This window comes from Nocardiopsis sp. M1B1, assembly GCF_052466615.1.
On sequence record NZ_CP196194.1, the window covers coordinates 453,408 to 567,335 of the forward strand.

At 70.2% G+C, this 113,928-nt stretch carries 105 protein-coding genes, 2 pseudogenes and 1 other annotated feature (2 of these 108 running past the window's edge); of the genes and pseudogenes, 68 read left to right on the plus strand and 39 right to left on the minus strand.

What is annotated here, in order from left to right; translation table 11 throughout:
- Window positions 1-1,123, minus strand: partial view of a Na+/H+ antiporter subunit A gene (locus ACSTA4_RS02025; protein WP_444964077.1) — the 5' end (the start) only. It extends 1,823 nt beyond the left edge of the window; only the first 1,123 of its 2,946 coding nucleotides appear in the window; it begins with the start codon at window positions 1,121-1,123; its stop codon lies beyond the left edge, outside the window.
- 239 nt (window positions 1,124-1,362) lie between these two features.
- Here ACSTA4_RS02025 and ACSTA4_RS02030 point away from each other — a divergent pair, with 239 nt between their 5' ends.
- The 3 genes from ACSTA4_RS02030 to ACSTA4_RS02040 all read left to right on the plus strand — a co-directional run bounded on the left by ACSTA4_RS02030 (window position 1,363) and on the right by ACSTA4_RS02040 (window position 3,281).
- Complete coding sequence (locus tag ACSTA4_RS02030; RefSeq protein WP_248773224.1) at window positions 1,363-1,839, plus strand: MarR family winged helix-turn-helix transcriptional regulator; 477 nt, start codon at window positions 1,363-1,365, stop codon at window positions 1,837-1,839.
- A gap of 162 nt (window positions 1,840-2,001) precedes the next feature.
- Window positions 2,002-2,661, plus strand: coding sequence for a ClpP family protease (locus ACSTA4_RS02035; protein WP_248773225.1), 660 nt, complete (start codon window positions 2,002-2,004; stop codon window positions 2,659-2,661).
- A complete protein-coding gene (locus tag ACSTA4_RS02040) occupies window positions 2,658-3,281 on the plus strand; it encodes an ATP-dependent Clp protease proteolytic subunit (RefSeq protein WP_017563239.1) in 624 nt (207 codons plus the stop codon). Before ACSTA4_RS02035 ends, ACSTA4_RS02040 begins: the two co-directional genes overlap by 4 nt.
- A 762-nt stretch (window positions 3,282-4,043) precedes the next feature.
- Here the strand turns inward: ACSTA4_RS02040 and ACSTA4_RS02045 are convergent.
- Window positions 4,044-4,427, minus strand: coding sequence for a helix-turn-helix domain-containing protein (locus ACSTA4_RS02045; protein ID WP_444962247.1), 384 nt, complete (start codon window positions 4,425-4,427; stop codon window positions 4,044-4,046).
- A gap of 188 nt (window positions 4,428-4,615) precedes the next feature.
- On the opposite strand from ACSTA4_RS02045, the gene ACSTA4_RS02050 reads away from it, so the two are divergent.
- A complete protein-coding gene (locus ACSTA4_RS02050; protein WP_444962248.1) occupies window positions 4,616-5,215 on the plus strand; it encodes a hypothetical protein in 600 nt (199 codons plus the stop codon).
- A 120-nt stretch (window positions 5,216-5,335) separates the two neighbouring features.
- Entirely contained in the window at window positions 5,336-5,605 is a 270-nt protein-coding gene (locus ACSTA4_RS02055; protein ID WP_274975967.1) for a GlsB/YeaQ/YmgE family stress response membrane protein, read from the plus strand.
- 90 nt (window positions 5,606-5,695) lie between these two features.
- Here the strand turns inward: ACSTA4_RS02055 and ACSTA4_RS02060 are convergent, their stop codons facing one another.
- The 5 genes from ACSTA4_RS02060 to ACSTA4_RS02080 all read right to left on the minus strand — a co-directional run bounded on the left by ACSTA4_RS02060 (window position 5,696) and on the right by ACSTA4_RS02080 (window position 10,720).
- Window positions 5,696-6,610, minus strand: coding sequence for a Gfo/Idh/MocA family protein (locus ACSTA4_RS02060; protein ID WP_444962249.1), 915 nt, complete (start codon window positions 6,608-6,610; stop codon window positions 5,696-5,698).
- 103 nt (window positions 6,611-6,713) lie between these two features.
- Entirely contained in the window at window positions 6,714-7,853 is a 1,140-nt protein-coding gene (gene galK, locus ACSTA4_RS02065; RefSeq protein WP_444962250.1) for a galactokinase, read from the minus strand.
- 31 nt (window positions 7,854-7,884) lie between these two features.
- Window positions 7,885-8,847, minus strand: coding sequence for a UDP-glucose 4-epimerase GalE (galE, locus tag ACSTA4_RS02070; protein ID WP_444962251.1), 963 nt, complete (start codon window positions 8,845-8,847; stop codon window positions 7,885-7,887).
- Entirely contained in the window at window positions 8,844-9,926 is a 1,083-nt protein-coding gene (galT, locus tag ACSTA4_RS02075) for a galactose-1-phosphate uridylyltransferase (RefSeq protein ID WP_444962252.1), read from the minus strand. The genes galE and galT overlap by 4 nt, the downstream gene beginning before the upstream one ends.
- Complete coding sequence (locus ACSTA4_RS02080; RefSeq protein WP_212641754.1) at window positions 9,923-10,720, minus strand: DeoR/GlpR family DNA-binding transcription regulator; 798 nt, start codon at window positions 10,718-10,720, stop codon at window positions 9,923-9,925. Before ACSTA4_RS02080 ends, galT begins: the two co-directional genes overlap by 4 nt.
- 208 nt (window positions 10,721-10,928) lie before the next feature.
- Here ACSTA4_RS02080 and ACSTA4_RS02085 point away from each other — a divergent pair, with 208 nt between their 5' ends.
- The 6 genes from ACSTA4_RS02085 to ACSTA4_RS02110 all read left to right on the plus strand — a co-directional run bounded on the left by ACSTA4_RS02085 (window position 10,929) and on the right by ACSTA4_RS02110 (window position 20,561).
- Window positions 10,929-12,272, plus strand: a complete 1,344-nt coding sequence (locus tag ACSTA4_RS02085; RefSeq protein ID WP_444962253.1) for an ABC transporter substrate-binding protein — start codon at window positions 10,929-10,931, stop codon at window positions 12,270-12,272.
- A gap of 109 nt (window positions 12,273-12,381) precedes the next feature.
- Window positions 12,382-13,266: a carbohydrate ABC transporter permease gene (locus ACSTA4_RS02090; protein ID WP_444962254.1), complete on the plus strand. Its 885-nt coding sequence runs from the start codon at window positions 12,382-12,384 to the stop codon at window positions 13,264-13,266.
- The gene (locus ACSTA4_RS02095; protein ID WP_444962255.1) at window positions 13,263-14,162 is read left to right on the plus strand and encodes a carbohydrate ABC transporter permease; all 900 of its coding nucleotides are present in this window, start codon (window positions 13,263-13,265) and stop codon (window positions 14,160-14,162) included. Before ACSTA4_RS02090 ends, ACSTA4_RS02095 begins: the two co-directional genes overlap by 4 nt.
- Entirely contained in the window at window positions 14,159-16,333 is a 2,175-nt protein-coding gene (locus tag ACSTA4_RS02100; RefSeq protein WP_444962256.1) for an alpha-galactosidase, read from the plus strand. The genes ACSTA4_RS02095 and ACSTA4_RS02100 overlap by 4 nt, the downstream gene beginning before the upstream one ends.
- 1 nt (window position 16,334) lies before the next feature.
- Window positions 16,335-19,277 (plus strand): glycoside hydrolase family 2 TIM barrel-domain containing protein, encoded by a 2,943-nt coding sequence (locus ACSTA4_RS02105; RefSeq protein ID WP_444962257.1) that lies wholly within the window; start codon window positions 16,335-16,337, stop codon window positions 19,275-19,277.
- 240 nt (window positions 19,278-19,517) lie between these two features.
- On the plus strand, window positions 19,518-20,561 hold the full coding sequence (locus tag ACSTA4_RS02110) for a ferric reductase-like transmembrane domain-containing protein (protein WP_444962258.1): 1,044 nt from the start codon (window positions 19,518-19,520) through the stop codon (window positions 20,559-20,561).
- Between the two features lie 66 nt (window positions 20,562-20,627).
- Here the strand turns inward: ACSTA4_RS02110 and ACSTA4_RS02115 are convergent, their stop codons facing one another.
- Both ACSTA4_RS02115 and thiD read right to left on the minus strand, forming a co-directional pair.
- Window positions 20,628-20,819: a CsbD family protein gene (locus ACSTA4_RS02115; RefSeq protein WP_444962259.1), complete on the minus strand. Its 192-nt coding sequence runs from the start codon at window positions 20,817-20,819 to the stop codon at window positions 20,628-20,630.
- 113 nt (window positions 20,820-20,932) lie between these two features.
- On the minus strand, window positions 20,933-21,733 hold the full coding sequence (thiD, locus tag ACSTA4_RS02120; RefSeq protein WP_444962260.1) for a bifunctional hydroxymethylpyrimidine kinase/phosphomethylpyrimidine kinase: 801 nt from the start codon (window positions 21,731-21,733) through the stop codon (window positions 20,933-20,935).
- A gap of 257 nt (window positions 21,734-21,990) precedes the next feature.
- On the opposite strand from thiD, the gene ACSTA4_RS02125 reads away from it, so the two are divergent.
- Both ACSTA4_RS02125 and ACSTA4_RS02130 read left to right on the plus strand, forming a co-directional pair.
- Complete coding sequence (locus ACSTA4_RS02125) at window positions 21,991-22,611, plus strand: TetR/AcrR family transcriptional regulator (RefSeq protein ID WP_444962261.1); 621 nt, start codon at window positions 21,991-21,993, stop codon at window positions 22,609-22,611.
- Between the two features lie 32 nt (window positions 22,612-22,643).
- Window positions 22,644-23,849, plus strand: coding sequence for a DUF418 domain-containing protein (locus tag ACSTA4_RS02130; protein WP_444962262.1), 1,206 nt, complete (start codon window positions 22,644-22,646; stop codon window positions 23,847-23,849).
- Window positions 23,850-23,961: 112 nt separating this feature from the next.
- Here the strand turns inward: ACSTA4_RS02130 and ACSTA4_RS02135 are convergent, their stop codons facing one another.
- A complete protein-coding gene (locus ACSTA4_RS02135) occupies window positions 23,962-24,612 on the minus strand; it encodes a pyridoxamine 5'-phosphate oxidase family protein (protein ID WP_444962263.1) in 651 nt (216 codons plus the stop codon).
- Between the two features lie 168 nt (window positions 24,613-24,780).
- Entirely contained in the window at window positions 24,781-25,398 is a 618-nt protein-coding gene (locus ACSTA4_RS02140; protein WP_444962264.1) for a globin domain-containing protein, read from the minus strand.
- 706 nt (window positions 25,399-26,104) lie between these two features.
- Between ACSTA4_RS02140 and ACSTA4_RS02145 the strand changes: the two genes are divergently transcribed.
- The 8 genes and pseudogenes from ACSTA4_RS02145 (at window position 26,105) to ACSTA4_RS02180 (ending at window position 34,580) form a co-directional block, all read left to right on the plus strand.
- The gene (locus tag ACSTA4_RS02145) at window positions 26,105-27,013 is read left to right on the plus strand and encodes an ABC transporter ATP-binding protein (protein WP_444962265.1); all 909 of its coding nucleotides are present in this window, start codon (window positions 26,105-26,107) and stop codon (window positions 27,011-27,013) included.
- On the plus strand, window positions 27,010-27,789 hold the full coding sequence (locus ACSTA4_RS02150; protein WP_444962266.1) for an ABC transporter permease: 780 nt from the start codon (window positions 27,010-27,012) through the stop codon (window positions 27,787-27,789). Before ACSTA4_RS02145 ends, ACSTA4_RS02150 begins: the two co-directional genes overlap by 4 nt.
- Before the next feature lie 7 nt (window positions 27,790-27,796).
- On the plus strand, window positions 27,797-29,038 hold the full coding sequence (locus ACSTA4_RS02155; RefSeq protein ID WP_444962267.1) for a sensor histidine kinase: 1,242 nt from the start codon (window positions 27,797-27,799) through the stop codon (window positions 29,036-29,038).
- Window positions 29,035-29,656, plus strand: a pseudogene (locus tag ACSTA4_RS02160) (response regulator). Before ACSTA4_RS02155 ends, ACSTA4_RS02160 begins: the two are co-directional and overlap by 4 nt.
- 114 nt (window positions 29,657-29,770) lie before the next feature.
- Window positions 29,771-32,128, plus strand: a complete 2,358-nt coding sequence (locus tag ACSTA4_RS02165) for a polyprenyl synthetase family protein (protein WP_248773245.1) — start codon at window positions 29,771-29,773, stop codon at window positions 32,126-32,128.
- Between the two features lie 37 nt (window positions 32,129-32,165).
- On the plus strand, window positions 32,166-32,834 hold the full coding sequence (locus ACSTA4_RS02170; protein ID WP_248773246.1) for an ATP-binding cassette domain-containing protein: 669 nt from the start codon (window positions 32,166-32,168) through the stop codon (window positions 32,832-32,834).
- Window positions 32,834-33,643 (plus strand): ABC transporter permease, encoded by an 810-nt coding sequence (locus ACSTA4_RS02175; RefSeq protein ID WP_444962268.1) that lies wholly within the window; start codon window positions 32,834-32,836, stop codon window positions 33,641-33,643. Before ACSTA4_RS02170 ends, ACSTA4_RS02175 begins: the two co-directional genes overlap by 1 nt.
- A 439-nt stretch (window positions 33,644-34,082) precedes the next feature.
- Window positions 34,083-34,580 (plus strand): phage antirepressor KilAC domain-containing protein, encoded by a 498-nt coding sequence (locus ACSTA4_RS02180; protein WP_444962269.1) that lies wholly within the window; start codon window positions 34,083-34,085, stop codon window positions 34,578-34,580.
- 175 nt (window positions 34,581-34,755) lie between these two features.
- Here ACSTA4_RS02180 and ACSTA4_RS02185 read toward each other — a convergent pair whose 3' ends face one another.
- Window positions 34,756-35,364, minus strand: a complete 609-nt coding sequence (locus tag ACSTA4_RS02185) for a TetR/AcrR family transcriptional regulator (protein WP_444962270.1) — start codon at window positions 35,362-35,364, stop codon at window positions 34,756-34,758.
- Between the two features lie 121 nt (window positions 35,365-35,485).
- Between ACSTA4_RS02185 and ACSTA4_RS02190 the strand changes: the two genes are divergently transcribed.
- On the plus strand, window positions 35,486-36,940 hold the full coding sequence (locus tag ACSTA4_RS02190) for an MDR family MFS transporter (protein ID WP_444962271.1): 1,455 nt from the start codon (window positions 35,486-35,488) through the stop codon (window positions 36,938-36,940).
- Between the two features lie 191 nt (window positions 36,941-37,131).
- Here the strand turns inward: ACSTA4_RS02190 and yicI are convergent, their stop codons facing one another.
- The 5 genes from yicI to ACSTA4_RS02215 form a co-directional block, all read right to left on the minus strand.
- On the minus strand, window positions 37,132-39,465 hold the full coding sequence (gene yicI, locus ACSTA4_RS02195; RefSeq protein WP_444962272.1) for an alpha-xylosidase: 2,334 nt from the start codon (window positions 39,463-39,465) through the stop codon (window positions 37,132-37,134).
- A 55-nt stretch (window positions 39,466-39,520) separates the two neighbouring features.
- The gene (locus ACSTA4_RS02200; RefSeq protein WP_444962273.1) at window positions 39,521-40,432 is read right to left on the minus strand and encodes a carbohydrate ABC transporter permease; all 912 of its coding nucleotides are present in this window, start codon (window positions 40,430-40,432) and stop codon (window positions 39,521-39,523) included.
- Entirely contained in the window at window positions 40,429-41,373 is a 945-nt protein-coding gene (locus ACSTA4_RS02205; RefSeq protein WP_444962274.1) for a carbohydrate ABC transporter permease, read from the minus strand. Before ACSTA4_RS02205 ends, ACSTA4_RS02200 begins: the two co-directional genes overlap by 4 nt.
- On the minus strand, window positions 41,370-42,629 hold the full coding sequence (locus tag ACSTA4_RS02210; protein ID WP_444962275.1) for a sugar ABC transporter substrate-binding protein: 1,260 nt from the start codon (window positions 42,627-42,629) through the stop codon (window positions 41,370-41,372). The genes ACSTA4_RS02205 and ACSTA4_RS02210 overlap by 4 nt, the downstream gene beginning before the upstream one ends.
- A gap of 124 nt (window positions 42,630-42,753) precedes the next feature.
- Window positions 42,754-43,776, minus strand: a complete 1,023-nt coding sequence (locus ACSTA4_RS02215; RefSeq protein WP_444962276.1) for a LacI family DNA-binding transcriptional regulator — start codon at window positions 43,774-43,776, stop codon at window positions 42,754-42,756.
- Window positions 43,777-44,032: 256 nt separating this feature from the next.
- Here ACSTA4_RS02215 and ACSTA4_RS02220 point away from each other — a divergent pair, with 256 nt between their 5' ends.
- Window positions 44,033-45,991, plus strand: a complete 1,959-nt coding sequence (locus ACSTA4_RS02220; RefSeq protein ID WP_444962277.1) for an aconitate hydratase — start codon at window positions 44,033-44,035, stop codon at window positions 45,989-45,991.
- 52 nt (window positions 45,992-46,043) lie between these two features.
- On the opposite strand, the gene ACSTA4_RS02225 is transcribed toward ACSTA4_RS02220, so the two are convergent.
- Window positions 46,044-47,003, minus strand: a complete 960-nt coding sequence (locus ACSTA4_RS02225; protein ID WP_444962278.1) for a sulfite exporter TauE/SafE family protein — start codon at window positions 47,001-47,003, stop codon at window positions 46,044-46,046.
- Window positions 47,004-47,825: 822 nt separating this feature from the next.
- Between ACSTA4_RS02225 and ACSTA4_RS02230 the strand changes: the two genes are divergently transcribed.
- The 7 genes from ACSTA4_RS02230 to ACSTA4_RS02260 all read left to right on the plus strand — a co-directional run bounded on the left by ACSTA4_RS02230 (window position 47,826) and on the right by ACSTA4_RS02260 (window position 54,494).
- Window positions 47,826-48,371 (plus strand): histidine kinase, encoded by a 546-nt coding sequence (locus tag ACSTA4_RS02230; protein WP_444962279.1) that lies wholly within the window; start codon window positions 47,826-47,828, stop codon window positions 48,369-48,371.
- A gap of 83 nt (window positions 48,372-48,454) precedes the next feature.
- Entirely contained in the window at window positions 48,455-49,252 is a 798-nt protein-coding gene (locus tag ACSTA4_RS02235; RefSeq protein ID WP_444962280.1) for a DUF4097 family beta strand repeat-containing protein, read from the plus strand.
- Between the two features lie 22 nt (window positions 49,253-49,274).
- A complete protein-coding gene (locus ACSTA4_RS02240; RefSeq protein WP_444962281.1) occupies window positions 49,275-50,240 on the plus strand; it encodes an ATP-binding cassette domain-containing protein in 966 nt (321 codons plus the stop codon).
- Complete coding sequence (locus ACSTA4_RS02245; protein ID WP_444962282.1) at window positions 50,237-51,028, plus strand: ABC transporter permease; 792 nt, start codon at window positions 50,237-50,239, stop codon at window positions 51,026-51,028. The genes ACSTA4_RS02240 and ACSTA4_RS02245 overlap by 4 nt, the downstream gene beginning before the upstream one ends.
- Window positions 51,029-51,164: 136 nt before the next feature.
- A complete protein-coding gene (locus tag ACSTA4_RS02250; RefSeq protein WP_444962283.1) occupies window positions 51,165-52,379 on the plus strand; it encodes a cytochrome P450 in 1,215 nt (404 codons plus the stop codon).
- Window positions 52,380-52,755: 376 nt separating this feature from the next.
- On the plus strand, window positions 52,756-53,289 hold the full coding sequence (locus ACSTA4_RS02255) for a DUF4365 domain-containing protein (RefSeq protein ID WP_444962284.1): 534 nt from the start codon (window positions 52,756-52,758) through the stop codon (window positions 53,287-53,289).
- On the plus strand, window positions 53,289-54,494 hold the full coding sequence (locus ACSTA4_RS02260) for a hypothetical protein (RefSeq protein WP_444962285.1): 1,206 nt from the start codon (window positions 53,289-53,291) through the stop codon (window positions 54,492-54,494). The genes ACSTA4_RS02255 and ACSTA4_RS02260 overlap by 1 nt, the downstream gene beginning before the upstream one ends.
- 98 nt (window positions 54,495-54,592) lie before the next feature.
- Here ACSTA4_RS02260 and ACSTA4_RS02265 read toward each other — a convergent pair whose 3' ends face one another.
- On the minus strand, window positions 54,593-55,729 hold the full coding sequence (locus ACSTA4_RS02265; protein WP_444962286.1) for a sensor histidine kinase: 1,137 nt from the start codon (window positions 55,727-55,729) through the stop codon (window positions 54,593-54,595).
- Window positions 55,726-56,400, minus strand: a complete 675-nt coding sequence (locus ACSTA4_RS02270) for a response regulator transcription factor (protein ID WP_212641734.1) — start codon at window positions 56,398-56,400, stop codon at window positions 55,726-55,728. Before ACSTA4_RS02270 ends, ACSTA4_RS02265 begins: the two co-directional genes overlap by 4 nt.
- A gap of 265 nt (window positions 56,401-56,665) precedes the next feature.
- Here ACSTA4_RS02270 and ACSTA4_RS02275 point away from each other — a divergent pair, with 265 nt between their 5' ends.
- The 7 genes from ACSTA4_RS02275 to ACSTA4_RS02305 all read left to right on the plus strand — a co-directional run bounded on the left by ACSTA4_RS02275 (window position 56,666) and on the right by ACSTA4_RS02305 (window position 62,775).
- On the plus strand, window positions 56,666-58,210 hold the full coding sequence (locus tag ACSTA4_RS02275) for a trypsin-like serine protease (protein ID WP_444962287.1): 1,545 nt from the start codon (window positions 56,666-56,668) through the stop codon (window positions 58,208-58,210).
- Between the two features lie 404 nt (window positions 58,211-58,614).
- A complete protein-coding gene (locus ACSTA4_RS02280) occupies window positions 58,615-59,706 on the plus strand; it encodes a hypothetical protein (protein WP_444962288.1) in 1,092 nt (363 codons plus the stop codon).
- Between the two features lie 258 nt (window positions 59,707-59,964).
- Window positions 59,965-60,669 (plus strand): DUF2637 domain-containing protein, encoded by a 705-nt coding sequence (locus ACSTA4_RS02285; RefSeq protein ID WP_444964078.1) that lies wholly within the window; start codon window positions 59,965-59,967, stop codon window positions 60,667-60,669.
- A gap of 308 nt (window positions 60,670-60,977) precedes the next feature.
- Window positions 60,978-61,175, plus strand: coding sequence for a hypothetical protein (locus ACSTA4_RS02290; RefSeq protein ID WP_168444026.1), 198 nt, complete (start codon window positions 60,978-60,980; stop codon window positions 61,173-61,175).
- An 8-nt stretch (window positions 61,176-61,183) separates the two neighbouring features.
- Window positions 61,184-61,408, plus strand: coding sequence for an SHOCT domain-containing protein (locus tag ACSTA4_RS02295; RefSeq protein WP_026114483.1), 225 nt, complete (start codon window positions 61,184-61,186; stop codon window positions 61,406-61,408).
- A 3-nt stretch (window positions 61,409-61,411) separates the two neighbouring features.
- Window positions 61,412-61,813 (plus strand): BlaI/MecI/CopY family transcriptional regulator, encoded by a 402-nt coding sequence (locus ACSTA4_RS02300; protein ID WP_082768242.1) that lies wholly within the window; start codon window positions 61,412-61,414, stop codon window positions 61,811-61,813.
- Window positions 61,813-62,775, plus strand: coding sequence for a M56 family metallopeptidase (locus tag ACSTA4_RS02305; RefSeq protein WP_231972343.1), 963 nt, complete (start codon window positions 61,813-61,815; stop codon window positions 62,773-62,775). Before ACSTA4_RS02300 ends, ACSTA4_RS02305 begins: the two co-directional genes overlap by 1 nt.
- Window positions 62,776-63,125: 350 nt before the next feature.
- On the opposite strand, the gene ACSTA4_RS02310 is transcribed toward ACSTA4_RS02305, so the two are convergent.
- Window positions 63,126-63,749: a TlpA family protein disulfide reductase gene (locus ACSTA4_RS02310; RefSeq protein WP_061079368.1), complete on the minus strand. Its 624-nt coding sequence runs from the start codon at window positions 63,747-63,749 to the stop codon at window positions 63,126-63,128.
- A gap of 599 nt (window positions 63,750-64,348) precedes the next feature.
- Between ACSTA4_RS02310 and ACSTA4_RS02315 the strand changes: the two genes are divergently transcribed.
- Both ACSTA4_RS02315 and ACSTA4_RS02320 read left to right on the plus strand, forming a co-directional pair.
- On the plus strand, window positions 64,349-65,113 hold the full coding sequence (locus ACSTA4_RS02315) for a cytochrome c biogenesis CcdA family protein (RefSeq protein ID WP_061079369.1): 765 nt from the start codon (window positions 64,349-64,351) through the stop codon (window positions 65,111-65,113).
- A gap of 214 nt (window positions 65,114-65,327) precedes the next feature.
- Entirely contained in the window at window positions 65,328-65,600 is a 273-nt protein-coding gene (locus ACSTA4_RS02320) for a hypothetical protein (protein WP_061079370.1), read from the plus strand.
- A gap of 188 nt (window positions 65,601-65,788) precedes the next feature.
- Here ACSTA4_RS02320 and ACSTA4_RS02325 read toward each other — a convergent pair whose 3' ends face one another.
- Complete coding sequence (locus ACSTA4_RS02325) at window positions 65,789-66,394, minus strand: DUF305 domain-containing protein (RefSeq protein ID WP_061079371.1); 606 nt, start codon at window positions 66,392-66,394, stop codon at window positions 65,789-65,791.
- A gap of 562 nt (window positions 66,395-66,956) precedes the next feature.
- Here ACSTA4_RS02325 and ACSTA4_RS02330 point away from each other — a divergent pair.
- A complete protein-coding gene (locus ACSTA4_RS02330) occupies window positions 66,957-67,307 on the plus strand; it encodes a hypothetical protein (RefSeq protein WP_061079372.1) in 351 nt (116 codons plus the stop codon).
- A gap of 109 nt (window positions 67,308-67,416) precedes the next feature.
- Here ACSTA4_RS02330 and ACSTA4_RS02335 read toward each other — a convergent pair whose 3' ends face one another.
- The 3 genes from ACSTA4_RS02335 to ACSTA4_RS02345 form a co-directional block, all read right to left on the minus strand.
- Window positions 67,417-68,511: a serine hydrolase domain-containing protein gene (locus tag ACSTA4_RS02335; protein WP_061079373.1), complete on the minus strand. Its 1,095-nt coding sequence runs from the start codon at window positions 68,509-68,511 to the stop codon at window positions 67,417-67,419.
- Window positions 68,512-68,669: 158 nt separating this feature from the next.
- The gene (locus tag ACSTA4_RS02340) at window positions 68,670-69,941 is read right to left on the minus strand and encodes an MFS transporter (RefSeq protein ID WP_444962289.1); all 1,272 of its coding nucleotides are present in this window, start codon (window positions 69,939-69,941) and stop codon (window positions 68,670-68,672) included.
- A 50-nt stretch (window positions 69,942-69,991) separates the two neighbouring features.
- The gene (locus ACSTA4_RS02345; protein WP_061079375.1) at window positions 69,992-71,146 is read right to left on the minus strand and encodes a PLP-dependent cysteine synthase family protein; all 1,155 of its coding nucleotides are present in this window, start codon (window positions 71,144-71,146) and stop codon (window positions 69,992-69,994) included.
- 1,446 nt (window positions 71,147-72,592) lie between these two features.
- On the opposite strand from ACSTA4_RS02345, the gene ACSTA4_RS02350 reads away from it, so the two are divergent.
- A complete protein-coding gene (locus ACSTA4_RS02350; RefSeq protein ID WP_061082984.1) occupies window positions 72,593-72,997 on the plus strand; it encodes a four-helix bundle copper-binding protein in 405 nt (134 codons plus the stop codon).
- Window positions 72,998-73,075: 78 nt separating this feature from the next.
- Here ACSTA4_RS02350 and ACSTA4_RS02355 read toward each other — a convergent pair whose 3' ends face one another.
- The gene (locus ACSTA4_RS02355; protein ID WP_061082982.1) at window positions 73,076-73,309 is read right to left on the minus strand and encodes a hypothetical protein; all 234 of its coding nucleotides are present in this window, start codon (window positions 73,307-73,309) and stop codon (window positions 73,076-73,078) included.
- 861 nt (window positions 73,310-74,170) lie between these two features.
- Here ACSTA4_RS02355 and ACSTA4_RS02360 point away from each other — a divergent pair.
- From ACSTA4_RS02360 to ACSTA4_RS02425, 14 genes are all read left to right on the plus strand, one after another.
- Window positions 74,171-75,178, plus strand: coding sequence for a C40 family peptidase (locus ACSTA4_RS02360; RefSeq protein WP_061082980.1), 1,008 nt, complete (start codon window positions 74,171-74,173; stop codon window positions 75,176-75,178).
- Between the two features lie 185 nt (window positions 75,179-75,363).
- Complete coding sequence (locus ACSTA4_RS02365) at window positions 75,364-75,636, plus strand: DUF305 domain-containing protein (protein ID WP_061082979.1); 273 nt, start codon at window positions 75,364-75,366, stop codon at window positions 75,634-75,636.
- Between the two features lie 50 nt (window positions 75,637-75,686).
- Window positions 75,687-77,684: an ATP-dependent nuclease gene (locus tag ACSTA4_RS02370; RefSeq protein WP_210751688.1), complete on the plus strand. Its 1,998-nt coding sequence runs from the start codon at window positions 75,687-75,689 to the stop codon at window positions 77,682-77,684.
- Between the two features lie 412 nt (window positions 77,685-78,096).
- Entirely contained in the window at window positions 78,097-78,447 is a 351-nt protein-coding gene (locus ACSTA4_RS02375; RefSeq protein WP_061082977.1) for an NADH-quinone oxidoreductase subunit A, read from the plus strand.
- On the plus strand, window positions 78,438-79,541 hold the full coding sequence (locus ACSTA4_RS02380) for a hypothetical protein (RefSeq protein WP_061082976.1): 1,104 nt from the start codon (window positions 78,438-78,440) through the stop codon (window positions 79,539-79,541). Before ACSTA4_RS02375 ends, ACSTA4_RS02380 begins: the two co-directional genes overlap by 10 nt.
- Entirely contained in the window at window positions 79,538-80,464 is a 927-nt protein-coding gene (locus ACSTA4_RS02385) for an NADH-quinone oxidoreductase subunit H (protein WP_061082975.1), read from the plus strand. The genes ACSTA4_RS02380 and ACSTA4_RS02385 overlap by 4 nt, the downstream gene beginning before the upstream one ends.
- Window positions 80,465-80,483: 19 nt before the next feature.
- Entirely contained in the window at window positions 80,484-81,047 is a 564-nt protein-coding gene (locus ACSTA4_RS02390; protein WP_061082974.1) for an NADH-quinone oxidoreductase subunit J, read from the plus strand.
- On the plus strand, window positions 81,044-81,526 hold the full coding sequence (gene nuoK, locus ACSTA4_RS02395) for an NADH-quinone oxidoreductase subunit NuoK (RefSeq protein ID WP_231972619.1): 483 nt from the start codon (window positions 81,044-81,046) through the stop codon (window positions 81,524-81,526). Before ACSTA4_RS02390 ends, nuoK begins: the two co-directional genes overlap by 4 nt.
- Window positions 81,523-83,424 carry an NADH-quinone oxidoreductase subunit 5 family protein gene (locus ACSTA4_RS02400; RefSeq protein WP_061082973.1) on the plus strand — a complete coding sequence of 634 codons (1,902 nt, stop codon included), beginning with the start codon at window positions 81,523-81,525 and terminating at the stop codon, window positions 83,422-83,424. Before nuoK ends, ACSTA4_RS02400 begins: the two co-directional genes overlap by 4 nt.
- A 3-nt stretch (window positions 83,425-83,427) precedes the next feature.
- Window positions 83,428-84,933, plus strand: coding sequence for a complex I subunit 4 family protein (locus tag ACSTA4_RS02405; RefSeq protein ID WP_061082972.1), 1,506 nt, complete (start codon window positions 83,428-83,430; stop codon window positions 84,931-84,933).
- 5 nt (window positions 84,934-84,938) lie between these two features.
- Window positions 84,939-86,339: an NADH-quinone oxidoreductase subunit N gene (locus ACSTA4_RS02410; protein ID WP_061082971.1), complete on the plus strand. Its 1,401-nt coding sequence runs from the start codon at window positions 84,939-84,941 to the stop codon at window positions 86,337-86,339.
- Window positions 86,340-86,512: 173 nt separating this feature from the next.
- Window positions 86,513-87,508, plus strand: a complete 996-nt coding sequence (locus ACSTA4_RS02415; protein ID WP_061082970.1) for an ATP-grasp domain-containing protein — start codon at window positions 86,513-86,515, stop codon at window positions 87,506-87,508.
- Between the two features lie 118 nt (window positions 87,509-87,626).
- A complete protein-coding gene (locus ACSTA4_RS02420; protein ID WP_017563157.1) occupies window positions 87,627-87,983 on the plus strand; it encodes a BlaI/MecI/CopY family transcriptional regulator in 357 nt (118 codons plus the stop codon).
- Between the two features lie 29 nt (window positions 87,984-88,012).
- On the plus strand, window positions 88,013-88,864 hold the full coding sequence (locus ACSTA4_RS02425; RefSeq protein WP_444962290.1) for a M56 family metallopeptidase: 852 nt from the start codon (window positions 88,013-88,015) through the stop codon (window positions 88,862-88,864).
- A gap of 94 nt (window positions 88,865-88,958) precedes the next feature.
- Here the strand turns inward: ACSTA4_RS02425 and ACSTA4_RS02430 are convergent, their stop codons facing one another.
- Complete coding sequence (locus ACSTA4_RS02430; protein WP_061082968.1) at window positions 88,959-89,786, minus strand: hypothetical protein; 828 nt, start codon at window positions 89,784-89,786, stop codon at window positions 88,959-88,961.
- A 365-nt stretch (window positions 89,787-90,151) separates the two neighbouring features.
- On the opposite strand from ACSTA4_RS02430, the gene ACSTA4_RS02435 reads away from it, so the two are divergent.
- The 6 genes from ACSTA4_RS02435 to ACSTA4_RS02460 all read left to right on the plus strand — a co-directional run bounded on the left by ACSTA4_RS02435 (window position 90,152) and on the right by ACSTA4_RS02460 (window position 96,387).
- Complete coding sequence (locus ACSTA4_RS02435; RefSeq protein ID WP_061082967.1) at window positions 90,152-90,817, plus strand: GNAT family N-acetyltransferase; 666 nt, start codon at window positions 90,152-90,154, stop codon at window positions 90,815-90,817.
- 75 nt (window positions 90,818-90,892) lie between these two features.
- Complete coding sequence (murJ, locus tag ACSTA4_RS02440; RefSeq protein ID WP_061082966.1) at window positions 90,893-92,545, plus strand: murein biosynthesis integral membrane protein MurJ; 1,653 nt, start codon at window positions 90,893-90,895, stop codon at window positions 92,543-92,545.
- A 51-nt stretch (window positions 92,546-92,596) separates the two neighbouring features.
- Window positions 92,597-93,073, plus strand: coding sequence for a hypothetical protein (locus ACSTA4_RS02445; RefSeq protein WP_168444028.1), 477 nt, complete (start codon window positions 92,597-92,599; stop codon window positions 93,071-93,073).
- 56 nt (window positions 93,074-93,129) lie between these two features.
- A complete protein-coding gene (locus tag ACSTA4_RS02450; protein WP_061082964.1) occupies window positions 93,130-94,638 on the plus strand; it encodes a multicopper oxidase family protein in 1,509 nt (502 codons plus the stop codon).
- A gap of 74 nt (window positions 94,639-94,712) precedes the next feature.
- The gene (locus ACSTA4_RS02455) at window positions 94,713-95,585 is read left to right on the plus strand and encodes a F510_1955 family glycosylhydrolase (RefSeq protein ID WP_231972618.1); all 873 of its coding nucleotides are present in this window, start codon (window positions 94,713-94,715) and stop codon (window positions 95,583-95,585) included.
- Between the two features lie 259 nt (window positions 95,586-95,844).
- A complete protein-coding gene (locus ACSTA4_RS02460; protein ID WP_061082962.1) occupies window positions 95,845-96,387 on the plus strand; it encodes a DUF2752 domain-containing protein in 543 nt (180 codons plus the stop codon).
- 438 nt (window positions 96,388-96,825) lie between these two features.
- Here ACSTA4_RS02460 and ACSTA4_RS02465 read toward each other — a convergent pair whose 3' ends face one another.
- The 7 genes and pseudogenes from ACSTA4_RS02465 to ACSTA4_RS02495 all read right to left on the minus strand — a co-directional run.
- Window positions 96,826-99,741, minus strand: coding sequence for a type I polyketide synthase (locus tag ACSTA4_RS02465; protein WP_168444029.1), 2,916 nt, complete (start codon window positions 99,739-99,741; stop codon window positions 96,826-96,828).
- Window positions 99,738-100,463: a methyltransferase domain-containing protein gene (locus ACSTA4_RS02470; RefSeq protein WP_061082960.1), complete on the minus strand. Its 726-nt coding sequence runs from the start codon at window positions 100,461-100,463 to the stop codon at window positions 99,738-99,740. Before ACSTA4_RS02470 ends, ACSTA4_RS02465 begins: the two co-directional genes overlap by 4 nt.
- Before the next feature lie 30 nt (window positions 100,464-100,493).
- On the minus strand, window positions 100,494-101,678 hold the full coding sequence (locus ACSTA4_RS02475) for a styrene monooxygenase/indole monooxygenase family protein (RefSeq protein WP_061082959.1): 1,185 nt from the start codon (window positions 101,676-101,678) through the stop codon (window positions 100,494-100,496).
- On the minus strand, window positions 101,675-102,499 hold the full coding sequence (locus tag ACSTA4_RS02480; RefSeq protein WP_082768585.1) for a DUF742 domain-containing protein: 825 nt from the start codon (window positions 102,497-102,499) through the stop codon (window positions 101,675-101,677). The genes ACSTA4_RS02475 and ACSTA4_RS02480 overlap by 4 nt, the downstream gene beginning before the upstream one ends.
- Window positions 102,496-102,909 (minus strand): roadblock/LC7 domain-containing protein, encoded by a 414-nt coding sequence (locus ACSTA4_RS02485; protein WP_061082957.1) that lies wholly within the window; start codon window positions 102,907-102,909, stop codon window positions 102,496-102,498. The genes ACSTA4_RS02480 and ACSTA4_RS02485 overlap by 4 nt, the downstream gene beginning before the upstream one ends.
- Window positions 102,910-103,046: 137 nt before the next feature.
- On the minus strand, window positions 103,047-103,664 hold the full coding sequence (locus tag ACSTA4_RS02490) for a hypothetical protein (RefSeq protein WP_444964314.1): 618 nt from the start codon (window positions 103,662-103,664) through the stop codon (window positions 103,047-103,049).
- Window positions 103,665-104,063: 399 nt separating this feature from the next.
- A pseudogene (locus ACSTA4_RS02495) lies at window positions 104,064-104,303 on the minus strand (helix-turn-helix domain-containing protein); the annotation flags it as partial.
- Window positions 104,304-104,336: 33 nt separating this feature from the next.
- Here ACSTA4_RS02495 and ACSTA4_RS02500 point away from each other — a divergent pair.
- From ACSTA4_RS02500 to ACSTA4_RS02520, 5 genes are all read left to right on the plus strand, one after another.
- A complete protein-coding gene (locus ACSTA4_RS02500) occupies window positions 104,337-105,050 on the plus strand; it encodes an HAD family hydrolase (RefSeq protein ID WP_444962291.1) in 714 nt (237 codons plus the stop codon).
- Window positions 105,051-105,300: 250 nt separating this feature from the next.
- The gene (locus ACSTA4_RS02505) at window positions 105,301-105,711 is read left to right on the plus strand and encodes a dihydroneopterin aldolase (protein WP_444962292.1); all 411 of its coding nucleotides are present in this window, start codon (window positions 105,301-105,303) and stop codon (window positions 105,709-105,711) included.
- 56 nt (window positions 105,712-105,767) lie between these two features.
- Window positions 105,768-106,319, plus strand: coding sequence for a GTP cyclohydrolase I FolE (gene folE, locus ACSTA4_RS02510; protein WP_444962293.1), 552 nt, complete (start codon window positions 105,768-105,770; stop codon window positions 106,317-106,319).
- Entirely contained in the window at window positions 106,316-106,834 is a 519-nt protein-coding gene (folK, locus tag ACSTA4_RS02515) for a 2-amino-4-hydroxy-6-hydroxymethyldihydropteridine diphosphokinase (protein ID WP_444962294.1), read from the plus strand. The genes folE and folK overlap by 4 nt, the downstream gene beginning before the upstream one ends.
- A 62-nt stretch (window positions 106,835-106,896) precedes the next feature.
- Window positions 106,897-107,898 (plus strand): hypothetical protein, encoded by a 1,002-nt coding sequence (locus ACSTA4_RS02520; protein WP_444962295.1) that lies wholly within the window; start codon window positions 106,897-106,899, stop codon window positions 107,896-107,898.
- Here the strand turns inward: ACSTA4_RS02520 and ACSTA4_RS02525 are convergent.
- The 5 genes from ACSTA4_RS02525 to ACSTA4_RS02545 form a co-directional block, all read right to left on the minus strand.
- Window positions 107,841-109,075 (minus strand): IS3 family transposase gene (locus ACSTA4_RS02525; RefSeq protein ID WP_444962296.1). Its coding sequence is split into 2 segments (ribosomal slippage): window positions 107,841-108,796 and window positions 108,796-109,075, totalling 1,236 coding nucleotides; the frame shifts between segments, so codons are not numbered across the junction. The genes ACSTA4_RS02520 and ACSTA4_RS02525 overlap by 58 nt on opposite strands.
- Window positions 108,684-108,797 (minus strand) — a sequence feature (AL1L pseudoknot). Its footprint overlaps the gene before it by 114 nt.
- Window positions 109,047-109,781, minus strand: coding sequence for a PrgI family protein (locus ACSTA4_RS02530; protein ID WP_444962297.1), 735 nt, complete (start codon window positions 109,779-109,781; stop codon window positions 109,047-109,049). The genes ACSTA4_RS02525 and ACSTA4_RS02530 overlap by 29 nt, the downstream gene beginning before the upstream one ends.
- A gap of 15 nt (window positions 109,782-109,796) precedes the next feature.
- Window positions 109,797-111,140, minus strand: coding sequence for a hypothetical protein (locus ACSTA4_RS02535; RefSeq protein ID WP_168444143.1), 1,344 nt, complete (start codon window positions 111,138-111,140; stop codon window positions 109,797-109,799).
- A gap of 101 nt (window positions 111,141-111,241) precedes the next feature.
- Window positions 111,242-111,544 (minus strand): pilin, encoded by a 303-nt coding sequence (locus tag ACSTA4_RS02540; RefSeq protein WP_231972505.1) that lies wholly within the window; start codon window positions 111,542-111,544, stop codon window positions 111,242-111,244.
- Window positions 111,545-111,788: 244 nt separating this feature from the next.
- Entirely contained in the window at window positions 111,789-112,538 is a 750-nt protein-coding gene (locus tag ACSTA4_RS02545; protein WP_061081561.1) for a hypothetical protein, read from the minus strand.
- A gap of 291 nt (window positions 112,539-112,829) precedes the next feature.
- On the opposite strand from ACSTA4_RS02545, the gene ACSTA4_RS02550 reads away from it, so the two are divergent.
- The gene (locus ACSTA4_RS02550; protein WP_082768460.1) at window positions 112,830-113,675 is read left to right on the plus strand and encodes a hypothetical protein; all 846 of its coding nucleotides are present in this window, start codon (window positions 112,830-112,832) and stop codon (window positions 113,673-113,675) included.
- Window positions 113,666-113,928 carry the 5' portion of an XF1762 family protein gene (locus tag ACSTA4_RS02555; RefSeq protein ID WP_082768457.1) on the plus strand. The gene runs 175 nt beyond the window's last position, so 263 of the gene's 438 nt are visible here — the first part of the coding sequence; its start codon is at window positions 113,666-113,668; the stop codon falls past the right edge of the window. Before ACSTA4_RS02550 ends, ACSTA4_RS02555 begins: the two co-directional genes overlap by 10 nt.

Genomic DNA, 113,928 nt, shown 5'->3' on the forward strand with positions numbered 1-113,928 from the left:
GGCCCGCCATGGAGGCCAGCGCCACGACCGTGGTCCAGAAGGTCACGGGCATGGACGAGCGCAGGCCGGACAGCTCGCGCAGGTCGCGGGTGCCGGTGCCGTGGTCGATGACGCCGACCACCAGGAACAGCGGCGCCTTGAACAGCGAGTGCGCGATGAGCATCGAGATCCCGGCCAGGGCGCCGGCCTGCGTTCCGGCGCCGAGCAGGGTGATGAGGAAGCCCAGCTGGCTGATGGTGCCGTAGGCCAGGACCAGCTTGAGGTCGTACTGGCGCAGCGCCTTCCAGCCCGCGAGGACCATGGTGAGCGTGCCGAAGAACAGGGCCGTGTACTTCCACACGGCGACGTCGTGGAAGGCGGGGGTGAGGCGGGCCACCAGGTAGACGCCCGCCTTGACCATCGCCGCGGCGTGCAGGTAGCCGGAGACCGGCGTGGGGGCGCGCATGGCGGCGGGGAGCCACAGGCTGAACGGCAGCAGGGCCGACTTGGACATCGCGCCGACCAGGACGAGCACGAGCGCGACGTTGACCAGGGCGCCGCTCGGGGGCGAGGCGACGATCTCGGAGATCACGTAGGTCCCGGCGGTCTCGCCGAGCATGATCATGCCCACCAGCATCGTCAGCCCGCCGAAGGTGGTGACGGTCAGGGCCGTCATCGCCGCCCGGCGGCTCTCCTTGAGCTCCGTGCTGTGCCCGATGAGCAGGTAGGAGAAGACCGTGGTCAGCTCCCAGTAGACGAAGAGCTGGATGAGGTCGTCGGCCAGCACCAGGCCCAGCATGGCCCCGGCGAAGGCAACGAACACCCCGGCGAAGCGCGCCAGACCGGGCTCGGAGTCGTCGAAGTAGCGGGCGCAGTAGACCAGGATCAGCGCGCCCACGCCCGCGGCGATGAGCGTCATGACCAGGCCCAGGGCGTCCATGTACAGGCCGAGCCGGAGGGAGAACTCCGGCGCCCAGGGGACGGAGACGGCGAGGGTCTCGCCGCGCATGATCGCGGGGATCTGGAAGAGGGCCCAGAGGGTGGACACACCCGGGACGACGGCGAGCGCGAGGAAGGCGTTACGGCCCCACTGGCGCGCCAGTAACGGCGCGATCGCAGCTGCGATGAAATGCGCGATCAGCACTGTTGTCAATGCGCCCCTCCCGGACCTGTCCGGGCCCGCCCTGGTGTCGGACGGACGTCCACTGCCCCGCACCGTGTCCACAACCGGTCAGTGGACGAGAGGTGTCGCTACGGTTCGTGGGGGCATGGATGTATGTGAACTTGCGTGCTTTAGCTATTTAATAGCTAGACTACACAAACGTCAAACCACCGCGCGGATTGTGGACCCGCGGTGCCCGCCCAGCATGCGAGGACCGTTTCGTGCCCGACGAGACCCACGAACCCCGTGCCGAGCAGCACGGTTCCGAGCTCGAGGAGTTCCAGCGCGCCTGGACCGAACTCATCAACGCGGCGCTCCACGCCCGCTCACGCAGCGGCCACGGCCACCGGGGTGCCGAAGATCTCACTCTGACGCAGGCGCTCCTGATGGAGGCGGTGCGCGGCATGGACACCCCCAGCGTCGGCGCCGTCGCGCACATCGTCGGTGTCTCGTCCCCCTCCGCCACCCGCATGATCCAACAGCTTGAGCGCAAGGGCATGATGGCGCGCCGCCGCTCCGAGCGCGACGAGCGCAGCACCGTGGTGACCCTCACCGAGGAGGGCGAGCGGGTGCTCGCGATCCGCCGCAGGGACATGGAGCGCAAGCAGCGCCAGGTGTTCGACGCCATAAGGCCGTCGCTGCGCCCGATGGTGCTCACCCTGCTGCGCGACCTGCGCGAGGCCCTCGACGAGACCTGAGGCGCCCGGGGCCCGCGGGGTCCCCGGTACGGGCCCGGAGTCCCTGTCCGCGGGGCCTCTGCCGTCGGCAGATCTGCCCCGGGCCGAAACGGTGGAAGTCTCCCTACCCGCCGCCGCAGGCTGGGATCACCGGCCCACGGGGGCCGGGGAAGGGAGAGTGCCATGCCGACCCATGTCGCCGCCTCGGACGAGACCTCCGGCGGTGCCTTCGACGACCAGCTCGCCGCGCGCCTGCTGCGCAGCCGCATCGTGCTGCTGGGCACGCAGGTGGACGAGGCCAGCGCCAACCGCGTGTGCGCGCAGATCCTGCTGCTCGCCGACGAGGACCCCCGCAAGGACATCACGCTGGCCGTCAACAGCCCCGGGGGCTCGGTGTCCGCCGGGCTGGCCATCTACGACGTGATGAACTTCGTGCCCAACGACGTGTCCACCCTGGTCATGGGGTTCGCGGCCAGCATGGGCCAGTTCCTGGCCTGCGTCGGCACGCCGGGCAAGCGCTACAGCCTGCCGCACGCGCGGATCATGATGCACCAGCCCTCCGGGGGCCTGGGCGGGACGGCCGCCGACATCGCCATCCAGGCCGAGAACCTCGCGCACACCAAGCAGACCATGGTGCGGCTCATCGCCAAGCACACCGGCCAGACCGAGGAGACCATCTCCCGGGACCAGCACCGCGACGCCTGGTTCACCGCCCAGGAGGCCAGGGAGTACGGGTTCGTCGACCACGTGGTCGCGTCGGTCGCGGAGATGGACGGCGGCGGTATCCGGCTGGGCGCCGGAGCGCCCGGGTTCGCCACGTACGTGAAGGGGGAGGACCGGTGAGCGGTCGTTACACGGTGCCGATGGTGGTGGAGCGCACGCCCCACGGCGAGAGGTCCTTCGACGTGTTCAGCCGACTGCTGTCGGAGCGGATCATCTTCCTGGGCACGCCGATCGACGACGACGTCGCCAACGTGGTGATGGCGCAGATGCTCCACCTCGACTACGAGTCGAGCGAGACCGACATCCAGCTCTACATCAACTCGCCGGGCGGTTCGAACACCGCGCTGACCGCCATCTACGACACCATGCGGTTCGTGCGCGCGGACGTGGCCACGGTGTGCATGGGCCAGGCGGCCTCCGCCGCGGCGGTGCTGCTGGCGGCGGGCACGGCGGGCAAGCGCACGGCCCTGGAGCACGCGCGGGTGCTGCTGCACCAGCCCTCCGGGGAGGGGCAGGGCGTGGCCGCCGACCTGGAGATCCAGGCCGAGGAGATCCTGCGGGTCCGCTCGCAGGTGGAGGAGATCCTGGCCCGGCACACCGGGCAGACGCAGGAGCGGCTGCGCGCCGACACCGACCGGGACAAGATCTTCACCGCTCAGCAGGCGAAGGAGTACGGCCTGGTGGACGGGATCATCACCACCCGCCAGGCGCACCCGGCGGCGGGGAGGACCGCCGCCTAGGGGACCGCTCGGAGCCGGGGGCGGTACCCCTTTGGGCCTCCGCTTCGCTTCGGCCCGTGTTCGGGCGCCCGGAGAGCGGGAACCTTCGGTACCTCCCGTGCGATGGCTCGTTCCTCGCGATCGCACGTCCGGTACCTCCAGAACCCCGCGGGCGCCCGAACGGTACCCCTTTGGGCCTCCGCTTCGCTTCGGCCCGTGTTCGGGCGCCCGGAGAGCGGGAACCTTCGGTACCTCCCGTGCGATGGCTCGTTCCTCGCGATCGCACGTCCGGTACCTCCAGAACCCCGCGGGCGCCCGAACGGTACCCCTTTGGGCCTCCGCTTCGCTTCGGCCCGTGTTCGGGCGCCCGGAGAGCGGGAACCTTCGGTACCTCCCGTGCGATGGCTCGTTCCTCGCGATCGCACGTCCGGTACCTCCAGAACCCCGCGGGCGCCCGAACGGTACCCCTTTGGGCCTCCGCTTCGCTTCGGCCCGTGTTCGGGCGCCCGGAGAGCGGGAACCTTCGGTACCTCCCGTGCGATGGCTCGTTCCTCGCGATCGCACGTCCGGTACCTCCAGAACCCCGCGGGCGCCCGAACGGTACCCCTTTGGGCCTCCGCTTCGCTTCGGCCCGTGTTCGGGCGCCCGGAGAGCGGGAACCTTCGGTACCTCCCGTGCGATGGCTCGTTCCTCGCGATCGCACGTCCGGTACCTCCAGAACCCCGCGGGCGCCCGAACGGTACCCCTTTGGGCCTCCGCTTCCTACGCTCCGCCTTGCCGCCCTCAGGCGGCCAGGGACAGGACCCGGGCCTGGTGGGCGGGTGCGGCGGCGGGCCGGTAGTCGCCCAGACCGGTGCCCGTCCGGGTCAGCCGGGCTGGCACGGTGCGCTCGTACAGCTCGCCCAGCACGTCGGACAGGCTCAGTCCTAGGGAACGGTAGACGGCGGCGAGCACCTCGGAGGAGGCCTCCTTGCGCCCGCGCTCGATCTCGGACAGGTAGGGCAGCGAGACCTGGGCGTCCTCGGCCACGTCGCGCAGCGTGCGGCCCTGTTCGGTCCGGATGCGCCGCAGCAGGTCGCCGATGAGGTCGCGCATGAGGGGTTCCGGCGGCTCCTCGGCGCGCCTGCCCGCACGGGCCTCGTCCAGGGAACTCAGGACGTCGGTCATCGGGCCTCCACGGTTGTCGTGCGCGACGGTCTCACCCGACGAGCCTACGCCGCGGCGGACCCGCGGGGGAGTGCGTCCGCGGGCGTTCTGCGAAGGGCAGAACCGTCCGGTCCGCGCGCGCGTCGCATCCGCTGTCGGGCACCCCCGCCCCCGCGCCGCGGGGCCGGAGCCGCGGCCGAGGAGAGCCGGTGCCCCCGAGGAGAGAGGCCAGGGTTGTGGACGCGACCGCCAGGACAGCCGGAACAGGGAGCCCGCCCCGGGAGGAGTTCTCGACCGCGCGCAGGCGCGTGCTGCGCACGCGCAGCCTCATCGCGCTCGGCGTCTACGCGCTGACCTGGGCCGTGGTGTTCGTGGTGCTGGCGACCGCGCACTCCATGGGCGCGCTCGCGGTCCCCCGGGACGGCATGGCCTCCGTGCTGCTCGCGAGCCTCCTGCTCGCACCGGTGCTGCTGTGGCTCGTGGTCAAACCGCTGCACGTGCTCGGCCGCGCGCTGACCCGCCGGCTCGGCGGTCACCGGGTGCTCTGGACGACGGCGCTGGTCGTGGCGGCCCTGGCCCTCGGGGTCGCCGCCCTGACCGCGCTCACGGCCGACCCCGCGCTCGGCGTGATCGCCGCGGGGGACCTCGTCGCGCCGCTGGCCGAGGGCGTGGCGCTCCTGTCCGCCGCCGCCCTGGCGGCCCTGCCGATGACCGTCCTCTACGCCGCCCTGCGCGTGGACCGGCCGATGCCCGAGTCCATCACGCGCGGCCTCCTCGCCCTGGCCCTCCAGGCGGTCACGAGCTGGTAGCCGACCAGGCCATGGCCGGGCACGGAACGCGCAAAGCCTTGGTTCCGGGCGCGTGTCCCGCGTGTTTTCGCCGTCACCGAGCGGGCAGGGGGTGAGGGCGTCAACATCCGGGAGGAACAGATGGAGATCACCGGAATCATCAGTGCGATCATCGTCGGCCTGATCGTCGGCGCACTGGGACGCCTCATCGTCCCCGGCAAACAGCACCTGCCGATCTGGCTGACTCTGGTCCTGGGCATCGTGGCCGCCTTCATCGGCGGTTGGATCGCCGCGGGGCTCTTCGGCGCCGGATGGATCATCACGCTGATCATCCAGGTGCTGGTGGCCGCGGCGATCGTCTACCTCGCCGACGGCTTCTACTCCAGGGGAGCCAGGGGCCGCACCGCCTGATCCGGCAGCCGACGAGGTCCGGAGAGGCACCGCCGCCGCACCGGAGGCCGACCCGTGGGGTCCGCCTCCGGGCGGCGCCGTCCCGTGCCGCTAACCGAGGGTCTCGTCCACACCCACGGCCCGACCCAGGCGCACGGAGGCCTCGGCGGCCTCCAGTACGGCCACCACCTCCCGGCCGAAGCGCACGTCGCAGGGGTCGCCGACCTCCCCTTCCACCTGCGCCAGCAGCCGGTCGACCGCCGTGCCGAAAGCCTGCACCGGGCTCCGGTCGCCGCCGGGCACCGGCACCCAGCCCCGCTCGCCGTGCAGCACGACCTCGAAGGCCTTGGCCTCGGGTGCGGCGTCCACGGTCACCGCGAACGAGCCGACCGCGCCGCTCTCGTGCCGCGTGAGCATGTGCACGGTGTCGCGCGGCCCCGCCATCGCCATCACCTGCGTGACCGGGCCGAGCACGGGCAGCACCAGCGACAGCACGTGCGGGCCCACGTCCCACAGGCCGCCCTTCTGGCGGCGCCAGCGCGAGCCGCCGTAGGGGTTGCCGGGCTCGAAGATCGAGGCGAACAGCGTCGCCCGCACGCCGTGCCAGCCGCCCTCCGCCGCGGCCGACTCCACGAACTCCACCACGTTGTCCGAGAAGCGGCTGGTGAAGAAGACCACGGACGCCAGCCCGCGCGCCTCGGTCTCGGCGACCACCGCGTCCGCCGCCAGGGTCGACAGCGCCAGCGGCTTGTCCAGCAGCAGGTGCTTGCCCGCTTGGGCGGCACGCAGGGCCAGGTCGCCCTGGATGTGGGGCGGCAGCGCGATCGCCACGGCGTCCACGTCGTCCAGCAGCGCCTCGAAGTCCTCGTACGCCCGGGTCCCGTAGCGCTCGGCGAGCGCCGCCGCCTTGGCCGCGTCGCGCCCCCACACCCCCGCCAGGGTGGCGCCGGGGTGGGCGTCCAGCGCCGCGGCGTGCGTCTCCGCGGCCCAGTAGCCGGTGCCCAGCAGACCGAACCTGAGTCCCATGCGTGCTCCCTCGTCCCTTGTGTCCACCGTCTCACCATTGTCCATGGAAGCGCTCCCACAATCCCGGGCGGGGCCGACCGCCCGCGGCTCCCCGCCCGGCGCCTCAGGGGTGCAGGCGGCGCGCCCCCGCGGACGGCAGGGCACCGAACGCGGCCGGCTCCTCGAAGCCCCGTGCCCGGTAGGCCTCCAGCACCGCCTTCCCGCAGGCCTCCACGCGCTCGGTCTCCACCAGGGCGACCACGCACCCGCCGAAGCCGCCGCCGGTGATCCTGGCACCCAGCGCGCCCGCGGCCAGCAGCGCGTCCACCGCGGTGTCCACCTCGGGCACGCTCACCTCGTAGTCGTCGCGCAGCGAGGCGTGGGAGGCGGTGAGCAGCGGTCCCACCTCCCGGACGCGACCGGACCGGAGCAGGTCCACGGCCCGCAGCACCCGCTCGTTCTCGGTCACCACGTGGCGCACCCGGCGGCGGGACACGTCGTCGGGCAGCGCGGCCAGGGCGCCCGGAAGGTCGGTGACGTCGCGCAGGGCCGCCACCCCCAGGACGCGCGCGGCCTCCTCGCACGAGCGGCGGCGCTCGGCGTAGGCGCCGTCCACGTGCCGGTGCGGGGCGCGGGTGTCCACCACCAGCACGGTCAGCCCGTCCGAGGAGGGGTCGAAGGGCACCTGCTCGGTCTCCAGGGTGCGCGTGTCCATGAACAGGGCGTGCCCTTCGGTGGAGAGCATGGACGCGGACTGGTCCAGGATTCCGCAGGGCATGCCCACGAAGTCGTTCTCCACCCGCTGGGCCAGCCGGGCCACCTCGCCCGGCGCGAGGTCGGCCCCGTACAGGGAGGCCGCGGCCATGACGGCCGCGCACGACAGCGCGGCCGACGAGGACAGGCCCGCCCCGCTCGGGACCGTGCTGTCCACCAGCAGGTCCAGCCCGCCCACCGCGCGGCCCTCGTCCCGCAGGACCCACAGCGCCCCGGCGGGGTAGGCGGCCCACCCCTCCACCGCACCGGGGACCAGGTCGTCCACCGGGGCCGCGTACTCCCGCGGCGACTGCCGGGAGACCAGCCGCACCCGCCCGTCCGTCCGCCGCGCGGCCGAGGCCGTCAGCGCGTGGGGCAGGGCGAAGGGGAGCACGAACCCGTCGTTGTAGTCGGTGTGCTCGCCGATGAGGTTGATCCGCCCCGGCGCGGTCCACACGCCCTCGGGCCCGTACCCGAACGCCGAGTGGAACGCGGTCGTCACGTCGTCCACGAGGTCCTGCCTTCCTGCTGTGCGATGGGGGTCAGGCCGTGCCGCGCCGCGCCAGGACGAACTCCCAGGCGTCGGCGACGGTCTCGTCCAGCGTGCGCCCCGGCGTCCAGCCCAGCTCCCGGCGTGCCCGGTCGTTGGCTGCGACCAGGACGGCCGGGTCGCCCGCCCGGCGCGGGCCGTCCACCACGGGCACCGGGCGGCCGGTCACCCGCCGGACCGCCTCGATCACCTCGCGCACACTGTGCCCGCCGCCGGTGCCCAGGTTGTGGACGCGGAAGACGCCCGGGCGCACGCTCTCCAGGGCGCGCAGATGCGCGTCGGCCAGGTCGGCGACGTGCAGGTAGTCGCGCACCGCCGTCCCGTCCCGGGTCGGGTAGTCGGTGCCGAACACGCTGGCGTGCCCGTCCCCCTCGGCGGCCACCCGCAGCAGGTTCGGCACCAGGTGCGTCTCGGTCTCGTGCCGCTCCCCGAAGCCCAGGTGCGCCCCGGCCACGTTGAAGTAGCGCAGGCTCACCGCGCCGACACCGTGCGCCGCGGCCCACGACTCCAGCATGTGGTCGACGGCGAGCTTGCTCGCGCCGTAGGGGCTGGTGGGCGCCGCCGGGTCGGTCTCGCGGATCGGCGCGTCGCCCGCGGGGTCGCCGTAGACGGCGGCGCTGGAGGAGAACACCACGCGCCCCACGCCGTGGCGCCGCACGGCCTCCAGCAGCGCCAGCGTCCCCGACACGTTGGTGTGCCAGTACTTGCCCGGGTCCGCCACCGACTCGCCCACCAGGGACTTGGCGGCGAAGTGCAGCACGGCGTCCACGGACGGGTCCAGCACGTCGGCGGCCTCGCGCACGTCGGCCACCACCAGACGGGCCCCCTCGGGGACGGCGTCCGCGTGCCCGGTGGACAGGTCGTCCAGGACGGTCACCGCGTGGCCCGCCCGCAGCAGCAGGGCGGTCACCACGCTCCCGACGTACCCGGCGCCCCCGGTGACGAGCAGTTTCACGGCGCGACCTCCCGCAGCCGCTCGGCGACGGTCTCGGGCGCGACGTCGCTGATGAACGCGCCCATGCCGGACTCGGTTCCGGCCAGGTACTTGAGCTTGCCCGGCGCGCGCCGCACCGAGAACAGCTCCAGGTGCAGGTGGGCCAGGTCACGCCGGTCGCGCACGGGCGCCTGGTGCCAGGCGGAGATGTAGGGCAGGGGCGCGTCGTAGAGCGCGTCGAAGCGGCGCAGCACGTCCAGGTAGAGGAGGCCGAAGTCCTCGCGCTCCTCCTCCGACAGCGCGGGCAGGTCGGGCACCTGCCGGTGCGGGTACAGGTGCACCTCCACGGGCCAGCGGGCCGCGGCCGGGACGAAGGCCGTCCAGTGCTCGGTCCTGGCCACCACCCGGATACCGGCCTCCTGCTCGGCGCGCAGCACGTCGGCGAACAGTGAGCCGCCGGTGCGCCCGCGGTACTCCTCGGCGGAGTCGAGCATCCGCCGGGTGCGCGGGGTGACGAAGGGGAACGCGTAGATCTGCCCGTGCGGGTGGTGCAGGGTCACCCCGATCTCGGGCCCCCGGTTCTCGAAGCAGTACACCTGCTCCACGCCCGGCAGCGCCGACAGCGCCTCGGTCCGGTCGATCCAGGCGGCCATGACCGTGCGGGCCCGCTCGGGGCCCAGGTCGGCGAAGGACGCGTCGTGGTCGGAGCCGAAGACGAGGACCTCGCAGCGGCCCGCGGCCACGCGCCGGGACGGCTCCAGCTCCCCGACCCCCTCCAGGACGCGGCCGTCGTCGCGCACCAGCGAGGGGAAGCGGTTCTCGAAGGCGACCACGTCGTAGGAGGCGGCCGGGACCTCGGTCAGGCGCCCCTCCGCCGAGGGGCACAGCGGGCAGTCGTGGCTGGACGGCAGGTGGGTGCGGCCCTGCCGGTGGGAGGCCACCACCACCCACTCGCGCAGCAGCGGGTCGAAGCGCATCTCCGCGCCCGTCGCGGACGGGGGCAGCTCGCGCAGGTCGGGCGCGGGTTCGCGGGCGGTGTCGCCCTCGTCGAAGTAGACGATCTCGCGGCCGTCGGCCAGCCGGGCCGAGGTCCTCCTCATCCGTCCTCCCTCTTCCTCGGTCGCACGTCGGCGACCACCAGGCGGCCCACGTGCTCGGTCAGCGCGGCCCGGACGGCCGGGTCGGTTCCGGAGTCGGTGACCAGCACGTCGCAGCGGTCCAGCGGCGCGATGGTGCTGATCCCGACCGTGCCCCACTTGCTGTGGTCGGCGGCGACCACGAGGGAGGCGGCGGCCTCCACCAGGGCGCGGTTGGTCTCGGACTCCATGAGGTTGGGCGTGGTGAACCCGGCGCGCTCCTGCATGCCGTGCACGCCCAGGACGAGGACGTCCAGGTTGAGGCCGCGCACGGAGGCGAGCGCGAGCGGGCCCACGAGCGCGTCGGAGGGCGTGCGGAAGCCGCCGGTGAGCGCCACGGTCTGGTCGGGCCGCGCGGCCCGGTGGAACACCTCGGCCACGCGCAGCGAGTTGGTGACGACCGTCAGCCCCGGTGTGTCGGCGAGGTACTCGGCGACGGTGGCGGTCGTGGTGCCCGCGGACAGGCCCACGGCGCTGTGCGGCTCGACCAACTCGGCCACGGCCCGCGCGATGGCGTGCTTCTCGTCCTCCTGGCGGGTGGACTTGGCCTCGAAACCGGGCTCCTCGGTGCGCGCGCCCTCCGGTGCGACGGCACCGCCGTGCACCTTGCGCACCTCGCCCCGGCTCTCCAGGGCGTCGAGGTCGCGGCGCACGGTCATGTCCGACACCGAGAGGCTCTCGACCAGGTCGGCCACCCGCACCGCCCCGCTGCGCCGCACCTGTTCGAGGATCAGCTCCTGCCGTTGCGCAGCCAGCATCCGCCCCCCAGGGATGATTGAAAATGTGGGAATCTGTTGAATCCAGTGTTCCAGGTTCCCCTCCGGTGTCAATGGTACCCGTCCTTCCGCCGGAAAACTGTTGGAAAACGTTGGGACCTGTTGACAGGGCGGGGGTGCGTGTCGAACATATTAAAACGTTCGTGTGACCGCCTTCACATCAGTTCGCCCCCGTTCGAAGGAGGCCCCCATGTACCACGGACCACCGGGAACGCCCGGCCCGCCAGGGCCTCAGGCCCCGCCGGGAACACCGGACCCGCCGGGCCTGGGGCGCCGCACCCTGCTGCGCGGCCTGGCCGGAGCCGGAACGCTGCTGGCCCTGCCCGCCCTGGCGGGCTGCGGCGCGGGCCGGCGCGGTGACCCCGACCTGGTCACCCTCGCCTCCAACCGTGCCAACCCCGCCCAGCGCGAGGCCGTCGCGGAGAGCGTCGGGCTCTTCGAGGCGGACTCCGGGCTGACCGTGGAGGTCAACACCTTCCAGTCCACCGCCTTCCAGGAGAGCATCAACAACTACCTCCAGGGCACTCCGGACGACGTCATCGGCTGGTTCGCGGGCTACCGGACGCGCTTCTTCGCCGAACGCGGCCTCATCAGCGACGTCTCCGAGGTCTGGGACCGCCACTTCGGGGACGTCTTCACCGACCAGGTGCGCAGGCTGTGCACGGCCGACGACGGCAGGCAGTACATCGTCCCCGACTCCACCGCGCCCTGGGCGGTCTTCCACCGCAGGAGCGTGTTCGAGGAGCACGGCTACGAGGTCCCCGCCACCCGTGCGGAGTTCGAGGAGCTGTGCGTGCGCATGCGCGCGGACGGGCTCGAACCCCTCGCCTCGGGCATCCGCGAGGGCTGGCCCGCGATGGGCATGTTCGACCACCTCAACCTGCGGCTGAACGGCCCCGAGTTCCACCTGGAGCTGCTCAACGGCGACCACTCCTGGGACTCCGCCGAGGTCAGGAGCGTCTTCGGCACCTGGGCCGAGCTGCTGCCCCACCACCAGCCCGACCCCCTGGGCCGGGGGATCAACGAGGCGCAGACCGCCCTGGTCCGGCGCGAGGCCGGGATGATGCTCTGCGGCATGTTCATCACCCACGTCTTCCCCGAGGGGGAGGACCTGGACGACCTGGACTGCTTCGCCTTCCCCGAGTTCGACCCCGCGATCGGCGCCGACGCCGTGGAGGCGCCCATCGACGGGTTCATGCTCTCCGGCGACCCGCGCAACCCCGACGGGGCCCGCGAACTCGTGGGGCACCTGGGCACACTCCGGGCCCAGGAGATCTACACCGCCATCGACCCGCAGGCGCTCCCCACCCACCTGGACGCCGACACCAGCGGGTTCAGCGCCCTCGACGCCAAGGTCAACGACATGGTCGCCAACGCGGGAGCGCTCACCCAGTACATGGACCGGGACACCCGTCCCGACTTCGCGTCCGTCGTCATGATCCCCGCGCTCCAGCGCTTCCTCGAACAGCCGGACGACATCGCCGACCTGACCGCCAGCATCCAGCGCCAGAAGGTCTCCATCTTCGGCGGCTGAACCAGAAGGGAGAGCAGGTGTGGTGTCGAACGCCCCCTCACCGCCTCGAAACCCGACCCCGGGGTCCGCACAGGCCCCGCCCGGCCGGTCCCCGCGCGCACGCGGGAGCATGCGCCACAGCCGAGGGGACCGGATCGCCCTCGGCCTGATGCTGGGCGTGCCCGCCCTGCTCGTGGTGGGCCTGGTCTGGCTGCCCGCGATGGCCACGGTCGCCCTGTCCTTCACCCGATGGGACGGCATCGGCGGCCTGGACACCATCGAGTGGATCGGGACGCGCAACTACACGGACGCGTTCACGATCTACCCGCCCTTCGCACCGGCGCTGCGCAACAACCTGGTCTGGCTGGTGGCGCTGTTCGCGGTCCCCACCCTCCTGGGGATGTTCCTGGCGGTGCTGCTCGACCGCGAGCTGCGCGGCGGTTCGGTCTACCGGAGCGTCTTCTACATGCCGGTCGTGCTGTCGCTGGCCCTGGTCGGGTTCATCTGGCAGCTCGTCTACTCCCGCGACCAGGGGCTGCTCAACGCCTTCCTCGCCGTGGTCGCCGACGTTCCGCCCGTGGACTGGTTCGGCGACCCCGAGATCAACCTGTACGCGGTCCTGGTCGCGGCCGGATGGCGGCACACCGGCTACATCATGCTGCTCTACCTGGCCGGGCTGAAGGCGGTCGACCCGTCCCTGCGCGAGGCCGCCGCCATCGACGGCGCCGGGCCGGTGCGCACGTTCACCAGGGTCGTCTTCCCGGCCCTGCTGCCCATCAACCTGGTCGTGCTCGTCGTGACCGTCATCGACGCGCTGCGCGCCTTCGACATCGTGTGGATCATCAACCGCGGCCGCAACGGCCTGGAGCTGATCTCGGCGCTGGTGACCTCCAACGTCATCGGCGAGGCCAGCCGGGTGGGCTTCGGCTCGGCGCTGGCCGTGGTCATGCTGGTGATCTCGCTGGTGTTCATCGTCGTCTACGTGTCCACCATGCTGAGAGGGGCCTACCGGTGACCGCCACGACCCTCCCCGACGCTCCCCGACGGCACCGCCGCCGCAGGATCCGCCCGGCCCGGCTGGTGCTGCACGCCTTCCTCGGCGCCACCGCGCTGGCCTGGTTCTTCCCCATCCTGTGGGCGCTGGTCAACTCGCTGCGCGACTACGAGTACACCGCCCTGCACGGCTACCTGTCCCTGGGCGGGTTCACCCTGGACAACTACGCGCGGGCGTGGAACGAGGGCGAGCTGCCCGGCTACTTCTGGAACTCGCTGGTCATCACGGCCCCGGCCGTGCTGCTGACCCTGTTCCTGTCCTCCTGCGCGGCCTTCGTGCTCTCCAGCTACTCGCGCGGGTTCAACCTGACGATGCTCGCGGTGTTCCTGGCCGCGAACCTGCTCCCGGCCCAGGCGCTGCTCGTCCCGCTGTTCCGGCTCTACACCTCCATCCCCCTGCCGTACTGGATCAGCGAGTCCGGCTCCCTCTACGACAGCCACATCGGCGTGGTCCTCATCCACACCGCCTTCCAGATCGGGTTCTGCACGTTCGTGCTGAGCAACTTCATGAAGGCCATGCCCGCCTCCCTGCTGGAGGCGGCCAGGGTGGACGGGGCGTCGGTCTTCCAGCAGTACTGGAGGGTGGTGCTCCCGCTGTGCCGCCCGAGCCTGGCGGCCCTGGCCACCCTCCTGGTCACCTGGATCTACAACGACTTCTTCTGGGCGCTGGCGCTGCTGTCCAGCGGGGACAAGCTGCCCATCACGACCGCCCTCCAGAACCTCCAGAGCGCCTTCTTCGTCGACTACAACCTGCTCTCGGCCGGGTCGATCATCGTCGCCCTGCCCACGCTCGTCGTGTTCTTCGCGCTGCAACGCCACTTCGTCGCCGGACTCACCCTGGGAGCGAGCAAGGGATGACCCACCGCACCATCAGCCTGCGCGCGGCGGGGACCGCCCTGGCCCTCCGCGCGGCGGGGACCGCCCTGGTCCTCGCCGTGCCCGAGACCGGACTCCCGCACGTCCTGCACTGGGGCGCCGACCTGTCCGACGCCGAGGGGCTGGCCGCCGCCGCGGCGCCCTCCGCCGCGCACAACGACGTCGACGAGCCCCAGCGGCTGTCCCTGGTGCCCGTCCAGGGGGAGGGCTGGCGCGGCCACCCCGGGATCTCCGGGCACCACGAGGGCCGGGCGACCTTCCCCGACTGGACCGTGCGCGAGGTCCTGGTGGACCCGCTGGAGGACGCCGCCCCCGGCGTGGGCGGCGCCCTCACCGTCCTGGCCGAGGCCGCGGGAATCGCACTGCGCTGCGAGCTGCGCATGGAGGCCTCCGGACTGGTCCGCGCCCGCAACACGGTCACCAACACCGACGCCGCGCCGTGGACCCTGGACGCCCTGCGGGTCACCCTGCCCCTGCCCCGCGAGGCGGGCGAGGTCCTGGACCTGACCGGCCGCTGGTGCCGCGAGCGCTCCCCCCAGCGCCAGGAACTCACGACGGGCACCCGCCTGCGCGCCTCGCGCCGGGGCCGGACCGGGCACGACGCCGCGCTGGTCCTGGCCGCCGGCACCCCCGGGTTCGGGTTCCGCCACGGCGAGGTGTGGGGCGTGCACACCGCCTGGAGCGGCGACCACGTCCACCTGGCCGAACGCCTGCCCGAGGGCGCCGGGCAGGCCGACGCCGTGCTCGCGGGCGGCGAACTGCTCCACCCCGGCGAGGTCCGCCTCGACCAAGGCGACTCCTACTCCACCCCGTGGGTGTTCCTCTCCTGGTCCGACCGGGGGCTGGACGGGATGTCCGCGCGGATCCACCGCTGGCTGCGCGCCCGGCCGGGCCACCCCCGCGCCCCGCGCCCGGTGGTGCTCAACACCTGGGAGGCCGTCTACTTCGACCACGACCTGGCCGCCCTTACGCGGCTCGCCGACACCGCCGCGCGGATCGGCGTGGAGCGGTTCGTGCTGGACGACGGCTGGTTCCGGGGCCGCCGCGACGACACCGCCGGACTCGGCGACTGGACCGTGGACACCGGGGTGTGGCCCGAGGGCCTGCACCCGCTCTTCGACCACGTGCGCTCCCTGGGCATGCAGGTCGGGCTGTGGGTGGAGCCGGAGATGGTCAACCCCGACTCCGACCTGGCCCGCGCCCACCCCGACTGGTTCCTGACCGCCGAGGGGCGCCCGGCCCCGCCCAGCCGCAACCAGCAGCTCCTGGACCTGTCCCGCCCCGAGGCCTTCCGGTACGTGTTCGAGCACCTGGACGCGCTGGTCACCGAGTACCGTCCCGACTACCTCAAGTGGGACCACAACCGCGACCTGCTCGAACCCGTGCACGCCCCCACCGGAGCCGCCGGGACGCACCGCCAGACCCTGGCCGTCTACGCGCTGCTGGACCGGCTGCGCGCCGGGCACCCCGGCCTGGAGATCGAGTCGTGCTCCTCCGGCGGGGGCCGCGTGGACCTGGGGATCCTGGAGCGCACCGACCGCGTGTGGGCCTCCGACACCAACGACCCCCTGGAGCGGCTGGCCGTCCAGCGCTGGACCTCCCTGCTGCTGCCGCCCGAACTGGTCGGCAGCCACGTCGGCGGGCGCACCGCGCACACCACCGGCCGCGACGCCGACCTGTCCTTCCGCTGCCTGACCAGCCTGCTGTCCCACGCCGGGATCGAGTGGGACGTCACCCGCTGCACCGACGACGAGCTGACCGCGCTGACCTCCTGGATCGCGCTGTACAAGGAGCTGCGCCCGCTGCTGCACTCGGGCGAGGCCGTGCACGCCGACGCGCCCGACCCCGCCGAACAGCTCGACGGCGTGGTCGCCCCGGACGGGAGCGAGGCGGTGTTCCGCTACGCCCGGTTGGCCACCTCCGTCCGCGCCCTGCCGGGGCGGGTCCGGCTGCCCGGCCTGCGCGAGGACCGCGTCTACCGCCTGACGTGGCGACCGGAGGCGGGCGCCCCCTCGACGATGCAGCGCGTGCTCCCGGAGTGGTTCGCCGACGGCGGGGCCGCCGTGTCGGGGGCGGTGCTCACCCGCTCGGGCGTGCAACTGCCCAACCTCAACCCGTCCCAAGCCCTGCTCCTGCACCTGAGGGAGGCCTGACGTGCCCGCCATCCGCAAGCCCGCCTACCTGGAGGACTTCGCGCCCTCCGAGGGGGCCCTCGCGCCCCGCGCCCGCTTCTCCTCCGACGCCCCGTCCCTGGACCTCAACGGCACGTGGCGGTTCCGGCTGCTCGACCGCGCGCCGGCCGACACCGACGGGTTCGAGGAGCCCGGCCACGACGACTCCGGCTGGTCCGAACTGCCGGTGCCCGCCCACTGGCAGATGCACGGCCACGGCGCCCCCGCCTACACCAACATCTCCTACCCCTTCCCGATCGACCCCCCGTACGTGCCCGACGACAACCCGACCGGCGACCACCGGCGCGTCTTCGACCTGCCCGGGGAGTGGCCCGAGGGGTCGGCGGTCCTGCGCTTCGACGGGGTCGACTCCTGCTTCCGGGCGTGGCTGAACGGCACCGAGCTGGGCTTCTCCACCGGGAGCCGCCTGGCCGCCGAGTTCGAGGTCGGCCACCTGCTGCGCCCGGGGAGCAACACCCTGGCGGTGCGCGTCCACCAGTGGTCGGCGGCCAGCTACCTGGAGGACCAGGACATGTGGTGGCTGTCGGGGATCTTCCGCGACGTCACCCTCCTCGCCCGGCCCGCCGACGGGGTCGGCGACCTCGCGGTGAGCGCCGCCTACGACCACACCACGGGCACGGGAACCCTGCGCGTGGACGTGGCCGGAGCCGCCGACGCCCTGGTCAGCGTTCCCGAACTGGGGCTGGTGGACGCCGCCGCCGGTGTGGACCACGGGGTCGGCGCGGTGGAGCCGTGGACGGCCGAGGAACCCCGCCTGTACGACCTGGAGGTGCGCACACCGGGGGAGCGGGTCCGGACGCGGACGGGCTTCCGGACCGTGGAGGTCTCCGGCGGACTCCTGCGGGTCAACGGCCGCCCCCTGCTGCTGCGGGGTGTGAACCGCCACGAGTGGCACCCCGACCACGGCCGCGCCGTGCCCCGGGAGACCATGCGCGAGGACGTGCTGCTGATGAAGCGGCACAACGTCAACGCCGTGCGCACCAGCCACTACCCGCCCCACCCGGACTTCCTCGACCTGTGCGACGAGCTGGGCCTGTGGGTCGTGGACGAGTGCGACCTGGAGACCCACGGGTTCGAGGAGGTCGGCTGGCGCGGCAACCCCTCCGACGACCCGCGCTGGCGCGGGGCCTACCTGGACCGGATGCGCCGCACCGTCGCGCGCGACCGCAACCACCCCAGCGTCGTCCTGTGGTCCCTGGGCAACGAGGCCGGGACCGGGGAGAACCTGCGGGCCATGGCGGAGTGGACCCGCGCGCACGACCCCTCCCGGCCGGTCCACTACGAGGGGGACCGCGACAGCTCCTACGCGGACGTGTACTCGCGCATGTACGCGCCGCACGGGGAGGTGGACGCCGTCGGCCGCCGGGAGGAGGCACCGACCGCCGACCCGGCCGCCGACGGGCACCGGCGCGGACTGCCGTTCATCCTGTGCGAGTACGGGCACGCCATGGGCACCGGCCCCGGCGGGCTGGAGGAGTACCAGCGGCTCTTCGAGGAGCACGAGCGCTGCCAGGGCGGGTTCGTCTGGGAGTGGATCGACCACGGGGTCCGCCGCCGCGAGCCGGACGGCACCGAGTGGTTCGCCTACGGCGGCGACTTCGGCGAGGCGCTGCACGACGGCAACTTCGTCGCGGACGGCCTGCTGCTGCCCGACCGCACGCCCAGCCCCGGGCTGGAGGCCTACGCCAAGACCGTCGAACCGGTCCGCGTGGTCCCCGATCCGGCCGCCGGGACCGTCCGCGTCACCAACACCTGGGACTTCCGGGACACCGCGGGCCTGGCCTTCGTCTGGCGGGTCGAGGGGGAGGGGACCCTCCTGGGGGAGGGCGCCCTGGACGTGCCGGTGCTCGCCGCGGGGGAGAGCGCCGAGGCGGCGCTGCCCGAGATGCCCGAGCGGTCCGGGGAGACCTGGCTGACCGTGTCCGTCCGGCTGGCCGAGGACCAGCCCTGGGCCCCGGCCGGACACGAGCTGGCCTGGGGACAGGCCGAGGTGGGCGCTCCCGGGGAGCGGCCGGCGGCGGAGGGGGCCGCTGTGCTTCCGCCGTCCGCCGCAGGGAGCGGGGCCGCCCTGCCTCCGCCGTCCGCCGAGCAGGACGGCACCGTGCGCATCGGCCCGGGCCTGCTGGACGCGGGGACCGGCGCGCTGCTCTCCGTCGGCGGCCTGCCCGTGGACGCGCCGGTCGTGGACCTGTGGCGCGCCCCGACCGACAACGACGTGGCCCGGCACGGGGACTCCGTGGCCGTCCCCTGGCGGGCGGCGGGGCTGCACCGGCTCACCGAGCGCCTGCTGTCCACCGGCTGGGAGGACGGCGCGTTCGTCGTCCGGACGCGGCTGGCCCCGGCGGCGCAGGAGTTCGGCATGCGCGCCGCCTACCGGTGGGCCGCCGACGGGGAGCGCCTGCTCCTGGCCGTGGAGGCCGAGGCGGAGGGGGAGTGGCCCTGCCCGCTGCCGCGCTTCGGCGTGCACGTCGGCCTGCCCGCGGCCCTGGGCGAGGCGGAGTGGTTCGGCCGCGGACCCGGGGAGGCCTACCGGGACGTGTCCCAGGCCGCGCGGGTCGGCCGCTTCTCCAGCACGGTCGACGGCCTCCAGACGCCCTACCTGCGGCCTCAGGAGAACGGCAACCGCGTGGACGCCAGGTGGCTCGTCCTGCGCGCGGCGGACGGGACGGGCCTGCGGGTGGAGGGCGACCCGGTGTTCGACTTCACCGCGCGCCGCTGGGACACGGCGGCGCTCGACGCGGCCGACCACCCGCACGAACTGGTCCCCGGCGACCGGATCCACCTGCACCTGGACCAGGCGCACCAGGGCGTCGGCTCAGCCTCGTGCGGCCCCGGGGTGCTCCCCGTCCACCGCCTGACGGCCGGGAGCCACCGGCTCCGGCTCGCCCTGGTCCCGCTGGGCTGAGGTCCCGGGCGGTCGCGGCGCGGTGGTGAGCTGGATCAGCACCACCGCCGCGACCGCCGCCAGGGCGCCCGTCCTCCGCCCGTTCCCCGCCCGGAACCGGGCGACCCGGTCCGCCCGGGCGCGAGGGCCCCGCCCGGGGCAGGGAAACCGCGTCGGTGACCGGGAAACCGCGGAGGAGGGGTGGCCGCGGCCCCGGGGCCCTGCTGCGATGGAACCCCCACCACGAAAGGGGTTCCGCCCATGGCAGAGCCGACCGGACCCGCCGCCTCCCCCGCCCGGGGAGCCCCCCGCCTCGACCGCAGGTCCCTACGCGCCGACCTGCGCCGCCTGATACCCGACACCGCCGCCGCCCTCGTCGTCACCTTCGCCCTCTTCGTCCTCCTCTACTCCCGCATCGAGGCGGGCACCTCGCAGACCCTCGTGGTCATGCCCTTCCTCGCCGACGCCGACGAGTACTGGCTGTACTGGCTGTGCCAGGCCTTCGGCTGGTCCGGGCTGCTCTGGGCCTGGATCACCGTCATGCTCGGCCTGCTCCGCTCGACCGCCCCCCTGCCCGGGGCGCCGGTCTCCCACGCCCGGATCGAACGCTGGCACCGCGTCATGAGCCTGACCACCATCGGGCTCATGTTCGCGCACGCCCTCGCGTTCTTCCTCGAACTCGTCCGGGACAACGAGGACGGCCTGGGCTGGGGCGGGCGCCTGTCCTCCGCGTTCGTGGACACCTTCGTGCCCGGCGGCTACTCCTCCGGGACCGGGCAGGTCGCCATCCTCATCGGCCTCATCGCCCTCTACCTGGCGATCCCGCTCGGCCTCGCCTACTACGTGCGCTCCTGGACCGGGACGCGCGTGTGGCGGGCCCTGCACCGGTTCGTCATCGTCGTCTACGCGCTCAGCGTGTGGCACACCCTGCTCTACGGGACGAACGTGTGGTTCGACGGCTGGTTCCGCACGGCGGTGTGGGCGCTCCAGCTCCCCGTGGCCCTCCTGCTGCTGGCCCGGCTCCTGACGCCGCTGCGCCCGGACGAGCGCCTCACCCCAGGCGACCTCGCGGGAGGGCGCGGGCTCGGGGGGCTCGCCCGCGCGGGTGCGCGTCTGGGCGTCGCGGCCACCGTCGTCGTCCTGCTCGCCGTGACCGTCACCGGTCGCGACGGGGGCAGGACGCCGGGGGCCGAGAGCGGGGAGATGCTGGTGACCCAGAGCATGGTCTGGGGCGGGCTCGCCCTCCTGCTCACGGTGATCGGCGCGGTCGTCCTCGCGCTGCGCGGGCGCCCCGCGCGGGAGTGAGGCGGGCACACACGCGGGCGGGGAGGCACCCACCGGTGCCTCCCCGCCCGGGATCGCGCGGGACCCCTACCTGCCGGGCCTGTCGTCCCGGGTCAGGGCGTCCTTGGCCTTCTCGCCCGCCTGCTTGAACTTCGAGGTGTTCTTCTCGGCCTTGCCCTCGGCCTGCCACTGCTGGTTGTCCGTGGCCTCGCCGAGCTTCTCCTTGGCCTTGCCCTTCAACTCGTCGGCCTTGTTCCTGGCCTGGTCGCCCGCGGACATAAGCGCCTCCCACTCGGTTCTCGCTCCTGTGGGCAGACCTGACCGCCGGACGGGGGCGCGAACCGTGCTCACGATAAAAATTCCGACAAAAAGGGCAAAAGGGGGAGTGCTGCCTAGGCTCCGGGGGCGACCGTGGCCACCGAGTCGAACGGGGCGTGCGTGCCCACCCGGCCGCTGATGCCCCGGCGCACCATCTCCTTGGCCACGTCGGCGGCCGGTCCCACGTCGCCGCCCTTGGCCAGCTCGGCGGTGATCGCGGCGGCGAAGGTGCAGCCCGCGCCGCTCACCCTGGCGTTCCCGATCTTGGGGGCGCTCAGGACGGTCGTCTCCTCGCCGTCGAAGTACACGTCCACCGCGTCCGGGCCCGGCAGCTCCACGCCGCCCTTGACGATGACGTGCCGCGGCCCCAGCTCGTGGATGCGGTGGGCGGCCTCGACCAGGTCGTCCACCGTCTCCAGCGCCTCCATCCCCGCGAGGGTGCGCGCCTCGAAGAGGTTGGGCGTGATGACGGTGGCCAGCGGCAGGATCTGCGCGGTGAGCGCCTTGTCGGTGTCCAGGGCCGCGCCCGGCTCCTGGCCCTTGCAGATCAGCACGGGGTCCAGGACCACGTGCCGCCACGGCTGGCGCCGGAGCCCATCGGCGACCACGTCGATGGTGTCCGGGGTGCCCAGCATCCCGATCTTGACCACGTCCAGGTCGTGGCAGGAGGTGGCCGCCTCGATCTGGTCGGCGATGACCTCGGGGGCCACGGGGACGAAGCGGTGGCCCCAGCCGTTCTTCGGGTCGAAGGACACGATGCAGGTGATCGTCCCCATGCCGTAGACGCCCAGCTCCTGGAAGGCCTTGAGGTCGGCCTGGATACCGGCGCCGCCGGTGGCCTCCGACCCTGCGATCACGTACGCGCGGTTGGTCATCGGGGAACCCCCTCGTCTCGGTGTGCTGTTGCGGAGTCCGCGGCCCCCACCTGCCCGCGAACCCCCGAACAATTGCACCACAGCGGACAGGCCGGACGTTCCCCCAGGTCGCGGCGCTCCGTCCACGACGCCCCGCCCGCGGACCGCGGCCGGGGGAGCGGGCGCGGCGAAGCGCGACGGGGCCTGTCGCCGCCGCGCCCGGCCGGATCCTCGCCGGGGCCTGGACGGCAGAAAAATATTACCGTATTATTTTTTTCATGGCACGAACAGCGGATCACGAGGAGCGCAGGCGGCAGGTCGCCCGCGCGCTCCTGAGCACGGTGGGGGAGCGGGGGCTGGCGCGGACCACCCTCGCCGACGTCGCCGACCGGGCGGGCGTCTCGGTCGGTCTGGTGCAGCGCTACTTCCGCACCAAGTCGCAACTTCTGCGCTTCGGCGTGGAGTACCTCTACGGGCAGGGCGCCGACCGGCTGACGGCGGTGCACACCGACGGTCCGCCGATCGCCTCGGCCCGCGACTGGATCTCCCGCGCGGCGCGGACCCTGCTGCCGCTCGACGACGAACGCCGCGCCGAGCTGACCGTGTGGCTGGAGTTCCTGCCGACCACGATGACCGACCCGGAGATGTCGCGGCTGCACAAGGACACCACCGCCGACCTGGTGGGCGTGTTCACGCAGGCGATGGACGAGGCGGTGCGCCGGGGCGAGCTCCCGCCCGGCACGGACACGGCGGCCGAGGCCGCAGGGCTCGTCGCCCTCGTGGACGGCCTGACCGTGCACCACCTCGTCACCGACGGCGACGCCTTCTCCGAGAGCGCGGTCCGCGCCGCGCTCGCCGCCCACCTGGACCGGCTCTTCCCCGCCCCCGAGAGCCCGTGAACCCGTACGAGCCAGAGCCCGAGGGGGCCGGTATGACCAGCACGACACCGCAGAGCACGGCCCCGGCCCGCCCGGCCGCCCGGCTGCCCCTGCTCGACGTCCTGCGCGGCGTCGCCATCATGGGCACCCTGGGTACCAACGTGTGGCTGTTCGCCGCACCGGGCGCCGAGGCGGGCATCATCTTCGTCCCGGACTCGATCGGCCCGATGGCGGCCTTCCGCGAGGACCCGTCGGCGGCGACCCTGGCGCAGGGCCTGTTCGCCTTCGCCGCCAACGGCAAGTTCCTGGCCCTGCTCACCCTGCTCTTCGGCGTGGGCCTGGCCATCCAGTTCCGCTCCGCGGCCAGACGCGGCGGGCGCTGGCCCGGCCCCTACAAGTGGCGTGCGCTGTTCCTGTTCGCCGAGGGGCTCGTGCACTTCACGCTGGTCTTCGCCGCGGACGTGCTCATGGGCTACGCGGCGGCCTCGATCGTGGTGGCCTGGCTGCTCACCCGGTCGGAACGGGCGCAGAACGCCGTGATGTGGACGTGCACCGCCCTCCACCTGGCCTTCGTCGGCCTGGTCACGGCCGCGCTCCTGTCCGAACCGGACCCGCAGGGCGCCGAGGTCCCGCCCGAGGCCGTGGAGCTGTACGCCGAGGGCGGCTACCTGGAGCAGGTCGCCTTCCGGCTCGACAACGCGCTGCTGTTCCGGGCCGAACCGGTCATCACCTTCGCCCTGATGGTGTTCATGTTCCTGCTGGGCGTGCGGCTCTTCCGCGCCGGGGCCTTCGGCGGCGACGACACCGGCCGCCGGATCCGGGGCCGTCTGCTCGTCTGGGGACTGGGGATCGGGCTGCCGGTCAACCTGGCCACGTCCCTGGCCGGACCCGACCTGTTCATGCTGGACCGCTACGCCGCCGCGCCCGTCGTGGCGCTCGGCCTGGTCGGCGCGGTCGGCTGGGTCGTGGACCGGGCGAACCCCGCCGGACGGGGGATCACCGCCGTGTCCTCCCTGGGGCGGATGGCGATGAGCGGCTACGTCGCGCAGAACGTCGTCTGCGTGCTGGTCTGCTACGGCTTCGGCCTGGGGCTGGCCGCCCGCCTGGCCGACACCGGCCCGTGGTGGGTGATGGGCCTGTGGGCGTCGGTGTGCGCCCTGCTCATGACCGTGTCGACGCTCTGGCTGCGCCGCTTCCGGGTGGGGCCGCTGGAGGCGTTGCAGAAGGCGGTGCTGGCGCGGGTGCCCGAACGCCGCTGAGCGCCCCGCTGAGCGCCCCGCAGGGGCCCCGCCGAGGGCCCCGCACGCCGTGTCCGCCGCGGGCGGACGGCCCGGTGCCGGAAGCGCCGGGCGGCGTGCGGGGCCGACCCGGTCAGATCTGGTAGACGGGTGCCTGGGGAGTGTTCCACCGCGTGGGGGTGTCCTTGGACCCGAAGAAGTCGCCGCCCTTGCGCAGGGTGTCGTCGGTGCCCCAGGCCTCGTCGCGGCCGACCTTGCGCAGGTGCGGGATGTGCTTGCGGCAGTGGATGTAGGCCTCCTCCACGTGCACCACCGTCCACAGCACCGCCTTCTGCCCCGGGACCTCGGGCTCGGGCAGACCGCGGACGTGGCGCCGCAGCTCCACGTCCTCCAGCAGGGACGCCCGGCCGTTGACGTGCAGTCCGATGCGGTCGTGCGTGAAGTCCAGGAACATCAGGCCCACGTGCGGGTTCTCCAGGATGTTGCCCGCGCTGGCGAAGACGCCGTTGCCCCGGAACTCGGGGTAGGTCAGGGTGTGCTCGTCGATCACGTGGACGAAGCCGGGCGGTCCCGCGCGGAAGCTGGAGTCGCACTCGCCGCGCCGGTCGGAGGTGGCGATGAACATCATCTCCTGCCGGGCGACGAACTCGCGCATGAGCGGGTTCAGGTGGTCGAGCATCTGGTCTCGGTAGAAGCGTTCGGCGCGTTCGCTCGTGCCGTTCAGCGCCTGGACGCGGTGCTCACCCTCGCTGCCGGGAACGTGCCGTGGGGAGGTCTCGCGCATCACTGCCTCTCGATGGGGCTGGTGGGGCTGGTGTGAATAGTCAGGGACGCAGGGGCCGCTGCTGTCGGGGAGGAAGGGGTGTTGGGAAGGGGAGTGCGGACGCGTCGCCCGGCGCGCCGGGGAGTCACCCGGTGCCTTCGGGTTCCGGCCACCGCGCCGCGGCGCGGGTCAGCGTGTCGGGGCGTCGGCCCGCTGGTAGGGGGAGGACGCCTCGGCGGAGGGGCCGGGCTGGGGCGACGCGGGCGGCGCGGGACGCTCCCCGGCCGGGGACGCGGCGGTCCTGCCGTGCCTGGCCGTCCCGGACCCGCCGTGCCCGGCCGTCCGGGATTCACCCGACCCGCCCTCGGCCTCGCGCGCCCCCGCGAGCATGTTGGCGGTGATCCACTCGTAGACCACGATCCAGGCCGAGCTCATGGAGGAGGACCAGGTGGGCGAGACCTCGCTGACCGCGCGCACCAGGGCGCGGCCCACGAAGGGGTAGTGCTCGGGCTTGATGTCCATGTCCCGCTTGTGCTGGGCGCCCAGCCGCCTCAGGTACCCGGCGACCTCCTCGGGCTCGTCCAGGTAGCGGACGACCTCCAGCAGGGCGAAGGCCATGCGCTCCTTCTGCGTCTGCATGTTCGCGGGGAACATGTCGCGGACGGCGGGCGCCATCTCGAACAGGTTCTGGTAGAAGCGGTCGGCCAGACGGGTGGAGCCGGGTGGTAACGCGGAGCACGACTGCCGTACCGCCTCGATGACGGCGGGGGCGGGGAGCGGTACCTCTTCGATGGAGCGGGGAGACAAGGAAGCCTCCAATCGAGTCGCGGAAAGGGCTGTGCCACGGAGGCGCACGTACCACCGTGGTGACGGAGCGTAGTCAGGCCGGGGGTGCGGACACGCGTTCCCCACCGGTTCGCCGACCGGGGGACGCGTGCGGGCTCGGTGCGCGCGGAGCCGGACGGCCGGACGCGCACGGGAGGGCCTCAGCTCACCGCTGGCCCGGCGGAGTCCCAGGGGAACGGGTGGGCCGACCCGGCGGCCGGTCCCGCCCTTCGGGTCCTCCCAGCCTCCGGCGCTCCTGACGGGGCCGTGTGCGCGGGCTGGGACGAAGGGAACGGGCGTAGCGCTCCTTCGGCAGTGGCGGGGGTGTCGGGAACCCTCATCGCTGCCTCGTCTTCTTCCGGATTCAGTACTCATCCGAAGTTCGGATGGCACTGAATGCCACGTAAGGGGTGAGCGACGACCGTTTCAACGTTCGCTACCCCCTTTACTGTGCCTGTTGTGGCAATGTAACAGAAATGTCGACGTTTGAGGATATTACCCTCTGGTAGCGCATGAGGCCACAGTGCTACCTCAGTTCTCTGGGATAACTTTCGTCCTTCGTGTGACAGACGGCCTCCGTGCACCGTCCGGAGGCGGCGCGTCAACCGATCGGTTGACTCCACGATCCACCGATCCCCTGGCCGGGCGGGCGATCCGCGGCGCACCCGCCGCGGGCGATGCTCGGGACATGCCGATCATCGACGTCAGGAACCTGCACAAGCGCTACGGGGAGAAGGTCGTCGTCGACGACGTGTCCTTCTCCGTCGAGGAGGGCGAGATCTTCGGGATCCTCGGCTCCAACGGGGCCGGGAAGACCACCACCGTCGAGTGCGTCGCGGGGATGCGCCCCACCGACGCGGGGACGATCACCGTGCTCGGCCGGGACCCGAGGAGGGAGCGGGACGGGGTCCGCCAGCGCCTCGGTATCCAACTCCAGGAGGCGCGGCTGCCCGACCGGCTCAGGGTCGGGGAGGCCCTCGACCTCTACGCCTCCTTCTACCGCTCCCCGGCAGACACCGGCCAGCTCATGGAGCGGCTGGGCATCGCCGACAAGCGCGACACCCAGTACCGCAGGCTGTCCGGGGGACAGAAGCAGAGGGTGTCCATCGCCCTGGCCCTCGTGGGCCGGCCCGCGGTGACCATCCTCGACGAGCTGACCACGGGACTGGACCCCCAGGCGCGCAGGGACACCTGGGACCTCATCGAGGACGTGCGCGACTCCGGGGTCACGGTCGTGCTCGTCACCCACTTCATGGACGAGGCCGAGCGGCTCTGCGACCGGCTCGCGCTGATCGACTCGGGACGCGTCGCCGCCCTGGACACCCCGGACGGGCTCGTCACGCGGGCAAGCCCGGAACAGCAGGTGACCTTCCGCGCGCCCCCCGAGTTCGACGAGCAGGTGCTCACCGCGCGGCCCGAGGTGGTCTCGGCGCACCGCAGGGGACGCCAGGTCCGGGTGGCCGGGCGGGGCAACCTGCTCCACGCCGTGACCTCCGTCCTGGCCCGCGAGCACGTCGTCGCCGAGGACCTGCGCGTGGAGCGCTCCAGCCTGGACGACGCGTTCGTCGCCCTGACCGGAAGGGCCCTCGAATCATGAGCACCGACACCACGAGGAGAGCCCCCGTGTCCACCCTGCTGCGTGTCACCGTGACCGAGGCCCGGCTGCTGACGCGCGAGCCCGTGGCGATCAGCGTCGGCATCCTGCTGCCCACCGCGCTCCTGCTCGGGCTCGGCGCCCTGCCGACGCTGCGGGAGCCCTCCCCGGAGTTCGGCGGCCTGCGCTTCGTCGACACCTGGGCTCCCATGGCCCTGATCCTCGGCATGGGGATCCTGTGCGTCCAGCACCTGCCGACCACCCTGGCCGCCTACCGGGAGCGGGGCGTCCTGCGCCGGATGTCGACCACGCCGATGCACCCCGGGATGCTCCTGAGCGCGCAGATCATCGTGGTCTTCGCCGCGGCGGCCGTCTCCGCCGCGCTCCTGGTGCTGTCCTCCTGGCTGGTCCTGGACGTCGAACCGCCGAGCCGGCCGCTGCTGTTCACCGCCGTGTTCACCGTCGGGACCGCCTCGCTCATCGCGCTGGGGGTCCTCATCGCCGCGGTGGCGCCCAGCGCGGGCGCGGCCAACGGCCTGTCGATGACGCTGTACATGCTCCTGCTGCTCTTGGGCGGGGTCTTCCTGCCGCAGCACGTCATGCCCGGCTTCCTGGCACGCGTGGGGGAGTTCGCGCCGCCCGGCGCCCAGCTGCTGCTGGAGAGCTGGTCGGGCGGCGCCGGGGACGCGGGGCTGCCGCAACTCGTCCAACTGGCGATAATGGCGGGGATCGCCGTGGCGGCCGCGGCGCTGGCGGCCCGACTGTTCCGATGGGAGTGAGCGGCGGATGAGCCGACGGAGCACCGGGGCGGACGCCGTGCGGGACTGGGACCGGTGGTGGGACGGGTTCCTCGCCGCCGCCCCCTGGGCCCTGCTGCTGCCCTCGGCGGCGCTGGTCCTGCTGTCCCAGCCCGTGTCGGACTGGACCGGGCACGCGGCCACCGCCGGTCTGACCGGGCTCGCCGCCGCCTGGCTGCTCCTCGGGTACCTGCCGCCGTGGAAGGACGGCCGACCGCTGCTCGCCGGGATCCACTTCGCGGTGCTCCTCGCGCTGGCCTCGGCGCTGATGGCACACGACGGCGTGTTCCTGATGTTCACGATCGCCCTGTTCTTCCGCGCCATGTCGCTGCCCCGGCGGCTGACCTTCGTCGGCATCGCGGGCACCTCGATCGCGCTGTACACGACCACCATGGGGTTTCCCGGAACGAGCACGGAGATGCCGTTCCCGGAGCACCTGTTCATCTACGCCGGTACGGTCACCGTCCAGACCGTGGCCGTCGGCGGAGGGCTCGTGATGGCGTCCAAGGCCGCCGAGCAGCACCGGGAGCGCCGGGTGACGGTGGCCAGGCTGGAGGCGGCCCTGGAGGAGAACGCCGGGCTGCACGCGCAACTGCTCACCCAGGCCCGGGAGGCCGGGGTGCTGGACGAGCGCCAGCGGATGGCGCGGGAGATCCACGACACCCTGGCCCAGGGGCTCGCCGGGATCGTGACGCAGATCCAGGCGGCGCAGCGGGTGTGGGAGGACCCCGGGGCGGCGCGTCCGCACGCGGACCGCGCGCTCGGCCTGGCGCGGGAGAGCCTGACCGAGGCGCGGCGCTCCGTGCAGGCCCTGCGTCCCGGGCAGCTGGTGGAGAGCCAGCTGCCCGAGGCCCTGGGCGAACTCACCCGCCGCTGGGCGGAGGAGCACGGCGTCCGCCCCGACCTCGACGTCACCGGCGAACGGGTCGCCCTGAGCCCGGCCATCGAGGTGGTCCTCTTCCGGGTGGCCCAGGAGGCGCTCACCAACGTCGCCAGGCACGCCGACGCCTCGCGCGTGGGCGTGACCCTGTCCTACTCCGACGACGTCGTCCTGCTCGACGTGCGCGACGACGGCAGGGGCATCACGGGACACGACCAGCACGGGTTCGGGCTCAGGAGCATGCGCCAGCGAGTCCGCGGGATCGGGGGAACGGTGGAGATCGAGAGCGGCGAGGGGGAGGGCACCGCCGTCAGCGCCACGGTGCCCGCGATTCCGGTGGGGGCGGCGTGATCCGGGTCCTGATCGCCGACGACCACCCGGTCGTGCGCGACGGCCTGCGCGGGGCCTTCACCGCGCAGGACGACATCGAGGTGGTCGGTGAGGCCGCCAACGGCCGCGAGGCGGTCGAACTGGTCGGACGGCTGGACGTGGACGTGGTGCTGATGGACCTGCGCATGCCGGTCCTGTCCGGTGTCGGGGCGATCACCGTCCTGTCCCGGGAGCGGCCGGACGTGCGCGTCCTCGTCCTCACCACCTTCGACAGCGAGAGCGACGTGCTCCCGGCGATCGAGGCCGGGGCCACCGGCTACCTGCTCAAGGACGCCTCACCCGACGAGCTCCTGCGCGGGGTGCGCGCGGTGCACCGGGGGGGAGTCGGTCCTGGCGCCGACCGCGGTCCGGCACCTGATGGGGCAGGTCCGCAGACCCGCGGGCCAGAGCCTGAGCGACCGTGAGCTACAGGTGCTGGGGCTCGTCGCGGACGGCGCGTCGAACCGGGCCGCGGCGGCGCGGCTGTTCATCAGCGAGGCGAGCATCAAGACCCACCTCCAGCACGTGTACAACAAGCTCGGCGTGCGGGACCGGGCCGCGGCGGTCGCCGAGGCCTACCGCCGCGGCCTCCTCGGGTAGCCCCGGTCCCCGGACCGCCCCTGCCTCCGGTTACCCCGTTGGGTGATTAGTCAGATACTCTCCGTTCGCGTCCGGGGTGGTGGCCCCGGGCCGTACGAGCGGGAAGTGGGCGCGATGGACGCGTGGGGACATGGCGGGGGCCCGGGGACACGGGACGGTTCCGAGGGGCGGCGGGGAGGGGGAACGGCGCATCCTGGTGCCGAGCCGGACGCGCCGGACCCGCGGGTCGGGCCCGAACGGCTGCGGTTCGCGTTCCGCCTGGTCGACGGCGCGGACGAGTACGGCCTGGTGTTCTCCTTCGCCCGCCTCGGCGGGGCGGCGGCCGGGGTTCCGGAAGCCCACCAGGCGGTCTGGTACGTGGCCGACCGGCGCGCACGCGCGCACGGCGGCGAGTCGTGGATGGACCAGGGGTGCGTCGACGCGGTCCGCGCCCTCGTCGGCGCCGACCGGGTCACCGACCCGCGGATGCGCCGGGCGCTCCTCGACGCCCTCTCCCAGGGGCGCCTGCCGGAACCCGACCGCCTGCTCCCGCGCGCGGCGCTGTGGCGGGAGGAGCCCCTGGACCTGGACGCCGGGGGCGTGGCGTGGGTGCGCGGGGACGGGCGCGGCGGTTTCCTCGTCGAGGCGCGGGGCGAGGAGTCCGGTTTCCGGCTGCGGCTGTCCCCGGCCGGGGACAGCGCGTCCGGGGACGGCGGCCGTCCGCGCGAGCACGCCGACACGGTCCGCGCCCGCACCGCCCACGACTCCACGGCCCCCGATCGGGAGTCCCAGGACCTGAGGGCCGCGGACCCGAGGGCCACGCACCCGGACGCCCCCGCCCCGGAGGCCGTGAGCCTGGAGGCCACGGGCGTCCTTCGCCTGCGGGACCGCTTCGCGCGGGTCACGGGCCGGGGCTGGCACGAGCGCGCGTCCGGCGGGGACCTCCTCCCGGCGCGGGACGGCCGCGACGCCTCCTGGTCCCGTGCCCGCGTCCGCCTGGACAACGGGTGGGAGCTGACCGTCCACCGCACCGGCGGGGCCGACACCCCCGACGAAACCCCGACCGCGTGTGAGGCGACGGCCGTGCTGTCCTCCCCGGGCGGGGAGCGCGTCGAGGCGCCCGCGACCCTGCGCGGCCTGCTCCCCTGGACGTCCCTGGCCACACTCAACACCTACCCCACGGCCTGCGACGTGGAGATCCCGCTCCTGGACCTGCGGCTCCGGGCCACGGCGTGGTTCCCGCGCCAGGAGGCGGCCTCGGTCACCGCCCCCTCCGGGAGGCTGGAGGCCCACGCCGACGCCGAGGGCACGATGGGCGGCCGCCCGGTCCGCGGCCACGGACTGTGGGAGGTCTTCCCCGACACCCGGATCGAGGACTTCGAGCGCCACGTCACCCGCGTCCGCGCGATCACCCGCCAGGAGATCGACAGCCTCTACCCGGCGGAGCCGGACGCGCGCTCCCTGGCGGAGCTGGCCGGGACCGAGCACCGTCCCGAACGGCTCGACGGCGCGGTGCTGGAGGACCTGCACGCGTCGCTCGTGAGCCCGGTCCGGCACGCCACCGCGGGCCTGGGCAGGAGCTGGCGCTCCTACGTCTCGATGGCGGCCATAGAGCTGTTCGGCGTCGACAGCGAGCCCTACCGGCCCCTGGTGGCCGCCGCCGAGCTCCTGCACACCGGCTGCCTCATGATCGACGACGTCGAGGACCGCTCACCGCTGCGGCGGGGCCGACCGGCCGCCCACGTCGTCTTCGGCGACGCGGTCGTCGTCAACGCCGGGACGGCGGCCTACTTCGCGCTGGACCGCGTCCTGAACCGGGTCCTGCCCGACGACGCCGCCCTGAGGCTGCGCGTCTACCAGATCTACCTCCGGGCGCTGCGGGCCGGACACGGCGGCCAGGCGATCGACATCGCGGGCCACCGGGCCGCGATGGACGAGGCCGTGGAGACGGGCGACGCCGAGGCGCTCCTGCGGCGCGTGCGCTCGGGCCACTGGCTCAAGACCGCGGCGCCCGTGCGGGGGCTGGCCGAGATCGGCGCGCTCGTCGCCGGCGCCCGCGAGGAGCAGTTCCGGGCGCTGGGCGAGTACTTCGACGCCGTGGGGCTGGCCTACCAGATCTCCGACGACGTCATGGACCTGCGCGGCCTCACCGCGCCCGCCGAGGGCGGCGGGCGCTCGGCGACCAAGCACACCGCCGAGGACCTGCGCGCGGGCAAGGTCACGATGCCGCTGGCCCACGCCGTGGCCCTGCTGCCGCCCCGCCGGACGCGCGAGCTCTGGTACTCGGTGCGCGACGGAGACGCCGACGAGGCGACCGTGGCCGCCGCCGCGGCGTCCCTGGAGGAGTGCGGCGCGGTCGCCGCCTGCACCGGGGAGGCCCAGGGCCTGGTCGAGCGGACGTGGAAGCCCCTGCGGGACCTGGTGCCCTGCACGTGGACCTCCGTCATGATGGGCGCCCTCGGCGCCTACGCCGCCCGCCGGGAACGCGAGTAGCGACCCCCCGACCCCCTCCTCACGAGTGAGCAGACCGATGACACACGCACCCACCCCCACGCCCGCGCTGCGGGTCCGCGGCGTCCACAAGTCCTACGGCCGCCACCACGTGCTGCGCGGCGCCGAACTCGAACTCCCCGGGGCCTGCCTGGCCGGACTGGTCGGGGAGAACGGCTCCGGCAAGTCCACCCTGCTGCGCATCCTCTCGGGCGTCCTCGCCCCCGACCGCGGCACCGTGGACCACCCCGGCAGCCTGGGCTACTGCCCCCAGCACACGGTGCTCAACCCGGCCTTCACCGTCGCCCAGCACCTGCGCCTCTTCCAGGTCGCGCACGACCTGCCCGACCTGTCCCGCGCCCGCGAACTCCTCGACGTCCTCGGGTTCGCCGAGTACCTCGACCACCGGGTCTCCACGCTCAGCGGCGGCACCCGGCAGAAGCTCAACCTCACCCTCGCGCTGATGCACGACCCGCACCTGCTGCTCCTGGACGAGCCCTACCAGGGGTTCGACTGGGACACCTACGAGCGGTTCTGGCGGCTGGCGGCCGACCTGCGCGACCGGGGACGCTCCGTGCTGGTGGTCTCCCACATCGCCTTCGACACGGTGCGCTTCGACCGCCTGTGGCGGCTGGAGGGCGGACGCCTGGTGGACGCGGCGTCCTCGCCGGTCCCCCCGGCCCCCGCGGCGGCGGCTGGGGGCCGGTGATGCGCCGCGCCTGGGCCCGTTACGCCACCGCCACCCGCATGGCCCTGCTGGAGCACCTGCGCAACCGGCTGGCGCTGATCCTGGTGGTGCTCTTCATCCCCACCTGGATCACCCTGGTCTCCCTGGTGATCGCCGAGGCCGACGTGCGGTTCCTCCTGCGCGCCACCGGCGAGACCGTCACCGTGCACGGCAACCACGTCAGCAAGATCTCCGGCGCCGTCAACGCCGTCACGCTGATCGTCGGGTTCATGATGTTCATCGTCACCTACCGCTCCTTCGGGTTCGACCAGCGGCTGGCGATGGCCGGGTACCCGCGCCTGCACCTGCTCGCGGCCAAGCTCACGGCGCTGGTCACGGCCTCGGCGCTGGTCTGCGCCTACGCGGTGGCGGTGATCTGCTGGTACTGGGTCCCCCAGCAGCCGTTCATGCTGTGGCTCTCCCTGGTGGGGGCCGCGCTGGCCTTCGGCGGGATCGGGGTGATGCTGGCGGCCCTGCTCCGGGGGGAGCTGGAGGGCATGTTCTGCATCGTCATGCTGTCCATCATCGACATGGGGTTGCAGAACCCGGTGTCCAACCCGTCCTCGGACAGTGACGTCGTGCGCTACCTGCCCGGCTACGGCCCCATGCAGACCGGGGTCGCGGCGGGCTTCCAGGACACGGTGCCGCTCCCGTACCTGCTGCTGGGGCCCGCGTGGTTCCTGGCCGCGGTGGCGGTGGCGGGGGTGGCGTTCCGTCTGCGCACCCGGGACCGCCGCCGGGCCTTCGTCCGCCCGCGTGCCCTCCGGTCGCGCCCGGTCCGCGCGGGCTGAGTGACGGCGCCGCGCCCGCCGGGCCCCGGACGGCGGCGCGGCGCGGGACGGGCCCCGGCGCGGCGCGCCGGGGGCCGCCCCGGTCCGGGGAGTCCTCTCGTGCCGGAAAAGGCGGGAAACCTTTTTCTGTACCGCCTTCGAAACGTCGGAAAAAGGTTTTCTCGGCGGCGTGTATTCCATTTCCGAGGTGGACGGAAACATTTTATCGGACCGCGCGTCCAGGGCGCGCCAAGCCCGTGCGGGCGGGCGGTCCGGCCTGCTCCGACGGGCTGCTCCAACCCTCTTCCCGCCAGGTCCGCCGGAGCGTTTTCGGGGAATGCAACGCGGCGCGTTCGCGTTGGAATACACGACAGCAGTGCGGGCCGGTGGTGAGGGCCCGCCGCAACGCCGCTCCGGTGCCCGAGGCAGCGGGCGGGAGCGGAGGCCGTGGGGAGGAGCGGTGCAGCACATCGAACACATGCCGTACGACGAGGTCCTGGCCGACGCCGACCTCGGCGCGATGACCCCGGAGGCGCTCGCCTCCCTCGACCGCTTCGGCCGTGAGGTCTCCGCGGCCGCGCGCCGGGCCCTGCGGGCGCACGCCGCGGCGGGGGAGACCGCGTCCGCCGCCCGCGCGTGGAACGTCCTGGTCTCGGCCGACGGTGACTACTCCGTACGCGAGGCGGCGCACGTCCTCAACCGGGACCCCGCCATCTCCACCGGACAGCGCCGCCTGTTCTCCTTCATCCGCGACAGCGGAATGGTCTCCCCGGAGGACGACGTGCCCAAGGCCCGGCACGAACGCCACCTGCGCCTGCGGCCCATGTCCTACGACCACCCCCGCACGGGCAGGCGCATGCCGGGGAGGCCGCAGCTGCGGGTCACCGCCGAGGGGCTGCGGTACCTGCACCGGAGGCTGGCCGGACACGCCGCCCCGGCTCTGGACGAGGCGGCGTAGGGCCCGCGGGTCACACACCGCGTCCACCGGCGACGGCACGCGCTACCGCCCGCCCGCGGGCGCCGTTCCCGTCGCCGCCGCGCTGGATGACGGCGGTGGGGAAGGGGCGGCCGGGAACCGTCGGCGGGGGCGCCGAGCCGGAGGGCCCGCGACCCCCGTCGCGAAGGGGCACGGGTCAGGGGCGGCCCACGACGCGGTGCAACTCCTCCCGGCACTCGCGGTACAGCTCCGCGGGGTCGGCCTCGTGCCCCGCCACCGCGAGTTCGCCCCACCTCTCCCAGCAGGCGCGCCACACGGCCACGGCCACCTCGGCGGCCAGGAGAGCCGCCGTCGGCTCGCAGTCCTCCAGCCCCTCGCTGAGGCGGGCGCGCAGCCGCGCGACCAGCTCCCGTTCCTGCGAGGCCGCGAGCGCCCGGAGCTCGGGCTCGCGGGCGAGCAGCAGCGCGACGCGGCGGTGCTCCGCCAGCTCCGGGTCGTTCCTGCGGTCCATCACCCCCTCCGCCGCGGACTCGACGGCGCGCAGCGCCGAGGGCAGGTCCGCGCCGGACAGGTCCAGTTCCTCGATCACCCGGAGCAGGCGGTGGTGGCCGGGCAGCCCGGCTTGCTCCTTCGCGGCGAAGTGCCGGAAGAAGGTGCGCGACGAGACGCCCGCCCGCTCGGCGATCTGCTGGACGGTCGTCTCCCTGACCCCCTGCGCCTCGAAGAGTTCGAGCGCCACCCGGTGGATCTCCTGGCGGGTGTCGAGGCGGCGCCGTGCGCGCAGGTCGAGGGGGGCGTCGTTCATGCCCTCTTCCTAGCACAGGGGTCCTCGCGGTGACGATGGACACAAAGAGTGATGTCAGCTTACGACAACTTGGCACATTGTGACATCTTGGGGGTCACATCACGACTCCGGACAGGTGCACATGACCAACGTCGACCATCGGGAGCAGCTCCCGACCAAGAAGGGACCCGCCCACGCGGGTGCCTCCACCAGGGGCGTCGCCTCGGTCATCGCGGTGCTGGCGGTCTCCGCACTGATCATGATCCTCAACGAGACGGTGCTCAGCGTCGTGCTGCCCCAGCTCATGGAGGACTTCCGGGTCGCGGCCACCACCGCGCAGTGGCTGACCACGGGCTTCATGCTGACCATGGCCGTGGTCATCCCGACCACCGGCTTCCTGCTCCAGCGGTTCACCACGCGCACGCTGTTCACGGCCGCGCTGGTGCTGTTCATCGCGGGCACGGCCCTGGCCGCCGTCGCGTCCGGCTTCGCCGTGATGCTGCTGGCGCGCGTGATCCAGGCCTGCGGCACCGCGATCATCCTGCCCCTGCTGATGACCACCACGCTCACCACCGTGCCGGTCGCCTACCGGGGCACGGTGATGGGCCTGAACTCCGTGGTCATCTCGGTGGCCCCGGCGATCGGCCCGACCGTCTCCGGGCTCGTCGCCGAATCCCTCGGCTGGCGCTGGGTGTTCGGCCTCATGCTGGTCGTCTCGCTGGTCGCCTTCGTGATCGGCGTCGTCTTCATCCGGGCCGCGAACGAGACCCGCAGGGCTCCGCTGGACGTCCTCTCCGTCGTGCTCTCCGCGTTCGGTTTCGGCGGCCTGGTCTACGGCCTGGCCTCCGTCGGCGCCGTCGTCGAGGGCGCCTGGGCGCCGGTGCTCGCCCTGGTGGTCGGCGTGGTCGCGCTCGTGCTGTTCGCCGTGCGCCAGCGGAGCCTCCAGAGGAACGACGCGGCCCTGCTGGACCTGCGCCCGTTCGCCGTGCACAACTTCCGCGTCTCCCTGGCCATCGTGGTCGTCTGCATGGCCACGATGCTGGGTACCGTCGTGGTGCTGCCCATCTACCTCCAGAACGGGCTGGGCGTCAGCATCCTGACCACCGGCCTGCTGCTGCTCCCGGGCGGCCTGGTCCAGGGCGTGCTGTCACCGGTCATCGGCCGCGTCTACGACAGGGTCGGCCCGCGTCCCCTCGTCATCCCGGGCGCGCTGCTGCTGTGCGGCGGCCAGTGGTGGCTGAGCACCGTGGGCGCCGACACCGGCCTGGGCACCGTGGTGGCCATGCACGTGGTGTTCTGCGTCGGCATGGCCATGCTGATGACACCGCTGATGACGCTGTCCCTGAGCTCCCTGCCGCGCCGGCTCTACGGCCACGGCAGCGCGATCATGAACACCCTGCAACAGCTCGCCGGTGCCGCGGGCACGGCCCTGCTCATCGCGGCCATGTCCATCGGCGCGGCCACCGCCGCGGGTTCGGTCGGCCCGGCCGAGGCGCAGGCCCTCGGCACCCAGGACGCCTTCGTGATCGGCGGCTGCCTCGGCGTCGTCGCCGTGCTGTGCGCGCCGTTCGTGCGGCGCCTGCGCGCGGACGCCTGACCCGCCGCGCGTGACGGAGGAGGCCCCCGGCGCACCGCGCCGGGGGCCTCCTCCCGTGTCGGGGCGCTTCCCCCCTCTCCCGGCACCCGCGTCCGGGACCGCCGCGGGGGTCCGGTTCCGGACGCGCGCGTCAGGTCCTCCCCCGTGCGCTACCGGTCCCGGACCGGACGCGGTCCGGGACCGGGCCCGTCTCAGGACAGGCGCAGGCCCACGCGGGCGGTACCGGCCGGGACCGACACCAGGGTGCCCTCGCCGGTCACGGTGACCTCCGCGCCGGGAACGTCGGCCTCGGCCCCGCCCGCGCCGACCAGCAGCACCCGCCACCCGTGGGCCGGAGCGGCCTGGGCCTCCACGGTGACCCCGCCCTCCGAGCGCTCGGTCCGGAAGACCGCGGCGGCGGAGCCGTCCGCGGACGGCACGGCCGTGGTGGACGCCGGGGCCGCCTCCCCGGCCCCGTACACGCGCAGGGTCAGCCCGTCCGTGTAGTCGTAGTCGGGCCGGTCGTCCACCGCGCCGACCGGCAGGACCGCGTTCGGCCGCACCAGCAGGGGCAGGGAGTCGAACCCGTGGGTCTCGCGGCGCCAGGCCGGGCCCCGCACCGTCTCGCCCGTGAGCAGGTGGGTCCACACGCCCTCGGGGACGTAGTACTCCACGGAGCCGTCCGCGCTCAGCACGGGGGCGACCAGCAGGTCCTCACCCAGCATGTACTGGGTGTCCAGGTGGTGGCAGGTCGGGTCGTCGGGGAACTCCAGCAGCATCGCGCGCATCACGGGCGTCCCCTCCCGGTGGGCCTGCACGGCCGCGCCGAACAGGTAGGGCATGAGCGCGCACTTGAGCCGGGTGAACACGCGGGCCACCTCGGTGGACTCCTCGTCGAAGTCCCACGGCACCCGGTAGGAGCGGCTGCCGTGCAGCCTGCTGTGCGAGGAGAGCAGGCCGAACGCGAGCCAGCGCTTGAACACCGCGGCGTCGGGGGTGCCCTCGAAGCCGCCGATGTCGTGGCTCCAGAAGCCGAACCCCGACAGCCCCAGGGACAGGCCGCCGCGCAGGCTCTCCGCCATCGCCTCGAACGTCGAGGCGCAGTCGCCGCCCCAGTGCACCGGGAAGCTCTGCCCGCCCGCCGTGGCCGAGCGCGCGAACAGGACGGCCTCGCCCTCACCGCGCTCGCGCGTCAGCAGGTCGAACACCGTCTCGTTGTACAGGTGCGTGTAGTAGTTGTGCATGGCCTGCGGGTCGGAGCCGTCCGACCACACCACGTCGGTCGGCACCCGCTCGCCGAAGTCGGTCTTGAAGCAGTCCACGCCCATGTCGAGCAGGGCCTTGAGCTTCCCGGCGTACCACGCGCGGGCGTCGGCGGACGTGAAGTCCACCAGCGCCATCCCCGCCTGCCACATGTCCCACTGCCACACGGTCCCGTCCGGCCGCCGGACCAGGTGCCCCAGCCGGGAGCCCTCCTCGAACAGCGCCGACCGCTGGGCGATGTAGGGGTTGATCCACACGCAGGTCCGCAGCCCGCGCCCCTTGAGCCGGGAGAGCATGCCCACGGGATCGGGGAACAGCTCCGGGTCCCACTCGAAGTCGCACCAGTGGAACTCGCGCATCCAGAAGCAGTCGAAGTGGAACACGCTGAGCGGCACGCCCCGCTCCGCCATGCCGTCGATGAAGCGGTTGACCGTGTCCTCGTCGTAGGAGGTGGTGAACGACGTGGACAGCCACAGTCCGAACGACCACTCCGGCGGCAGCGCGGGGCGCCCGGTGAGCGCGGTGTAGCGGGCCAGGATCTCCTTGGGGCTCTCCCCGTGGATCACGTAGTAGGTCAGGGCGTGGTCCTCCACGCTGAACTGCACGCGGCCCACCGACTCCGAGCCGACCTCGAACGACACCGGTCCCGAGTGCGCCACGAACACCCCGTAGCCCCGGTTGGTCAGGTAGAACGGCACGTTCTTGTAGGCCTGCTCGCTGCTCGTGCCGCCGTCGGCCTGCCAGATGTCCACGGTCTGGCCGTTGCGCGTGAACGGCGTGAACCGCTCGCCCATGCCGTACACCAGCTCGCGTATCCCCAGCGACAGCTGACCGAGCATGTGGTGGGAGCCGTCCGCGTCCTCCATGAAGGCGGTGCCCTTGGCGTCGGAGCCGGTCAGCACGGTGCCGCCCGCGCGGAACTCCATCCGCCAGGGGCCCTCGGTGGCCACCCGCAGCGACAGGTCCCCGCTGGTCAGCTCCACCGAGGAACCGTCCCGCTTCACGGAGGGCGCGGCGCCGGGGTCGCTGCGCACGTCGAACTCCGGCGCGCGCCGGACCGAGCCCGCCAGGTGCGTGCTCCGCACACCGATCACACCGGGCGCGGGCGACCAGCAGTCCACCGTGATCAGCGGTGTGTTGAGGGTGTCCCCCCGGTGCCCGATCGGGCGCACCGGGGCGTAGAGGGTGAAACGGTCGTCGCGTACCCGCACGTCGCGGGCCTCGTGCGCGCGGTTGGCGCGCACGCCCTCCCTCATCTGCCAGAAGCCGTCGGTGAACTTCATGGGCGTCCCTTCCCTGTCGTCGTGGTCTCGGTTCGCCGGTGGCGCGGGCGGCGGGTCACTTGATCGACCCCCCGGAGATCCCGGCCGCCACGTATTTCTGCGCGACGACGAGGAGCACCGCCGCGGGGATCGAGGAGAGGACGGCCACGGCCATGACGGCGCCCCAGTCGCCGACGTGCGCGCCGATGTACTCGTAGATGCCGAGCGTCACGGGCTTGACCGCGTCGGTCGTGTTCAGCGTCAGCGCGAACAGGAAGTCCGACCACGCGAACAGGAAGGTGAACAGGCTGCCCGTGATCAGCGCGTTGCGGCTCATCGGCAGCACGATCGAGACCAGCACGCGCAGGCGTCCGCCGCCGTCGAGCATCCCGGCCTCCAGCACCTCCTCGGGGATGGACACCATGAACGCGCGCAGCAGGACGATCGTGAAGGGGATGCCCAGGGACGCGTCGGCCAGGATCAGCCCCAGGTAGGAGTTGACCAGGTCCAGTTCGACGTAGGCGTTGTACAGCGCGTTGGCCACGACGATGCCCGGGACCATCTGGGTGATCAGGGTGGCGAACACGACCGTCTCCGCGCCGCGCAGCCGGAACCGGGCCAGGGCGTAGGCCGCCGGGGTGGCCACCACCAGGCAGACCGCGACCGCGCCGAGCGCCACCAGGATCGAGGTGAGCAGGTTGCCCGCCTGCGACTCCCAGGCCCGCTGGAAGTTGCCGAGGTCGAGCGTGCGCGGGAACCACCGCAGCTCCACCATCGCGGCGCCCGGTTGCAGCGCCGTGTTGACCATCCAGTACAGCGGGAACAGCAGCACGGCCAGGGCCAGGACGCCGAACACCACGCTCACGGCGTCGCCCCGCGCCCCGCGCGTCATGCGCGGGCGCCGGGGCCGCGCGGCGGCCGGAGCCCCGCCGCTCCGGGTCGGGCCCGCCGGTGCGGGTGCGGCGGTGCTCTCGGGTGCGGCGCTCATCGGGTGACACCTCCACGGTTGGCGCGCAGGTAGATGACCGCGAACACCATGCTGACGAGGATCAGGACGTTGCCGACCACGGCCCCCTGGCCGAAGTCGAGCTGGAGGAAGGACAGCTGGTAGGTGAGGGTGCCCAGGGTCTCCGTGGAGTGCGCCGGACCGCCGTTGGTCAGCGCCAGGATCAGGTCCAGGATCTTCACGGTCGACATGAAGCCCAGCACCAGCACCACGGTCACCACGGGCCGCAGCAGGGGCAGGGTCACCCCGAAGAAGGTGCGCAGCGGGCCCGCGCCGTCGAGCACGGCCGCCTCGCGAAGCTCCGCGGGGATCTCCTGGAGCCCGCCGTAGAGGATCACCATGTTGAAGGGGATGCCGATCCAGATGTTGACCAGCACCACCGACAGCAGCGCGAAGTCGGGGCTGCTCAGCCAGGGCACGGCCGAGGACGTGATCTGGAGTGCCTGGAGCGACTCGTTCAGCACGCCGGTCTCCTGGTCCAGGACCCGGCGCCAGACGGTTCCGGCCACCACCATCGGGATCAACCACGGCAGCAGGAGCAGGGAGCGCATGATCCCCGACAGCGGGAAGCGGCGGCTGAAGAAGACCGCCAGCGCCATGCCGATGCAGAACTGGCCCGCCAGCGAGCCCAGCGTGAACAGCAGGGTGTGCCACAGGGACGCGCCGAACAGCTCGTTGGCGAAGACCGCCCGCCAGTTGTCCAGCCCGTTGAACGGCGCCTCCCCCGTGAAGTACGTGGCGAAGGTGTAGTCCTGGAAGCTCATCACCACGTTGCGGACCAGCGGGTACCCGAAGAACAGCAGCATGTACAGCAGCGCCGGGGCGACGAACAGCCACTTCGTGAGGTCCTGCTTCGAGGGGTTCCGGCGCCCGGGCGGTGGGGTCGCCGCCCCCGCGGTCGCCGTCGTTGTCGTCGCCGTCATGACCGGGCCTCCAGCTCCGCCTCGACCCGCGCCTGGGCGCGCTCCATGGCCTCCCGCGGGCCCGCCTCGCCGGTGAGCGCCGCCTGGAGCGCGGTGCCGATGGCCTGGGAGTAGGCGTTCCACTCGGTGCCGGCGTGCTCGGTCCGGCTGCGCGCCGTGCGCACCTGGTCCACGAACGGGGCCAGCTCCGGGACCAGGTCGCGGTACTGCTCGGCCGCCTCGGTGTCGACGGGCACGTTGCTGCCCTTGGTCGACCAGTCCAGCTGCGCCTCGGCCGTGGTCAGGCAGGCCACGAGTTCGGCGGCCACGCGTTCGCGGTCGGGGTCCTCGGCGTTGACCGGCACGGTGAAGGTGGTTCCGCCGATCGGCGCGACCGAGGTGTCCCCGGCCTCGGGCACGGGGATCTCCGCCACGGCCCACTCCAGGTCGGGGTGCTCCTGCAGGACCGGCAGCTGCCAGGGGCCGTTCACCATCATGGCCGCGTTGCCCGCGATGAACTGGTCGTTGACGTCGGCCTGGGTCCAGTTGACCACCGAGGGGGAGACCGACCCCGCCTCGACCAGGGAGGTGACGTACTCCAGCGCCTCCACCGACTCCGGCGAGACCAGCTCCCTCTCGTCGCCGCCGTTGGACCACAGCCACGGCAGGAACTGGTAGACGCCGTCCTCGGTGGCCAGGGCGCTGATCGCCAGGCCGTAGCGCTCGCCCCCGGTCAGCTCGGCGGCGGCCTCCTCCAGCTCCGCCCAGGTCCCGGGCGGGTCGATGCCCGCCTCCTCCAGGACGGCCGTGTTGTAGAAGAGCCCGAGGGAGTTCACCGACCGGGCGGCGCCGTAGTACACGCCCTCGTAGCTGCCGATGGACAGGGCGCCCTCGGACAGGCCGTCCGTGGGTATGCCGAGTTCCTCCAGCGGTACCAGGCCCCCGGCCGCCGCGAACTGCGGCAGGTCCGAGCCGTCGAGGTTGAGCACGTCGGGGAGCGAGTCGGAGGAGGCCATCCGCAGGGCCTTGGGCACGAGCTGGTCGGCGGGCACGCTGATGTGGCGCACCTCCACGCCCACCCGGTCCCCGCAGGCGTCCATGGCCTCCTGGTCCCAGGTGTGGTAGGGCTCGTCGGTGCTGGAGTCCATGATGGTGTACACGCTCGGGTCGCGTTCGGCCGCGCAGCCGACTCCGGTCAGGGCGAGCGCCGCGGCGCAGGCGGCCGCCGACGCCGTTCGTAGTGGGCGGTACGGGTGTCGGTGCAGGTGTTCGTGCATGTCGGGGGGCCTTCTCGGCGGGGGCGGGTGTCAGCGCGCCGGCCGCGTCGCGTCGGGGGCTGGCGCCGCCGGGGCCGCGACCGGCCGTCGGGTCCGGCGAGCGGGTCGCCGGGGCTGGTGGGGGTCAGGGCGGGGGAGCGGCGACCGTCCCCCCGGGGGTGATCTCGGGCGGGATGAGTTCGCGCCGTCCTCCCGGGAGCGGCGGGCTGCCGCGCGCGGCCTCGGCGGCCAGCCGGGTCACGGCGGCCGACATCCGCTCGACGGGCAGTTCGATCCGGGTCACGTCCAGTCCCGCGAGGTCCTCGGGGAAGCTGCCGACGGCCACCAGGGAGACGTCCCCCGGCACGTCGGCGCCGCGCGCGGCGAGGTGGCGCAGGACGCCGGGCACGGCGGCGGGGTGCTGGAGGACGAGCGCGGTGGGCGGGCGCTCCCCGTCGAGCAGCGCGTCCAGCCGCCGGTACAGCTCGGCGGGGTCCTTCGCCGAGGGCAGGACGCGCACGGGGACGCCGAGTTCGGCGGCGGCGCGTTCGGCCCCGCGCAGACCACGCACGGAGTAGCTGCGGCCCGAGGCGATGTCCTCCTCCACGGTCGAGACGAAGCACAGGTCGCGGTGCCCGGCGCCGTGCAGCAGGCGCAGTGAGGCGACCGCGGCCTCCTCCCAGTCGAGGTCGGCCCAGGGCGCGGCGTCCTCGTCGGAGGGGCGGCCGAGGACCACCACGGGGAACCCCAGCGCGTCCATCGCGCCGATGCGGGGGTCCTCCATCTCCACGCCCATGATCACCGCGACGTCGGCGAGCCTGCTGCGCGCGGCGCGCTCCAGCCCGTGCGCCCCGGCGTCGTCGTCGCGCACGGTCAGGAGCAGCAGGTCGTAGCCCAGTTCCCCGGCGGCGCGGCTCAGCCCGTACATGAACCGCCCGCCGACCGGCAGGTAGCCGGACGAGGCCAGCGGCAGGGCCAGCGCGATCACGCGGGTGCGGGCGCTGCGCAGGGAGCGCGCGCCCGCGTTGGGGTGGTAGCCCAGTTCGTCGATGGCCGTCCGCACCGCGGACCGGGTCCGTTCGGAGACGCGGCGGGAGCCGCTGAGCACGTAGGACACCGTGCTCGGGGCCACGCCCGCCGCCGCGGCGACGTCCTTGATGGTCACCATCGCGGCCTCCCTCACCCCACACAGCGTTGTCGAAGCGATTCGACGAGCGGTCGTGCGCGGTCGTCGAATCGATTCGATGAACGGGCACCATGGTAGGAACCACACCCCCGTGTGACAACCCCCTCATGGGAGGTTCCCCCGCGGAGCCCGAGGACGGGCCGCCCCGGCCCGGTCCGCCGCGCGCCGGACCGGCGGCGCCCCGTTTGCGGCGCGCCCGCGCGGTCAGGGGCGGGGAGGCGGACGAGGGGAGAACGCCATGGGACGCGGAGTCGCGCGCAAACTGATCGACGCGCACCTGGTCGAGGGGGAGATGGTGCCCGGAGGGGTCATCGGGCTCTCCGTCGACCAGACCCTCACCCAGGACGCCACCGGCACCCTGGTCATGCAGGAGCTGGAGGCCCTCGGCCTGGACCGCACCCGGGCCGGGGTCAGCGTGCAGTACGTGGACCACAACCTGCTCCAGACCGACGAGAAGAACGCGGAGGACCACGCGTTCCTGCTCTCGGCGGCGCGCCGGTACGGCCTGTGGTACTCCAAGCCCGGCAACGGCGTCTCCCACCCCACGCACATGCAGCGCTTCGGGGTGCCCGGCGCGACGATGGTCGGCTCGGACTCCCACACCTGCGCCGCCGGTTCGCTGGGCATGCTGGCGGTCGGCGTCGGCGGCCTGGAGGTGGCCATGGCCATCGCCGGGCGCCCGCTGCGCGTTCGGGCGCCGCACATCTGGGGCGTGCGCCTGACCGGCGAGCTGCCCCCGTGGACCTCGGCCAAGGACGTCATCCTGGAGATGCTGCGGCGGCACGGGGTCAAGGGCGGGCTCAACCGGATCATCGAGTACCACGGCCCCGGGGTCGCCGCGCTCACTGCCATGGACCGCCACGTCATCGCGAACATGGGCGCCGAACTGGGCGCCACCACCACGGTCTTCCCCTCCGACGGCGCGGTGCGCGACTTCCTGCGCGCCGAGGGGCGCGAGGACGACTTCACCGAGCTGCTGCCCGACGACGACGCCGACTACGACGTGACCGACGAGATCGACCTGTCCGGGGTGGAGCCGCTCATCGCCCGGCCCTCCTCGCCCGGCGACGTCGTCCCCGTCCGCGAGGTGGCGGGCACCGACGTCAGCCAGGTCGTCATCGGCTCCTCCGCCAACCCGGGGCTGCGCGACTACGCGGTCGCCGCCGCCATGGTCAGGGGCCGCCAGACCGACAGCGCGGTCAGCTTCGACGTCAACCCGTCCTCACGCCAGATCCTCTCCGACCTGACCCGCACGGGAGCGACCCTCGACCTCATCCAGGCCGGGGCCCGCATCCACCAGGCCGGATGCCTGGGCTGCATCGGCATGGGCCAGGCGCCCGCCGTCGGCCGCAACTCGCTGCGCACCTTCCCGCGCAACTTCCCCGGCCGCTCGGGCACCAAGGAGGACGCGGTGTGGCTGTGCTCCCCGGAGACGGCCGCCGCCTCCGCGCTCACCGGCGTCATCACCGACCCGCGCGACCTGGCAGGGGAACTGGACCTGGACCATCCCGACCTGCGGCCGCCGGAGCGGTCGGCGGTCAACACCGCGATGCTGGTCCCGCCGCTGCCGCCGGAGGAGGCCGAGCGGGTCGAACTCGTCAAGGGGCCCAACATCTCCGCGCTGCCGGACTTCCCGCCCCTGCCCGACCGGATCGAGGCGCCGGTGCTGCTCAAGGTCGGCGACGACGTCTCCACCGACGAGATCTCCCCGGCGGGCGCCGACGCGCTGCCCTTCCGCTCCAACGTGCCCAGGCTGGCCGAGTTCACCTTCACCCGCATCGACGAGGACTATCCGAGCCGGGCCGAGGAGACCGCCGAGGGGGCCGGGCACATCGTGGTCGGCGGGGAGAACTACGGGCAGGGCTCCTCCCGCGAGCACGCGGCGATCACCCCCCGCTACCTGGGTCTGCGGGCGGTGATCGCCAAGTCCTTCGCCCGCATCCACTGGCAGAACCTCGCCAACTTCGGGGTGCTGGCCCTGCGCTTCACCGAACCCGGCGACTACGACCGCGTCGACTCCGGCGACGTCCTCGTCCTGGACGGCCTGGAGGAGGCCCTGTCCTCCGGCTCGGAGCTGACCGTGCGCAACACGACGAGGGACGAGGAGTACCGGCTGGACCACCAGCTCTCCCCGGCGCAGGCCGAGGCGGTTCTGGCGGGCGGCCAGATCCCGCTGCTGGCCCGGGAGCTGGACTGACCCGCCCGCCGCCCGGGCCGGAGGCCGGGGCACCCCGCGCCGGGGCGCCCCCTCAGGAGGCGGTGTCGGAGGAGTGCCGCCCCTGCTGCTCGGAGGCGCTGCGCGCGGTCGGCTCCGCGCCCTCCTCCGGTGCGGCGGGAACAGTGCGGCGCTCGACCAGGTGGGCGCGCAGCGACCAGACCACGGCGCCGATCCACGCCGCCCACACGATCACGTAGACGGCCGTCTGGGCCATCGGGGGAAGGGCCAGCAACTCGGTGCCGAGCAGCGTCCGGGTGTTGGTCAGCACGATCAGCCCGCCGACCAGCGAACCGAGGATGCGGGGCGGGATGTAGCGCACGATCCAGGCGGCGATCGGCGCCGCGACGATACCGCTGATCAGCAGCGCGAGCACCCAGCCGACGTTGATCCCGGCCGCGCCCAGACCGACGAGGAAGCCGAGGCTGGCGGCGAGGGCGACGATGAACTCGCTGGTGTCGATGGTGCCGACGACCTTGCGCGGCTCCATGCGCCCGCTGGCCAGCAGGGCGGGGGTGCCGACCGGGCCCCAGCCGCCGCCTCCGGTGGCGTCGACGAACCCGCCCACCAGGCCGAGCGGGGTCAGGAAGCGCCTGCGCAGGGGCTTGTCCAGGTTCCGGGTCGGCGTGCCCCACGCGGTGAAGCGGATGAGGATGTAGAGGCCGAGCGCGAGCAGGATGCCGGACATGATCGGCGCGGCGGCCTCGGTGGACAGCCAGCTCAGGAAGGTCGCTCCGGCGAACGAGCCGATCGCGCCGGGCAGGGCGATGCGCCGGACGACCTTCCAGTCGACGTTGCCCAGCTTCCAGTGCGAGACGCCCGAGGCCAGCGTGGTGCCGATCTCGGCGAGGTGGACCGTGGCCGAGGCCGCGGCCGGGTTGGTGCCGAAGAGCAGGAGCAGGGTGGTGGAGGTGACGCCGTAGGCCATGCCGAGACTGCCGTCGACGAGCTGGGCGAAGAATCCCGCGACGGCGAGGAGGATGAGAGTGCGCATGTGGGCCTTCCGGTGTGGAGGGATACGCGGGGCGGTGGAGGTCTGCGCGGTGTCCGGCCCGGACGCGGAGCCCGGTCCCGGTCCGCCGCGGGCGCCGGACCGGGCGCCGTTGTGGCGATGGAGGTAAATCTACCATGTTGGTAGGAATAGTGGCCAAGTAGACCGCCGGAGGGTCGCGGGGATTTTCCGCGGCCGTCCGGGGCGGGCTCCGGGCTCCGTGCGGATTCCGGTGGTCGACACGGAGTGTGCCCGGTTGTGTGCGTCAAGGAACGACGTTGTTCCTGTCCACTTGGTCGAATCCGGAGTCCAGCCGATCCTGCTTTCGTGGCGCCCGCGGTGGCCCCGCCCACGGCCGGAGGCCTCCGGAGCGGCCTGAGGCGGCCTCGGGCGGGACCGCTGCGGCGGCGCCGTCAGAGGCGCCGTTCGGAGTCCTGGCCGTCGCGTTATTTCCTACTTTTTTGGTTGTAAAAGTAGATTGAAGGGAAGGATCCCTGAGCGGAGCGGTGGAATCGCGGAGCCGCCGCCCCGGGGCGTCCGCCTCCCGGGCCTGTCCGCCTCCACGGGCCCGACCGCTGTCGGGCCGCTGCCCGGCCGCCGACCGGGCGGTGGTCCCGGCCTTCCGCGCACGCCGCCTGAACGCCGCGTTCCCCAGCACCGAGGGAGAGTCCGATGAGCACCGCGCAGAGCGCTTCCCCGCCCCACCCCGCCTCCGAGACCGCCCGGTTCCGCGAGACGCTGCGGCACCATCCGGCGGGAGTGCGGCGCTCGGCTGTGCGCGGCGGGCGCTTGACATGACGTCACATCTGACGCCATCATGACGTCATGGAACTGATGCCGTATGTCGACGAACTCCGCCGCCAGCTCCAGGTGGCGGCCGAAGCCGGGAACGAGGAAGCCCGGGTCATCGCCGAGCGCCTCAGCGCAGCCCTGGAGCCCGCTGCGCGGCTGACCCTGCTGGACGCGCTCTCCGCCGCCGCGGACGAGATCACGCGTGAGCTCGCGCCCGGTTCGGTCGAGGTCCGGCTGCGCGGACGGCGGGCCGACTTCATCGTGACGTCACCCGATTTCGAGGACGTCGAAGCCGACGGGCCCATGATGTCACAGGCGCACCAGGGTGACGTCACCCAGGCCGACCGGGTTCTCGCGGAGCAGCTCCGGGCCGACGCCGAGGACGGGGGCACGTCGCGGATCACCCTGCGCCTGCCCGACCGCCTCAAGCCGCACGTCGAGGAGGCGGCCCGCGGTGAGGGGCTGTCGGTCAACGCCTGGCTGGTGCGCGCGGTGACCGCGTCCCTCGACAGCGGCAGGCGCCGCCCCGACACCCGGGCGCGCCAGGTCGGCCGCGGCTACACCGGCTGGGTCCGCTGACCGGACCCGGCCGCCGGACCTCCACCATCACCGCGTCTCCCACCAGCGGAGACGTTCACCAGCGCCACGTCAGGGAGACAGCCATGCCAACTTTCGACACCCCCGAACCCGTCACCGCCGACATCACCCTCGTCGCCGGAAACCTCCAGATCAGCGCCGGAGGCCGCGCCGAGACCACCGTCGAGGTCCGTCCGCGCGACACCACCAAGGAGAGCGACGTGCGCGCCGCCGAGCAGGTCGAGGTCGAGTGCGCCGGAGGCCGCCTCCAGGTGAGGGACCCCCAGCCCTCGGGCCTGGGCCGTGTGATCGGACGCAAGGGCATGGTCGACATCACCGTCGAACTGCCCGCGGGCTCGCGCGTCCACGCCACCGGCGGCTTCGGCAGCGTCCGCTGCGAGGGGCCCCTGGGCGCGTCCGAGATCGCCCTCTCCCACGGCAACATCGCCGTGGACCGCGTCACCGGCAACGCCGAGCTCACCACGGGGTACGGCTGGATCCGCGCGGGAGAGATCGACGGCTCCGCCGTGGTCAGGTCCACGGGCGGGGCCCTCACCCTCGGCACGGTGACCGGGGACCTGCGGGCCAACTCCGCGCACGGTGACATCACCGCCGACCGCACCCTGGCCTCCGTCACCGCGCGCACCCACCACGGCAGCGTCCGGCTCGGCGAGGTGGTCCGGGGCGGCGTCGACATCGGGACCGCCTTCGGCGAACTGGAGATCGGCGTCCGCGAGGGCACCGCCGCCTGGCTGGACGCGGTGTCCAAGAAGGGCGTCGTGCGCAGCTCACTGGAGGCCGCCGACGGCCCCGGCCCCGCCGAGGAGACCGTCGAGATCCGCGCCCGCAGCGTCCACGGCGACGTCCTGGTCCACCGTTCCTGAACAGACAGAGACGAGACTGAACATGAACCGGCACACCCCCCGTTCGGCCGTCACGGTCACCGGACTGCGCAAGTCCTACGCAGACCACGCCGTGTTGGACGGCGTCGACCTGGAGATCCCCGAGGGAACCGTGTTCTCGCTGCTGGGGCCCAACGGCGCGGGCAAGACCACCATCGTCAAGATCCTGTCCACGCTGATCGGCGCCGACGGCGGCCGGGCCCGGGTCATGGGGCACGACGTGGCGACGGAGCCCGACGCGGTGCGCGCCGCGATCGGCGTCACCGGGCAGTACTCGGCGGTGGACGGCCTGCTCACCGGCCGCGAGAACCTGACGCTCATGGCGCGGCTGCACCGCCTGGGGCGGAGCCGCGCCGCCCGCCGCACGACCGAACTGCTGGAGCACTTCGACCTCGTCGACGCGGCGGGAAAGCCCGCCTCCACCTACTCCGGGGGCATGCGCCGCCGCCTCGACCTGGCGATGACCCTGGTCGGCGAGCCGCGACTGATCTTCCTCGACGAGCCGACCACCGGTCTCGACCCGCGCAGCCGCCGGGACATGTGGCAGATCATCCGCGACCTCGTGGCCGACGGCGTCACCGTCTTCCTCACCACGCAGTACCTGGAGGAGGCCGACCAGCTCGCCGACCGCATCGCGGTCCTGGACCACGGCACGATCGTGGCCGAGGGCACCGCCGCCGAGCTCAAGCGCGGCGTTCCCGGCGGCCACGTCCTCCTGCGCTTCGCCGGGGCCGAGTCGCTGGAGTCGGCGGCCCGGGTCCTGGGCGGCGAGGCCGACACCGACGCGCTGGCGCTCAGGGTGCCCGGCGGGGGAGGGGTCGCCTCGTTGCGCGACCTCCTGGACCGCCTCGACACCGCGTCGATCACCCCCGAGGAGCTGTCGGTGCGGACCCCGGCCCTCGACGACGTCTTCCTCGCGCTCACGGGCCACCGGAGCGCCGACGACAACACCCGGAAGGCACACCGATGACCGCCCTCACCCACGCCGTCGGCGACTCGGCCACGATGGTGGCCCGCCAGCTGCGGCACATGCTGCGCTACCCGTCCATGACGCTGCTCCTGGCCGGGATGCCGATCTTCTTCCTCCTGCTGTTCGTGTACGTCTTCGGGGGCGCGATGGGCCCCGGCGCGGGCGGGGCCGCGGCCAGCCGCGCCGACTACCTCGACTACATCGCGCCCGGGATCATCCTGATCGCGGTGGTGAGCGCGGCCCAGGGGACGGCCATCTCGGTGGCGATGGACATGACCGAGGGCATCATCGCCCGGTTCCGCACCATGGACATCGCCCGGGTGTCGGTCCTGACCGGACACGTCGTCGGCAGTCTGGTCCAGGCGATGCTGAGCGCGGGCATGGTCACCGCGGTGGCGCTGCTCATCGGGTTCCGGCCCAGCGCGGGCCCGGCGGAGTGGCTGGCGGTCGTCGGCCTGCTGGCGATGGTCTCGTTCGCCCTGACGTGGCTGTCGGTGGCGCTGGGCCTGTTCGCCAGGACCGTCGAGTCGGCCAGCAACCTGCCCATGCCGCTGCTCTTCCTGCCCTTCCTGGGCAGCGGCTTCGTGCCCACCGAGACGCTGCCGAGCGGCCTGCGCTGGTTCGCCGAGTACCAGCCGTTCACGCCGATCATCGACACCCTGCGCGGGCTGCTGACGGGCACCGGGACCGGTGACAGCGGGGTCATCGCGGTCGCCTGGTGCGCGGGCATCGCCCTGGTCTCCTACCTGTGGGCCAGGAAGCTGTACAACCGCGACCCCGCGGCCTAGCGGCGCCGGCCGCGGAGACCAGCGACGACCGGCCCGGTCGGCCCGGAGGCCGACCGGACCCCGGCGAGGACGACGACGCGGCGCGGTCCCCCGACCGTGCCGGACACGCACCACCACCACCAGACGAGGAACGACCATGAGCACCCCCCTCCACACCGTCACGGCGCTGCCGACGGCACGCCGACCCGGCTGCCCCTTCGACCCGCCCCAGGAGCTGACCGAGGCGCGCGAGCACGGCCCCATCAGCCGCTACCCCTTCCCCGACGGCCACCAGGGCTGGCTGGTCACCGGCTACGACCTGGTCAGGTCGGCCCTGGCCGACCCGCGGTTCAGCTCCCGCAAGGAGCTCATGCGCCACCACCCGCTGATCGACTACGGCGATATCGAGGTCCCTCCGGCGCCGCCCGGCGAGTTCCTCCTCATGGACGAGCCGCAGCACGGGCGCTACAGGAAACCGCTGGTGGGCAGGTTCACCGCACGGCGGATGCGGCTGCTCACCGAGCGCGTCGAGGAGATCACCGCCGAGCATCTGGACGCCATGGAGGCGGCCGGACCGACGGCGGACCTGGTGACCGCGTTCGCCAAGCCCGTCCCCACCATGGTGATCTGTGAGCTGCTGGGGGTGCCGTACGAGGACCGGCGCTCCTTCCAGGAGAACATCGACAAGTTCATGAACGGGGAGACGAGCGACGAGGACCTGACAGCGGCCTACACCGCGACCCAGCGCTACCTCGCGGAACTGGTGGCCGCCAAGCGCGCGAACCCCACCGACGACGTGCTCAGCGACCTCACCGACAGCGACCTGAGCGACGAGGAGCTGAAGGGGATCAGCCTGGTCCTGCTGGCGGCCGGGTTCGACACCACCGCGAACACCCTGGCGCTGGGCGCCTTCGCCCTGCTGCGCGACCCGGAGCAGCTGGCCGCGCTGCGCGCCGACCCCGCGCTCGCCGACCGGGCCGTGGAGGAGCTGCTGCGGTACCTGAGCGTGGCCAAGATGTTCATGAGGACGGCGTTGGAGGACGTCGAGCTGGGCGGCCGGACCATCGAGGCCGGTACGACGGTCCTCCTGTCGCTCAACACCGCCAACCGCGATCCCGAGCGCTTCACCGACCCCCACGTCCTCGACATCGGCAGGCGCGAGGGCGGGCACCTGGCCTTCGGCCACGGCATCCACCAGTGCCTGGGCCAGCAGTTGGCCCGCGTCGAGATGCGGGTCGCGCTGCCCGCGCTGTTCGACCGCTTCCCCACGCTGCGCCTGGCCGTGCCCGCCGAGGAGGTCGAGGCCGGACTGCGTCCGGAGACCGCGGACCTGCACGGGCTGAAGAGCCTCCCGGTCACCTGGGACGTGTGACCGCGAGCCGGTGACGCGCGGGGTCGCGTCCCGATCGGCTGCCCGGACACGGACGAAGGTCCCGCGAACAGGATCTTCGTCCGTGCCGGAAGGGGCGTTCCGACCGTTCCCCCGAAGGTCCGAACCCGTTGGTCCCGAGCACTGGCCCGTCGCTCGATGGGCGGTCAGCTGGAACGCGTCCCTCCCGCTGAGCTGCCGTCGCCGCCGTTCCGAGGCTGGCTGTGGGCGCTGCTGTGGTGTCTGCTTCCCCTGTGCGCAAGCCTGTCCAGCTTCACTGCGGACCGGGGCGGCGGGCGTGGCGAACTGGCTACAGTGGTGTCGTACATCTCAAGGCTTCAACGGGAGACAGATGGCCACGGTCGACGACGAAGGTCCCATGGGGAAGGAAGATCTCGTTGACGGCCAACTGCCCATGAACGCCCGCCAGGAGCACTTCAGCCTGGCCTTCACCCGTCTGGTGGCGTACACGGCGGGCTGCACCATCAAGACGCACGAGACCGACTACGACGGTGTCGACATCACGTTGGCCTCGGCCGCAGAGTACAAGCGCTTCTACGCTCCCCAGTTCGAGCTTCAGCTCAAGTGCACGACCCAGGCCCGCTACCTCGCTGACGACCACATGGCCTGGCCGATGAAGGGGAAGCCCTTCCGGAAGCTCACCAGAGGGAAACGGTACGTTCCGGCCTACCTCGGAGTCCTTCTCGTTCCGGAGGACCCCGACCGCTGGCTCTCGGTCGACGAGCGCGGGCTGGCCACCGAGAGCAGGATGTACTGGCAGGCCGCGACCGAGCTCGTGTCGACAGGCGAGGTCGGTCAGACCCGGACCGTTCACCTGCCGCGCAGTAACCTGTTTACCCCGGAGCAGCTTCTGGGCATCATGAAGAAGCTCGGCGAGGAGGGAGGCTTCTGATGACCCCCACCACGCTTGACCCCCTCAGCGAAGCGGCTTCTCTGCTCACGCCCCGGTCGGTGTCCCGGTTCCTGGCTTCACACGGGTGGGAACTGGAGGGCAGACAACCGGGTATTCGAGAGATCTGGCGGTTGGAGCAGTCGTCTGAATACGGTTCCGCGCGTGTCATGCTGCCTCTCGCCACGGATTTCGTGGACTTCCAAGCCAGATTCAAGGACACCATCGAATCTCTCTGTCATGTGTATATGACAGATGCCGTTGAACTTCGGGAACGCGTCGCTGCAACACATTCCGACATCTTCTTCGTGCGCCTCAACCAGCCGATGTCGGATGGATCGATACCCTTCCGCCAGGCTGGAAGTACAGTCGACTCCCTGTTCAGGATGCTGAAGGCGGCGGCCACGACAGCCGCCGATCCTCTCCATTCCCACAGAGGCCGAAGGCCTGCGATCGTGGCCGACTTCCTGGATGAGAGCATCCGGCTGGGGCAGACGAAGCAGGGAAGTTTCGTCTTCACCGTCTCGGCGTTCCTCGGAGACCAACCGCCAGAGGACCGAGAAAGCGACGGGTCCGCTGATCCTCCGGCGTTCGCGCGTCTCGTCATGGCCACACTCGCCCGTGGGCTGGAGTCCGCCCGTCGCCTGGCCCTGCACTGGGACGAGCGCGTACTCGACTCACCATCGGATCTCGGGCTGAGCGCAGCCCTGGTGGAGTCCATGGAGGAGATGACGCGCCCGGACAAACTTCGCTCCGTGGACCTCTCCTTTCAATGGGCGGCAGCGAAAGCGCCTCCTGACGTGGCCGAGTCCACCATAGTCCTCGACCGTGATGTCATCGTGGAACTGCCGCGCCTTCGTGAGCGCCTTGTGCGGAGGGAGGAGCCGTCGCGCAGGATGACGCTTATCGGAATCGTGAAGGGTCTGGCGCGCGAGGAAACTCCACCGGGCGAGGAGGAGGCGGCAGATATCACACTCCTGACAGAGGTGAGTGGGAAGACGAGAAACGTCCACGTGTCACTCGAAGGTGAGGACCACCGATGGGCGATCATCGCCTATCAGAGGAACCTCCCACTTGTTGTGACAGGCGACCTCTCCTTCGAACGCCGCACTTGGCGGCTCTCCGGAGACATCGATGTGGACGCCAGTTTCCTCAGGCACTTCTCACGGACGCATCCGTCCTCTGGTGAGGACGAGCGGAACACCTAGGTGTCTTCACTGCCGCGGCCGGTGGTCGCCATCCCCGGCCGCCGCGGGTGAACGCCAGCAGGGCCGAACACCGTGCCGCCCGGTCACCTGGGACGTGTCTACGGTGACGGCGTGAGGTGACCGCTCAGGCGGGGGAGCGTGACCGTCACGGTCAGCCCCCCGCCCGCGCGCGGACGCAGGTCCAGTGCGCCGCCGTGGACCTCGACCACCCGCGCGACCAGGGCCAGCCCCAGCCCGTGACCCGAGTCGGGCCCGAACCTGCCCCGTCCGCGCAGGAAGGGTTCGTGCAGTCGGGCCACCGTCTCGGGCGTGTGGTGCGGACCGGTGTTGTCGACCCGCAGGACGGCCCCGGCGCCGGGGGAGTGGCCGGTGCTGACCGAAGCCGTTCCGCCCCGCCCCGCGTTGTGGCGCAGCGCGTTCTGCACCAGGTTCTGCGTGAGCTGGGTGAGCAGCGCGGGGTCGCCGAGCGTCGGCGCCGGAGCCGACGCGAGGTACAGCCGCACCCCGCGGCGCTCGGCCTCCGCCGAGTTCTCGGCCACGACGCCGCGGACGATGTCGGCCAGGTCGACCGGCGCGGAGACGGCGGTCACGGCGTTCGCGTCGGCCAGCCGCAGGAGGGCCTCGGTGAGCTCGACCGCCCGGGCGTTGGTGACGCTGAGCCGTTCGACCAGGCGCGGGACGTCCTGCCCCTCCGGGTCGCGTCGGGCCACGTCCAGGAGGGTGGCCGTCACGGCCAGCGGGGTCCGCAGCTCGTGGGAGGCGTTGGCGGCGAAGCGCTCCTGGGTCTCGAAGGCGTTCTCCAGGCGGTCGAGCATGTGGTCGAAGGCGTCGGCGAGCTGCCGGAACTCGTCGTCGCGCTCGTACAGCCGGATGCGGTGCTCCAGCCGCCCCGAGGCGGCGATGCGCACGGCCTCGTTGATCCGGTGCAGGGGGCGCAGGACCCATCCGGCGAGGAACCACCCCCCGACGAGCCCGATCACGGCCAACACCACCAGGACGACCCCGGAGACCACGATGACGGCGTCGAGGATCTGCCCGCGGGTGGGGACGACCAGGCCGCCGGAGTCGCGCGGGTTGGCCGCGGTGAGCGGGTAGTCGGGGACGTAGCGAAGGACCACGTAGACCCCGGCCATCACCGCCAGGCCCGCCGCCACGAGGAACCCGGCGTAGCTCAGGGCCAGGCGAAGGCGTGCGCTGCCCCTCCTCCCGGACGGGCCGGGGACGTGCGCGTTCACCGCGCGTCCCCGGGATCGGCGAGACGGTAACCGGCCCCGGGGACGGTGACGATGGGGTCCGGCCTGCCCAGGGACCTGCGCAGCTGCGACATCGTCACCCGGGGCGCGCTGGTGAACGGATCGGCGTTCTCGTCCCAGACCTTCTCCAACAGCGTCTCGGAGCTGACCACTCCCCCTTCCGCCCTGATGAGCAGCTCCAGGACGGCGAACTGTTTGCGGGGCAGCCTCAGCCGGCGCCCGTCCCGGTCGGCCTCCCTGCGGTACGGGTCCAGACGCAGGCCGCCCCATTCCAGCACCGGCGGAACGGACGAGGAGGGCCTCCTGGCGAGTGCGCGCAGGCGCACGACCAGTTCCTCCAGCGCGAAGGGCTTGGTGAGGTAGTCGTCGGCGCCCAGCGCGAACCCGCCCACCTTGTCCCGCAGCCGGGTCGCGGCGGTGAGCATCAGGACCCTGGTCCCGGGATGGTCGCGCACCACCGCCGCGCACACGTCGTCACCGTGGACCCCCGGGATGTCCCGGTCCAGGACGATCGCGTCGTAGTCGTTGACCGAGGCGCGCTCCAGCGCCTGGTCTCCGTCGAGGGCGATGTCGGCGGCGATGGCCTCCTGGCGCAGCCCCGCCTGGAGCGCCTCGGCCATGAAGACCTCGTCCTCGACGATCAGCACACGCATGGCGTCCCCTCCTGCTCCGATCGTTGCCGCGTCCCGGCACGCCCCGCCGACGGCGCCGGTGTCCCCGCGACCCGGCTCCGTGGCCGTTCAGCATAGGCGGGAGCCTGTTGCGAAAACGTTGGGCGCCGCACACGCGCCCGTGCCACCCCTCGCGGCCACCCGGCCGTTCCGCGTCCGAGCGCCTCGGGGCCGGGTCCGCCGGGGGGCGGTCGCGGGCGCGGGGACCACACATCCGCGCAACAACCGCCCTCCTACGGTCGGGCGCATGCGAAGTCGTACTCTCCTGGCCGCTCTCGTCCTGGCGGTGACCGCGACCGTGGTCACCACGGCCCCGGCGCACGCCGTCGTGGGCGGCAGACCGTCAACACAGTCGTATGAGTTCATGGGCTCGTTCCAGCCGGACTACCCCGCGCCGCCGCGCCCGGACGGCCACGGGTGCGGGGTCGTCGTCCTGGCGCCCCAGTGGGTGCTCACCGCCAGCCACTGCGCGGGGAAGAACCCGACCGACGCGCAGACGGGCGTTCCACGGGGCTGGAGCGTCCGCGTCGGGTCGCCGGACTCCGACTCCGGGGGCGAGGTGGCCGAGGTCGACCACTACTACCGGCTGGCCACGAACAGGGACGAAGGGGGTTTCTGGGGCAGGGACCTCGCGCTGATGCACCTGGAGCGCCCCGTCGAGGCCCGCCCGGTGCCCATCGCCTCGGCCTCGCCACCGGCCGGGACACCGGTGCGGATCATGGGCTGGGGCATGACGTGCGACGACTCCGGGAACCCCGACTGCTTCCCGACACGGTTGCGGGAGGCCGACACCGTGGTCCAGCCGCCCTCGGCGTGCCTCGGCCAGGCGGTCGAGGGCGAGTTGTGCATCGGCAGCAGGGACGGAAGCGTGGCCGCGGCCAACATGGACTCGGGCGGCCCCGCGCTGGTCCGCGAAAACGGCGCGTGGGCGCTGGCCGGGGTGGTCAGCGGTCCCAGCGGGGACGGGGCGCCCACGCTGTTCACCGACGCCACCCGGCACACCGGGTGGATCGACGGCGTCGTCTCCGGCACCGACGTGCCCCCGGACGACGAGATCCCGGACGTGGGGGGCATGGTGGGCCTCCAGGGCTGCGTGGGCTCGGTGGTGCGCACCCCGACCTCGGAGCCGGACGCGCCGGCGCTGATGCTGACCAACGGCCACTGCGTACGGGAGGACCGGCCGGCGCCGGGGGAGGCCCTCGTGGACCGGCCCGCCGACCTGGAGGTGCCCGTGGCCGACTCCCGGGGCTACCCGCTGGTCACCGCCCGGGCCGAGCGCCTGGTGTACGCGACGATGACCGGGACCGACGTCGCGCTCTACCGCCTGGACCGGACCTACGAGCAGTTGGACTCCCGGGGGGCGAAGGTCTTCGAACTCGGGACCGCCCCCGTGCGCCCCGGCGACGAGGTCACCATGGTCTCCACCAGCACCCGGTGGGACTGCTCCGTCGAGGCCGTGCCCGCGCACCTGCGCGAGGGCGGCTACCAACAGGACGACCCGATCCGCTACGCCTCCGGAGAGGGGTGCCTCCCCCACCCCGGCATGTCCGGTTCGGTGCTGTTGGCGGCGGACGGCTCCACCGTCGTGGGCGTCCACAACACCCACAACAGGGACGGAGGGGAGTGCACGGACGACAACCCCTGTGAGGTGGACGCGGACGGGAACGTGACCTTCGAACAGGGACGCGGTTACGGCCAGCAGGTCCACACGGTTCCGGCCTGCCTGACCGACCGTTCGGAACTGGACCTGTCACGCCGGGGCTGCTCCCTCACCGGCGCCGCGTCGGCCTGACCGCCCCGGCCGACCGCTCCGAGGCCCCGGGGCCGCGACGCGGAGCCCGCGTGCGGCCCCGGCGCGGCCCGCCTCCCGGTGCGCCCCGTGACCCGGGCACAAGAGAAGGCCCTGTGACCAGGGCCTTCTCTTGTGCCCGGGGGGATCAAACCCCGCGCCCCCCGAGGCCGGGGAGAGAGGAAACAGGCGGACAAGGCTGCTGCCGGGGCGGGAAAGGACCGTCGCTATGATCGTCGAGGCCGGGGCGATATCCAGGAACGGCGGTAGAACGGCGTTCCCGCTACGCTCGTCATTCTTCTGTGGGTTATAAGCCCGGTCTGTCGAGGGGCACTCGCCACTCCGCGTCATTGGCGGCTCCACACGAGGATCTCATCCGCGTATGAGTAGAAGGAATCGATGGTGGCATGTTCGAATCTCCCAAAGACCGTCTGCGCAACATCGACCACTCGGCCGCGAAAGGCGCGGAGCACCTGAGCAACATCGACCGGTCGGCCGCGAGCGCCGCCCGGTCGGCGGCCCAGAACACGAAGCTCCTGAAGGGCATCGCGTTCACCAGCGGCGCCAGCATGGTCTTCAACGGCATCGCCGCCGCGAACACCGCGCGAATGGCGAGGTCCCAGGAGCAGCAGCTCGCACTCCAGCAGGAGCAGCACGCGCTTCAGCAGGCCATCGCCGAACAGACCGCCCGGCACGAGTTCTCGATGTGGCGGCAGACGCCGGAAGGCGCGGCGTTCGTCGACTGGCAGCGGCGGGCCGCTGTCCTCATACCGTTCCTGCGCAACCGCGAACGGGTCTGGAACACCGTGTGGGCGGACGCGATCAGGAGAGCGCAGGGCGAGATCCCCCCTGACGAGAGGCAGCGTTTCACGGCTCATCCCGCGCGATTGCGGCAGAACGGGTTCAAAATCGCTTCCCTCGTCAGTTTCGTCCTCTCCGGCCTGTTCGCGGTCACGCTGCTCCTCCAGATCCTGAACGGGGCCATTTCGGAGTCCCGCGAGCAAGCCGCGAGCTACGACCAACTCACCTACGCGGAGTGCCTGGAGATCCTCGACGATCCGGACAACTTCATCATGAGCGAGGCCGACTGCGAGTCCGTCAACCCCAACCCCACCGGACCGATCGTCGAACGAGCCGTATCGCTGGCGCTGTTCGCCGGACTGGGGGTCGCGTTCCTCGTCATGCGCAGAACCAGGCAGCGGGCGGCGAAGGCCGACCCGACCGTGGAGAACGAGGCCGCGGCGAGGACCGCCAGGTGGGGGTTCGACCCGCTGAGGACGCACGGCGCGTGGTACGCCTGGCACGAATCGCAGGGGTTCGCCGGCTATGCCGACCGCATCGAACACATGGTGCGCAGCGGCCCCGCTCAGCGCCCGCAGCCGTCACAGCTGATCCCGCTCCGGGTGCCGACCCCCTGGGAGCCTTCCCCCGGACTCCCCGCCGAGGTCAACAACGTGCTGGCCTCGTTCCATGAGGAGAACGAGAGCTTCTCCCCCTGACGGTGAGGGGGCACCACGCCGCGGGGCGCGCTCGCCGGAGGCGGAGCGCGCCCCGCGGGCGCCGGTGGCCTTCCCGGGGCCGGGACGGGGCGGGCACGTCGGCCCCGCTCCCGGCCGCCCCCGCGGCCCGGGCAAGAAAAAAGGCCCTGCGAGCAGGGCCTTCGTTTGTGTCCGAGGGGGGACTTCGACCATTCCCCCACAGGGCCCGAGTTCCCTGGTCCTGAGCACTGATCTGTCCCTGGACGGGCGGTGAGTCTGATGGATTCTTCCCGCTGGTCTCGCTGGACGACCGTCGCCGCCGTGCTGATGCTGGCCGTGATCGCCGCGGTGGTCTCTTACTCGCACATGTACGAACTCGCCCTGCGCCACGGTGAGCCCGAGTGGCGCGCGGCCCTGTTCCCGCTCTCGGTCGACGGGATGATCGTGGGCGCCTCCATGACGCTGTTGAGCGACGCCCGCAACGGCCGCAAGGGCGGCCTGCTGCCGTGGGCGCTGCTGATCATCGGGTCCGGTGCTTCCCTGGCGGCCAACGTCGCGGTCGCCGACCCCACGATGTGGTCGCGCATCATCCACGCCTGGCCGAGCTTCGCGCTGATCGGCGCCTACGAGCTGCTCATGCGAGAGTTCCGCGCAACCGCGCGGAGCATACGCAGTGCATCCGCAGCCCATGGCCAGGCCCCCGAAGCGGAGACGCGGGAAGTCCAGGAAGGCATCGAGGCACCAGAGGTATCAGGAACCACTGATCTGCAGATCGTGCGTGACACGGTCGAGGAGACTGCAGGCGAGCCAACTCTGTCTCCGTTTCAGGACAGGGCTTGGCGGTGGGCGCTGGAGCGGCAACAGCAGACGGGAAAACTGCCGAGCGGGAAGGAGATTGGAGCGCACTTCGGCCGTAAGGAGCGCTGGGGCCGACTGGTCAAACAGCGAGGGCAACGGGGAAGCCTCCTCGCAGAAGCTGGATAGCCCTTGTCGCAGCAGTGGATCCGTGCCGGGTGGCCGCGATCCCTTCTTGGCCGGTATTAACTTGGCGTTGAACGCTCTGCGATCACCCCAGCGGGCAGGTTCCGCGTTTGGGATCGCAGTCGCGCTCGTGTGTCCGCTTCCATGCTGCTGATGATGCGTGGCATGCGCGGCGCCTCCTGCTCAGCCGAGATGACCGACACGTAGGAGGAGACAGCGTGTCTGCGCACCGAAGTTGAGCGGCTGAGGGCCGAACACAGTCGGATCGACGACCTCGCTTCCTTGCAGAGGAAGCGCTGAGGATACGGCGTGTGACGGCCACCGGAGCACCGCACACCACCACTTTTCAACCAGAACACAGGGAAGACATGGGAAACAACAACCTGGCGTTCCATCCTGACGACCCGCAGACGGTGTACGCGGGCAGCTGCAGCGAACCGGGCATACCCATCCTGTGGAATCTGGGCGGTGGTGAAAGGGAGGAACTGTCATGTGCGGAATGGGAATGATAGGCGGCATGGGCATGCTGGGCCCGTGGATGATGGGCGGATCGCTGCTTCTCCTGGTCTTCCTGTTCGGCCTTGCCGTGGCCGGGAGTGTGTGGTGGGGCCGGTCGATGACTCGGCGGAAGAGCCCTTCGCGACTCGAAGCAGACTCAGCTCAGGAGGAGTTGCGCCGCAGGTACGCTGCGGGAGAGATCGACCGCGAGGAATACCTGCAGCGCAAGATCGACATGGAATGACGAGTGGAGGCGGACATCGTGCAGCGGTTCGGTGCTCTGGAAGCCGCGATCATGGAAGTGGTGTGGGACGCCGAGCACCCGCTGCTGGTACGCGAGGTCCTCAACCAGCTTGACCGCGAACCGGTACCGGCCTTCACGACTGTGCAGACGGTGATGAACATTCTGCATGGCAAGGGCTGGCTGGACCGCGGACTGGAAGGCCGAGCCTATCGGTACTGGGCCACGGCCACTCGTGAGGACTACATCGCCAGACTGATGCACCATGCCCTGGACGAAACGCAGGATCGGGGCGCCGCGCTCGCTCGATTCGTGGACAGTATGGATCCTGGCGAGATCGCTGAACTGACGGATCGTCTGGCCGGAGCGCGGATCAGGGAGGATGAGCGCGAAGGGGGCGCCGCGTGATGGTCACGCTGGTTCTAGCGGCCTATTCGGCGGTGGGAATCGCCGTGGCCGCTCCACTGCTGGCCCGGGCCGCCTGGGTGGAGCGGGCTCCACGTCTGGCGTTGGTCCTCTGGCAGGCGCTGGCGGCGTCCGTCGTGATGGCGGCGGCTCTTGCCGGCCTGGCGGTCGTCGTACCCGTCCTGCCGCTGTCCGCTGACCTGGCCGGGCTGCTACAGATGTGTCTGATGATGCTGCGCGGTACCTACTCCACCTTTGGGGAAGGGCTCGCCTCCACCGCCGGACTGGCCGTTGCCTTCGGCATCGTCGGGCGCTGCACCTACGGGGTGAGCGCCGAATGGGTGCGGGTACTGCGGGAACGGCGTCACCATCTGCGGATCCTTGCCATGGTCGGTACCGGAAACGAGCACCTGGGGGCGACAGTTCTCGACCATGGGGCGGCCGCCGCCTACTGCCTGCCGGGCCGGGGCGGCCGCGTGGTGCTGACCAGCGCCGCCTTGGCCGCGCTGGACGAGGCGGGCCTGGAGGCGGTGCTGGCTCACGAACAGGCGCACCTGAGCGGTCGCCATCACCTGTTGGTCGCGCTCACCCGCGGCGTGGAACGGGCTTTCCCCTTTGTCAGGGCGTTCGCACTGGCGCGATCCGAGACCGCCAGGCTGGTCGAGTTGGCAGCCGACGACGCCGCGACCTTGGCCACGGACCGTCTGACGGTCGCTGGAGCTCTGCTGGCCCTGGCCAAGGGCGGCTCCTCGAAGCAGTCGCCGATGCCCGAAGCGGTCCTGGCCGCGAGCGGGCACGGTACTGGCAACCGGGTCCGCCGCCTGATCGACGGTCGGACTCGGCTGAGCCCGTGGCAGGTGGTGCTCGGCGGTGCGATTGCGGTGGCGGTCGTCATCGCGCCGCTGGCCGTCGTGGTGATTCCCGCGATCGCCATGGCAGGCGCGCACTGCTGCCCCACACCCTGAGTCCGACCCAGGTGGGCGGCGCCGTCCGCCTCCCCGTCAGTCCTCGGGTGCTCCGGCGCCCAGGGTGACGTCGCTGAACGGCAGGTAGGGGTCGATCGGGGAAAGGCGACGGACCACGGCAGAGCCACGGCCCCGACGACAAGTCCGAGAGCCGTCACGAGTTCGGCAGGATCCGCCAGACCAGGTTGTACATCGTTCGCCTTATCCCTACTGCCAGCGACGTGACCAGGCCTGCGGTGAACGCGAACTTGCTGAACGGATCCCGAGTGAGGTTACCGACGGTACACCGGAGACACCGCCGACGGCGTCAAGCGCTGCCTGGCTCGATTGGTCCGGGATGAGCACCGTCGTCACGTCGGCCCGGCCTCTCCGTTGCGCTCGTTGAGCACGGGCTCGACGAGATCGGTTAACTGGTTATAGGTGGTCTCGCCGATGACGCGGGCGGCGATGCGGCCCTCGTGGTCGATGACGATCGTGCTGGGGATGGCGCGGGGAGGCACAGTGTCCCGGAAAGCCTGGGGGACCACGCCGGGCTGGTCGTAGATGCTCGGGTAGGAGATTCCCAGGTTGCGCACGAAGGCCCGTGCGGCGGTGCGGTCGTCCTTGATGTTGATACCGAGGAACTCCAGCCCCGACTCCTGGTGTTCGGCGTAGACCTCCTTGAGAACGGGGATCTCCGTCCGGCAGGGTGCGCACCAGCTCGCCCAGATGTTGAGGACCAGCACGTCACCGAGGTAGTCCTCTAAACTCACCGGTTCGCCGTCAAGAGTCTCCCCGCTGACTTCGGGCGCGGGTAGACGCTCGTCGGGCGCAAACACGGTCTCGGATCCGTCGCCCTGGACATAGCGTTCGTCACCGCTGCCGCTGGCTGCGTCGGTGTTTGCGCACGAGACGAGGGTGAACGCCAATGCGATGGCAGCCGCACTCACTCGGAGCACGCGGCGCGGACGAGCGCCGGTTCGGTGGAAGGGCATCGTTGGGAACCTCGCTGGACAGGGATGTGGACCTGGGCCGGGAGAGACGGGCGGTCATGTGCAGGTGCTCACCGCGCAGCTCTGCCAGGGTGGGGGCACCAGGCCAGGCGTCGATGGAAGAGACGTTCGACGAACTCCGGGACGGTGGTAGCAGAGCGCCGGCGTGGACTGGCTGACGATGTCGGGGTGTGGGTGAACAGCGGGTGCCCGGTTAGCAGGTAGGGGCTGCGGTCCACAGCCGCTCCTCGGGTATCTGGTCCGAGGCCATCGAACCTTCCGACAGCCATCGGATCGTGCTCAGACACTCTCGCCAGAGCTCAGGGTCATCGTCGAAGAGGGTGCAGATACGGATCCGGTGTGCCAGGGGCATGCGGACTCCCGAACGGTAGAGGCAGACGAGCCGGGGTGTGTCCGACGCGGACGGGCTCGAAAGCTCGGAAACGGCGGAGGTTGACCGGCTTTTCGCGCAGGTGAGGAAGTGTTCCCGGGGGCGGATGAGCCCTCGCGGGACCGCGGCCTAGCATACCTAAGGAGCTTAGGCGTAGTGCCGCACCCCCTGCTCGATACAGGACAACACCCATGAAGGAGTCCCCGACACGATGGACATCGCGCAGATCGTCACCAGCGGCCCGTTGCTCTTCGCCATCGCGCTCGCGCTTGCCGCCGGAGCGATCACGTTCGTCTCTCCGTGCTGCCTGCCACTGGTACCCGGTTACCTGTCCTATATCGCTGGGATGTCGGGAGCCGAAGGGCAGGGGAGATCGGCAGGGGGAGTGTTCCGCAGTCGTGCGGTCGTCGGCACACTGCTGTTCGTCGCGGGCTTCTCCGGGCTCTTCGCCGCCTACGGGGCGCTGTTCGGCAGTCTGGGCGGGCTACTGCTCGAATATGAGGACATCATGATTCGCATCCTCGGCGTCCTCACGATCATCCTCGGCCTGGCGTTCATGGGAGTGCTGGGCAAGTTTCCCTTGATCGGCCGGTCTTTCAAGCTCGCTTATCGGCCTCGCTCCGGGCTGGCCGGGGCCCCGCTACTCGGAGTGCTCTTCGGTCTGGGGTGGACACCGTGCATGGGGCCCACACTGGCCGCGGTCCTGACTCTGTCGGTCTCCACCGGAACGGCGGAGCGCGGCGCCTTTCTCGCCTTCGCTTACGGGCTCGGTCTGGGGTTGCCCTTTCTCGCCGCGGCCGTCGGGTTGTCGAAGACCATGCGCGCGGTGAGCTGGGCCCGGCGGCGGGGGGACATCGTGTCCCGGGTGGGCGGCGCCATGCTGGTACTCATCGGTATTGCCCAGGTGAGCGGAATGTGGAGCGTGTTCATGGCCGACATGCAGCGGCTGGCGGGCGGCTACACCCTGCCCTTGTGATCTATGGGGACACCGACCCAAGTGTCTAAGCGACTAAGTTCGATAGGTGTATTTTCGGCCAGCACGCGCCGCCAGAACCCGTTCCCCAGCCACGAACTCGGTATGAGTAGGTTCTGGTGAAGAAGGTCGACTACCTGTGTGTGGTCCACCCAAGCGAGGCTGAGGCACTTCCGCGTCCCGATGGTCAGATCTGTGCAGTGCCCTGGTCCAAGCTGTGCTGCTGTTGGCCGTCACCGCGGTCGTAGTGCCCTGCTCGACCATGAACGGACTCGCCCTGCGCCACGGTGGATCCGAGTGGAGGGCGGTCTCGTTCCCGCTGTCGATGGGCGGTTGGTGGTGGGGCGTGTCCATGATGCTACTGAGCGACGGCCGCGAGGGAGACACCTTGCCCTGGGCCTTGCTGATCACCAGTTCGGGCGCTTTCCTGGCAGCCCATCTCGATCACCGATTCCACCATGTGATCGAGGACTCTCCACGCTTGGCCTAGCTTTGCGCTGGTCGGTGCCCAGAAGTCGCTCTGTGCGAATCCCACGCGGTGATCAGGTGCGTACGCAGTGCCGGTGCACCGCGTACGCACTCCGGAAACGAGGTGAGGCCTACGATTGAGGACCAGACTTCTCTTTTGCAGAGCAGGAGGGACGCATCCTCCCGAAGCACAGCGGGATGCCTGCTACGTCAGTACCCGGAGTATCCGCTCCGCAGGCCGTACCACTGCTGGAGCCAGCCCTGCATCATGTCGATCTGCTTACTGTTCGACTCGTGAATGGTGCGGCACAGGCCGAGCAGTTCCGGATGTTCGGCGCGGTCGAGGCAGCGGTCGGAATCAGTGACCGCCCCCTTGTGGTGGCTGGTCATCGATCGCATGAACTGGATCTCGTACTCGTCCCCCGACCAGTGTTCGAGATTCCGTGCCGACAGCCGGTCATAGGAACTTAGCTGCGGCTCGTGGTCGCGGCCGTACCAGTCCTGCAGCCATCCCTGCATCGTCTCGATCTGAGTGGACTGGGAATCGATGATCGTCTGGCACAGATCCGTCAACTCCTCGTGGATCGCCTTCTCCAGGCATGTCTGCGCCATCATCACACCCAAGGCGTGGTGGTCGATCATGTCCTTCATGAAGTCGACCTCGAAACGGGCCACCTCCTGTTCGGCTGCCGGTTCATCGGCGAACGCGGGCGGTGCCATGGTGAGACCACCACCGAGCAGGGCCCCTGTCACCAACACCGTGGATGCGGCCGCGGTCGACGCTCGGTGTCGAAATTGTCTACCCAGGATGCTCATGGACGTGTCCTTCCTTGTCAGCTCAGAGAGACGAGCAGATCTTTGCAGGCTTGTTCGCGGTTCGGTGGGCATCGGCGCAGCCCGTGCAGGCGAAGTACTCTTCGATGCACCCGATGCGGCGTCTTCCCATCCACTTCTTCCAGGCTCGCTGAGGGGATTCCCCCTCTTTCGCTCTCTGTGCTTGTTTAGTAACTATGGGTAATAGTACTTGGTCGGTGGCTCATTCCCCGCTGATCCGGCGCGCCAAACTCAGTGATCTAGGAAGAGGTGCTGCACGTGGTGGAGGCTTATTGCGGTACTGATGCGGCAGGCATGCTCCTCGTTGGGGGAGCATGGCCACAACCGGGCCTTGCTCGCCGTTGCTACCGGCAACGCCCGTGTGCGCCGCTTCTATGAACACCAGGGCTGGGTCGACGAAGGCGCGTTCGTGCCTTGCGAAAGCCATGCCGGGTAGATCTCGTCCCGCACTACCGGTACGTCAGGCGCTTGGCCGGTCGTCGTCGACGGCGGTGACACCTACAACGGGCCCGTCTTCCAGGAGGGTTGTACCGTTGAGGGCAACGTGATCGCGTGGGGAAGCGCGCAGATCTACCAGGGTGTGCAGAACCAAGCGGAAATCGCACCAGGGCACGAGAACCCCGCCCGCGCGGTGGCTAGGATTCTGGACCGTCTCCCCTCGGCCGATCTCGGGGAGACTGAGAACGAGGATGCGCGGCATGCGGCTGCCGAGATCCTGGAAGAGGCGACCCAGCCGGAGCCGGACCAGGGCAGGACCCGACGCGCATGGTTGCTTCTGCGCGGTCTTCTCTCCCCGCTTGCCCGAGGTGCGGAGTCGGGTTCGCAGGCCGCAGCGCACGACTGGGCCCGGACAGCGATAGAGCAGATCTCCGGCATGCCGCAGATTGGCGGTTGAGGCAACAGGCCTCACGCGGACGCCGTCTGCGCATCCCACCGGCGCAGCGTGCGTGACTCCCGCCGCGAGCGTTGCTCACATGGCGCGCCATTCCGGCGGGAGTTCCACCTCACCTCTGGGCGGTCACGGTCAGGTCGTCCTCCAAGGCGGTCGCGATCTCGGCGGCACGGGAATGGTCGTCCAGCCGACGCGTCAGGTAGGCGCATGCGTGGCCGTGTTTGATCGACCACCAGGCAGCCGAGCCGCCGATCCCACCCTTGGCGATCTTTCCGTTGTCGCGGAGCAGGCCCAGTGTCCAGGTCAGCTCGGTCCCGAAGACCTCATCACGCCCTGTGGCCTGGGCTGAGATGTACTCACGGTGCAGTTCGGCCCCCAGTAGTGCGCGCAACGGACCGTCCGCGTCGGTCAGAAGGGAGAAGAACTCCGCTACCGAAGTCGCGGTCGCGTGCAGGTTCACACCGGCGAAGGCCGTCTGCCGCCAGGCCGACGAGTTGGTCCTGCGCACGTCCAAGGCTCCAGTGGGGACGCGCAACCACGGTGCCGCCGGGAGTCGTTCGGGCCAGTCGGGGAAGGCGTACTCCAGGTCGGCGACGCGGTCCAGTTCGCCTGTCGGCACCCCGAACCAGGCGTCCAGCCCCAGAGCCGGACGCACCACCTCGTTGAACACCTCTGCCAGCGAGGCTCCGGCGCCCGCCCGCAGAACGCCGTCGATCAGGTGGCCGTAGGTGAGCGCGTGTTCCCCCAGCGACGTCCCGGGGGCGTACTCCGGGGCGGCCTGTGCCAAGCTCTGGCGTAGCCCGACGTCGTCCAACAGGTCCAGTTCGGCGGCCACTGCGGGGAAGCGGGGCTGGCCCGCCTGGTGGGTGAGCACGTGGCGCAGCGTGGTGTGCTCCTTGCCGCGCACCCCGTACTCCCGCCAGTAGCCGCCGATGGGCTCGTCCAGACCGAGTTCGCCGTCGCGGACGGCCACCAGGGCCGCTAGCGCGGCGAACGGCTTGGACACCGAGTAGGGCTGGACCAGCGTGTCTTCGCGCCAGGGTCGGCGCCGATCGGCGCCGACCCATCCTCCGCTCAGACGGACGACTTCGTCGCCGCCGCGCCAGACCGACAGGCCCGCGCCCGTCTCGCGTTCTTCGTCGATCAGTCGCTGGAAGACCTGGCGCACCGTGTCGAACCCGTCCGCGACGAATCCCTCGATCCTCATCACTTCCCTCTCTCCCGATCGTCTTGCGAATATACGCCCTAGGGGTATTTGGAACAAGCGATATGGGGGAAACGAGACGTCCGGGACCGTTCCCTACTTGTTGGTGAACGGGGACGGCCGTGAGGCCGGGGGTGGTCGAACGCCCCCGGCCTTGTTCGTCACCTCGTCTGAGCAGCAGGAGAACCTGTGGGCGGGAACGTGTTCGTGATTCCACCGGACCTGCCGATCATGGTCAGAATCACTGCGCCCACCGCACCGAGCGCGGCCAAGGCGAGCCAGGGAGCGATCGCGGCGATCGGTGCGTCGAGTCCCAGGGCGGCGCCGATCGCGAGGTTGCCCAGAGTGATGGCGATGCCCGAGACGGTGTTGTACAAGCCGTAGTGGGTAGCGACCAGTCGATCTCCGGACAGCCGTACCACGGTATCCATCTCGAAGGGGTAGACGAGTGCGCTGCCGAGCCCGAGGAGGCTCGCTGTGAGAAGGGCGGGCGCCACGACGAGGGCCGCTGTGAGTGAGGGCGCATCCGCCACATCCTGCAGTGTGTCGGCGAGTGGTGGCATGGCCAGGATGGGCAGGAACGCCACTGCCATGACCGTCAGACCGCGTGGCAGCGCCTGCGCGGCGTCCCAGCGGCGTTTGGCCCAGTCGGTGAGGCGGACCTGCCCGGCGATGGCCACCAGCGCCGAGACCGCGAACAGGGCGGCCACCGCGATGTTGCCGCTGTCCACGCCGAACCCCGCGGCCTCGACGGCATCCTGTACGGTGAGCGGGAGCGCCAGGTAGACCTGGAAGTTCAGGACGTAGGAGCCGGCCATCGCGACGGTGAAGACGACGAATCCGCGGTTGGTCATCACGGTGCGCCAGTCACCCAGTACGCCGGTGACACCGGCCCTCTGTCCGGACACCGGCGCACGTCGGGCGGGCAGCGCACGGGCCTGGAGCACGGTCAGGGCCAGGAAGAGCCCGGCGGCGACGCTCGCCACGACCGTGAAGTCAACGGCGATGAGGGCCATGCCGATGAGCGGGCCGATGAGGATGCCGGTCTGGTAGAAGACGTTGAACAGGGCAAAGGCCTCCACGCGCTGTTCTCCCGCGTCGGCGGCGAGGTAGGCGCGCACCGCTGGATTGAACAGCGCACCGGCGAATCCGGTCGCGGCCGAGGCGAGCAGCAGTACCGGGAGAGAGTCGGCGAAACCGAGCGCCGCGAAACCCACGGTGCGCAGGGTGCAGCCGGCCAGGATCGCGGGCTTGTAGCCGAGCCGATCGGCGATGCTCCCGCCGATGAGGAACATGCCCTGCTGGGTGAGGTTGCGCATCCCCAGGACGAGTCCGACCGACCAGGCCGCCATGCCCACGCTGTCGGAGAGGTGGAAGGCGAGGTAGGGCATGAGCATGTAGAAGCCGGTGTTGATGGTCAACTGGTTGACCATCAACAGCTTCACGCTGCGGTCGAATCCCCGTAGGCGCTGCCAGGTTCGGATCATCGCCGGACCTCCTTGGTGCTCGTGGAGGTGACGGACATGTCCTCGCGCGGGTCGTTGACGCGGGTGCAGCGCGTCCAGCGGATCACGACACGTTCACCGGACTCGGCGATCTCGTCAGGTTCGTCGAGGAGGGGCTGACCCAGGAGACCATGCTCGGAGCAGTACTCGTCATTGAAGACGGTGTCGAAGTAACGCTGGGGGCCATCAGGGAAGACCGCGATGATGCGCTCGGTCACCGGGCGGGTACGTGAGAGCCAGCGGGCCACCGTGGCCACCGCTCCGACGCTCCAACCGCCGGTCGCGTAGTGGGAGGAGGCGAGCGTGCGGCTGGTCCGCACGGCCTGGGCCGCATCGACCCAGTGCACTTCGTTGAAAGCCCCGTAGTCGACGTTGCGTGGATGGATGCTGCTGCCCAGACCGCGCATGATACGCGGCAGGGCAGGCTGACCGAAGATGGTGGAGCCGATGGTGTCGACACCCACGACGTACAGGTGTGGGAAGAATTCGCGCAGAGTGCGTGAGATGCCTGCGGAGTGACCTCCGGTGCCGACCGCAACCACGAGTGTGTCGATCCGTCCCATATGGGCGATCAGCTCGTGGGCGAGTGGGGCGTAGGCCGCTACGTTGTCCGGGTTGTTGTACTGGTCGGGACAGTAGGCGGTGGGATCATCGGCGAGTATCTCGCCGATCCTGTCCCGTCGAGCCTGCTGCCAGCCCCCGGTGGGGTGCGGCTCGGTGACGGTGTGCACGACGGCGCCGTATGCGGTGAGCAATCGTGCCATCAACGGCTCCATCCCCGGATCGGTCACCAGTTTCACGGGGTGGCCGTAGGTGATGCCGGCGAGGGCGAGCCCGAGCCCCAGAGTGCCGCTGGTGGATTCGACAATGGTGGCACCGGGTGCGAGCTCTCCCCGCTCGTGAGCCCGCTCGACCATGTACAACGCGGTCCGGTCTTTGATGCCTCCCGGATTGTGACCTTCGAGTTTGGCCCAGAACCCCTGCAGTGGTCCGCAGAAGGGCTCACCGATCCAGAGCAGGGGAGTGTTCCCCACCATGCCGGCGGGGGTGTGCTGCGGCATGGTGGGCGGGATGGTCAGCAGCCGTCCAGGACTGGTTCCGGACATGGCTCCGCTAAGGGTGTTGGTCTGCATGGGTCTCTCTCGACTCACCGTGTCCTTTCGGGACACGTCGACTATCGCGCCGCGCCTTTTTGGGGCAGCGCGTCAGGGCCGTGCGGAGGTGGATTCCCGTGCACGGTGGAAGGATGGCCCCGTGGTGGCTAGCGATTCACACCGCGACGGGAGAGAGACCTTCTAGATACGCCACACGCACAGAACGAGCAGGAGCGGGGCCGCGTTGCGCCGCCGGGAGCGCCGTTCGCGTGCCGCGGGTCGGAGGTACACCGGAAGGCGGGCAGCCCATGGCGGGGCGAGGAGCACAAGGCCAACGGCGAGCAGTAGGAACAGTGCCGCTGCCGCCGAACCGCGCGGATCGGCGCTCGCGTCTACTGCCCCGGCGCATTCGTGTGCCCCGACAGCCGAGTGCACGTGGGGTGATGTGACGGCGGGGTCGGAGTCCGACTGCTGCTGGGTCGTCACCGCAGTCACGATCGGGGCACCGGAGGCAGCCTCGGACGCTTCCGCCACGTGCCCGGAGGAACACAGTACGTGGAACAGGACGGCGAAGGTCAGCAGCAGGGCCGCGAGACCGTGCCGCTTCGGTGACGCCGTCGTTACGTACACGGCATGAATCCTACACAAGGTGACGAAGCTGTTTCCTTATGTAGCAATCGGTGTTCTTGTGAAGTGCATCACGGATCACTGAATGCGCGTTGACCCGATCCGGGTGGCGGGGCGCCGTTGGGGTCGTCGCTTTTTCGCTTCGGTCGAGCCGCCCAGTAACCAACCCAAAAGCCAGACGTCCACGGCGGTCCCACTCCAGAGCGGACAGGCGGTTCACTGTCTAGGTGTGCGTCTGACTTCCTCTGCGGGGCAGTGGGTGGCGAGCGTGATGCGCAGGCTCAGGCACAGGACCAGCACCTGTTGTAGTAGCACCAGTTCTGCCGAACCCAGGCCGCATGCGGTGGAGCACGTTCGGTTTGGCCGGTCCCGGACCAGTTCCTTCACGAGTGAGATCATGGCTGGATATTACCCCCTACGGGTATATGAGCGATTCTGTGAGATGTAGATCCAGGGATTCTCGTGCCAGTGCCCGAGTACACTCCGGAATCCTCCATGCCTGTGCCTGCCTGTCCCGGTGTCTGAACGGCCACTCCTGTGCGGTGAGGACCACACCTGCTTTGGGGATCAACTCACCGCCTCGGAGGCGGTTCTGGTGGGAGGGTGACACTCCTTCCACGCCCGAACGAACGTTTCTGTCCAGGGTTTGTCGAACCAGGAGATCGAGTCGCCTCCTGAGGACTGGTGACGTTCTTTTTGCTGATGGGAGGTCACTACGGGGTTTGGTGCGGATCTGGCGGCTCTGGCCGATTCTGCATTCCCCCCGGGGGTTTGCCCGCGCCATCCGTCGGTTAGGGGGAGATCGGACCGGAGTCGGAGTCCCGGCTCCCGACATCCATGATGCCGAGGGGGAGCGCCATGAGTGTGGCGAGTCAGATGCTGGAGACCTATCCCAAGGACTTGGGCGGGGTGGACCGCGAGAAGCTGCTGGCCTGTATCGAGGTCTGCTTTGAGTGCGCCCAGGCGTGTACCGCGTGCGCGGACGCCTGCCTGAGCGAGGACGGGGTGGCCAACCTCGTCAAGTGCGTGCGCACCAACCTCGACTGCGCCGACCAGTGCGAGACGACCGGACGGGTGCTCTCGCGCCACACCGGCTACGACGCCAACCTGACCCGCGCGATCCTGGAGGCCTGCGAGCAGGCCTGCAAGACCTGCGCCGACGAGTGCGACCAACACGCCTCCATGCACGGCCACTGCCGGGTGTGCGCGGAGGCGTGCCGACGCTGCGAGCAGGCGTGCCGCGAGCTGATCGACTCCCTGTGATCTGAGGAGTCCTGAGAAATCGCGCCAGTGCTTCAGGTCGTGAGGCCCGGGGCACTGGCGCGGACAGACGGGCGGTCGTCACCCGGCGTACTGCTCTGGCGAGGCGTCCCACAGAGTCCCACAGGAGTCACAGCATAGGTAGTAGAGCTGGCCGCCGTACTCCCGGACGAGGCCGTCCTCCTCGGCCTCGGTCTTGACGACCATGGTGCCGCGCATGACGGGGCACTCCGCGACCTCGGACGAGTCGAGAGCGGTGTGATCGGTGGTCGGTCCGTGGCTGTGTTCGTGGTGTGGCTTCTCGGAGGGTTCCATGCTTGTCTTCCTTCGCGAAATTGGTTGTGAATACGTCGCCGGACGCGCGTGCCCGATCTTGGTTATATACCCGTAGGGGGTATATTGGGAGCGACTGTAGGCCTCTTGGAGGAGTAACGCAAGGGGTGAATCCTCGTTGCCGTCGTAGTGCGTGCGGTTGCTTGACTGTTTGGGTAATCTCGCATCCGTGCCCACCGCCGTCCCGAAAGCAGCGCCACGCCTCTGGACCAGAGTCGTGCTCGTCGTGCTGCTCGCGCTGGGCGTAGCGGCCGTCTCCCTGTGCCACACCGACGCGGTTCCGCACGGCAGTACCGTTTCCGCGGCGGTCTCCTCGGGCCACGGTGCTGAGGAGACGCATTCCTCCACCGCACACGAGCACGAGGCGCACTGCGACGAGGCCGGGGCCGTGCTGGCGGACCAGCGCACTGGATCCCTTTCGGCCTCCGTTCTGCTGGGACTGGGCGTTTTCGCCTTCGTGGGTCTGCCCGTCCCCGCGCCGAAATCGCGCCCTCTTCCGCGGTCAGCCCGACGGCACCGCACTCTTCCCCTCGGAGGCACCAGGGCACTCGTGTCCCTGTGCGTGCGCCGAGTGTAGACCGGCCGACCCCGCTCCCACCGGGCACGCACGCGGGCGTCCTCTCAACGCACACGCCCCTGAGGCCCTCGCCCCTACGGGCTGAGCCAGCTCCTGTCTGAACCCGGCAGTCGGTTCGGCGACTGTTTCCCGCGTGCCCTTCCACCACCCTCGCGTGCGGCGTCCGCACCCTGCATCGGTGACGCCTGCACCTTTCACGGGTGCTCCCTCAACACACCTTCCCCTGGCCATGCCCCCGAGACGTGGTCCCTGACGACGAGGCCCCTATGAAGAACGAGCACCGTACGAGTGCCCGAAGCCTGATGTTCACCGCTATGGCCTGTGTGGCCACAGGAAGTCTGCTGTTTCCCACCGCCGTGGCGCAGGCAGAGCCCGAACCCACCAAGGAGGAGGTCGAGGAGCGGATCGAGGAGCTGCTCCAGGAGTCCAGCACGCTCGTCCAGGAGTACAACGAAGCGCAGGAGCAGTACGACGCGGCCGAGATAGAGGTCGAGAGCCTCGACGACCAGATCGGGGCGGAGGAGGAACGCTTCCAGGAGTTGCGCACGAAGGTCGCCGAACTGGCGAACGCCAGCTACCAGTCCACCGATCTCGACTCGGTGATGACGGCACTGTCCATCGATGATCCGTCGGAGATCTTCGAGCAGTCCGCTGACCTGTCCTACCTCTCGGAGTCACGAAGAAGACAACTCGAAGCCTTCGCTGAGAGCGACGCGCGCTTGTTCGCACTCAAGGATGAGGCGGACGAGGCCTACGACGAGGCCTCCGAGCAACTGGAAGAGCTTGAGGAGCGCAAGGAGGAGGTGGAAACCACCCTTGCTGAACAGGAGGAACTTCTCGCGTCCTTCGAGGGAGAGAATCCCGCTGCCTCAGGTGAGTCCCCAACGGGGCCGGCCCCGACCTACACCGGATCGGCTTCGGGCGACGCGCGTGCGGCGATCGACTTCGCCTACAGCAAGATTGGCACGCCCTACCAGTGGGGAGGAACCGGCCCCAACGGCTATGACTGCTCGGGACTGACGCAGGCGGCCTGGGCCGCTGCCGGGGTGAGCATCCCCCGGACCACCTACACCCAGTACGACATGCCCAACGCCGTGGCCTGGGAGGACATCCAACCCGGCGACATCCTCTTCTTCTTCCCCGATCTGGGGCACAACGGCCTCTACGTCGGGAACGGAATGATGGTGCACGCCCCCAGCAGCGGCAAGACCGTCTCCGAGGTGCGGCTCGCCGACTACTGGGCACAGCACTTCGTCGGTGCCCGGCGCCCCTGATCTTCGTCGGCCCACGCGGCACCGGTGCCCGACATGCCAGGGGAACGGGGCGACGGTCCCACCGCTCGGCGACGTCGCCACCGGTGCCTTCTCGCGGGGACGGTTTCCACCGGACACGTCGCCTCCGACGTTCTTCCCCGTGGTGCGGGTGATCGACAGCGCACTCTCTTCAACATCCTTTCCGCGTGTCGTTCGAGATGGCCCAGACGGAGCTCGACGAGGGCGTCAATCCTGAGGCGCGAGAGCTGGTTCAGGAGGTCATCGACGCCCAGCGCGCCGAGTCCGAGCAGATGAAGGAGATGCTCGGAACCGAGGGCCGGGGCAGCGGAGATGTTGACGGAGCCTCCCCTCGGAGGAGGGACACGGCGGGCACTGATCGCCCCGACAGGAGCCGGACGGTCGCGTCCGGCTCCTTTGCCACCTCCACGACCTTCTGTCACTGGTGGCACGTAGGATGACGCGCTAAAGCGAGAGGAGACACGCTGATATGCGCCTCATCCGAGCACGTGTGCGTGATTACCGTTCCGTCCACGACAGCGGCCCCATCGAGATCGAACCGCGTAAGACGCTTCTGGTCGGTGTCAACGAAGCCGGTAAGACCGCCGTGCTCAAGGCGCTCCAGCAGATCAGGGCTCCGGAGAATACCGAGGGCTTCAGCGCGCTGCGGGACTATCCGCGTTCCCGGTACACCGAGGTCCAACGTGGAGAGAGGGACCCCTCCGACATCGTGGTCGCGGAAGCATGCTTCGCCCTGGACGAGGATGAGAAGGCCCTGGTTCGCGAGGCGTCTCCCGATTCGACCGACGTCAGCGAGTACTGCGTCTACCGCTACCTCGACAACTCCCGCAGATGGAACTTCGGATCAGCCAAGCTGCGTGCCACCTTCGGTGAGGTCCACAAGGACCTCACACGGATGCGGGCCTATCTGTCCAAGCGGGAGGGCGCAACCGAGGTCGTCACTGCGCTTGACAGTCTCGTCGCCGGGAAATCCGCCCGAATTCCTCTCACCGGCACCTTCGCCAAGAACCTCCTGGCCTGGCTGGAGACAGCCCTGCCGCTCATCGACGAGGACGACACGAAGGAGGAGGAACGCTACGACCGGATCAAGGCGGCGGCCGGGCTTAGCTCCGCGGTCACAGCGGCCAGTACCGCGATCAGCGAACGGATGCCCCTCTTCGTGTACTACTCGACCTACTTCACGGTGCGGCCCCGTATCCACCTTGCCTCCCTCGCCAGGCGGGAGGAGACCGGCGACATCGACCAGGAGTACGACTTCGGCAACCTCTGCCTTCTTCGGTTGCTCGGGTTGACCGCCAAGGAGTTGTCGGAACTCGCGGCGGGCGAACCGGTTCCCGCCAACCATCCCGGAGGCGCCAACGGTGAGGCGTACCAGACGGCGGTCAGGGAACATCAGACCAAACTGGACGACCGGCACTACCGGCTCAACGCCGCCAGCGTCGATCTCACCAAGTCGATCCGTGAGGTGTGGGGGGACGAGCAGGTCCAGCTACGGCTCGTGCCTGACGGCCAGTACCTCAAGGTCGTGGTCGTCGACGACATCGGCGTTGAGGTCGAACTCGACCAACGCAGTGAGGGATTCCGCTGGCTGGTGTCCTTCTTCGTGGTCTTCAAGGCCCAGGCCCAGGGCGACCTCAAGAACGCGATCCTGCTCCTCGACGAGCCGGGTCTCAGCCTCCACGCCCTCAAACAGCAGGAGTTCCGTAAGACCGTCTCCCGGTTGTCGGAGGACAACCAGGTCGTCTACACCACACACTCGCCCTTCATGGTCGGCACCGACGAACTCGACCTCGTCCGGATCGTGGAGATGGTCAGTCGCGAGACGGGCACCAAGGTCCACACCAGACTCGTCGTCGACGATCCCCGATCCGTGTACCCCCTCCAGGCCGCTCTCGGCTACGAGCTCGCCCAGAGCCTGTTCGGCCAGTCCCGCAACCTTGTCTGTGAGGGGATGACCGACATGATGTACATCGAAGCTCTCAACACGGCCTACACGGATGAGCGCAAGGGACTCAAGAACAGCATCGCTCTCGTGCCGGCGTCGAGCGCTAGCAAGGTCATCTACTACGTCACTTTGCTGACCAGCCAGAAACTCAGGGCCGCCGCACTCCTCGACTCGGACCAGGCCGGTGACACGGCGGCCAAGCAGGACGAGCTGGTCCGGCTCCTGACACAGAAGAGGATCCTGCGCACGAAGGACTACTGCGACACCGCGATCCGGCGTCCCGAGATCGAGGACCTACTTCGCGAGACCCTGGTCCTCGTGGCCCGCGACGAACTCGGCTGGGACGTCACCGCTACGGCCGCGGCACAACCGGCGCGGCCGGTCGTGGACATCTTCAGCAAGGAGATCACCGGCTTCTCCAAGTACAAACTCGTGCGGGCGTTCATTCATTGGATCGCCGCGCACGAGGTCACCGATCTCACCGCCCAAGAGCAGGAGGGGGCCACCAAGCTCCTGGCGGACATCAACAAGGCGCTGACGTGAAGTTCCTTTCTGCTGTCCTATGGGCGTAAGGCAGGGTGCTCCAGAACGCTCACCGTCATCGGTGAGGAGTGCCGACCGCCCTACAACAGGCCGCCCCTTTCCAAGGCCCTACATCAGGTGGGGCAGTGTCGCATAACGCACGCCTGGGCCACCTACTGGCGCATCCCTGTGGGAAGGCTGTCTCCTCATCGAGCTGTAAGGAGGTCTGGGAGCCGCGCCTTTCGTCCGCGCAGCCGGCTCTTGTCAGACAGATCCCTGACCGCGGTTCCCTGACCAGCGTGTTTCTTCCCTGTCCAGGACACGCCCTGGTCTAGCGTGGTCACGTTACGAACATGGCATCGCGCTCACCGGAGTTTGCGGTTTGCCGGAGCCGGGTAGCCGTCGGTGGTGGTCGACCGGACAGGAGGGACGGATGGAGGCCTTCGGCCCAGCTCTCGCCCTCGCCGGATTCGCGATTGCTCTGGTTCTGAGCCTCTACGCGCTCTCGGCGGTAGTGGGCCTGCGGCGTGCGCCGGTGACGGTGGAGCCGTTCCTGTCGGGTGCGGCCGTGACCGAGCACGCGGTCTCGCGGTACCACGTGCGCTGGTACGCGGTGACGCTGCTCTTCCTGGCCTTCGACATGGAGATGGTCTTCATGTACCCCTGGGTGCTCGTCGTGGCGGACAAGGGCGCGCCCGCCGTCGTGGAGATGTTCGCCTTCCTCGCTGTCCTGGTCGCCGCGGTCGTCTACGCGTGGCGCGAGGGGGCGTTCCGGTGGACCTGACCGGTTGGCTGCTGCGCCGCGCCGTGCCGTGCGCCTTCGTCGTGACCGCGATCGGAGGGACGGGCGCACGGCTCGCGGTGGAGCGGACACTGCGGGAACGCGGTTGGAAGCAGGCGTTGAGCCCGGCCGAGGCCGACCTCCTGGTGGTCTGCGGGCCCGAACACGCGGACATGGACAAGGCGATCGGCCGGGTCTGGGGGCAGATACCCGGCCCCCGCGCTCGCGTTCGTGCGGAGTCGGCCAACGGCGCCGCACGGCTGCTGGACGAGGCGCGCGTTGACCTGCTCGACCTCACCCGACAGCGTCGCGACGCCGACGAACGCGACCGGACCGCGCGCGAACAGGCGGAGTCGGAATCCGACGGGGACGAGGACATGCCCATGCCGGGCGGAGTCCCCATGGCCGACCGGGGCGAGGACCGCGACGGACTGAAGCTCGACCAGCTCCACATCGCCCTGGGCCCGGCGCTGCCCGACTGGCCCGCCGGACTGTCCCTGCGCCTGACCCTCCAGGGAGACGTCGTCCAGGAGGCGCGGACGTCGATCGTCGGTGGGTCCCCGACGACGGTTCCCTTCTGGAGTTCGCCGCCTTCGGAGGCCGACTCCCCTCCCGACCGGGCGTCGTTCAGGGCGGCCCACGCCCTGGACTCCCTACAGCGGTTCCTCGCCGTCAGCGGGTGGCCCATCGCGGTGACCGGCCGTCGGCTGCGCGACGCACTCCTGGAGGGAGGCGGACCGACCGGGGACGTACGGCGGGAGGCGCTCCGCTGGTTGCGGCGCGTGCGACGCTCCCGGATGCTCCACTGGTCCACCGACGGGCTCGGCCGGGTCGCGGACGGGGCTCCGCAGGCGCTGCGCGGCGACGCCGCCGACCGGTGGTCGCGCTGGCTCGACACCGTGGAGGACGCGCTCGGAGCGTCTGGCGGTCACAGCGCGCCGTCGAATCCCCCCAGGACCAAGACCGCGCACGCCGCGCTGGAACTGCTGCCGTCGCTCGTGGTCGGACAGGAGCTGGCGGCGGTCCGGCTCATTGTGGCCTCCCTGGACCCCGACACCGAGGCCCTGGGCGCGTACGCCCCGGAGCCGGGAGCGTGAGCGGGGTGGCGCCGCTGTGGACCGTCCTGCTCGTCCCCGCGCTGCTGTTCGTCCTCGGTTACGGGGCCGCCGCCGGGGCGGCCGTGCTCCGCGCGCGGGCCGCCGGTACCGCTCCGCTGGGCGGCCTGGCCGACCCGGCGCGGGAGTCGGCCCGTCTGCTGGTGCAGCGGCGCCGTACGGTCCCCGGCGCGGACACGCTTCTGTGGCGGCTGGGCGGCGCTCTGGTCCCGGTGGCCGCCGTGCTGGCCGCGCTGGTCATCCCGCTCGGGTCGACGGCGGTCAGCGACCTGTCCGTCGGCGTCGTGTGGTTCAACGCCATGGAGGTGGTCGTCTGGGCCGCGCTGTGGATGCTCGGTTGGGGGGCCAACTCGGTCTGGGGCCTGGTCGGGGGTTACCGGTTCCTCGTCCAGGGGCTGTCCTACGAGCTGCCGCACATGTTCGCCCTGACGGCGGCGGCGCTGGGCGCGGGCTCCCTGCGTGTGGGGGACATCGTCGCCGCCCAGGAACAGGTCTGGTTCGCGGTGCTGATGCCCGCGGCCTTCGCGGTCTACCTGGTCTCGGCGCTGGCCATGGCCTTCTGGGGGCCCTTCGGAACGCCCGTGGGTCGGGACCTGGTCGGCGGGGTGGCGGCCGAACTCTCCGGTGTGGACCGTCTGGTCCTGCGCGCGGGCCGGTACATGTTCCTCGCCGTCGTGGCCGCGATGGCGGTGCCGCTCTTCCTGGGCGGGGGCGCGGGGCCGCTGCTGCCCGGTTGGGTGTGGACGCTGGTCAAGACGGCCGGGGTCCTCGCGCTTCTGGTGTGGCTGGGGCACCGGCTGCCCGCGGTGCGGATGGACCGGTTCACCGAGGTGGGCTGGGTGGTGCTTGTCCCGGTGACCCTGCTTCAGCTGCTCGCGGTCGCCGTGTACGTGCTGGTGCGTTAGGAGAGGGAGGGAGACGACGGTGGTCGAGACGGTGGTGTTCGCGGTCTGTGCCGTGGGCGCGGTCGCGTCGGGTGTCGCGGTGTTCGTCGTGGACTCCATGGCCCGGGCGACCTTCGCCCTGCTGGCCTCGTTCCTCCTGACCGGGGTGGCGATCCTGCTCCTGGGACTGTCCTACCTGGGCGTGCTGGTCATCCTCATGATGGTCATGGAGATGATGGTGATGGCCGTCTTCATGATCATGTACATGATGAACCCGGCCGGGCTGATGCCGATGACCATGGTGCACAACAGGGTCGGCTCGCTGGTCGTGTCCGTCGTGGTCTTCCTGCTGCTGGCCGCCGGGACCGTGTTCGTGCCTTGGCCGGGGCGGGAGGGCGCGCCGCCCCCGGACCCCGCGCTGGCGCTGGGTGAGGCGATCATGGGCCGGCACATGCTGGTCATGATGCTCGTGGGCCTGGTGCTGTTCGCGACCATGGTGGCCGCCACCGTGCTCGCCACCCACCGGGGCCGCTACGACCGCTACGGCGACGACCTGCGGCGAGGGCACCCCGACGACCCGATCGGCGGGGGACTGGGCCGATGATGCTGGAGACCTACCTCCTCCTGGCCGCCGCCCTGTTCTCGGTGGGGCTGTTCGGCGCGCTCAGCCAGCAGTCGGTCGTCATGGTGATGATGGGCCTGGAACTGATGATCAACGCGGTCATCGTCGCCGCGGCGGCCCTGTGGCTGTACACCTCGCCCGAGCGGCCCGACGGACAGGTCCTGGTCCTGGTCGCGGTCACCGCGATGGCCGTGGAGATGGCGATGGGCTTCGCCGTCACCACCGCGCTCTTTCGCGCACGCGACGTCGACATGGTGGACATGGCCGCCGACCTCGCCGATCACCGCGGTTCCGGCGCCTCTGGCGGCCACGAGCACCACGGGGGCCATGGAGGTCACGGGGGACACGGAGACCATGGTGGCCCCGGCGATCACGAGGACCACCGTGACCACGGCGGTCACGGCAGTCCCGGCGGGCACGGGCACCATGGGGATGACGACTCCGACGGCGGTGACCGGTGACGGCGGCCCTGGTGACGCTGGTGGTCCTACCCTCCGCGGTGGGCGCGGTCCTGCTCGTGGCGGGGCGGCGCTCCGACGCGGTCGCCGCACCCTGCGCCGTCGCCGCCGCGGCCCTGACCCTGGTCGCGGCCCTCGTCTCGGCCGTGACCCGCCCGGCTGCGTCCGTGCCGATGCTTCCGGGTGTTCCGGCGGGCCTGGCCGTGGACGGGTTGTCGGCGGTCGCGGTGGTCACCGTGGCCGCCGTCGCCGCGGCGGTCGTGCTCTTCGCCTCCGCCGAGATGGGGGAACGGGAGGCGCGCGGCCGTTTCTTCGGCCTCATGCTGCTCTTCACCGCGGCGATGCTCGTCACCGTGACCGCCACCAACCTGTTCGTCCTACTCGCGGCGTGGGAGGTCATGGGCGCCCTCTCCTACGCGCTCATCGGCTACTGGTGGCACGACGCCGACCGCGCCCGCTCGGCGACGCTGGCCTTCCTCACCACCCGGGCCGGGGACCTGGGCCTGTACCTGGCCGCCGGGGCGGCCCTGGCCGGGGGCGCCGAGGCACTCCAGCTCTCCGCTCTGACCTCCCTGGAGGGCGGATGGCGGGACGCGGCGGTGGCGGGGGTGATCGTCGCCGCGCTGGGCAAATCCGCGCAGCTGCCGTTCAGCTTCTGGCTCTCACACGCGATGGCCGGTCCCACCCCGGTCTCGGCCCTTCTCCACTCGGCCACGATGGTCGCCGCGGGTGGTTACCTGCTGACGCGGATCGCGCCCGCGATCGCGGCCACCGGATGGGCGGGGCCGCTCCTGGCCTGGATCGGAGTGGGCACCGCGATCCTGCTCGGTGCGGTCGCCCTGGCCCAGTCCGACCTCAAGCAGCTGCTCGCGGCCTCCACCTGCTCCCAGGTCGGTTTCATCGTCCTGGCGGCGGGTGTGGGCGGCATCGCGGGAGGAGCCCTGCAGTTCACCGCGCACGCCGCGGCCAAGAGCCTGCTGTTCCTGTGCGCCGGGGCCTGGCTGACGTCACTGGGAACACAGGACCTGGGGCGGCTGCGGGGAGCGGCGCGGCGCCGACCGCTGGTGGGAGCACTGTTCACGGTGGGGGCGCTGGCCATCGCGGGGCTGCCACCGCTGGGGATATGGGTGGCCAAGGACGAGGTGTTGGCGGCGGCGCTGGCAGCCGCACCCGCGCTGTACGCCGCGGGCCTGGTGGCGGCGGCGGTCAGCGCGGCCTACGCCGCGAAGGCGCTGGCCGTCGTATGGATGGTCGACTCTCCCCAGGAGGAGGGCAGGCCCCGGGAGGAGAACAGACCGGAGGGATCCTGCAGCGCCGCCGCGGCGGTGTCGCCCGCCGAGCGGTTCGCCCTGCTCGTCCTGGCCGTTTCCACCGTGGTCCTCGGGGCGTTCGCGCTTCCGCCGCTGGCACGGTGGTGGCACATGCTCCTGGGCGCCACGGGCGGCCCGGAACCCACGGGAGGTGAGATGGCGCTGTCGGGGCTGCTGAGCGCCGCGGTGGTCGTCGGCGTGTGGTGGGTGTATGCACGCGGTGCCACACGGGTCACGGCCGCGGCTCCGCCGGGCGGGCGGTGGCTGGGTGACTGGCTCGGGCTGGAACACCTGGTGAGAAACGGTGTCGTCCGGCCGACCATGGCGCTGGCGCGGAACCTGGCCGCCCTCGACGACCGCGTGGTCGCCGGTGGAGTGCACGCCGTCGCGGAACTGGGCGTGTCCACGGCCCAGGCGGTTCGAAGCCGCGTCGAGACCGCGGTGGACCACGCGGTGGGAGCGATCGTGACGGGTGCGCGGTCGCTGGCCGCGTGGGCCCTGCGCCCCCAGACCGGGCTGCTCCACCAGTACTACGTCCAGGCCGTCGTCGCGCTCGTCGTCCTGGCCGCCGTCTTCGTCCTGATGAGGTGAGGCGTGCTCTCCGTCGTCGTGTTCCTGCCCCTGCTCGCCGGCCTGGTGCTGCTGGCCCTGCCCCGTCCGCGTGACGGGGTCGTGGCCTGGACCTGGGTCGCGGCGGCGGCGCTGGACCTGCTGCTCGTCCTCGGCCTGTGGGCGTACTACCCGACCGCCGCGCCCTCATCGGGCATCGGGGACTTCGCCTACGAGGAACGGGTGCTGTGGATCCCCAGCGTCGGGGCCTCCTACCACCTGGGTGTGGACGGCCTCTCCCTGCCGCTGCTGGCGATGACGGCGGTGCTCTTCCTGGCGTGCGCGGTCCACTCCCTGCGCCAGCGTCGGCGCGCCCGCGCGCACGCCGTCCTCTTCCTGTTCCTCCAGACGGTGTCGATGGGCCTGTTCAGCGCCCTGGACCTGCTGTTGTTCTTCGTCTTCTTCGACCTGTCCATCGTGGGGATGTACTTCGTCATCGCCGGGTGGGGGCACGGGCGGCCGACCCGCTCGGCGTTGCAGTTCTTCCTCTACACCTTCCTCGGGTCGCTGGCGCTACTGCTGGGGTTCATCGGCCTGTACGTGGCCGCCGACCCCCACACCTTCGACATGGTGGAGCTGACCGCGGGGACGCCCCTGGAGGGCCGGGAACTCGCGGGCGGGCTGGTGCTGCTGGCCATCGGGGTCGGCCTGGCCGTCAAGACGCCCACCGTCCCCTTCCACACCTGGCTGCCCCCGGCGCACACCGACGCGCCCGCGGTCGGGTCGGCGATCCTGGCGGGGGTCCTGCTGAAGATGGGCACCTACGGGTTCGTGCGCATCGCGATGCCGATCCTGCCGGGGGCCTGGGCCGAGTACGCCATGGTCACCGTGGTCGTCGGAGTGGTCTCGGTCCTGTACGGATCGCTCGTCGCGCTCGCCCAGACCGACTTCAAGCGCATGGTCGCCTACACCTCGGTCAACCACATGGGGTACATCCTCCTGGGGCTGGGCGCGGCCGGGCTCGCGGCGGGCGGGCGGACCGACGCGGCGTCCCTGGCGATCACGGGCGCCGTCACGCAGATGGTCAGCCACGGGCTGCTCACGGGAGCGCTGTTCCTGCTGGCCGGCGCGCTCCACGACCGGGGCGGCACCTACGACATGGGGTCCTACGGCGGGCTGGCCGCGCGGGCCCCGCGCTTCGCCGCCCTGGCCGCCGTCGCGTTCTTCGGTTCGCTGGGTCTGCCGGGCCTGTCCGGGTTCATCGCCGAGTTCCAGATCTTCGCGGGCAGCCTCGGACCGGTCCCGGTGCCCACGGCGCTGGCGCTGCTCGGCATCCTGGTCACGGCCGCCCTGTTCCTGCGCGCGCTGCAACGCCTGTTCCTGGGAGGTCCGGGGCCGCGCACGGCCCGGGTCGGCGACCTGTCCGCCCGGGAGACCGCCGCGATCGCGCCGCTCCTGGCGCTGTCCCTCCTCATCGGCCTCATGCCGCACTTCCTGCTCGACCGGATCGAGCCCGCGGCCCGTGCCCTGGCTGCCCTGGTGGGCGGGTGAGCGGTATGGAGGAGATGAACCTGGTCGCCCTGCTGCCCGAAACAGTCCTCGCGCTCGCCGCGGTGGGGGCGCTCCTGCTCGGCAGCTGGACACCCCGGCACCGGCAGGGGCGGGTCCGCCTGCTGGTGGTCGCGGCGCTGCTGGTCGCGTTGGCGGTCACGGTCGTGTTCGCCGTGGCCGGGGTGGGATCGCACGGGGGCGGCTACGCGGTGGACGCCGCCACACACGCGGTGCGCGTCGCGGTGTTCGCGGGGGTCCTGGCGACGGTCCTGCTGGCCGCGGACACCCTCGACGCCCATCCGCGCGCGTCCGAGTTCCACGTCCTGCTGCTGCTCGGCGCCCTGGGCACGGTGGCGCTGGCGGGCGCGGACGACCTGCTGGTGCTCGCCGTGGCCTATCTCCTGGCGAGCATCCCGCTCTACGCGCTGGTCGGCTTCGCCAAGGACGGCGCGGGCACCGAGGCCGCCCTGAAGTTCTTCCTCCTGGGCGCCCTGTCGGGGATCCTGCTGCTCACCGGGGCCACCCTGCTGCTCGGGGCGGGTGGCACGACCGGCTACGCGGGACTGGCCTCCGCCCTGCCCGGGGCGCCGGGCGCACTGGTGGCCGTCGGCACCGTCGCGGTGCTGGCGGGGCTGCTGTTCAAGGCCGGGGGAGTGCCCCTGCACTTCTGGGTACCCGACGTGACCGAGGGTTCCCCGGTGCCGGTCGCCGCCTTCGTCACCACCGTTCCCAAGATCGGCGCCCTGGTCGCCCTCTACCGCCTGGGCGACCAGGTCCTGGCCGGGACCGCGCTGGACTGGGCGCTGCTGGCCGCGCTCCTGTCCGCGGCGTCGATGACCCTGGGCAACCTGGGCGCCTTCTTCCAGACGGACGCGCGGCGCCTGTTGGCCTACTCCACCATCAGCCAGGTCGGCTACCTGCTGATGGCGGTGGCCGCGGTCGGCGGGGGCGCGGAGCTGGCCCGGCCGGGGCTGCTGTTCTACCTGGGCGCCTACCTGGCGGCCAACCTCGGGGCGTTCGCGGTCGTGCACGCCCTGCGGGCCCGGACGCTGGAGGAGCACACGGGCCTCTTTCGCGACCACCCCTGGCTCGCGCTGAGTCTGGTCGTGTGCCTGCTCAGCCTCGTGGGCACACCGCCCACGGCGGTGTTCGTCGGCAAGCTCGCCCTGTTCACCGCCGCTCTGGAGGCGGGCCTGGGCTGGCTGATGGTGCTGGCCGCCGCCAACACCCTCGCCAGCCTCTTCTACTACCTGCGCTGGATCCTGCCGCTGTTCCGCCGGGAGGCGCGGGCGGAGGCGGAACGGGACCGTCCTCCGGGCCGGTGGAGCGCGGGGACCGCGGTCACCGCGGCGGCGGTCTCCCTCGGGATGGGTCTCGCGGCGGGACCGGTCCTCGCTCTGCTGTGAACCTTACTCCGCTGCGACTGGGGCCGTGTGCGGCTCAAAGGAGTTCGGCTGCCCAAGAGCTTTCTTCACGGTGACGGAGAAAGGCCAGGTCCGGCCAGCTACTAAGGAAAGAGCCAATCTATCACTAATGTAGTAGAAGTTGATGGTATGGCACTCGGGGAGGAGGTCGAGCGATGGAAGACAGCGATGTGAGCGTCCTGGTAACCGCTGCCGGAGCGGAGGGCACCCCCGGAAAGATCCTAAGGCTACGCGAGGCCGGCTACAGGGTGGTTGCCGCGGACATCGACCGTAGGGCAGCCGGCCTCTACTTGGCGGACCAGGCATACGTGGTTCCCCACGGGCACAGCCCCGACTACGCCCCCGAGGTCCTCCGTATTTGCGCCCTGGAGAGAATTCGGGCGGTAGTACCGCTGGTCGACGAGGAACTGCTCACGGTGTGGGCTCTGGCCGACCACGGCGTGCAGGTCTTGTTGCCCAGGGCGGAGACCGTGGCCTGCTGTCTGGACAAACTGACGCTCATGGAGCTTCTGTACGAATCGGGTGTGCCCGTGCCGAAGACACGCTTGGCCGCGCGAGGACACGACGGCCTGGACTTTCCGATCATTGTGAAACCACGATGGGGCCGCGGGAGTAGGGGAGTTTTCGTCGTACGTGATGCGGATGACCTTGCACTGACCCTGGACCGTGGCGGGGACGACCTCAGCCGTGTCATCGTGCAGGAGTACGTCGAGGGCCCTGAGTACTCCACCTCCGTCGTCCTTTGGCGAGACCGTCGCGTCCAGGCCGTTGTACCCAAGGAGGTGGTCTTCAAGGAGGGTTCTTCGCGTTATGCGATCAGCCGTCACCACCCAGGCGTCACCGAGGTGTGCGTCAGAACCGCTCACGTGCTCTCCGCCGACGGCCCCCTCAACGTCCAGATGCGTGTGGACTCCTCGGGTACACCTCGCGTGTTCGAGATCAATCCTCGTTTCTCCGGCAGTTCCGCACTCACCGCGGCGGCAGGCGTGGACGAAATCGGTGGTCTACTGAGCCAGGCTCTTAACAGTGATCGGAGGGCCCTCCGTGGCACATGGCGCGGCGGTGTAGCCATGGTCCGGCACACGACGGAGACCTTCGTCGCTGAGCCTGCTTTCACCGAGCGTCGATGGGCCCTCGGGTGGCGTGGATAGCATATGGCGTCGCCCTTGCTGGGTGGTTCTCACCAGTGCGCGCACGCTCTCTCGCGCCGATGGAGCGTCACCGGAGATACTGGAACGAAGGCGAGAACCAGGAAAGCCCGAGGATGAGATGGCACGAAAGAAACTTGGTCAGCTAGAGGCCGAGGTACTGGCCGTACTGGCGGGTGCTGAGGGCTACCTCTCGACGGGAGAGCTGCTCGACAGACTTGACGGCACCCCCGCCTACACGACGGTCAACACCGTCTTGTTCCGGCTTCTGGATAAGAAGATGGTCGAACGTTCCCAACGCGGCAGGGCTTTCGTCTATCGTCTTCTCGTTGACGAGTCCGAACTGGTCGCCGAGCGCATGTTCGATCACCTTCGCGTGGCCAGCGACCCCTCAAGTGTCCTCAACCAGTTCGTCCACGGACTCAGTACCTCGGAGGAGAAGGCCCTTCGTGCGTTACTGGACCGGCGTGAGGAGTAGCCGTGAGTTGGCTGGCCTTTGTCCCCGCCGTGCTTTTGACGGCACTCAGCCTGGTCCTCGCATGGAAGCCCCTGCCGGTCCACCCTGCTTGGTCGGCACGCATCCTCGCCATCTCGGCGGTGACCACGGCACTGGCCGTTCTGAGTACGACCCTCCTGGTGGCGGCGGCGTACATCGTGAGGCTGCTGCCCGCCGACTCGGTCCTGTCCTCAGGCAGAGGCAGGCTCCTCCTCGACCATGGGCCGATGCCGACCAACGTGGGTCTCATGGCTCTGCTCCTGCTGGCCGTCGGCCTGTTCGGAACCATTCGTGTGGGCACCGGGTGGTGGAGGGACATGCGTGCCGTGCGCAGGGACGCCACCACAATCACGGGTCAGAGCCAGCCGGTCGCGGTGGCCGTGCCCGGCCGCCGCGGTGGGGTCCTGCTCTCCAAGGGCATGATGCGGATGCTGTCCCGTCAGGAGCTCCAGGTGGTCTTTCGCCATGAGCACTCCCATCTGCGTCACAGGCACCATGTCTATACCGTCCTGGGAGCCTTCTCCGCCGCGATCTTCCCTCCGTTGAACTCGCTCCACAGGTCGCTACGCCTGGCAGTGGAGCGTTGGGCGGACGAAGACGCCGCTGCGGCCACGGGCGACCGGGAACTGGTCGCCCGTACCATCGCCCGTGTGGCTCTGGCCGCTCCCGTTCCCCGCTCGACCTGGCACCTGGCCTTCGCCCAGTCGCAGGTGGTGCACCGTGTGGAGGCTCTGCTCGGTGACGCACCGTCGGACAGCCGTGTGGCTGGCCCGGCTCTCCTGAGTAGCACGGGAGTCGCCTCGGGCGGTATCGCCTCCAGTTGTGTCCAGCTTCACCACCTTTTCGCGCTCCTGCTCATCTGAGCGATCGGGAACGGGTTGTCGCGCGGAGCCGGTGTGGACTCGCACGAGCACCCGTATCGCGAACCCTTACCATGGCGACGCCCGCGCAGATTCCCTACTCCTTGAACCCGATATGCAGATGGTCCTGGTGCACGGTGTCGGTGAATGACGCCCCCGCGGGGGTTGAGAGCGCCCAGGGGCCGCCGACCTCGGTGGCGCCTTCGGCCAACGAGAGCTCCATCAGGGCACGTGCGGGGTTGGCCCCCTCCCGCGAACGCAGGTCGGATACCGACACACCGTCGATTGCCCAGATGTCCACCGCTCGTCCGTGGATGTGGTTGCTGACCGAGTCGCTGTCGAAGACGTTGATCGGGTGACCGGTGGAAAGGACCGCCACCGAGATCGTGTGCTCTGCTGACAGAGTGAGCATCATCTCCAGCGTCCGGTCGTCGATGTCCCCGGCGAGGATGTCCCACCGTGAGCTGTCGGGAAGCCGGATCCGGTCGGAGGCCAGTACGCGTTCGGCCGTATCGGACAGCGTGACCTCGGTTTCGGGTGGTGTACCTCCGCTCGACGCGAGCTCGGTGACGGTCCACTCCTGTCCCTTCTGTTCAAGGCGGACGTCGACCGTGCGTACCTGCGTGGACAGCTCCTGTCCTCGGAGGGTGGTGAACTCCAACACGGTCATGACGGAGGCTTCGTCGTCCGTCAGCCCGCCCAGTTGCGGGTAGACGACCTGGGTGGCGGCCGCGGTGTCGGTGGAGAGGAGCGGGGTGTCCAGCTGTTCCGTGCTGTGGGGGACTCCTGCGGCCGTCAGGCGTTCGCGGGCTGCTTCGGGGGTGCCACCCTCGGCTCCGTAGTTGAACGCGGCTTCGAGGAAGCGGACCGCGGAGCGCTTCACTTCGAGAGCGGGCTCGTCCTCGGACACCCTGTACGCCGACACCTCTGGCAGCGTCGGTACGGAGTCGGCCTCTTCCGTGTCTGAGGACGACTGTTGCGCTCCCTGCCCGGTGAAGGCACAGGAGGTAAGGGAGAGGGCCATCGCGGTCAGGGCCGCGGCGCGTCGCAGGGTCAGCGTGTTCCGTCCCAAGGTGATCTTTCTTCTGGTTGGCGGTCGTTGACCGCACCCTGTGTCCCATGCGGGCGGCGTGTTCGCGGGTTCATGGACGTTCGTCTGCGGAGAGAGGCCGACCGAAAAGCTACTACGCTAGTAGTAAGTCTTTTGCGTGGCCTCGCCCGCGATGTTTTCCGGTGGAAGTGCGAGGCGGGTCTTGTCAGCATCTATTACAAGTGTAGTAGATTGCGGCCATGTCCTCCTTGCCACCTACGGAGACGCCCGTGGTCTCGGTGCGCGTCATGGAACTGCGGGATGTGCCCGTAGCGGTCCGCCTGCACCGACTCAACCTGCCCACGGGGTTCTTCGTCGAACTCGGTGACCACTTCCTTGAGCGTTACTACCGCACCTTCCTCACCAGCCCAGCGGCGGTGGCGCTCATCGCCGAGGTCGACGGAAGCCCCGCTGGATTTCTCGTCGGTTCCTTGGACGAGGTGGTGCATCACCACCACATGCTCCAACTGGAGCGCTGGAGACTGGCCCGGGCGGGGGTGATGTCACTTCTCGTGCGGCCAGAGTTGACCATGCGTTTCGTTCGCACACGAGCGCGGCGCTACGCCAAAGGGATCCGGCGTTCCAACGCCGGTACGAACACGGACCAGGAGGCACGATTCCGTACCGGGGTTCTCAGTCATGTCGTGGTGGAGGAGCACACACGCCGTGCAGGTGTGGGAGCCCTTCTGGTCGAGCGGTTCGCGGCCATCGCACGACTCCACGGAACCCGGAGACTCAGGCTGTACACCAGCTATGACAACGAACCGGCGAAGAAGTTCTACGAACGCCTGCACTGGGAGTCCCAGGAGAACCAGGCGGATATGGACGGCAAGCTGTGGACGCCCTTCACTCTCGACCTGGAGTGAACGGGAACACGGCATGCGGCCCTCGGCCGCTGACACGCACCGACTACCACGCGGACGAGCAAAGGACCCCGATCGGTGACGACTCCCACCACAGAACCGCACAAGCCGGATCTGGCGAGGTCCAGCAGTGTCATGGCCGCCGGTACCGCGGTCTCTCGTGTGACCGGATTCGCGCGCACGGTCGTCCTGGCAGCGGCATTGGGAACCCAACTTCTGGGAGACGCCTACAACACAGCCAACACGATTCCCTTCATCGTCTACGACCTGCTCATCGGCGGCCTGATGGCCAGCGTCATCGTGCCGTTCCTGGTCAGGCGCCGCAAACGGGATCCTGACGGGGGCCATGCCACTGAGCAGCGCGTGTTCACCATGGCTCTTATCGCCCTCCTGGCGCTGGCGTCAGTGGCGGTCCTGGCCGCGGAACCACTGATCCGCCTCTACGCCGGGGAGTTCACCGATGCCCAGTTCGACGTCGCGGTGCTGCTTGCCCGCTTCTTGCTGGCGCAGATCTTCTTCATCGGACTGAGCGGTGTGTCCAACGCCCTACTCAACATCCGTGGCAGGTTCGGCGCGCCCGTGTGGGCTCCGGTGCTCAACAATGTGGTCATCATCTGTGTCGGACTGTCCTTCCTCCTCGTCTCGGAACCGGGAGTCACCGCCGGGACGGTCACCGACACACAAGTCATTCTTCTGGGGCTTGGAACAACCGGCGCCATGGTGCTTCAGGCCCTCACCTTGCAGTGGGCGCTGCGTGCGGCCGGTTTCCGGTGGAGGCCCCGCCTCGACCTCAGGGGTTCGGGGCTCGGCGAGGCGTTGCGCGCGGCCGGTTGGATGTTCGTACTCGTGTGCACCATGCAGACGGGGTTCCTGATCACCGCCAACCTCGCCAACCGGGCGGGTGTCGCGGCGGCCACCGGTGAGCCGGGGGTCGGGGCGGGCCTGACCGCCTACAACTACGCCTACCAGTTGTTCCAGTTGCCCTACGCGATCCTGGCGGTTTCGGTCATCACCGTTCTACTGCCGCGAATGAGCGAGTATGCCGCCGACAACGCGTGGAGCAGGGTACGGGACGACTTCTCGCGAGGCCTGAGAACGGTGGCGACCCTGCTCGTCCCCATAGCGCTCGTGATGGCCGTCTACGCCGTTCCCCTGTGCGTCCTGGTGTTCGCCCGCGGTAACACCTCGGTCGAGGACGCCCGTGCCATCGGCCATGTCCTCACGGTCTTCGCCCTGGGGCTGGTTCCCTTCACCGTCTACCAGCTCATGCTGCGCGTCTTCTACGCCTCCGGGGACACACGTACCCCGGCCCTGACCAGTATCGCCAACGTCGCGGTGCACGCCGTGATCGCCCTGGCCTCCTACTGGATCCTTCCGCCGCACCAGGTCGTCATGGGCGTCGCGAGCGGGTTCATGCTCTCCTACGTGTGCGGGCTGCTCATCGGAGGTGCTGTCCTCGGCCGCAGACTGGGAGGAATTGACGGACGTCGAATCACGTGGACGGTAGTCCGCCTGCACATCGCTGCGGTCCCTTCCGTGCTACTGGCCGCGGGAGCTCTCCTGTTCGCTCAGGACCGGATCGCTGGTGAGACGGTCACGGCCGTGGCCGCGATGGCGGTCGGAGGCGTGTGCGGAATCCCCTTGTTCCTGTCGGTGGGTCGTTCCCTGCGTATTGAGGAGGTCGCCGCGGTGACGACGATGGTGCGTGACCGGATCGTGCGGAGACGATGACGGCATGATGAGGAGATACCCCGTGGTCGTATCTCAGTTAGAGTGGATACCGTGACATCAGGAGCACTCGGACCCGGCCGACGCATTCATCGTGCGCGGGGCGTGTGGTCGGTGCTGGAGAGGGCACGCTCGACGCGCCGCTCCTTTGCTGCGCGCCTGGTGCTGCCGTTCGCCACGATGGTGCTCGCCCTGCTCTTCCTGAGTCACCACGGCGTGGTGGTAGAGGAGGCCATGACAGAACCCGGCCCCACCGTCCACGCCACCGCCTCCTCGGGTGGAGGCTCCTCCGGGCACGCCTTCGGGGGTATGGAAGCCGAGCACGGTGACTACGCGAATGCCACGCATTCCGACTGCGTTCCCTCCAACACCGGATGTCTGAACGCCAAGACCGAGCTCGGGCTTCCCGCGCCGCTTTCCGTCGGCGGAGTACTGCTGCGCCCCGTGCCGCTCCAGCCGCCGCCGCTTCTCGCTCACAGCCCTCCTCCCCAGCCTCCCCAGCTGTCCGAACTGTCGATTCTGCGGATCTAGTACCCGGCGGAACTCCCACGCCCTTTCCCCATCGCAGAGCGAAGGACAGTTCAGCCATGTCAGAAATCACCCGCCGTACCCTCGTCGGCGGGGGGATCGCCCTGTCCGGGGCCGTCCTCCTGTCAGCCTGCTCCCGCACCGGTGCCTCCTCCCTGGTGAGTCCCGGTGACGACATCGTCGACACGACCGAGGCCAGGCGGCCTTCCACCGGTCGTGAGCGCGAGTTCACGCTCACCGCCGCTGAGACCGAACTCGACCTGGGCGGAACCCGTGTGCGCACCTGGGGCTACGGAGACGGCCTTCCCGGCCCCGAGTTGCGGGTCGGTGCCGGAGACACCGTGGCCGCCACCCTGGTCAACAACCTTCCCGACCCCACCAGCGTGCACTGGCACGGGTTGGCCCTGCGCAACGACATGGACGGCGTCCCCCACCTGACCCAGGGCCCGGTCGCGCCCGGCGAACGCTTCACCTACCGGTTCGTCGCGGCCAACCCGGGCACCCACTGGTTCCATCCGCACGTGGGAACCCAGTTCGACCGGGGCCTGTACGCACCGATCATCGTGGAGGACCCCCGCGAACCGCTGGCCTACGACCAGGAGTGGGTCATCGTCCTGGACGACTGGCTGGACGGGGTCGAGAGCACCCCGGACCAGGTCCTGGAGGAACTACGCGGGGGGATGGACCACGGCGGTCACGGCATGGGGGAGGGGAAGGGGCCCATGCGGATGGGCTCGACCCTGATGGGGGCCACCAGCGACCTGCTCGGCGGGGACGCCGGGGACGTCTACTATCCGATGCACCTGGTCAGCGGCCGACCGCCCAACGATCCACGCACCTTCGAGGCCGCACCGGGCGACCGGGTGCGGATCCGACTGATCAACGCCGGGGCCGACACCGCCTACCGGGTCTGCCTGGGCGGGCACACGATGACCGTCACCCACACCGACGGCTACGCGGTCGAGCACACCGAGGCCGACGCGCTGCTGATGGGCATGGGAGAGCGCTACGACGTCCTGGTCACCCTGGCGGACGGCGTCTTCCCGTTCGTCGCACTCGCCGAGGGCAAGGACACCACGGGACTGGCACTGGTCAGGACCGGCTCGGGTTCGGCCGCCGATCCCCAGGTGCGTCCTGCGGAACTCGACGGCCGGGTCCTCGTGGCCACCGACCTGACCGCCGAGGAAAGCGTCCGCCTGGACGTGACGGAGCCCGACGTCGTCCACGAGATCAGACTGACCGGGTCGATGGCCGACTTCGACTGGGGACTGAACGGTCGCGCCTACGACCACGAGGACCCCACCGCGGCGGCCTTCACCGTCTCCCACGGGCAGAGGGTGCGGCTCGTCCTGACCAACACCACCGACATGTGGCATCCGATGCACCTGCACGGTCACCACGTCCAGATCGGAACGGACGGACCCCGCAAGGACACCCTGAACGTCCTGCCCGGACAGACGCTGACCTGCGACTTCGACGCCGACAACCCGGGGTTGTGGATGACGCACTGCCACAACCTCTACCACGGCGAGTCCGGAATGATGGGCGTGGTCGCCTACACCGCCTGATCATCCGACAGCGGAAGGGGATGGGCGCGCATCGTGCGCCCATCCCACCCTCACACCGAAGGAGATCAGCGCTCATGCCGATCACACCTGCCTTTGTCCTCCGACCTCTCGCTCTCCTGGCCTCACTCGCCATGCTCACCGCTTGCGCCGCCACCGGTGGTGACAGCACCGACTCCTCATCCGGCTCCGAACAGCAGGGCGCCCCGCCTGCCGAAATACAGCACGTGCACGGCATCGTCGCGAACTCGAACGGGGACGGCTGGATCCTGGGCACCCACCAGGGCATCTTCCATGTCAGCGACGACGGCGAAGTCGAGTCCGTCGGCCCGGTGGTGGACTTCATGGGACTCAGCGACGCAGGCCAGGGACGGCTGGTGGCCAGCGGCCACCCCGGCCCCGACACAGACATGCCCAACCCGGTTGGCCTCATCGAGTCAACCGACGGAGGACGCACGTGGGAACCCCTGTCGCGAGCCGGGGAGTCCGACTTCCATGCGCTCGCGGCCACCGAAGACACGGTGATCGGGTTCGACGGCGCCCTGCGCGCGACTGACGACGGCCAGGAGTGGTACGACCTGGACCCGGAACTGAACGCCATCGGACTGGCCGTCTCCGAGGACGCGGAGACCGTTCTGGCCACCACACAACAGGGCCTGCGACGCTCGGAGGACGGTGGCCGCTCCTTCACACAGGTCGACGGAGCTCCGCCACTGGTGTTCGTTGACTGGGTCCGGGGATCCGACACTGTCTACGGCATCGATGCAGGCGGAGCCGTGCACCGGAGTGAGGACACCGGTCGGAACTGGGAGGCGCTGGGCACAGTCGGAGAACAGCCTGAGGCGATTCACGCCGACGCTGACCACGTGGTGGTGGCAGCCGGCGGAACGCTGGTGGTGTCCTCCGACGGAGGACAGACTTTCGAAGCGGTGGGTTCCCAGGACGGGTGAACGCTCACGCCGGGAAGGTGATCCGTCTCAGCCCATCGGTGGTCGCACCGAGTGGGGGCGTCCTCGGTCTGCTACCCGTAGGTGGGCTGATGACCCTCACTCGGTTGGCAGGCGGCTGCACCCTACCTTTGTGACCCCGGGGACGTTGGCTGCTCCGGACCTGTGCACCCGAGTCACCCAGACGTATCTTCCGTGCGACTACCGAGATCTGATGGCTTTCGCGATCTCCGAACACGCGCGGACAACGAAAGGAGGCGATATGCCCGCATGGCTTCGACCGCTCGAGTTCCGGGTCGAGGAGTACGACGACCATCGGCTGTATGCCTGGTTGGCGCTGATCGGGCTGGTTCTCGGTGCGGTCATGGCGGTCTTCGGGCTTCCGCCGGTCGACATCCACGGGCCGCTCCACTACCTGGGGATCATGGATCCCCTGTGCGGTGGGACCCGCTCGGTGTGGGCGGCGATGAGCGGTGACCTGGCCGAGTCCTGGCGGTACAACCCGCTCGGAATCCCTTTGGTCGTCGGGGCCGTCGTCGTTCTTCTGAGGTTGGTGTTCGGCATGATGACAGGCCGCTGGGTCAACATCCGCCTACGTTCGTGGCCGATCGTCGCGGTGGTGGGTGGCGTGCTGTTCGGGCTGCTGGCCATCCGCCAGCAGCTCAACGTCGAGCTCCTGCGCAGCCCGCCCGGCGAGTTCTCGCTCCTGGGACCCGTGCTGAACGCGCTGCCGGTCCTGGTACTCGCCATATGGGTCTCCCTCAGGCGCCGTCGTATGTTGGCCAGAGCCGACCGTCCGTCCTGAGTCCCGTCCAGAACGGGGAAGGCCCAACGAAGGAGGTGACCGCTGCGATGATCGCCATAACCGTGCCCCAAGGCGGTCACTTCCTCGCCCCTCTCTTCGTGAGCGGAGATCCTGAAGAGCGGCAGGCCCAGCGCAGGTAGGGGAAGAGAGGACGAGGGTGCCAGCGGCCCCATGGCTGACATCGGGACCCTTGCGGAGCTTGGTTTCGATGCGAGCCGCCCCCTGCTGCTGGTGTGCTCGACCGTACGTCTCGGTCTGGCCCTTGGTGCCGCAGGGAGGTGGCTTTCGAGTTTGGCATGAACCCTGTCCGGCACCGCAGAACGGTCCTTCACTCCACAGCGGGGTGCGTTGCCGACGACTTCTCGTCAGGAGGGGCGCGGGGTGTCCTCGCTCTGGTCCCACCGAGAACGAGGACACCCTTGGGACGTCGCTCCGGGGTCAGGGGAGAACGGACGACACCCCATCCGGAGAGGTCGACGGTGCCGGGAGTAGGGCTTGCAGATCCTCGGCGACCTGGGACAGAGGACGGTCGGGCAGGAACAGTTGGACATCCACGTCTCGCCAGGCCGGGACCTGGCGCAGTCGGAAGGTGAGTTGGAGAAGATGGTAGCTCTCCAGCCCCAGGTCGCTCCAGGACGTCGACAGGTCAAGGCCTTCGGACAGTGGCAGCAATCGGGCGATCTCCGCAGTCAGGTGTGCCGTTACCCCGTCGGGAGAGGGCACTTGGATCTGTTCGGCGTTGGTTTCCGTGTCAGTAGTGGTGGTGTGGTCCCAACCAGGGGCGATGACCAGGTTCGGGTGGGCACGGTGAGTTGGTCCGGCGGGGGTGATACCGAGGGTGTACAGCTCTCCGATCGCGCGGGCGAACGTGTTTGAGGCGCTGGTGGCGGCCACGACGCGGTGCTGGGTGCCCACGGTGTGGGCAATGTGCTCGGACAGCAGCGCTCGTGGTCCGATCTCCACGAACACCACCGGCTCTTCGGCTCCGATGCCGGTGGCCTGGTGCAGGGCGTCGGTGAATCGCACTGGTTCGCGCGCCTGGGAGGCCCAGTACGCCGGGCCCCACAAACCTGGCCCAGCCGTGCTGTCAGACGGATAGGCGGTGGAGATGATGGGGACTCTGGGCACCTGGGGACGCAGGCCCGCCAAGGCGCCTTCGAGTTCCGGGACGAGAGGGTCCACGGCCGGGGAATGGGCGGGGATGGTGTCCGCGATCGGCCGCGACCACACTCCTTCCTGGTCGAGGGCGGTGTGCAGGTGCAGCAACTCCCCCTGTGCTCCGGCTACGACCTGCACTTGCGGGGCGCTGTAGGAAGCGATGGTCAGGTGCCCCTCATAGGCGGCCAGGAAGTCCGAGATCTGCTCAACGCCCGCGCGTACCGCGAGCAGCCCGCCCGTTTCGGACAGTCCGCCCAACAGGCGGCTGCGGTGGGCGAGTATCCGCGCCGCGTCCCGTAGGGACACGGCACCCGCGCTGTAGGCCGCGGCGACTTCCCCGACAGAGTGGCCCATGACGGTATCGGGAATGATGCCACGCTCGGCCAGCAAGTGGGTGAGCGCGACCTGCACCAGGAACGTGCAGTGCTGGGCGTCCACGAAGCTGGTGATGGGGCCGCCGGGTTTCCATACCGGGTAGCTGGTGTGCTGCTCCAGCGCCGCGCGGGCTTCGTTCAGAGCGCGGGCGAAGACGGGTTGGCGCATCAACTCGCCTCCAGCGTCGGGATGGTGGCCGCCATGTCCGGTGTAGACGAACACCACCCGCGGCCGGGTGGCAGGGGCGGGACGGGGGCCAACCACGTCCGAGTTCGGGGCCTGGTCCTGGATGCTGCGCAAGCCCTGGACCAGACCACCGAGGTCGGAGGCGACCACCGCGGCTCGGTACTGGTGATGACCCCCGTGAAGGAGAGCGGTATCGGCCACGGTTCCCACGTTGCGGCCCGAAGGAGCGCGTTCGGCCATGTCAGCGGCGACCGAAGCGAGAGCTGTGTGGGCGCGGCCGGAAATCAGCACGGTCTCCGGCAACGGCATGGGTTTCTCGCCCGGCGGCGGAGCCACAACGGGGGCTCGGGTGATGATGGCGTGTGCGTTGGCCCCACCGAACCCGAAACTGCTCACCCCAGCCACCCGACTTCCCTCGACGGAGAACTCACCGCGCGGCCACTCCTCCACACGGGTAGGCACCCGCACCAAGCCAGCGAGCTGAGGACGCAGGGCTCGATGGTGCAAGGTGGGCGGAAGCGTGCCGCGATGGACCGCCAACGCGGCCACCATCACCCCGAGCGCTCCAGCCGCGCCCTCCAGGTGACCGAGCGCTGACTTGACCGACCCCACCGGCACCGGAGTGTTCCGACCCAGAGCTCGGGCTATGGCTGTGACTTCGACACGGTCCCCGGCCCGCGTACCGGTGCCGTGCGCTTGCACCCACCCCACCCGGTCCGGGCACATGTCGGCGTCGGCCAAGGCCTGACGGATCACCGCTACTTGACGCTCGACCCGGGGCGCGAGCAGGTGTGTGGAGCGCCCGCCGTGGCCGATGGCGGTTCCAGCCACGTGAGCCCACACCCGATGTCCCCGCTCCTGGACGAGTCCGGCCCGCGACAACACGAGCACGACCACACCCTCGGACCGCACGTACCCGTCCGCGCCCAGGTCGAAGGGTTTACACCGGCCATCCGGTGCCAGCACTCCGGCTTCCACGAAAGAGGCGGTGATCACCGGGGAGGCCAACACGTTGGTTCCGCCGACGATCGCGGTGTCCGCCTCGCCTGAGCGCAGGTCACGCATGGCCGTGTGCAGTGCGGTCAACGACGACGAACAGGCAGTGTCGATGGTCATCGACGGCCCGGCCAGGTCCAACAGGTAGGAGACCCGGTTGGCCAGCATCGCCATCCCCGCGCCGGAGGAGGTGTACACACCGGCACGGTTCCCCGTGCCGAAGTTGAGCGCGGCCTGGTCGGTACTGGCCGCGCCGACGTAGGTTCCGGTCCGGCTCCCGGTGAGTGAGGACGGCCGCAGGGATGCGTCGGCGAGCGCTTCGTAGACCACCTCCAACAGGATTCTCTGCTGCGGGTCCATTTCGGCGGCCTCATCCGCGGTGATGCCGAAGAACTCCCGGTCGAAGGCGTCGATATCCACGACCCCGGCGGGGAACGGCTGGTCGGGCACCTGCTCGGAGTGCAGACGCGAGACCATCTGCCGCCAGCGCTCGTCCGGTACACGAGTGACGCAGTCTCGCCCCTGGACCAGGGCGTCCCACAGCTGGGCGGGGGTGATGATGTCGCCAGGCAGGCGGCAACCCATGCCGATGATCGCGACCGGTTCCTGGCCGGTGGAAGTGGTGGGTGTGGTGGTCATCGCCGCGGTCCCTTCGCTACCCACACTCCGGCCGCTCCCATGAGGGTTACCTGTACTTCCGTGAAGTGAAGACCGAGCATGTGCTTGAGTTCCACGAGCCGGTCGCCGTCGTTGTGGAAGACGTTGCGGTCAGGACGGTTGTAAGCGTGCTGGAGACGGCGTGCGAGCCAGTTGTTGCGGGTGAAGGGATCTTCGACACCCAGCAGGGTGGAACCGATGAACACCCCGCTGGGCGCCAGGACTCGCGCGACCTCGGAGAAAGGCGTGTGCTTGGCGCGCAGAGAGGCGCCGGGGACGCAGTGCAGGACGTGGAACATCGCCACCGACCCCACCGAGTCATCTGCCAGCGGCCACGGGCAGGCGAGCACGTCGTGCTGGTGGGTGAGGACCCGTGCGCGCTCACGCAGCAGCCGTGCGCACCGCACCAACGGTGCTGAGTTCAGGTCCAGCAGGTGGACCTGACGCAGACGGGCCGACAGCGGCACACCGTCTGGGCCGACGGGATCGGGACTGTTGACCAGAAAGTGTCCGTCGGCCGGGCCGACCTCCAGGTGAGAGGCGGCTGTGTGGTGGGCGTAGAGGTCTGCGATCTCAGTGTTGTCGACCTTCCACGCGAACCGGTGGGACAACCCCACGACCAGGCGGCGGTACCGCCGAAGGTTCCGGTGGCTGTAGAGCCTGGGATTTGGCGCTGAGACAGGTGATGGGGAGTTCTCGGGCATGGCGAAGCAGTTCCTTCGGCTGGGGGACGCTCACAGACGGAGCAGGTCGGTGAGTACGCGGGGGTTGTCGAACCCCCGCACCCACTGGTCGGCGTAGTCCTTGTCGATGCTGGCCAGCGCCATGGCCTCCAGCACGGCGGGGGAGAGGCGGCCGGTGTGGAAGTCGTTGACCATGCGCGAGAACGCGGCGGTGTGCCGGATCTCCTCCTGCCACAAGGCGGAGAAGGTGTCGGTGAAGAACGCCTGGTCGAAACTGCCGTGCGCGTCGAAGCGGGCGATCATCCGTTCGATCAGGAACTGAGCGCCCCTGGTGGAGACCGCCCACCCCTGCCCGGTCCTGGGCTCGGTGGTGACGACGGCGTCCCCCATCCCCACCACGAACCCTTCGCCCAGGAAGGCGACGGGTGTGCGGACCACCGGGGCAATCCTTCGGATGAGCGTGGAGTTGCCCTCGACCAGTTCCCCCTCCCGGTACCGCTCAGCCAACTCCGGCAGTACCGGACCCATGCGCTCGGGCAGCAGGGCATGCACGTCGGGTCGGTGAGCGGCATCGGTGGTCAGGTCCAGTTGACCGTTGGGATGAGCCGCGACCATGACCGAGTGAGCGGGGCCCTCAGCGGTGAGTGTGGGAATGACGTAGACCTCTCCCGCCGAGGTGGAGTACACCTCGACGTCGACACCCTTGTCCGCGGGCCAGTCGTGCAGATAGGCCTGGGAGACGATCTGTGCTTCTGCTGCCAGAGGCCGGGTGGGGTCGGCGGGGAAGAGCTGTCCGAGCTCACCGGCGCCCACCGCGATCAGGACCGCGTCATACATCCGGGTGAAGTAGGCCAGGTCGGTGACGGTGGCCCCGTGGATGACCACCTTGCCGCCCTGGTCCTCGAAGTACTCCAGCCAATCGGGCAGCTTCACCCGTGGGTCCACGGCCACACCTTCGGCTCCGAGGTCGCCGGTGAATCCGCCGATGCCGTCGGTGGTGAGTGTGGTCAGCCGTACCGTGCGGTACACCGGGGCATTGGAGGCCCAAAAGTCCAGACCGAGGTCCTGTTCGACTTTGCGCACCGACGGAAGGGTCAGCTGGGTCATCTGCGCTCGGCCCTGACGCATCTCCACCGAGGAACGCGAAGTCAGTAGCGTCACGTCGGCTCCGTGGCGGAGCAGCCGGTGCGCGGCCTGCAAGCCGCCCTGGCTGGCGCCCACGATCAGGATCTTCACGAGGCATCCTCCAGGCGTCGCAGGAGTCGGTTCAGCACTGAGCGAGTGGCGGGCCGGGAACGGGCATCAGCGACCGTCACCCGGTCCGGGGCCACATCGAGCGTGGCGCTGACCAGATCGGGAGCGGGGTCGGTGCCATCCAGGTGATTGACCACGACCTGATAGGGCAGCGCGGCGTCCTGCACCGCCAGAAGAGTCGGGATCGCCTCAGCGCTGCGGTGGGGATGGACGACCACCAGCACTCCCAGAGCGGAGCGGACGACCCCGGGCCAGAACGCGTCGAAGGCGGTTGGTGCCGGTGCGGCCAGCAGATGCAGGCGACTGGTGGGTGAGATCTCGATGGCGCCGAGCTCCAGTGACAGGGAGATCAGCTCACCATCGTGGTGCGCGGTTTCCACGGTGCGTATCGGAGCATGGTCGGAGGCGGCGCCGACGTAGGTGGAGGTGCCGGTGCCGCGCGGCCCCACCACCGTGACCTTGGCCGACACCAGGCCGGGGCATCGTTTCGAGACCGGAACCTGGTGTTGGAGTCGAGCCTGGCGAGCGAACTCCCTCGGCGGATGGGCAGAGCTGAGCTGGACCAGATGCTGTGTGGACAGGTCCGTGATGATGGTGGCGGCCACCGCTCGGGGCAGGCTCAGCCGGGCAGCGAGCTCCAACACCGACATGGGCTGGGCGGTGTCGGCCAGCAGCTGGAAGGCCGCCGTGGTCATCTCGTCAGGTCCGCCATGGCCCGTCACCTGTGAGCTGCTGCCAGGGACGAGGCGGACCAGGGTGTGGTCGGTTACGTTCGGGCGCAGACGAATTCGAGTAGCCATCATGCGGCCTCTTTCGACACGGGGGATCGGTGGACACGCATCCCGCCCACCGTGCGCGGCAACTCCTGGGGCAGTAGGGGAGCGACGGCGTCGGCGAACTCGCCGCACGCTCCCGCACCGGTGATCAGCGCCTGGTCATCGGGCATCGCGGCGAGCAGGCAGGTGCAGGACGTGATGGGCAGCATCACCATGGGGCCGTCTGCGCAGCGCAGCACGACCCGCTCGACATCGCCGGTGCTCAACAGCCGCGAATAGGAGGCCGCCGTCGAGAACAGGGTCGCGAAGGTGGCGGCTGACCGCTCGGCGTGCTCTTGGTCCATGCCGGTGTAGGCCAGTACGAGGGCGTCGTGGGAGCACACCAGCGCCGAGGCCAGGCGGGCGCGCTTCGCCAGTTCCGCGAGTTCGGCTGCCACGCGCGTGATGGAAGGGGCCGGTGCTTCAGGCGGGAGGGTGGTGGGCGCTGGTACGGAGGACATGCGGCCACTCTGATCCGCGAACCCTGCAACTCGGCGTGCTCACGGTGGGGCCAAGCCAGGAGCTAGGAAAGCCGTCAACCAGCGAGGATGGATTCCTCGATGCCAAGGCGCCTGGTCAGTCCGACGGCTTGGGTACGCAGGGAAGGGCGGGCCTGGTGCAGGACCCGCCGTAGCGTGTCGTGCGCGTCGCTGTTGTAACGCAGGTCCTCGGCACCGGTTGTCTCCGCTTGCAGCAGGTACAGCATCGCCGCCCCAGGATCGAAGCGAAGGATGTGGCCCCGCGCCAGGTCCAGGGACCACGTGGTGTGACGTTCCCGTGAGGCGAGGGGCGAGGTGTCGATCCGGTCCGCCAGAGACAGGGCCGACGCGGCCTGGCCGTCCTCCAGTTCGATACTGACCGCGTGCAGGGCCACGTTGGAGGGCCCGAAACAGGTTCTTCCCACGTTGGTCTCACCGGTCTTCTCGGCCAGGGGAGCCGCACGGTCGTTGATCCATTCCAACGCCGTGAACTTGTCCCCCGAACGGGCCTGGGTCACCGCCGCTGTCAGCCACAGGGCTCCCGTGATCGCGCTGGCGTCGCGACTCTCGACTGAGGACACCTCGGAGATGGCGGCGAGTGCGACCTCCTGAGCCGCACGGTGCTCTCCAAGGGCGAGGAGGGCGTGACTGTTGTTCCAACGGGCCGTCGCCAAGCGAACGGGATCACACGACCGCTCGGCCGCGCGGATTCCCCGGTCAGCTGCCAGAAGCGCGAGCTCCTTACGGTTGATTCTGCGTGCCACGGTCCGTAGGAGTCCGTAGGCGTCAGCTGCCAGGCGCTGGTCCTCCGGCTCCGTGGATGTAGCGCAGTACTGGGTACTCTCCCTGATCAGAGGTGCTATGAGAGGAAGGGTCCGGCTGTAGCGATCCGATGCCCCCTGCCACACATTCCATGCGCTATCGACGCGTTCACGCAGATCAGAAGGGCGAAGCTCCTGTTTGCCCCCACCGGCGAAACCCACGTGGAGAGCATGATGCAACTCCGAGGCGAGTTGGACATCGGTGGGTACGGGAGCGGGTTCCTCGTTCTCCGCGAGAAGTTGCGTCACCGGGATGGAAAGAGCCGCGGCCAGGGCTTCGACCGTGTCGAGTGACGGGGTACGGTTCTCACGTTCTATCTGGCCGACGTATTCGGGGTTCAGGCCAGCCAGTCCTGCTACGACCGCCTGGGACTTACCCTGACGCGAACGGTGCCACCTCAACCGCCGCGCGAACGTCTTCCCCAAAGACATGGTCAGGCCCTTCACGGTGGAGCGCGGATGAGGAGCCCATGGTAGAACGGCGCTCCCCATTGGTCGATCCTCTCTTCCCTGTTCGGAGATATGATGTCAAATCACCTGCTCGTACTCTGGGACGTCGACCACACCCTGATCGAAACGATGGGCGTGGGCCGCAAGGTTTTCGCCGAAGCGTTCGAAATCGCGACTGGTCAGCCCATGTCCGCTGGCATGGCCACAGCATTGGGTCACACCGAACCCGTTCTCCTGGACGAGACCCTCCGCCTCAACGGCATATCGCGACCGGACGAAGGTCTCTTCGAGCGCTTCGCACGGGCACAGGTCGCGGCCTACCGGAAGCATGCGGAGGAACTGCGGGAGCGGGGACGCATCCTGTCCGGTGTGGAACGGACGCTGGAAGCGCTGAGCCATCAGCCGAACATCGTCCAGAGCGTGCTCACGGGGAACACCAGGGGAGCGGCTGAGGTCAAGCTCGCCGCGTTCGGTGTCGACCGCTGGGTCGACCTCGACATCGGTGCCTACGGAGATGACGATGTGAACCGGTCCGCGCTTGTCGAATTCGCACGTCAGCGGTCCGAAGCCAAGCTCGGAGAGACGTTCCTGGATTCCGACATCATTCTCATCGGAGACACTCCCAGGGATGTTGAGGCCGGACATCTCGCAGGGGTCCGTGTCGTCGGAGTTGCCTCGGGTTCGAGCCCTGTTCAGGAACTTCGGGACGCGGGTGCCGACTACACGATCGGATCCCTGGATGAAACAGACATATTCGACATCCTCTCTGCGTTTCTTCGATCTTCGTGAAGCACTGATATTTCCCTCGAACACTTCATGAGCCCAGGCAGGCCGAACACCACGTTGCCGCGGCCTTTGGGAGCAGAGCTCGTTTTGCCTGGTCGCTCGATTTCCTAGCTCTGCGCTAGTCCCCGCTCGTGGCTGGAAGGACCACAGTGGTTCCTCCGTAACGTTGCTCGTCCCTGACACCTGGTGACGTTTTCTACGCACCGGCTGTCTGGTCCCGCTCTGCCAACCCCCAGCAATCTGACGGAGAGCCATGGACGAGATCGAGATTGACGGACTGCGACTGCGCTGCGTCATCGGCTGTAGCGACGAGGAACGCCGTGACCGCAGCGACGTGGTGATCGACCTGCGCATCCGGACGAACACGCGCCCGGCCGCGCGCAGCGATCGCCTGGAGGACGCCTGGAACTACCGAACCCCCACCAAGGCGATCATCCGCACGGTGCAGGCCGACCGAGTCTGGAACACCGTCGAGGCGCTGGCCACCGAGATCGCACGCATCGTCGTCATCGACCACGGCGCTCCCCACGTGCGGGTGCGTGTCCACAAGCCCGGCGCCCTGCGGTTCGCCGACAGCGTGGGCGTGGTGATCGAACGGACGCCACAGGACTTCCACTCCCCGTTCCCCGAGCAGGCTTCGCAGCCCCAGGCGGTGGCCGTATGAGCGTCGAGATCGTGAGAAGCGGCGGGTCGTCGTGTGTCGAAGGAAGCGGATCCGCCGTGGACGTGGCTCGTGCGACCAGCGCCGCGGCCTCGCTGCTCACCGCGTTCGGCATGGACGTGTCCAACGAATCGACCAAACGCACCCCAGAGCGGATGGTCAACGCCTACCGCGAGCTGCTCACCCCTCGCGAGTTCGACCTGACCACGTTCCCCAACGACGAGGAGTACGACGAACTCCTCCTTCAGCGCGACATCGCCTTCGTGAGCCTGTGCGAGCACCACGCCCTGCCCTTCACCGGCAAGGCCACGGTCGGCTACCTGCCGGGAGATCGGATCGTGGGGTTGTCGAAGCTGGCCCGGGTGGTGGAGCTGTTCTCGCGCCGCCCTCAGGTGCAGGAGCGCCTGACCAGGCAGATCGCCGTGTGGTTGGACGAGCACCTCTCTCCCAAGGGGGTGGGGGTGGTCCTGCGCGCCGAGCACACCTGCATGACGCTGCGCGGAGTCCAGGCCCCAGGGACCACGACCGTCACTTCGTCCCTGCGTGGTGAGATCCTGCGTGATGAGCGCACCCGCGCCGAGTTCTTCGCGCTGGGAGGTGCCGCTCGGTGAGTGCTCCCCTGGATCCGCTCGTGGTCGGGGTGGGCTCCAACCTCGACCCCGCCCGCCACGTCACCGCAGCCCTGGACACCCTGCGCGAGCGCGCACTGGTGGTAGACACCTCCGCGGTCTACCGCTCCCCGGCGATCGGGCTTCCGTCCGGATCTCCGGACTTCCTCAACCTCGCCGTCCGCCTGCGGTGGGAGGGGACGCTGTTCGAGCTGAAGGCGTTGCTGGAGGAAACCGAGGCCGAACAGGGACGCCAGCGAGATGCCGGATCGTGGGTCTCGCGCACCCTGGACCTGGACATCCTGGTCGCTGGCCGCCTCCATGGTCAGGTGGGTTCCTTCACCGTGCCGCATCCCGACATCGAGCGGTTCGCGCACGTAGCGGTTCCCCTGGCCGAGCTGGTGGGCGAACACACCCACCCGCGTCTGGAGGCACCCTATGCCGACCTAACCGCACGCCTGGACGCCTCCCACCTGGAACGGGTCGACGTGCCCACCGACGGGACGGTGATCTCGTGACCTGGGCAAAACGAGCGATGGCGATCGTGTGCGTGCCCTGCCGACGCCGAGGAGGGCACTTCGTGCCGACTTCCGAGCTGGTGCTGGCTTCCCTGGACGGCACCGAACAGCGTCATCCCGTGTTCCAGCTGGCCGAACTGACACGGTCGCCTCGTACGGTCTCCGAGCTGCGCCGACGCGGAGTCGAGGAGATCACCGTCGCGGTCGACGACCTGGCGGTGTCCCGCAGCTGGATGCTGCCATCCGGAGCGGCGACGGTCGCCGACCTGTGGCCGGGTCTGCGTTCCTCGCTCACCGCGATCCTGGCCGAAGGGCCTGTGCCCTGCCGGGTCGTGCTGTGGTCGCAGCTGGTGGAAGAGGAGGAATGCGACTACGAAGCCGAAGTCGCGCGAGTCGCGGTCCGGTGTGGGGAGAGCTCCACCTCTGACACCGATCCGCTCAGCATGGCTTTCGGAGCCGAGATCGCCAAGCGACGCCGGTTCGAACGTGCGACGGGGCGCGGGGACGACGAGGAGTTGATGCGTCGGCGTGCGGCCGACCAGGTCGCCAACTACGCCGTTCAGGGCCAGCTCCTACGCGGATGGGGTCTGGGCGCCTACCTGGCCTGGACCGCTGAGGAGATCGACCTCATGGCCACGGTGGAGTCCGGCTTCACCGCCTCGGTCCTGAGCGATACCTACGGGGCGATTCCACAGGGGAGACAAGAACCATGGGGCGTCTTTCCTCCCGAATTCGGTGAGCTTCGGGAGGAACTGCGGCTCTACGCCGACGACCTGGGCCACACCCCTGGTGCGGTGCGCCCGGAGCTGATCAGCACGCTCCTGGTCGCCGTAGGGCAGCTCCTGACCCGGGGCACCCAGGGTTCGGCCGCACGTCAGATCCGGGCATTCAACAGCGTCCTGTCCGGAGGCCGGACCAACCGGGCACGAACAGAGAAGCTACTGGAAGAGGCACTGAGCGTCCCTGCCCGGCCGGGGTGGGAGATGGAGCATGTCTCGTGCCGGGTTTATTGGAGGCTCGGAACCAACGCTTCGCCTTCTGTTGCCCCGGCCTGCTGCCGGTAGAAGCCGTCCTCGAACTCCGCTGGCGGGACCAGACCGATCTCGCCGTGCAGACGGCGGTGGTTGAACCAGTCCACGTACTCGGCTACCGCGATCTCCAGGTGGTCAAGGTTCCTCCACGGGCCGCGGTTACGGACCAGCTCGGCCTTGAACAACGAGTGGAACGCCTCGGCCAGAGCGTTGTCATAGGAGTCGCCGGTGGTGCCGACCGAGGCCACCGCGCCCGCCTCGGCCAGGCGCTGGGTGTAGCGCACCGCCAGATACTGCACCCCGCGGTCGGAGTGGTGGACCAGCCCATCGATGCGCCGTCCCACGTGTGCCCGGTTCCACACCGCCATCTCCAACGCGTCCAAGGCCAGATCGGTGCGCAACGACCGCGACACCTGCCAGCCCACCACCCGGCGAGAGAACACATCGATCACGAACGCGGCGTAGACCCACCCGGCGAAGGTGCGGATGTAGGTGATGTCGGCGACCCACAACCGATTCGGAGCATCCGCGGTGAACGCCCTCTCGACCAGGTCCGGGCGCATGTCCGGGCCCGGGGCCGGGGTGGTGGTGCGCGGGCTCTTGCCGCGGGTGATGCCCCGCAAACCGGCTTGGCGCATCAGCCGGTGAACGGTGCAGCGGGCCACCCGGTGGCCCTGCCGGTTGAGTTCGGCGTGGACCTTGCGCACCCCGTAGACGCCGTAGTTGTCGGCGTGCACCTGCCGGATCTTGGCGGTGGTGGCCTCATCGGTGCGCGAACGCAGCGACGGGGTCCGGCTCTTGGCCGCGTAGTAGGTGGACGGGGCGACCTGCAACACCTCGCAGATCGGCTCGACCCCGAACTCCTGCCGGTACAGGTCGATGTAGGCCACTACCTGGTGTGTGGGCGGTCGAGCTCCGCCGCGAAGAAAGCCGACGCTGACTTCAAGATCGCGTTCGCCCGCCGCAGCTCCCGCACCTCGCGCTCGAGCTCAGCGATCTTGTGGGCCTGGTCGGTGGTGGTGCCGGGCCGGGTCCCGTCGTCGATCTCGGCCTGGGTGACCCAGTTGCGCAGCGTTTCACGGTTGACGCCCAACTGGTCGGCCACTCGGGCGATGGCCCCATCGCGGGTGGTCGGGTTGCGGCGGGCGTCCACAGCCATCCGGATCGCTCGTTCGCGCAGCTCAGGCGGGTACTTCCTCGGTGCCGGCATGACTCTCATCCTTCCCAAGTTTGAGAGCCTCCATCACACCCGGAACGAGACAATCCCTGGACTGGGCCAGCCCGGCGAGGTAGTCAGCGTGGTCGCGCGCGGCACGCTCCAATGCCGGGTGCGGCATCTGCGGTGCCGCCTGGTCGAGCGCGTCCACGAGCGGATCCAGACGGATGGACTCGGCACGCACCAGGAACTGCACCGGGGTGTTGAGCGAGTTGAGGTAGGAGGCGAACCCGTTCACCAACCCGGCCTGCTCCGAGGGCGTACGCAAGGCGAAACTCACCGTCGAGCACGAGACGAGGACGGCGTGTCCATGCTCGGCCAAGTCGACCACCCCGTCATCGGAGATGGAGCGCACCGGCAGGTTCAGCGGAGAAGGCAGCGGCGGCGTGGTGGCATCGACCCAGGAGGGCACCGCTGCCGCATGCTTGGCGCCGGTCGCGCGGCGTTTGGGGGAACGGGCGAACCGAAACGCCGCCAAAGCCAAGCGATCCAGGCTCAACCCATCGCGCTGGACCAACGCCGCGGCCACGGCCGCTCCCATCACCGGAACCGCGACGGCCACGACCACGAGCATGGGCACCAGATGGCCCAGGAAACTGTAGGCGGCCCACAGCGCCACCGCGGGCGCGCCGATGAGCACCAACTGTCGGGCGGTCAACCCGGCGAGGATCTTGTCCTCGCGTTCCACGTCAGCGGGCATGCGTACACGCGACACTCAGGACCTCCTACGGCGAGGACGTTGGCGAACGGGCGGCTGGAAGAGAGCGTCCTGCTGAGGCCGGGGCCGAGGCGGAGGCAGGCGGCGCGCATGCGGCAGCATCTCCTGGCGCGGTGTGGGCTCCTCCCACTGCGGCAACGGCTCTTGGCGCAAGCGGGGCCGCGGCACGCGACGAGGCCGTGGCAGCTCGGGCTGGTAGTACCGACGCCGTTCGCGCAGCCGTCCCTGCTGACGTCGATCAATCTGCCGATCCATCCCAGCCAGCGGATCCTGCCGGTAGGGCAGCTTGGCTGTGAAGTTCGGCAGTTCGGGCTGCTGCCACCGCCTTGGACTTGGGGAGGGAGGTGGTGCCGATGCCATGGCCGGGGCACCTCCCGTGGCCCGGGACGCGGTCGCTGCGGTTGTGGCCTTCTTGGCTGCGAACGCCTTGCCCAGACCGCGGAAGACCACCAGGCTGGCCGCGAGCTTGGCCCCCTTGACCAGGGGCGACTTCTGGTAGTTGAACACCTGCTTGAACGCCCAGAAGGGGATGCGGACCAGGACGTACATGCAGCAGGTGATCAACAAGACGTCGACGATGTTCTGGGCGGCCTCGATGAAGTCCGGGGCGGCCTCCCGGGACAAGAACAGCACCACCATCAGCCGCAACACGATGCCCTGAGCGATCTGGGTGACCACCAGTGCCGCCATCGCCCGCCACCACATGCGGGCGATGCCTTCGGTCTGGGGAAGTGCGTGGCAGGCCAACGCCAGAGGAGCCACCGCGGTCAGCAGGATCCACAGCACGATCCGAACGATGGCGGCCAGCATGAAGAAGAACCCCAGCAGCGAGGCGACCAACATCAACAGCAGCACCACGAGGGCCTCACCGCCAGGATCGCCCAGGACACGGCCGATCGTTTCGGTGATGTTGTCGACGGTGGCGGCCCCGTCCAGCATGTTCACGGCGATGCCGTTGGCCAACTGGCGCATCATCTCGATGAGCAGGAACGAGGAGTTCGCGGCGATGAAGCCGAGCACCACCCGGGGCAGCAGCTCCTTGACCCCGACCGAGGTCTGCACGGTCTGGTAGCTCATCAGCAGCACACCGGCGGCCAGGACCACCAGGACGTACAGGCTGTTGGCGACCGTGAGCACCTCGCCCCAGGCGGTTCTGACTCCGTCGGTGGGAGGTGGGGTGGACAGCGCGGGCAGGGCGGCGAGGGTGATGGTGAACTCCACGGCCTCCGCGATGAAGTCGGCCAACCAGACGTAGAACCCGACCGTCACGCGGCAGCCGTAGTCGAAGGTCCCGCACTCCTCGGGATCGGTCGGAGTGGGATCAGCAGGATCTTCGGTCACGTCCGCGGGGACCGGCGCGGCCTCGACAGGGGAGGGTGAGCCCACCAGAGACGTTCCGCTGACAGTGAGGACAAGGAACGCCACAGCCCAGGGACGCGGGTTCATTCCAGCCCCACGAACCCGCGCAGAATCTGCACCAGGAGCGGTGCGAGGAGTGCCACCAGGTAGCCCAACGCGCTGTACTTCAGGGTGTCCTTGGCCTTGTTGACTTCGCCCGGATCGCCACCGGCCAGCAGGTAGCGCAGCCCGCCGATGGTCAGCAACAGCGTGGCCAGCACCACCAGCAGGCCCACGACCCAGTTGCGGACGTTGGTGATGACGGTGTTCAGGTCCGTCACCGTGGGGGTGTCGGTCTCCTGGGCCCAGACGGGCGATAGGTCAGCCGAGGCCACCACAACGCTCACGGCCACAGCGCAGACCACCAATGTCGGACGGAGGCAATTCTTGAGCGCTTCCACGATCTCCACCTCGCTTCGGTGAAAACCCGCAGAATGTGGGGATCTCACGCGAATCAGAAGCCGGGGCGGAGGGCCGACTCCTCCTTCCGGTCAAGGGTTGTATCGGTGGGCGTTCGAAACCCTCTCCGTCCCGGCTTCCGTGATCCCTCTGCGGGTGAGGAGAGATCCCTCCTCACCCATCAAGAGGAATTCACGGCGCGATAGCGCTCATCGGCTTCGCGGATTTCTTCACGCCGAGGGCAGCCGTCAGCTTGCTCTCGGCGGCGCGTCGCCAGCGACGTGCGGTGATGTAGGTCAGCCCCAACTCGTCGGCGACCTGGGCCAGCGTGCTGTGCTCCAGCCGGGTGCGGGCGATCAGGTCCGCCTCCACCGGCGACAGCACCCCTGCGCTGACGGCCTCGGCCAGTACGGTGACCGGCCCACGTCCACCATCGGCCTGGTTGGTGGCGTGCGCGTTGAGGTTGTACGGGATGGAGCGGTGCGACTCACGAACATGGTGGTAGCCGTACCGGCTGGCGGTGTTGGCCACCGCCGACCACATCCGCGCACCCACTTCGCTCACGCCCAGAGGCATCGACCGCACCTGCTCCAACAGGGCGGTCAACATCTCCGCCTCCACATCGGGGACGTGCTGAGAGGGCACGCGCGCGTACCGGGAACAGGCCACCACCATGCGCGGCAGCATCGCCCCGGCTGCGATCACCGTCCAGGTCGCCGCACCTGCACGCGAGAGCGCGAAGAGTTGATGCCAGAGCGCGTCAGCCAGCTCCTGGGGGCCGTGGCGCAGTAGGTCGATGATCTGGGAGGCGGTCAGTTCGTCGGCGTCGATCCCGTCCACGTCTGCGGTGGACAGGGTGGGCTGGCCGGGCCCGGTGGCGAGCAGGTCGACCGATCGCTGAAGAACCACGAGCGGCTGTTCCGGACGAGTGCTGTGCACCATGGTGCGACTCCCTTCAGGTTCGGGAGTTCCATGGAGCACCACGCACTTCGCAGGAAATGAGCAGAAGATGAGCCACCATAGCTGCGGGAGGAGTTGCGAATACCGCCCACCGGTGATGAAGGATTTATTTCCTGGTTTTTGATTGGTCTCGGACAAGGGTGCGGGAATCGAAAGCGCCATGCTCGGTGCGTACGCATCTCTTACGCGCTTCGGCTGCGGTCATGAGCGCAAACGCCGATCTCGCTCCTCTTGATAGGTGAGGCGTTCGACACCCAGCCGACTGACCCTGCGATGAGCACACGCACCCTGCCACGACGACGGCTCCTACTGCTGGACGGCAGCCCGGGAGCCACCACTCTGCTCCTCTTGGCCGCCCACGGGGCGATCCCCAGATTCGACGCCGTCCTGATCCCCGACACCGGCTGGTACTCCGCCCACACCCACCGGCATCTGGAACGGCTACGCCGCATTGCCACCGGTGCCGCCATGGAGTGGGCGCGCGCCGAAACCAGCAGCATCGCCCGCGACAGCCTCAACAACCGTCTGCCGTGTCCACTACCGCTGTTCACCCTCAGCCCCGACGGCACGCCGGGACGCCTTCCCCAGGGATGCGCCCGTCGGCAGGCTCTGGCCCTGACCAGCCACATCCGCCGTCTCCTGGGCTACCCGCATCCTCATCCCGTGCCCGATGGTGTCTTCGCCGAGTGCGCGGTCGGGTACGGCACCGAACACGCTCACCACCTGTCGGGCCCGCCCTTCGTGCTCTTCCGCTACCCCTTGGCCAACCTCGGCTGGAGTATTCGGGACTGCCGGGCCTTCCTCCACCACCACGGTCTGGACGAGGAAGCGGGGATGGCGTGTGTGGCATGCCCCAACCGCTCCAACCACGGATGGGCACACCTACGGGCCGCCGATCCGGCAACGTTCACTGAAGCGGTAGCAGCCGATGCCATCCTGCGGCACGGCCACCCTGGAGCGGAAACACGCGGCATGCCGCCCGGCACCCTCTACTTCCTCCACCCCGACCGTGTGCCCTTGGACCAGGCCGACCTGAGCGCCACCACCGACCCGGGACCGGATGGCTGCGCACCGTGGGCATGTCGTGGCGCCGAACCGGGAGGTGCGGCATGGGACTGACCCTGGTGCCCGTACCGCTCGCCGAAGCGAAGGCCTTCATCGAGGTATGGCACCGCCACCTGAAGCCGCCACGCGGGCACAAGTTCAGTCTCGGCCTCGTCGGTGACGACGGTGTCCTGGTCGCCGTTGCCGTGGTCGGACGGCCGGTGGCGCGTGAACTCGATGACGGCCGCACGCTCGAAGTCACCAGACTCGCCAGTGATGGTTCTCCCAATGCCTGCTCCAAGCTCTACGCCGCGTCCTGGCGAGCGGC

Bases quoted from the DNA above. Each gene is read 5' to 3' on its own strand.
- ACSTA4_RS02035 (WP_248773225.1), top strand. From the start codon at position 2,002: ATGCCGACCCATGTCGCCGCCTCGGACGAGACCTCCGGCGGTGCCTTC.
- ACSTA4_RS02045 (WP_444962247.1), bottom strand. From the start codon at position 4,427: ATGACCGACGTCCTGAGTTCCCTGGACGAGGCCCGTGCGGGCAGGCGC.
- ACSTA4_RS02055 (WP_274975967.1), top strand. From the start codon at position 5,336: ATGGAGATCACCGGAATCATCAGTGCGATCATCGTCGGCCTGATCGTC.
- ACSTA4_RS02060 (WP_444962249.1), bottom strand. From the start codon at position 6,610: ATGGGACTCAGGTTCGGTCTGCTGGGCACCGGCTACTGGGCCGCGGAG.
- galT (WP_444962252.1), bottom strand. From the start codon at position 9,926: ATGAGGAGGACCTCGGCCCGGCTGGCCGACGGCCGCGAGATCGTCTAC.
- ACSTA4_RS02080 (WP_212641754.1), bottom strand. From the start codon at position 10,720: ATGCTGGCTGCGCAACGGCAGGAGCTGATCCTCGAACAGGTGCGGCGC.
- ACSTA4_RS02085 (WP_444962253.1), top strand. From the start codon at position 10,929: ATGTACCACGGACCACCGGGAACGCCCGGCCCGCCAGGGCCTCAGGCC.
- ACSTA4_RS02090 (WP_444962254.1), top strand. From the start codon at position 12,382: ATGCGCCACAGCCGAGGGGACCGGATCGCCCTCGGCCTGATGCTGGGC.
- ACSTA4_RS02100 (WP_444962256.1), top strand. From the start codon at position 14,159: ATGACCCACCGCACCATCAGCCTGCGCGCGGCGGGGACCGCCCTGGCC.
- ACSTA4_RS02110 (WP_444962258.1), top strand. From the start codon at position 19,518: ATGGCAGAGCCGACCGGACCCGCCGCCTCCCCCGCCCGGGGAGCCCCC.
- ACSTA4_RS02115 (WP_444962259.1), bottom strand. From the start codon at position 20,819: ATGTCCGCGGGCGACCAGGCCAGGAACAAGGCCGACGAGTTGAAGGGC.
- thiD (WP_444962260.1), bottom strand. From the start codon at position 21,733: ATGACCAACCGCGCGTACGTGATCGCAGGGTCGGAGGCCACCGGCGGC.
- ACSTA4_RS02125 (WP_444962261.1), top strand. From the start codon at position 21,991: ATGGCACGAACAGCGGATCACGAGGAGCGCAGGCGGCAGGTCGCCCGC.
- ACSTA4_RS02130 (WP_444962262.1), top strand. From the start codon at position 22,644: ATGACCAGCACGACACCGCAGAGCACGGCCCCGGCCCGCCCGGCCGCC.
- ACSTA4_RS02135 (WP_444962263.1), bottom strand. From the start codon at position 24,612: ATGCGCGAGACCTCCCCACGGCACGTTCCCGGCAGCGAGGGTGAGCAC.
- ACSTA4_RS02145 (WP_444962265.1), top strand. From the start codon at position 26,105: ATGCCGATCATCGACGTCAGGAACCTGCACAAGCGCTACGGGGAGAAG.
- ACSTA4_RS02150 (WP_444962266.1), top strand. From the start codon at position 27,010: ATGAGCACCGACACCACGAGGAGAGCCCCCGTGTCCACCCTGCTGCGT.
- ACSTA4_RS02155 (WP_444962267.1), top strand. From the start codon at position 27,797: ATGAGCCGACGGAGCACCGGGGCGGACGCCGTGCGGGACTGGGACCGG.
- ACSTA4_RS02165 (WP_248773245.1), top strand. From the start codon at position 29,771: ATGGACGCGTGGGGACATGGCGGGGGCCCGGGGACACGGGACGGTTCC.
- ACSTA4_RS02170 (WP_248773246.1), top strand. From the start codon at position 32,166: ATGACACACGCACCCACCCCCACGCCCGCGCTGCGGGTCCGCGGCGTC.
- ACSTA4_RS02175 (WP_444962268.1), top strand. From the start codon at position 32,834: ATGCGCCGCGCCTGGGCCCGTTACGCCACCGCCACCCGCATGGCCCTG.
- ACSTA4_RS02185 (WP_444962270.1), bottom strand. From the start codon at position 35,364: ATGAACGACGCCCCCCTCGACCTGCGCGCACGGCGCCGCCTCGACACC.
- ACSTA4_RS02190 (WP_444962271.1), top strand. From the start codon at position 35,486: ATGACCAACGTCGACCATCGGGAGCAGCTCCCGACCAAGAAGGGACCC.
- yicI (WP_444962272.1), bottom strand. From the start codon at position 39,465: ATGAAGTTCACCGACGGCTTCTGGCAGATGAGGGAGGGCGTGCGCGCC.
- ACSTA4_RS02200 (WP_444962273.1), bottom strand. From the start codon at position 40,432: ATGAGCGCCGCACCCGAGAGCACCGCCGCACCCGCACCGGCGGGCCCG.
- ACSTA4_RS02205 (WP_444962274.1), bottom strand. From the start codon at position 41,373: ATGACGGCGACGACAACGACGGCGACCGCGGGGGCGGCGACCCCACCG.
- ACSTA4_RS02210 (WP_444962275.1), bottom strand. From the start codon at position 42,629: ATGCACGAACACCTGCACCGACACCCGTACCGCCCACTACGAACGGCG.
- ACSTA4_RS02215 (WP_444962276.1), bottom strand. From the start codon at position 43,776: ATGGTGACCATCAAGGACGTCGCCGCGGCGGCGGGCGTGGCCCCGAGC.
- ACSTA4_RS02220 (WP_444962277.1), top strand. From the start codon at position 44,033: ATGGGACGCGGAGTCGCGCGCAAACTGATCGACGCGCACCTGGTCGAG.
- ACSTA4_RS02225 (WP_444962278.1), bottom strand. From the start codon at position 47,003: ATGCGCACTCTCATCCTCCTCGCCGTCGCGGGATTCTTCGCCCAGCTC.
- ACSTA4_RS02230 (WP_444962279.1), top strand. From the start codon at position 47,826: ATGGAACTGATGCCGTATGTCGACGAACTCCGCCGCCAGCTCCAGGTG.
- ACSTA4_RS02235 (WP_444962280.1), top strand. From the start codon at position 48,455: ATGCCAACTTTCGACACCCCCGAACCCGTCACCGCCGACATCACCCTC.
- ACSTA4_RS02240 (WP_444962281.1), top strand. From the start codon at position 49,275: ATGAACCGGCACACCCCCCGTTCGGCCGTCACGGTCACCGGACTGCGC.
- ACSTA4_RS02245 (WP_444962282.1), top strand. From the start codon at position 50,237: ATGACCGCCCTCACCCACGCCGTCGGCGACTCGGCCACGATGGTGGCC.
- ACSTA4_RS02250 (WP_444962283.1), top strand. From the start codon at position 51,165: ATGAGCACCCCCCTCCACACCGTCACGGCGCTGCCGACGGCACGCCGA.
- ACSTA4_RS02255 (WP_444962284.1), top strand. From the start codon at position 52,756: ATGGGGAAGGAAGATCTCGTTGACGGCCAACTGCCCATGAACGCCCGC.
- ACSTA4_RS02260 (WP_444962285.1), top strand. From the start codon at position 53,289: ATGACCCCCACCACGCTTGACCCCCTCAGCGAAGCGGCTTCTCTGCTC.
- ACSTA4_RS02270 (WP_212641734.1), bottom strand. From the start codon at position 56,400: ATGCGTGTGCTGATCGTCGAGGACGAGGTCTTCATGGCCGAGGCGCTC.
- ACSTA4_RS02275 (WP_444962287.1), top strand. From the start codon at position 56,666: ATGCGAAGTCGTACTCTCCTGGCCGCTCTCGTCCTGGCGGTGACCGCG.
- ACSTA4_RS02280 (WP_444962288.1), top strand. From the start codon at position 58,615: ATGTTCGAATCTCCCAAAGACCGTCTGCGCAACATCGACCACTCGGCC.
- ACSTA4_RS02285 (WP_444964078.1), top strand. From the start codon at position 59,965: ATGGATTCTTCCCGCTGGTCTCGCTGGACGACCGTCGCCGCCGTGCTG.
- ACSTA4_RS02295 (WP_026114483.1), top strand. From the start codon at position 61,184: ATGGGCATGCTGGGCCCGTGGATGATGGGCGGATCGCTGCTTCTCCTG.
- ACSTA4_RS02305 (WP_231972343.1), top strand. From the start codon at position 61,813: ATGGTCACGCTGGTTCTAGCGGCCTATTCGGCGGTGGGAATCGCCGTG.
- ACSTA4_RS02310 (WP_061079368.1), bottom strand. From the start codon at position 63,749: ATGCCCTTCCACCGAACCGGCGCTCGTCCGCGCCGCGTGCTCCGAGTG.
- ACSTA4_RS02315 (WP_061079369.1), top strand. From the start codon at position 64,349: ATGGACATCGCGCAGATCGTCACCAGCGGCCCGTTGCTCTTCGCCATC.
- ACSTA4_RS02325 (WP_061079371.1), bottom strand. From the start codon at position 66,394: ATGAGCATCCTGGGTAGACAATTTCGACACCGAGCGTCGACCGCGGCC.
- ACSTA4_RS02335 (WP_061079373.1), bottom strand. From the start codon at position 68,511: ATGAGGATCGAGGGATTCGTCGCGGACGGGTTCGACACGGTGCGCCAG.
- ACSTA4_RS02340 (WP_444962289.1), bottom strand. From the start codon at position 69,941: ATGGTCAACCAGTTGACCATCAACACCGGCTTCTACATGCTCATGCCC.
- ACSTA4_RS02345 (WP_061079375.1), bottom strand. From the start codon at position 71,146: ATGCAGACCAACACCCTTAGCGGAGCCATGTCCGGAACCAGTCCTGGA.
- ACSTA4_RS02350 (WP_061082984.1), top strand. From the start codon at position 72,593: ATGAGTGTGGCGAGTCAGATGCTGGAGACCTATCCCAAGGACTTGGGC.
- ACSTA4_RS02355 (WP_061082982.1), bottom strand. From the start codon at position 73,309: ATGGAACCCTCCGAGAAGCCACACCACGAACACAGCCACGGACCGACC.
- ACSTA4_RS02360 (WP_061082980.1), top strand. From the start codon at position 74,171: ATGAAGAACGAGCACCGTACGAGTGCCCGAAGCCTGATGTTCACCGCT.
- ACSTA4_RS02375 (WP_061082977.1), top strand. From the start codon at position 78,097: ATGGAGGCCTTCGGCCCAGCTCTCGCCCTCGCCGGATTCGCGATTGCT.
- nuoK (WP_231972619.1), top strand. From the start codon at position 81,044: ATGATGCTGGAGACCTACCTCCTCCTGGCCGCCGCCCTGTTCTCGGTG.
- ACSTA4_RS02410 (WP_061082971.1), top strand. From the start codon at position 84,939: ATGGAGGAGATGAACCTGGTCGCCCTGCTGCCCGAAACAGTCCTCGCG.
- ACSTA4_RS02415 (WP_061082970.1), top strand. From the start codon at position 86,513: ATGGAAGACAGCGATGTGAGCGTCCTGGTAACCGCTGCCGGAGCGGAG.
- ACSTA4_RS02420 (WP_017563157.1), top strand. From the start codon at position 87,627: ATGGCACGAAAGAAACTTGGTCAGCTAGAGGCCGAGGTACTGGCCGTA.
- ACSTA4_RS02435 (WP_061082967.1), top strand. From the start codon at position 90,152: ATGTCCTCCTTGCCACCTACGGAGACGCCCGTGGTCTCGGTGCGCGTC.
- ACSTA4_RS02450 (WP_061082964.1), top strand. From the start codon at position 93,130: ATGTCAGAAATCACCCGCCGTACCCTCGTCGGCGGGGGGATCGCCCTG.
- ACSTA4_RS02455 (WP_231972618.1), top strand. From the start codon at position 94,713: ATGCCGATCACACCTGCCTTTGTCCTCCGACCTCTCGCTCTCCTGGCC.
- ACSTA4_RS02460 (WP_061082962.1), top strand. From the start codon at position 95,845: ATGCCCGCATGGCTTCGACCGCTCGAGTTCCGGGTCGAGGAGTACGAC.
- ACSTA4_RS02465 (WP_168444029.1), bottom strand. From the start codon at position 99,741: ATGACCACCACACCCACCACTTCCACCGGCCAGGAACCGGTCGCGATC.
- ACSTA4_RS02470 (WP_061082960.1), bottom strand. From the start codon at position 100,463: ATGCCCGAGAACTCCCCATCACCTGTCTCAGCGCCAAATCCCAGGCTC.
- ACSTA4_RS02480 (WP_082768585.1), bottom strand. From the start codon at position 102,499: ATGATGGCTACTCGAATTCGTCTGCGCCCGAACGTAACCGACCACACC.
- ACSTA4_RS02500 (WP_444962291.1), top strand. From the start codon at position 104,337: ATGTCAAATCACCTGCTCGTACTCTGGGACGTCGACCACACCCTGATC.
- ACSTA4_RS02505 (WP_444962292.1), top strand. From the start codon at position 105,301: ATGGACGAGATCGAGATTGACGGACTGCGACTGCGCTGCGTCATCGGC.
- ACSTA4_RS02530 (WP_444962297.1), bottom strand. From the start codon at position 109,781: ATGCCCGCTGACGTGGAACGCGAGGACAAGATCCTCGCCGGGTTGACC.
- ACSTA4_RS02545 (WP_061081561.1), bottom strand. From the start codon at position 112,538: ATGGTGCACAGCACTCGTCCGGAACAGCCGCTCGTGGTTCTTCAGCGA.
- ACSTA4_RS02550 (WP_082768460.1), top strand. From the start codon at position 112,830: ATGAGCACACGCACCCTGCCACGACGACGGCTCCTACTGCTGGACGGC.